Annotated in this window: 112 protein-coding genes, 1 tRNA gene, 1 pseudogene, 1 CRISPR repeat array, 1 riboswitch and 1 other annotated feature (1 of these 117 cut by a window edge); of the genes and pseudogenes, 6 read left to right on the plus strand and 108 right to left on the minus strand. The window is 32.7% G+C overall.

Annotation, left to right across the window (positions count from 1 at the left end; genetic code table 11):
• Positions 1-36, minus strand: the 5' portion of a protein-coding gene (locus PP176A_RS02230) for a DAK2 domain-containing protein (protein ID WP_071138812.1). 1635 nt of this gene lie to the left of the window's left edge; 36 of the gene's 1671 nt are visible here — the first part of the coding sequence; the start codon lies at positions 34-36; the stop codon falls past the left edge of the window.
• An 18-nt stretch (positions 37-54) separates the two neighbouring features.
• Positions 55-411, minus strand: coding sequence for an Asp23/Gls24 family envelope stress response protein (locus PP176A_RS02235; RefSeq protein WP_071138813.1), 357 nt, complete (start codon positions 409-411; stop codon positions 55-57).
• 219 nt (positions 412-630) lie between these two features.
• Here PP176A_RS02235 and rpmB point away from each other — a divergent pair, with 219 nt between their 5' ends.
• Positions 631-822 (plus strand): 50S ribosomal protein L28, encoded by a 192-nt coding sequence (rpmB, locus tag PP176A_RS02240; protein WP_071138814.1) that lies wholly within the window; start codon positions 631-633, stop codon positions 820-822.
• Positions 823-886: 64 nt separating this feature from the next.
• On the opposite strand, the gene PP176A_RS02245 is transcribed toward rpmB, so the two are convergent.
• The 18 genes from PP176A_RS02245 to PP176A_RS02330 form a co-directional block, all read right to left on the minus strand.
• Entirely contained in the window at positions 887-1078 is a 192-nt protein-coding gene (locus tag PP176A_RS02245; RefSeq protein WP_071138815.1) for a hypothetical protein, read from the minus strand.
• 90 nt (positions 1079-1168) lie between these two features.
• Positions 1169-1804 (minus strand): thiamine diphosphokinase, encoded by a 636-nt coding sequence (locus tag PP176A_RS02250; RefSeq protein WP_071138816.1) that lies wholly within the window; start codon positions 1802-1804, stop codon positions 1169-1171.
• Between the two features lie 15 nt (positions 1805-1819).
• On the minus strand, positions 1820-2368 hold the full coding sequence (thiT, locus tag PP176A_RS02255; RefSeq protein WP_071138817.1) for an energy-coupled thiamine transporter ThiT: 549 nt from the start codon (positions 2366-2368) through the stop codon (positions 1820-1822).
• A gap of 61 nt (positions 2369-2429) precedes the next feature.
• A riboswitch (TPP riboswitch) is annotated at positions 2430-2532 on the minus strand.
• Between the two features lie 50 nt (positions 2533-2582).
• A complete protein-coding gene (gene rpe / locus PP176A_RS02260; RefSeq protein WP_071138818.1) occupies positions 2583-3230 on the minus strand; it encodes a ribulose-phosphate 3-epimerase in 648 nt (215 codons plus the stop codon).
• Position 3231: 1 nt separating this feature from the next.
• Positions 3232-4116, minus strand: a complete 885-nt coding sequence (gene rsgA, locus PP176A_RS02265) for a ribosome small subunit-dependent GTPase A (RefSeq protein WP_071138819.1) — start codon at positions 4114-4116, stop codon at positions 3232-3234.
• A gap of 36 nt (positions 4117-4152) precedes the next feature.
• Entirely contained in the window at positions 4153-6081 is a 1929-nt protein-coding gene (gene pknB / locus PP176A_RS02270) for a Stk1 family PASTA domain-containing Ser/Thr kinase (protein WP_071138820.1), read from the minus strand.
• Positions 6078-6830, minus strand: coding sequence for a Stp1/IreP family PP2C-type Ser/Thr phosphatase (locus PP176A_RS02275; RefSeq protein WP_071138821.1), 753 nt, complete (start codon positions 6828-6830; stop codon positions 6078-6080). Before PP176A_RS02275 ends, pknB begins: the two co-directional genes overlap by 4 nt.
• A 12-nt stretch (positions 6831-6842) precedes the next feature.
• Entirely contained in the window at positions 6843-7889 is a 1047-nt protein-coding gene (gene rlmN / locus PP176A_RS02280; protein ID WP_083381733.1) for a 23S rRNA (adenine(2503)-C(2))-methyltransferase RlmN, read from the minus strand.
• Between the two features lie 55 nt (positions 7890-7944).
• A complete protein-coding gene (gene rsmB / locus PP176A_RS02285; RefSeq protein WP_071138822.1) occupies positions 7945-9288 on the minus strand; it encodes a 16S rRNA (cytosine(967)-C(5))-methyltransferase RsmB in 1344 nt (447 codons plus the stop codon).
• Between the two features lie 102 nt (positions 9289-9390).
• The gene (locus PP176A_RS02290; RefSeq protein WP_071138823.1) at positions 9391-10092 is read right to left on the minus strand and encodes a zinc metallopeptidase; all 702 of its coding nucleotides are present in this window, start codon (positions 10090-10092) and stop codon (positions 9391-9393) included.
• Positions 10093-10153: 61 nt separating this feature from the next.
• On the minus strand, positions 10154-11086 hold the full coding sequence (gene fmt, locus PP176A_RS02295; RefSeq protein ID WP_071138824.1) for a methionyl-tRNA formyltransferase: 933 nt from the start codon (positions 11084-11086) through the stop codon (positions 10154-10156).
• A gap of 16 nt (positions 11087-11102) precedes the next feature.
• Complete coding sequence (gene def, locus PP176A_RS02300) at positions 11103-11567, minus strand: peptide deformylase (protein WP_071138825.1); 465 nt, start codon at positions 11565-11567, stop codon at positions 11103-11105.
• A 12-nt stretch (positions 11568-11579) separates the two neighbouring features.
• Positions 11580-14036, minus strand: coding sequence for a primosomal protein N' (priA, locus tag PP176A_RS02305; protein ID WP_071138826.1), 2457 nt, complete (start codon positions 14034-14036; stop codon positions 11580-11582).
• 29 nt (positions 14037-14065) lie between these two features.
• On the minus strand, positions 14066-15271 hold the full coding sequence (gene coaBC, locus PP176A_RS02310; RefSeq protein WP_071138827.1) for a bifunctional phosphopantothenoylcysteine decarboxylase/phosphopantothenate--cysteine ligase CoaBC: 1206 nt from the start codon (positions 15269-15271) through the stop codon (positions 14066-14068).
• 9 nt (positions 15272-15280) lie between these two features.
• Positions 15281-15490: a DNA-directed RNA polymerase subunit omega gene (rpoZ, locus tag PP176A_RS02315; RefSeq protein WP_071138828.1), complete on the minus strand. Its 210-nt coding sequence runs from the start codon at positions 15488-15490 to the stop codon at positions 15281-15283.
• Positions 15491-15502: 12 nt separating this feature from the next.
• The gene (gene gmk / locus PP176A_RS02320; RefSeq protein WP_200795945.1) at positions 15503-16105 is read right to left on the minus strand and encodes a guanylate kinase; all 603 of its coding nucleotides are present in this window, start codon (positions 16103-16105) and stop codon (positions 15503-15505) included.
• Between the two features lie 15 nt (positions 16106-16120).
• Positions 16121-16381: an extracellular matrix/biofilm regulator RemA gene (gene remA / locus PP176A_RS02325; RefSeq protein ID WP_441296101.1), complete on the minus strand. Its 261-nt coding sequence runs from the start codon at positions 16379-16381 to the stop codon at positions 16121-16123.
• Positions 16382-16403: 22 nt separating this feature from the next.
• Positions 16404-17333 carry a YicC/YloC family endoribonuclease gene (locus PP176A_RS02330; protein WP_234958750.1) on the minus strand — a complete coding sequence of 310 codons (930 nt, stop codon included), beginning with the start codon at positions 17331-17333 and terminating at the stop codon, positions 16404-16406.
• Positions 17334-17555: 222 nt separating this feature from the next.
• Here PP176A_RS02330 and PP176A_RS02335 point away from each other — a divergent pair, with 222 nt between their 5' ends.
• Complete coding sequence (locus PP176A_RS02335) at positions 17556-19322, plus strand: Rqc2 family fibronectin-binding protein (RefSeq protein WP_071138832.1); 1767 nt, start codon at positions 17556-17558, stop codon at positions 19320-19322.
• A 19-nt stretch (positions 19323-19341) separates the two neighbouring features.
• Here PP176A_RS02335 and pyrR read toward each other — a convergent pair whose 3' ends face one another.
• From pyrR to glyA, 29 genes are all read right to left on the minus strand, one after another.
• Positions 19342-19875, minus strand: a complete 534-nt coding sequence (gene pyrR, locus PP176A_RS02340; protein ID WP_071138833.1) for a bifunctional pyr operon transcriptional regulator/uracil phosphoribosyltransferase PyrR — start codon at positions 19873-19875, stop codon at positions 19342-19344.
• Between the two features lies 1 nt (position 19876).
• Positions 19877-20797: an RluA family pseudouridine synthase gene (locus PP176A_RS02345; protein ID WP_071138834.1), complete on the minus strand. Its 921-nt coding sequence runs from the start codon at positions 20795-20797 to the stop codon at positions 19877-19879.
• A complete protein-coding gene (gene lspA / locus PP176A_RS02350) occupies positions 20797-21291 on the minus strand; it encodes a signal peptidase II (protein WP_306341337.1) in 495 nt (164 codons plus the stop codon). The genes PP176A_RS02345 and lspA overlap by 1 nt, the downstream gene beginning before the upstream one ends.
• A 156-nt stretch (positions 21292-21447) precedes the next feature.
• A complete protein-coding gene (locus tag PP176A_RS02355) occupies positions 21448-22059 on the minus strand; it encodes a TraR/DksA C4-type zinc finger protein (RefSeq protein ID WP_071138836.1) in 612 nt (203 codons plus the stop codon).
• 10 nt (positions 22060-22069) lie between these two features.
• The gene (locus tag PP176A_RS02360; protein WP_071138837.1) at positions 22070-22351 is read right to left on the minus strand and encodes a DUF5665 domain-containing protein; all 282 of its coding nucleotides are present in this window, start codon (positions 22349-22351) and stop codon (positions 22070-22072) included.
• Positions 22352-22447: 96 nt separating this feature from the next.
• Complete coding sequence (locus PP176A_RS02365; RefSeq protein ID WP_071138838.1) at positions 22448-22981, minus strand: DivIVA domain-containing protein; 534 nt, start codon at positions 22979-22981, stop codon at positions 22448-22450.
• Positions 22982-22996: 15 nt separating this feature from the next.
• On the minus strand, positions 22997-23581 hold the full coding sequence (locus PP176A_RS02370) for a YlmH family RNA-binding protein (RefSeq protein WP_159429023.1): 585 nt from the start codon (positions 23579-23581) through the stop codon (positions 22997-22999).
• Positions 23582-23794: 213 nt separating this feature from the next.
• The gene (locus tag PP176A_RS02375) at positions 23795-24061 is read right to left on the minus strand and encodes a YggT family protein (protein ID WP_071138840.1); all 267 of its coding nucleotides are present in this window, start codon (positions 24059-24061) and stop codon (positions 23795-23797) included.
• A gap of 28 nt (positions 24062-24089) precedes the next feature.
• Complete coding sequence (locus tag PP176A_RS02380) at positions 24090-24524, minus strand: cell division protein SepF (RefSeq protein ID WP_071138841.1); 435 nt, start codon at positions 24522-24524, stop codon at positions 24090-24092.
• 11 nt (positions 24525-24535) lie between these two features.
• Complete coding sequence (locus tag PP176A_RS02385) at positions 24536-25255, minus strand: YggS family pyridoxal phosphate-dependent enzyme (protein ID WP_234958752.1); 720 nt, start codon at positions 25253-25255, stop codon at positions 24536-24538.
• A complete protein-coding gene (locus PP176A_RS02390; protein ID WP_071138842.1) occupies positions 25248-26540 on the minus strand; it encodes an HlyD family efflux transporter periplasmic adaptor subunit in 1293 nt (430 codons plus the stop codon). The genes PP176A_RS02385 and PP176A_RS02390 overlap by 8 nt, the downstream gene beginning before the upstream one ends.
• Positions 26541-26689: 149 nt before the next feature.
• On the minus strand, positions 26690-27070 hold the full coding sequence (locus PP176A_RS02395) for a hypothetical protein (protein ID WP_071138843.1): 381 nt from the start codon (positions 27068-27070) through the stop codon (positions 26690-26692).
• A 331-nt stretch (positions 27071-27401) separates the two neighbouring features.
• Positions 27402-27728 carry a HepT-like ribonuclease domain-containing protein gene (locus tag PP176A_RS02400; protein WP_071138844.1) on the minus strand — a complete coding sequence of 109 codons (327 nt, stop codon included), beginning with the start codon at positions 27726-27728 and terminating at the stop codon, positions 27402-27404.
• Entirely contained in the window at positions 27694-28026 is a 333-nt protein-coding gene (locus tag PP176A_RS02405; RefSeq protein ID WP_071138845.1) for a nucleotidyltransferase family protein, read from the minus strand. The genes PP176A_RS02400 and PP176A_RS02405 overlap by 35 nt, the downstream gene beginning before the upstream one ends.
• Positions 28027-28100: 74 nt before the next feature.
• Positions 28101-28760 carry a zinc dependent phospholipase C family protein gene (locus tag PP176A_RS02410; protein ID WP_071138846.1) on the minus strand — a complete coding sequence of 220 codons (660 nt, stop codon included), beginning with the start codon at positions 28758-28760 and terminating at the stop codon, positions 28101-28103.
• Positions 28761-28986: 226 nt separating this feature from the next.
• Positions 28987-29538: a flavin reductase family protein gene (locus PP176A_RS02415; RefSeq protein ID WP_071138847.1), complete on the minus strand. Its 552-nt coding sequence runs from the start codon at positions 29536-29538 to the stop codon at positions 28987-28989.
• Positions 29525-29974 carry a pyridoxamine 5'-phosphate oxidase family protein gene (locus tag PP176A_RS02420; protein ID WP_200795946.1) on the minus strand — a complete coding sequence of 150 codons (450 nt, stop codon included), beginning with the start codon at positions 29972-29974 and terminating at the stop codon, positions 29525-29527. The genes PP176A_RS02415 and PP176A_RS02420 overlap by 14 nt, the downstream gene beginning before the upstream one ends.
• Complete coding sequence (locus PP176A_RS02425) at positions 29975-30193, minus strand: MarR family winged helix-turn-helix transcriptional regulator (protein WP_234958753.1); 219 nt, start codon at positions 30191-30193, stop codon at positions 29975-29977. It lies immediately after the preceding gene.
• A gap of 4 nt (positions 30194-30197) precedes the next feature.
• Entirely contained in the window at positions 30198-30524 is a 327-nt protein-coding gene (locus tag PP176A_RS02430) for an ATP-binding cassette domain-containing protein (RefSeq protein WP_071138849.1), read from the minus strand.
• Between the two features lie 312 nt (positions 30525-30836).
• Positions 30837-31979 carry a metallophosphoesterase gene (locus PP176A_RS02435; RefSeq protein WP_071138850.1) on the minus strand — a complete coding sequence of 381 codons (1143 nt, stop codon included), beginning with the start codon at positions 31977-31979 and terminating at the stop codon, positions 30837-30839.
• 213 nt (positions 31980-32192) lie between these two features.
• A tRNA-Pro gene (locus PP176A_RS02440) sits at positions 32193-32269 on the minus strand.
• 210 nt (positions 32270-32479) lie between these two features.
• Positions 32480-33958: a stage IV sporulation protein A gene (gene spoIVA / locus PP176A_RS02445; protein WP_071138851.1), complete on the minus strand. Its 1479-nt coding sequence runs from the start codon at positions 33956-33958 to the stop codon at positions 32480-32482.
• Positions 33959-34178: 220 nt separating this feature from the next.
• Positions 34179-35207, minus strand: a complete 1029-nt coding sequence (locus tag PP176A_RS02450; protein ID WP_071138852.1) for an NAD(P)H-dependent glycerol-3-phosphate dehydrogenase — start codon at positions 35205-35207, stop codon at positions 34179-34181.
• A gap of 19 nt (positions 35208-35226) precedes the next feature.
• Positions 35227-35826 (minus strand): glycerol-3-phosphate 1-O-acyltransferase PlsY, encoded by a 600-nt coding sequence (gene plsY / locus PP176A_RS02455; RefSeq protein WP_071138853.1) that lies wholly within the window; start codon positions 35824-35826, stop codon positions 35227-35229.
• On the minus strand, positions 35823-37145 hold the full coding sequence (gene der, locus PP176A_RS02460; RefSeq protein WP_071138854.1) for a ribosome biogenesis GTPase Der: 1323 nt from the start codon (positions 37143-37145) through the stop codon (positions 35823-35825). Before der ends, plsY begins: the two co-directional genes overlap by 4 nt.
• Before the next feature lie 4 nt (positions 37146-37149).
• Positions 37150-38487: a DUF512 domain-containing protein gene (locus PP176A_RS02465; protein ID WP_071138855.1), complete on the minus strand. Its 1338-nt coding sequence runs from the start codon at positions 38485-38487 to the stop codon at positions 37150-37152.
• A 75-nt stretch (positions 38488-38562) separates the two neighbouring features.
• Complete coding sequence (locus PP176A_RS02470; RefSeq protein WP_071138856.1) at positions 38563-38757, minus strand: capping complex subunit for YIEGIA; 195 nt, start codon at positions 38755-38757, stop codon at positions 38563-38565.
• 12 nt (positions 38758-38769) lie between these two features.
• A complete protein-coding gene (locus PP176A_RS02475; RefSeq protein WP_071138857.1) occupies positions 38770-39684 on the minus strand; it encodes a YIEGIA family protein in 915 nt (304 codons plus the stop codon).
• A 143-nt stretch (positions 39685-39827) separates the two neighbouring features.
• The gene (gene glyA, locus PP176A_RS02480; protein ID WP_071138858.1) at positions 39828-41060 is read right to left on the minus strand and encodes a serine hydroxymethyltransferase; all 1233 of its coding nucleotides are present in this window, start codon (positions 41058-41060) and stop codon (positions 39828-39830) included.
• Between the two features lie 276 nt (positions 41061-41336).
• On the opposite strand from glyA, the gene PP176A_RS02485 reads away from it, so the two are divergent.
• Together PP176A_RS02485 and PP176A_RS02490 are read left to right on the plus strand one after the other, a co-directional pair.
• A complete protein-coding gene (locus PP176A_RS02485; protein ID WP_071138859.1) occupies positions 41337-42125 on the plus strand; it encodes a threonine/serine ThrE exporter family protein in 789 nt (262 codons plus the stop codon).
• The gene (locus PP176A_RS02490; protein WP_071138860.1) at positions 42122-42553 is read left to right on the plus strand and encodes a threonine/serine exporter family protein; all 432 of its coding nucleotides are present in this window, start codon (positions 42122-42124) and stop codon (positions 42551-42553) included. Before PP176A_RS02485 ends, PP176A_RS02490 begins: the two co-directional genes overlap by 4 nt.
• Here the strand turns inward: PP176A_RS02490 and PP176A_RS02495 are convergent, their stop codons facing one another.
• The 25 genes from PP176A_RS02495 to PP176A_RS02610 all read right to left on the minus strand — a co-directional run bounded on the left by PP176A_RS02495 (position 42554) and on the right by PP176A_RS02610 (position 71790).
• Positions 42554-42976, minus strand: coding sequence for a SoxR reducing system RseC family protein (locus PP176A_RS02495; RefSeq protein WP_071138861.1), 423 nt, complete (start codon positions 42974-42976; stop codon positions 42554-42556).
• A gap of 219 nt (positions 42977-43195) precedes the next feature.
• Positions 43196-44655: direct repeats of the CRISPR family, unit length 29 nt; unit sequence GTTTCAATTCCTCATTAGGTATTATAAAT.
• A 307-nt stretch (positions 44656-44962) separates the two neighbouring features.
• The gene (gene aspS / locus PP176A_RS02500) at positions 44963-46741 is read right to left on the minus strand and encodes an aspartate--tRNA ligase (protein WP_071138862.1); all 1779 of its coding nucleotides are present in this window, start codon (positions 46739-46741) and stop codon (positions 44963-44965) included.
• Positions 46742-46785: 44 nt separating this feature from the next.
• Positions 46786-47003 (minus strand) — a binding site (T-box leader).
• An 82-nt stretch (positions 47004-47085) separates the two neighbouring features.
• Positions 47086-47952, minus strand: a complete 867-nt coding sequence (locus PP176A_RS02505; RefSeq protein ID WP_071138863.1) for a DegV family protein — start codon at positions 47950-47952, stop codon at positions 47086-47088.
• Positions 47953-48262: 310 nt separating this feature from the next.
• Positions 48263-49024, minus strand: coding sequence for an acyl-CoA dehydratase activase (locus PP176A_RS02510; protein WP_071138864.1), 762 nt, complete (start codon positions 49022-49024; stop codon positions 48263-48265).
• A gap of 18 nt (positions 49025-49042) precedes the next feature.
• Positions 49043-49264 carry a DUF3343 domain-containing protein gene (locus PP176A_RS02515; RefSeq protein ID WP_083381735.1) on the minus strand — a complete coding sequence of 74 codons (222 nt, stop codon included), beginning with the start codon at positions 49262-49264 and terminating at the stop codon, positions 49043-49045.
• Complete coding sequence (locus PP176A_RS02520; protein ID WP_071138866.1) at positions 49264-50523, minus strand: double-cubane-cluster-containing anaerobic reductase; 1260 nt, start codon at positions 50521-50523, stop codon at positions 49264-49266. Before PP176A_RS02520 ends, PP176A_RS02515 begins: the two co-directional genes overlap by 1 nt.
• 204 nt (positions 50524-50727) lie before the next feature.
• Positions 50728-51873 carry a galactonate dehydratase gene (dgoD, locus tag PP176A_RS02525; RefSeq protein ID WP_071138867.1) on the minus strand — a complete coding sequence of 382 codons (1146 nt, stop codon included), beginning with the start codon at positions 51871-51873 and terminating at the stop codon, positions 50728-50730.
• Positions 51874-52005: 132 nt separating this feature from the next.
• Positions 52006-52965 carry a phosphoglycerate dehydrogenase gene (locus PP176A_RS02530; protein ID WP_071138868.1) on the minus strand — a complete coding sequence of 320 codons (960 nt, stop codon included), beginning with the start codon at positions 52963-52965 and terminating at the stop codon, positions 52006-52008.
• Positions 52966-53065: 100 nt separating this feature from the next.
• Complete coding sequence (locus PP176A_RS02535; protein ID WP_071138869.1) at positions 53066-54439, minus strand: PTS transporter subunit IIC; 1374 nt, start codon at positions 54437-54439, stop codon at positions 53066-53068.
• Between the two features lie 20 nt (positions 54440-54459).
• The gene (locus tag PP176A_RS02540; RefSeq protein WP_071138870.1) at positions 54460-54774 is read right to left on the minus strand and encodes a histidine kinase; all 315 of its coding nucleotides are present in this window, start codon (positions 54772-54774) and stop codon (positions 54460-54462) included.
• A 63-nt stretch (positions 54775-54837) separates the two neighbouring features.
• Complete coding sequence (locus PP176A_RS02545) at positions 54838-55305, minus strand: PTS sugar transporter subunit IIA (protein WP_071138871.1); 468 nt, start codon at positions 55303-55305, stop codon at positions 54838-54840.
• A 51-nt stretch (positions 55306-55356) separates the two neighbouring features.
• Complete coding sequence (locus PP176A_RS02550) at positions 55357-58344, minus strand: sigma 54-interacting transcriptional regulator (RefSeq protein WP_200795949.1); 2988 nt, start codon at positions 58342-58344, stop codon at positions 55357-55359.
• Between the two features lie 394 nt (positions 58345-58738).
• The gene (locus tag PP176A_RS02555; RefSeq protein WP_071138873.1) at positions 58739-59332 is read right to left on the minus strand and encodes an AlkZ-related protein; all 594 of its coding nucleotides are present in this window, start codon (positions 59330-59332) and stop codon (positions 58739-58741) included.
• Positions 59333-59363: 31 nt separating this feature from the next.
• Complete coding sequence (locus tag PP176A_RS02560) at positions 59364-60188, minus strand: endonuclease VIII (protein WP_071138874.1); 825 nt, start codon at positions 60186-60188, stop codon at positions 59364-59366.
• 290 nt (positions 60189-60478) lie between these two features.
• Positions 60479-60607, minus strand: a complete 129-nt coding sequence (locus PP176A_RS16570; protein ID WP_255401424.1) for a hypothetical protein — start codon at positions 60605-60607, stop codon at positions 60479-60481.
• Positions 60600-61094, minus strand: a complete 495-nt coding sequence (locus tag PP176A_RS02565; protein ID WP_071138875.1) for a PTS sugar transporter subunit IIA — start codon at positions 61092-61094, stop codon at positions 60600-60602. The genes PP176A_RS16570 and PP176A_RS02565 overlap by 8 nt, the downstream gene beginning before the upstream one ends.
• A gap of 32 nt (positions 61095-61126) precedes the next feature.
• Entirely contained in the window at positions 61127-61420 is a 294-nt protein-coding gene (locus PP176A_RS02570; protein ID WP_071138876.1) for a hypothetical protein, read from the minus strand.
• 11 nt (positions 61421-61431) lie between these two features.
• Entirely contained in the window at positions 61432-62091 is a 660-nt protein-coding gene (gene deoC, locus PP176A_RS02575; RefSeq protein ID WP_071138877.1) for a deoxyribose-phosphate aldolase, read from the minus strand.
• 49 nt (positions 62092-62140) lie between these two features.
• On the minus strand, positions 62141-63385 hold the full coding sequence (locus tag PP176A_RS02580) for a PTS galactitol transporter subunit IIC (protein WP_071138878.1): 1245 nt from the start codon (positions 63383-63385) through the stop codon (positions 62141-62143).
• Between the two features lie 27 nt (positions 63386-63412).
• Positions 63413-64306, minus strand: a complete 894-nt coding sequence (locus PP176A_RS02585; protein WP_071138879.1) for an aldo/keto reductase — start codon at positions 64304-64306, stop codon at positions 63413-63415.
• Between the two features lie 11 nt (positions 64307-64317).
• A complete protein-coding gene (locus tag PP176A_RS02590; protein ID WP_071138880.1) occupies positions 64318-64614 on the minus strand; it encodes a PTS sugar transporter subunit IIB in 297 nt (98 codons plus the stop codon).
• Between the two features lie 73 nt (positions 64615-64687).
• Positions 64688-65620 carry a sugar-binding transcriptional regulator gene (locus tag PP176A_RS02595; protein WP_071138881.1) on the minus strand — a complete coding sequence of 311 codons (933 nt, stop codon included), beginning with the start codon at positions 65618-65620 and terminating at the stop codon, positions 64688-64690.
• Positions 65621-65810: 190 nt separating this feature from the next.
• A complete protein-coding gene (locus PP176A_RS02600; protein WP_071138882.1) occupies positions 65811-66458 on the minus strand; it encodes a class I SAM-dependent methyltransferase in 648 nt (215 codons plus the stop codon).
• A gap of 42 nt (positions 66459-66500) precedes the next feature.
• Complete coding sequence (locus tag PP176A_RS02605) at positions 66501-67100, minus strand: nucleotidyltransferase family protein (protein WP_071138932.1); 600 nt, start codon at positions 67098-67100, stop codon at positions 66501-66503.
• Between the two features lie 10 nt (positions 67101-67110).
• Complete coding sequence (locus PP176A_RS02610) at positions 67111-71790, minus strand: non-ribosomal peptide synthetase (protein WP_071138883.1); 4680 nt, start codon at positions 71788-71790, stop codon at positions 67111-67113.
• A 263-nt stretch (positions 71791-72053) separates the two neighbouring features.
• On the opposite strand from PP176A_RS02610, the gene PP176A_RS02615 reads away from it, so the two are divergent.
• Entirely contained in the window at positions 72054-72926 is an 873-nt protein-coding gene (locus PP176A_RS02615; protein WP_071138884.1) for an alpha/beta hydrolase, read from the plus strand.
• Positions 72927-72970: 44 nt separating this feature from the next.
• On the opposite strand, the gene PP176A_RS02620 is transcribed toward PP176A_RS02615, so the two are convergent.
• The 34 genes and pseudogenes from PP176A_RS02620 to PP176A_RS02770 all read right to left on the minus strand — a co-directional run bounded on the left by PP176A_RS02620 (position 72971) and on the right by PP176A_RS02770 (position 107354).
• Positions 72971-73519 carry a flavodoxin domain-containing protein gene (locus PP176A_RS02620; protein ID WP_071138885.1) on the minus strand — a complete coding sequence of 183 codons (549 nt, stop codon included), beginning with the start codon at positions 73517-73519 and terminating at the stop codon, positions 72971-72973.
• 44 nt (positions 73520-73563) lie between these two features.
• Positions 73564-73980, minus strand: coding sequence for a type VII toxin-antitoxin system HepT family RNase toxin (gene hepT / locus PP176A_RS02625; protein WP_071138886.1), 417 nt, complete (start codon positions 73978-73980; stop codon positions 73564-73566).
• Complete coding sequence (mntA, locus tag PP176A_RS02630; protein ID WP_071138887.1) at positions 73973-74380, minus strand: type VII toxin-antitoxin system MntA family adenylyltransferase antitoxin; 408 nt, start codon at positions 74378-74380, stop codon at positions 73973-73975. Before mntA ends, hepT begins: the two co-directional genes overlap by 8 nt.
• Positions 74381-74503: 123 nt before the next feature.
• Complete coding sequence (locus PP176A_RS02635; RefSeq protein ID WP_071138888.1) at positions 74504-75145, minus strand: GNAT family N-acetyltransferase; 642 nt, start codon at positions 75143-75145, stop codon at positions 74504-74506.
• A gap of 30 nt (positions 75146-75175) precedes the next feature.
• On the minus strand, positions 75176-75562 hold the full coding sequence (locus tag PP176A_RS02640; protein ID WP_143037629.1) for a secondary thiamine-phosphate synthase enzyme YjbQ: 387 nt from the start codon (positions 75560-75562) through the stop codon (positions 75176-75178).
• Positions 75563-75599: 37 nt separating this feature from the next.
• Positions 75600-77372 carry a sigma-54-dependent Fis family transcriptional regulator gene (locus tag PP176A_RS02645; protein WP_083381736.1) on the minus strand — a complete coding sequence of 591 codons (1773 nt, stop codon included), beginning with the start codon at positions 77370-77372 and terminating at the stop codon, positions 75600-75602.
• A gap of 286 nt (positions 77373-77658) precedes the next feature.
• Entirely contained in the window at positions 77659-79062 is a 1404-nt protein-coding gene (locus tag PP176A_RS02650) for a YfcC family protein (RefSeq protein ID WP_071138890.1), read from the minus strand.
• A complete protein-coding gene (locus PP176A_RS02655; RefSeq protein ID WP_071138891.1) occupies positions 79044-80240 on the minus strand; it encodes a pyridoxal phosphate-dependent aminotransferase in 1197 nt (398 codons plus the stop codon). Before PP176A_RS02655 ends, PP176A_RS02650 begins: the two co-directional genes overlap by 19 nt.
• A gap of 7 nt (positions 80241-80247) precedes the next feature.
• Positions 80248-81246, minus strand: a complete 999-nt coding sequence (locus tag PP176A_RS02660; RefSeq protein ID WP_071138892.1) for an ornithine cyclodeaminase family protein — start codon at positions 81244-81246, stop codon at positions 80248-80250.
• 342 nt (positions 81247-81588) lie between these two features.
• Complete coding sequence (locus tag PP176A_RS02665; protein WP_071138893.1) at positions 81589-82215, minus strand: flavodoxin family protein; 627 nt, start codon at positions 82213-82215, stop codon at positions 81589-81591.
• Positions 82215-82724 (minus strand): flavodoxin family protein, encoded by a 510-nt coding sequence (locus PP176A_RS02670; protein ID WP_071138894.1) that lies wholly within the window; start codon positions 82722-82724, stop codon positions 82215-82217. The genes PP176A_RS02665 and PP176A_RS02670 overlap by 1 nt, the downstream gene beginning before the upstream one ends.
• 101 nt (positions 82725-82825) lie before the next feature.
• A pseudogene (locus PP176A_RS02675) lies at positions 82826-83684 on the minus strand (small ribosomal subunit Rsm22 family protein).
• Positions 83659-84363, minus strand: a complete 705-nt coding sequence (locus PP176A_RS02680; RefSeq protein WP_071138895.1) for a Type 1 glutamine amidotransferase-like domain-containing protein — start codon at positions 84361-84363, stop codon at positions 83659-83661. Before PP176A_RS02680 ends, PP176A_RS02675 begins: the two are co-directional and overlap by 26 nt.
• 51 nt (positions 84364-84414) lie before the next feature.
• Positions 84415-87462 carry a cyclic peptide export ABC transporter gene (locus tag PP176A_RS02685; protein ID WP_071138896.1) on the minus strand — a complete coding sequence of 1016 codons (3048 nt, stop codon included), beginning with the start codon at positions 87460-87462 and terminating at the stop codon, positions 84415-84417.
• A gap of 31 nt (positions 87463-87493) precedes the next feature.
• Positions 87494-91966 (minus strand): non-ribosomal peptide synthetase, encoded by a 4473-nt coding sequence (locus PP176A_RS02690; RefSeq protein ID WP_071138897.1) that lies wholly within the window; start codon positions 91964-91966, stop codon positions 87494-87496.
• On the minus strand, positions 91953-92678 hold the full coding sequence (locus PP176A_RS02695; RefSeq protein WP_071138898.1) for a 4'-phosphopantetheinyl transferase family protein: 726 nt from the start codon (positions 92676-92678) through the stop codon (positions 91953-91955). Before PP176A_RS02695 ends, PP176A_RS02690 begins: the two co-directional genes overlap by 14 nt.
• A 48-nt stretch (positions 92679-92726) precedes the next feature.
• Positions 92727-92930: a DUF1848 family protein gene (locus PP176A_RS16705; RefSeq protein ID WP_083381737.1), complete on the minus strand. Its 204-nt coding sequence runs from the start codon at positions 92928-92930 to the stop codon at positions 92727-92729.
• A 58-nt stretch (positions 92931-92988) separates the two neighbouring features.
• The gene (locus PP176A_RS02700) at positions 92989-93939 is read right to left on the minus strand and encodes an Rpn family recombination-promoting nuclease/putative transposase (RefSeq protein WP_071138899.1); all 951 of its coding nucleotides are present in this window, start codon (positions 93937-93939) and stop codon (positions 92989-92991) included.
• Between the two features lie 222 nt (positions 93940-94161).
• Positions 94162-95916 carry an ABC transporter ATP-binding protein gene (locus PP176A_RS02705; RefSeq protein WP_071138900.1) on the minus strand — a complete coding sequence of 585 codons (1755 nt, stop codon included), beginning with the start codon at positions 95914-95916 and terminating at the stop codon, positions 94162-94164.
• Positions 95916-97661 (minus strand): ABC transporter ATP-binding protein, encoded by a 1746-nt coding sequence (locus PP176A_RS02710; RefSeq protein WP_071138901.1) that lies wholly within the window; start codon positions 97659-97661, stop codon positions 95916-95918. The genes PP176A_RS02705 and PP176A_RS02710 overlap by 1 nt, the downstream gene beginning before the upstream one ends.
• A gap of 220 nt (positions 97662-97881) precedes the next feature.
• Positions 97882-99111: an alpha/beta hydrolase-fold protein gene (locus PP176A_RS02715; protein ID WP_071138902.1), complete on the minus strand. Its 1230-nt coding sequence runs from the start codon at positions 99109-99111 to the stop codon at positions 97882-97884.
• A gap of 169 nt (positions 99112-99280) precedes the next feature.
• On the minus strand, positions 99281-99922 hold the full coding sequence (locus tag PP176A_RS02720; RefSeq protein ID WP_071138903.1) for a GNAT family N-acetyltransferase: 642 nt from the start codon (positions 99920-99922) through the stop codon (positions 99281-99283).
• A 103-nt stretch (positions 99923-100025) separates the two neighbouring features.
• Positions 100026-100169 carry a hypothetical protein gene (locus PP176A_RS16150; protein ID WP_159429024.1) on the minus strand — a complete coding sequence of 48 codons (144 nt, stop codon included), beginning with the start codon at positions 100167-100169 and terminating at the stop codon, positions 100026-100028.
• A gap of 73 nt (positions 100170-100242) precedes the next feature.
• Positions 100243-100428 (minus strand): DNA alkylation repair protein, encoded by a 186-nt coding sequence (locus tag PP176A_RS02725; protein WP_071138904.1) that lies wholly within the window; start codon positions 100426-100428, stop codon positions 100243-100245.
• Positions 100421-100882 carry a VOC family protein gene (locus tag PP176A_RS02730; RefSeq protein ID WP_071138905.1) on the minus strand — a complete coding sequence of 154 codons (462 nt, stop codon included), beginning with the start codon at positions 100880-100882 and terminating at the stop codon, positions 100421-100423. The genes PP176A_RS02725 and PP176A_RS02730 overlap by 8 nt, the downstream gene beginning before the upstream one ends.
• Positions 100883-100941: 59 nt before the next feature.
• Entirely contained in the window at positions 100942-101934 is a 993-nt protein-coding gene (locus PP176A_RS02735) for a nuclear transport factor 2 family protein (protein ID WP_071138906.1), read from the minus strand.
• Positions 101935-102006: 72 nt separating this feature from the next.
• The gene (locus PP176A_RS02740) at positions 102007-102462 is read right to left on the minus strand and encodes an NUDIX domain-containing protein (protein ID WP_083381738.1); all 456 of its coding nucleotides are present in this window, start codon (positions 102460-102462) and stop codon (positions 102007-102009) included.
• Positions 102459-102776 carry a hypothetical protein gene (locus PP176A_RS02745; RefSeq protein ID WP_071138907.1) on the minus strand — a complete coding sequence of 106 codons (318 nt, stop codon included), beginning with the start codon at positions 102774-102776 and terminating at the stop codon, positions 102459-102461. Before PP176A_RS02745 ends, PP176A_RS02740 begins: the two co-directional genes overlap by 4 nt.
• Positions 102777-102844: 68 nt before the next feature.
• A complete protein-coding gene (locus PP176A_RS02750) occupies positions 102845-103576 on the minus strand; it encodes a Type 1 glutamine amidotransferase-like domain-containing protein (protein WP_071138908.1) in 732 nt (243 codons plus the stop codon).
• Between the two features lie 85 nt (positions 103577-103661).
• Positions 103662-104375, minus strand: a complete 714-nt coding sequence (locus PP176A_RS02755; protein ID WP_071138909.1) for a hypothetical protein — start codon at positions 104373-104375, stop codon at positions 103662-103664.
• Positions 104376-104582: 207 nt separating this feature from the next.
• Positions 104583-104714 (minus strand): hypothetical protein, encoded by a 132-nt coding sequence (locus PP176A_RS16575; RefSeq protein WP_255401445.1) that lies wholly within the window; start codon positions 104712-104714, stop codon positions 104583-104585.
• A complete protein-coding gene (locus tag PP176A_RS02760) occupies positions 104705-105511 on the minus strand; it encodes a metallophosphoesterase (RefSeq protein ID WP_071138910.1) in 807 nt (268 codons plus the stop codon). The genes PP176A_RS16575 and PP176A_RS02760 overlap by 10 nt, the downstream gene beginning before the upstream one ends.
• 66 nt (positions 105512-105577) lie before the next feature.
• The gene (locus PP176A_RS02765; protein WP_071138911.1) at positions 105578-106576 is read right to left on the minus strand and encodes a methyltransferase domain-containing protein; all 999 of its coding nucleotides are present in this window, start codon (positions 106574-106576) and stop codon (positions 105578-105580) included.
• A 31-nt stretch (positions 106577-106607) separates the two neighbouring features.
• A complete protein-coding gene (locus PP176A_RS02770; RefSeq protein ID WP_071138912.1) occupies positions 106608-107354 on the minus strand; it encodes a copper homeostasis protein CutC in 747 nt (248 codons plus the stop codon).
• Between the two features lie 720 nt (positions 107355-108074).
• Here PP176A_RS02770 and PP176A_RS02775 point away from each other — a divergent pair.
• A complete protein-coding gene (locus PP176A_RS02775; RefSeq protein ID WP_200795952.1) occupies positions 108075-108377 on the plus strand; it encodes a hypothetical protein in 303 nt (100 codons plus the stop codon).
• Positions 108378-108932 lie beyond the last annotated feature (555 nt).

Raw genomic sequence — 108932 nt, forward strand, 5'->3', positions numbered from 1 at the left:
CTTGAGATCCTGGCCGTCTATATATTCCTTATTCAATATCAAGTACCTCCTTTACTACTTTTGTACCCTAACACCCTGAATAAACACATTTATTTTTTCTATCTTCAGTCCTGTTTGATTTTCAACATTATATTTAACTTTTTCAATTATATTTTCGGCAACTACCGTCATTCTTATTCCATATTGAAGTATGACAAATAAATCAACAACTATATGTGTTTCATTTGTGTGAACTTTCACTCCTTTAGATAGATTTTCCCATTTTAATAACTCAAAGAAGCCTTCCGTAGCACTCTTGGTTGCCATACCTACTATTCCGTAACATTCCATTGCGGATAATCCTGCAACTGTTGCTATCACATCATCATCTATGGAAATATATCCGTATTCGTCATTAAATTTCGCTGGCATATTCTACCTCCTCCTAAATATTTATATGATTACATTTTACCTTATTATATCAAATAGTTCAACTATTGCTGTTTATCTTTTAAATTTAATTCTACGTATTGCATTTTTAATATCTATTATGTTAAAATAGATTATGTTGCTATTGAATAATTATATGCTGTAATAATAAAGCATATGAAAAATAATGAAATTCAGCATAGATTTGAGGAGGTGTTTCTTGTGTCAAAACGTTGTGAAATATGCGGAAAAGAAAAAACATTCGGGAAGAAGGTTAGCTTTTCAAATAGAAAAAGCAGCAGAACCTGGTCTCCTAACATAAAAAAAGTTAAAGCCATTGTTGATGGATCCCCAAAAAGGATTTACGTTTGTACAAGATGTTTAAGATCCGGAAATGTAACAAGAGCATTATAATTTAACACAAGGGGACGGTTCTTCCGTGCTGTTTAAACAGCACGGAAGAACCGTCCCCTTGTGTCTATCCGCATTTATATAGTAGAAGACCTGTTATGAATATAACAAAAGCAAATATAAGAAGCCAAAAATTAATCGGTATTACCTTAATAATTAATATTCCTCCCAATATCATCAAAATCAATCCTATTATTCTGAAGGGACCGCGTCTACATCTATGCGGAGGTCTAATATGCCAAGGTTTCCCCCCTCTCATAAAACCACCACCTCTTGCCACAAACTTTACTACATATTATTCAGATATATATATTATAGTTACAAAATTGTATTTTCCATATAAAGAAGATCAGTCCTTGGATATAACAATTATACATTCTCCCGACTCGATTTTAATTTCTCCTCTGTCTTTGACTATTCTGTTGCTTATTCCATAGGATGAAGAAAATTCGAACTTTTTTCTATCTGTTTCATATTGGAAACCTTTTAATGTAACTATGCTTCCCCTTTCCCACATGGGGATTATTGAAACATAGGTATTTTCCTCTTTTTCAATAACAATATCTCCATATCCGATAAATATCTTGTTGTTTTCATTAACAATAGTTCCTTTAATATTCATTTTATATAATTTATAGAGAAGATGAATATTGGCAAGACTGTGATCTAATCTTGAGCCCGTTGCTCCCATAAAAATTATCTCTTCGGCACCTTTTTCAATAAGAATGTTGATGGCTAATTCCGTATCCGTATAATCCTTTTTTATGGGAAATTTTTTAATTGTCACCTTATCCCTTTCCAGCTTTCTAAATGTATCCTTATCTATAGAATCAAAGTCTCCTATCAAGAGGTCTGGCTTGATAGATGTATCGGCTATATAGTCAGCTCCGCCGTCGGCACAAATTATATAATCCGAATCTCTTGCCACATCTCTTAACAATTTGTCATTCTTAATTTCTCCGTTTGATATAATAAGCCCCTTCATAAAATCCCCTCAATCTTATTTTCTAAGTTTACTCAAAGGTTTCAGCAGTATAGACATTACTATGGACGATATAATAAACTCTGGAAGAAGATAACTCATCTGGTATCCCGCAGAGTATATCCAAGGATTTTGCCCTCCTGCATATTCGGCAAAGAATATTACTCCGGAAAGAAGATGGCATATAAATCTTCCTCCTACAGATAATAATATACCTATTATAAGTACAATGTAATCCTTTGTCGTATATTTTTCTCTCTTAAAATTAAAAATTCCTACAAAACCCAAACAAGCGAAAGCCAAAGGATAATCCAAGAAAAACTGAGCAATATGATAGACTTGAGGATTAAGTATACACTGAAGCACACCATATATTCCTCCAACTATTATTCCCGGTCCTACTCCCCACCTTATTGCAAATATCATGATAGGTATCATACTTCCGGCAGTTATGGAACCTCCCTGAGGAGCTTCATACACCTTTACATAACTTAAAAGAGTAGCCAATGCAATCATTATTCCGCCTTCAGCAATCATTTTAGTACTCCATTTCTTTGAATCCGACATATTATAAATCCCTCCTAATAAAAAATTAAACCCATTACCTGAAAAGGCAATGGGTTTTTAATCATAAACAACTACACTTCCCTCCGCTGGTATTATCCATTTCAGGTTCAAGGGTCGGAAGATTAACTTCCCTCTCAGTCATCACGACTCCCCTAGTGTTAAAACTATATTTTATTTTGCACCCTCATTATAACATGAATCATATAAAATTTCACTATATATTTTTAAATTTCTTTGTTTCCTCTGTTGGGTCCTCTGCCGCAAATATTCCGGAACCTACTACCAATATTTCTGCTCCCAGATCGGCTATTTCTCTTGCATTATCTAATTTTATTCCTCCGTCTACCTGTATTTCAATGTTTAATTTTCTCTTATCGATAATATCCTTAAGATCTAAAATTTTCCTCTTCATTGACGAAATAAAGGACTGACCCCCAAATCCTGGATTTACGGTCATTATTAATACCATGTCGATATATTCCATGATATATTCAATATTATTTAAAGGGGTTGAGGGATTTAACGCTACTCCTGCCCTTATTCCTCTATTCTTAATGCTCTGAATTGTCCTGTGAAGATGGCGGGTAGATTCTTCATGAACGGTAATAATGTCTGCCCCTGCATCTACAAAATCATCTATATACCTTTCTGGATTTTCTATCATAAGGTGAGCATCAAAAGGTAATTTTGTTACATTTCTTATTCTTTTAATCACAGGAGGTCCGAAAGTAATATTCGGAACAAAATTTCCATCCATAATGTCCAGATGAATAAAATCCGCTCCTCCCTCTTCAACTTTCTTCAATTCATCTTTTAAATTGCTGAAATCAGCAGATAATATTGATGGTGCGATCTTTATCATTTTAATATCTCCTTTTGCTACTTTTTATCTCTTGAAGAAATCTCAAATAATTTTCATATCTTTCCCTGCTTATGACTCCATCTTCAACTTTCCTCTTTACCTCACAGTCAGCCTCTTTATAGTGAAGGCAGTCAGAAAACTTACAGTTGCCACTATTCTCCGCTATCTCATTAAAGTACTGCTGAACATCTGATTCATTTTTAATAAATTCAATGTTCAAAGTACTGAAACCCGGAGTATCTACTACATAGCCTCCGCCCTTAAGTTTCAGTAATTCCACATGTCTTGTAGTATGTTTCCCTCTTTTAGTCTTATGACTAATTTCTCCCGTCTGCACACTCAAATCCGGCTGTATTTTATTCAGCAGTGAAGATTTTCCTACTCCGGAAGGCCCTGAAAATACTGTTATATTATCCTTTAAAATCTCTCTTAATCTATCCATTCCTTCATCAAAAAATTTGCTGAGTCCCAATACTTCATATCCGGCGGAATTGTAAATTCTCTTTATCAAATTAATTTCTTCCTTGTTAACGCATAAATCACTTTTAGTTATACATATTATCTCTTTTATTTTTTCATATTTGGCTAATATCAAAAATCTGTCCAAAAGCCACAGGTTAATATCAGGATTTTTGATACTCATAACTATTACAGTTTGGGTAATATTAGCTACTGGAGGCCTTTCAAATTTCGTTTTTCTTTCTCTGATTTCTACCATGTACCCTGTATGATCCGAGGGATTTTCATCGATTAACACATTATCTCCTACAATGGGAGTAATATTCTTTTTCCTAAAAATTCCTCTGGCCTTGCATTCATACATTCCTATTTTTGTATTTACATAATAAATGCCGCCTATCCCCTTTACTATTGTACCCTCCAGCATTATAGCCCTCCCTTATGAAAAATTAAAAACAAATTATCAATCAACCAAAGTTTTGGTTGCCTGCAAAGTATTATCAAAGTATACTTCAAACTTAGTATTTTTAGTTCCCTTTATAGGTATAACAATGGTTCCGTCGGAAGGATAGTGAATCCTGTCATAGTAAACAGTACTTGCTCCTCCGTCTATTTTAAGAACTTTAACTTCGGTTTGACTCTTATCTTGAGGTATTGTTATATTCAAATCACTGGAAATTTCTTTATTATCATCAGCATTGTCTTTATCATCATTATCTCCGTTATTGTCTCCTGATCCTCCGCCTTTTCCACTGCTTACATATAAATCAACCGCGGTGCCTTCTTCAATTTCATTTCCCTGCTCGTAGCTTTGCCATATAACCCTGCCTTCTTCTACTTCATCACTGGGCTGAGGTACAACTTCTCCCTTAGTTAAGCCCTTTTCCTTTATAATCTGTAATGCCTCTTCAAGGGTCTTTCCTACAAGTTTCGGCATAATCACGTTTTTAACTTTCGGTCCCTTGCTTACGACAAAATGTACCTTTGTACCTTCAGACACCTCCGAATATGCTTCCGGGTCCTGACTTATAATTATATTTTCCGGTATTTCTTCGTCAAATTCATAATCTGCTCCGCCATCTTTAAGACCGTTCTCAGACAACAGGGAATCTACATTGCTTATATCCTCATCCTTAAAATTAGGTACTTTTACGAGTTTACTTCCCTTGCTGACCACAACCTCTATAGGATATCCTTTCTTGACAGTATCTCCAGGATTCTCACTTTGAGAAATGACATCTCCTTCCTCAAATTCCGAATTGAATATCCTGCTTTTAACCGAAAATTTCAGCCCTTCTGCCTCAATCATTTCCTTAGCCTTATCTTCTTGAAGTCCCCTTACATCCGGGACTTTCACGGTCGTAGAGAGAAACTTATCTTTAAATTGCCAAAATCCGAAAGCCATGGCACTCACAAGAAGAAATGCAGCAAGTATTGCAAAAAATACAACCCTATTGTTTCCGTTTCTCTTTTTTTTCTTCTTCATGTTTTTAGGACTCTCCTCCTTCACAACAGGTATAATTCTGGTAGGTGAGTCTAATGAAACATCATCTTCTCCAACCATGTCATCATCCCAGTTATTTTTAATTCTTTTCAAATCAACCAGAAGTTCATTTGCACTTTTATATCTTTCCATTTGGTCTTTTCTGACACATTTCATTATAATCTTTTCAAGATTTTTGTTAATGGTGGAGTCTATATGAGAAGGTGGTACTATTTCCTCCTGAACATGTTTTAATGCAACGGAAATCGGGCTTTCCCCTTCAAAAGGAACCCTTCCCGTAATCATTTCATACATCACTATTCCCAGGGAATAGATATCAGACTTTTCATCCGTATATCCGCCTTTTGCCTGTTCCGGAGAAAAGTAATGAACTGAGCCTAAAACATTATTAGTATTTGTAACGGTAGAAGATGTCGCAGCCCGTGCTATTCCAAAATCCGTTACCTTAACCCTTCCGTCCTCTGTAATCATTATATTATGAGGCTTTATATCTCTGTGAACAATATGATTGGCATGAGCATGGGCTAAAGCTTCTGCTATTTGAATCGAATAGTCAACCATCTCCTCGAAGGAAAGTTTTCCTTTTTCTCTGATGACTTCCTTTAAAGTCTTGCCCTTTATATATTCCATGACGATATAATAAATATCCCCTTCTACACCTACATCATAAATACTTACTATATTGGGATGGGATAGTTTTGCCGCTGCCTGAGATTCTCTCCTAAATTTTCTAATAAATTCTTCATCTGAAGTGAATTCTTCTCTCAAAACCTTTATTGCTACATATCTGTCAAGCAATCTACATCTTGCTTTATATACAAGTGCCATACCCCCGCCGCCGATTTTTTCAATAATTTCATATCTTCCGCCTAACAACTTTCCAATCATTTCATCACCTCGTTTCTCTTAGCCCTAACGGCTATTGCCGTAATATTATCGTATCCACCTCTAATATTGGCTTCTCCTACTAATTTTTCACAGCACTTTTGTAAATTATCATCAGCAAGAAGAATTTCAATAATTTCCTTCTCAGTAATCATATTTGTAAGTCCATCGGTGCAAAGAAGTATTATGTCTTTATCAATCAATTCTTCTATAATTATGTCAATCTGAATATTTTCACTTGTACCCAATGCTCGCGTAATTATGTTCTTTTGAGGATGAGTTTGGGCCTCTTCCTTACTTATACTGCCGTTTTTAACCATTTCCGCTACTAAAGAATGATCTTCCGTCAACTGTCTAATCTCTTTATTTCTTATAATGTACGCTCTACTATCTCCAATATGACCAATGTAGAGCCTCTCAGATGCAAAATATGCCAAAGTTATTGTAGTCCCCATGCCATTACATTCTTCACTGCTCAATGACTTATGAAATATTTCCCTATTTGCTTCTTCAATCGTCTTCTTTATTAGCCCAGGTATATTCGCATCCTTTTTTTTAAGCAGATCTTGGCTTTTCAAAAAAACGTCTTCAACTATCTCAACCGCCATAGCACTGGCAACTTCCCCTGCCTTATGGCCACCCATTCCATCAGCAACTACATACAATGGAATTTCATTATCCGTAGATAAATAGTAGGAATCCTGATTATTTTCCCTTATTCTACCTTTATGGGTATATACTCCTACTTCCATAAAATCACCTCGCTATAATAAGCCTTTTTCATTCATATAACTTCTTCTAAGCTGTCCACAGGCAGCATCTATATCAGCTCCCATTTGTCTTCTAACAGTTGCCGGTATACCATTTTTATTTAGTTCTTTCACAAATATCTTTACTGCATCCATTTCAGGCTTTTTATACTTAAATTCTTTAATAGGATTTAGCGGTATAATATTTACATGGCATAAAAGACCATTGAGTATTCTTTTTAATTCATCCAAACACTCTCTCCCATCATTGAGGCCTTCTATTAAAGTATATTCAAAAGTAACTCTTCTATTAGTCCTATTTACATAATATTTACATGCCTTAATAATTTCTTCTATAGGGTATTTATTATTAATAGGCATTATCTTACTTCTCAATTCATTAAAAGGAAAATGGAGAGACACGGATAAAGTAACCGGTATCTCTTCATCAGCAAGCTGATAAATTTTATGTACAATGCCGCAGGTAGATATGGTTACATTTCTAAAACTAAAATTTTGCCCATTTTTATCATTCAATATCCTCAGCATCTTCATTACATTAAAGTAATTATCCAAGGGTTCCCCACTGCCCATCAACACAATATTGGACAATCTTATGCCCAAATTTCTTTGAATATTATAAATTTCACTTAACATTTCCCCTGGTGTGATATCCCTTATTATCCCTTCTTTAGTGGAGGCACAAAAACTACATCCCATTCTGCAGCCTACCTGAGTGGATATACAAGCAGAATATCCGTATTTATATTTCATTGCTACACCTTCAATAATATTATTATCCTCTAAAAGAAACAAGTATTTTTTTGTGCCGTCTAATTTGGAATCAAATCTTTCCAATATTTTTAAATCACTGATATAATAATCCATATTCAGCTTGTCCCTAAGCTCTTTTGAGAAGGAATTAATATTTAAAATATCACTATTCATATTTTTATGCATATAATTATACAATTGTAATCCTCTGTAGGGTTTTTCCCCTATTTTCAGAAATTCCTTTTTAAGCTCTTCCAGCGACATAGATTTTAAATCTGCTCTAATCAAAAAAATCCTCCTATCCCTATCTCAAGTTAATATTATACCATATATATGTATAATATTAATTAATTTTTTTCATCTTGGCAATAAAAAAACCGTCTGTACCGCTAATATTGGAAAATAATTGAATATAACCATTTTCGGTCCCCGATAAATTTTGATCTTCTTTAATCAATTCCTTAAAGCCAATTAGCTTAAAGTTTTTATTGTCTTTCAAAAAATTTCTTATCATCTTTATATTTTCTTCTGAAATAATCGTACATGTACTGTAAATTAAAATTCCTTCCACTTTTAAATATTTTGAACAAGTATTCAATATACCTTCTTGAATAGAAGTTAAGTTATTGATATCTTTCTCTTCCCTATTCCACTTAATCTCCGGCCTTCTTCTTATAAGACCGAACCCTGTACACGGAGCATCTATCAAAAGATAATCCGCCTTGTTAACTAAACATTCATCAATCACAGATGCATCCTGAATTTGAGTTTCAATTATATCTATTCCTAATCTTTCACAATTATCTTCAATTAACTTAATCTTATGTTCATACACATCACGGGATATAATCTTGCCTTTATTGTCCATGATTTCCGCCATATGAGTAGCTTTGCCTCCCGGCCCGCTGCATACGTCGACAACTAAACTGTCCTTTTCAGGATTCATTATCTGAGAAACAAGCATGCTGCTTTCATCCTGAATAGTAAAATACCCTTTTTTAAATTCCTCCAATTCGGTAATTCTATAGGGATTTTCTATGATAAGCCCATAATAGGAATATTTAGTTTCTATTACATCATATCCTTTACTTATAAGTCTTTCTTTCAAATCCTCTCTACTTGTCTTTAAAATATTAACTCGTATATTTAATTTAGGTTTTTGATTATTTGCAATGCACAGTTCTTCGGTAAATTTTTCTCCGTATTCTTTTAGCCATCTATCGACAATCCACTTAGGATGAGAATATTTTATGGATAGATATTCCGATACATTATTTTTATTAATTTTTATCAGTTCTTCTTTATTTCTTGAAATATTTCTCAGCACTCCATTCACATACCCTAAAGTTCCTTTGTGAGAATATTTTCTTGAAAGATTTACGCTTTCATTTACTGCTGCACTATCAGGAATTCTATCCATAAAAACTATCTGATATACGCCTGTTCGCAATATTTCAAGTATAAGGGCAGATAATTTCTTCAATTTGATCTTAGATACCTTACCTATTATATAATCAATATATAATCTGTTTTCCAATACTCCATATACAATTTCCCTTACTAAATTTTCATCTCTCTTATCCATTGAATTTTGTAAATGTTTATATATTGCAATATTGGAATAAGCGCCCTTTTCATTTACATCAACCAATATATTCAACGCAATTTCTCTAGCACTCTTTGCCACCGCATTCCCTCCAATAATTTATATGATAAAGAAAAAGAGTAAGGATTATATTATATGGCTTCCTTACTCAAATAATATATATTTATTATCTGATATTATCGATTATCTTCTCCTGCCCGATAAACCTATAAGCCTTATTAACTGACTTATAGCCACCAAAGTTGCCGCAACATATGTCAATGCGGCTGCCTTCAATACTTTTTCGCAAGGTTTTACTTCTTCTTCATCAACAAATCCACCTTCCAATTGATATAATGCCCTTTTGCTGGCATTAAATTCTACAGGAAGGGTAACAACCTGAAAAAGAACAATTCCCACATAAAGAAGTATTCCAGCCTCCAAGAAAAACGGACTTATTATAAACCCTAAAAGTATTAATATCCAAACAAATCTTGCACCTATACTTGCAATAGGCGCTATATTATTTCTCAGTAAAAGCGGGAAATAACCTTCACTATGCTGAATAGCATGACCCGTTTCATGGGCAGCAACACTTATAGACGCAATACTTCTGCCCTCTGCTACCTGTTTGGATAATCTTACGACTTTTGTTCTGGGGTCATAGTGATCTGTCAATTGTCCTCCTGTAGTTTCAATACTTACATTACTTAAACCATTTTTGTCTAAAATCATCCTTGCTACTTCTCTTCCCGAGTATCCTAACCTGCTCTGTATTTTTAAATATTTATTGAAAGACGAACTAACTTTAGCCTGTGCATACAGTGATAAAATTAAAGCCGGAATTAGCAGGAGCATACCTGTATTATAGCCATAATATCCATAGTATCCATAATTTCCGTACATAGAAATCCTCCCTTTCAACTTCCTATTTAATATAATACCAAAAACATTATAATTTAAACCTTTAATTTAGCTGAGCACCTATTTCCATTTTATTTCCCTTCAAATATTCCCTAACATTTGTTCTTCTTCTGCCTGGAAATTGAAGTTCTTCAATTATTATAACACCATCTTCACATTTTACATATATCCCTGAATTATCAGCTCTTACAATCTGCCCATTATTTCCCTCCGACATTGTATCATCAGCAGATGCCTTATAAATTTTCATAGGTTCATTTTTATAATAAGTGTAAGCAATAGGCCAAGGTTTAAGACCTCTTACCAAATTTCTGATATTAATCCTTTGCTGATTCCAATTAATTCTTCCTAAATCTTTTTTTAACATTGGAGCATAATAAAAAGAATCATAATGTCCCTGTGGCTTTTTATTCTTCTTTGATACTTCAATATTGTTTAAAACCTCCGCTATTAACTCACTTCCCAAAAAAGAAAGCTTATCAGTCAACGTTTCCGAATCATCATCTTCTTCTATATTTAAACTTTTCTGAAGAAGAATATCTCCCGAATCCAGTCCCTTTCCCATCTCCATTATAGTAATTCCTGTTTCTTTTTCGCCGTTTATCACTGCCCAATTAATCGGTGCGGCTCCTCTATATTTTGGAAGAAGAGAAGAATGAATATTTATGCAGCCATATTTCGGTATACTCAGCAATTCTTCCTTCAGTATCTGTCCATAAGCCGCAACCACCATGCAATCAGGTGAAATATTTCTGATAATTTCTATTGTCTCTTTACTGTTTACATTTTCCGGCTGATATACATCTAATTCCAATTCCAAAGCTTTTTCTTTTACAGGAGTGGGCAGAAGTTTTTTCCCTCTGCCTTTAGGCTTATCTCTCTGAGTTATAACGAGAGAAATATCAATGCCTTCTTCATATAATTTTTCAAGAGAAGGAGTGGCAAACTTCGGTGTACCCATAAAAATGATTTTCATATATTCACCCCTTATTTCATTTCTCCTTTTTTTCTTTATCTTCTTCGATTATAAGATCGGTAAATAGTATTCCGTCTAAGTGATCAATTTCATGGCATAATGCCCTGGCAAAAAGCCCTTCTCCTTCTACTTCTTTTCTGCTTCCGTCTATATCCGTATATTCAACCTTTACTTTTTCCGGCCTTTTAACCTTTCCGGTTATCCTCGGTATACTCAGGCAGCCTTCAAAATCAATCAATTCACCTTCCTGCTCAACTATATGAGGATCTATCAATTTATAAAGACCTTGCCCCGCATCTACAACTACGGCTCTTCTCAATACCCCCACTTGAGGTGCTGCAAGTCCTACTCCTTCTTTACTGTACATAGTTTCCGCCATATCGTCCAAAAGAATTTTTATTCTATCAGTAACATTATTTATTTCCTTAGCTTTTTTTCTTAAAATCGGATCTTTGGAATATCTAATTTTTCTAATTGCCATAACATTTTCCTCCTATAATATTGAACTGGGATTTATATCAATATTAAATTTAACTCCTCTATATTTTTTATCATCCCTATTATTTATACATACCCTTCTAATGATATCTTTTAACTGAAATAAATCTTCATCGGGGCATTTAAATAATATCTGCCATCTGTAATTATCCTTAATCTTCTCTATAAGTGCGGGATTAGGACCATATATATTTCCTATTAAATTATAATCATAAATAAATTCCAAATTTTTTATAATCTCACTATGTATATCTTTGGACACATTTATAACTCGTTCTTTTTCTTTTCCATATACAATAATACTCAAAATATTTGTAAAGGGCGGAAATTCAAATTCCTTTCTTAAGAGTATTTCCCTATCGAAAAAGCCTTCATAATTATAATCCTTTGCCATTTGAATACTGAAATGTTCGGGATTATAAGTCTGAACTATTACTCTTCCTTCAAAATCTCCCCTTCCCGCTCTCCCTGCCACTTGAGTCAGAAGCTGAAAAGTTCTCTCGCTTGATCTGTAATCAGGAAGGTTTAAACTGGTATCTGCGGCTATTATTCCAACTAAAGTTACATTAGGAAAATCAAGACCTTTTGAAATCATCTGGGTACCAATAAGTATATCTGTTTCTCCCCTTTTCATCCTTCCAAATATTTTTTCATGGCTTCCTTTTTTTGTCACCGTGTCTGTATCCATTCTTTCCACCGAGGCTTTAGGAAAATATTTTTTCACCTGTTCTTCAACCTTTTGAGTTCCTATACCAAAGTATTTTATATAATTACTCCCGCATTTAGGACAAATCTTGGGAGCAATCATTTCTTTTCCGCAATAATGGCACTTTAATTTATTTTCCTGTATATGATAAGTCATGGTTATATCACAGCTTTTACATTTTATCACATACCCGCATTTTCGGCAAGAAACAAAGGTAGAATACCCTCTTCTGTTTAAAAAAAGTATGGTCTGCTTGCCCTCTTTCAAATTTTCTTCTATTTCCCTATATAGCTTTCTGCTGAATATAGAATTGTTTCCATTGTTTAATTCTTCCCTCATGTCTATTATATCCATTACAGGCATCTTTTTATTGTTAATTCTTTTTTTTAAAACAAATAATTTTATTTCACCATTTAAAACACTATTATAAGTTTCAACAGACGGAGTAGCCGTACCCAATATTAAAGAACTTCCTTCCATGTCACATCTTTTTCTTGCTACTTCGTAAGCACTGTATTTAGGATTCATCCCTGATTTATAACTTGTTTCATGCTCTTCGTCAATTATAATAAGCCCCAAATTATTAAACGGAGCAAATACAGCCGATCTGGCTCCAATAGCTATTTTAACCTTTCCTTCCTTTATCTTTCTCCATTCGTCAAACCTTTCCCCGTAAGAAAGCTTGGAATGAAGAACCGCAACATTGCTCCCGAATCTTCCCACAAACCTTTCAATCGTTTGAGGTGTAAGGGATATCTCAGGTACCAATACTATTGTATCCTTTCCGGCCTTAATCATTTCTTCAATAATCTGAAGATAAATTTCTGTTTTTCCGCTTCCCGTTACTCCATGAATTAAAAAGGAACCATTTTTATTTATATCATCAAGTATTGTATTAAAACATTTTAGTTGTTCTGGTGTAAGTTTAAACCTTTTATAAGGGCTTATATCACTCTTGATGACATTCCTAAACACTTCTGTTTCGGTTACCTTTATTAAACCCTTATCAGCAAGGGCTTTTATAGTTTGATAGGAGGCTTTCGTATCTTCCATTAAATTTTTTATAAAAGCTCCTTTTTTTTTATAAAGATAATTGACTACCTCTATTTGTTTTTTTCCTCGGGAACTTATATCTTTTAAAATATCATCCTTACTTTGATTTGAACTTAAAGAAATATATTTTTCTAATTTTTTGTTTATTTTAGTTTCAATTTCCAAAGTATTATAAACTATATTTTTTTTCTTTAAATTATTAATAATCTTATTGGCATTCTCGTGATCCATAAATTTTTTAACATCATCTAAGTAACATTTTCCCTTTTGATTTATATATCCTACTATTTTTTCTTCTTCTTTTGTCAAATTTTTTAAAGGAACATTATTAACATTAAGAACAGTTCGAATTTCTTTAAAATCTCCCGGAGGCATAACCAAATGAAAAGCATCCAAATAAGAACATAAATAATTTTCTCTCATCCATAGGCTTAATTCAATCATATTTTTAGATAAAATAGGTTCAAAATCCAATGCATCTGCTATATATTTTAAATTTTTAGTCTTATCCTTCCATTCAAATATCCTTACAACTATTCCCTGAATAATTCTGTTTCCAACTCCGAAGGGAACTGCAACTCTCATTCCTTCCTGAATATTATCCTTCATTCTATCCTCTATTAAATAAGTAAAAGGTTTGTCCGTTTTTGAAGAATTATTATAAATAATTACCTGTGCTGCTAAATTTTCCATGGAAATCAACCTTCCCAATTTAAAAATAGTTATAACTTATCTCTTTTATCAATCAATTCCACTGCTTTATCCAATATAATTCCCGCTAATTTTCTTTTTTCCATTAGAGGATAATTGTCAACCACATCTTTATTATCAATTATTGAGACTATATTTGTATCCGTTCTAAATCCTGCGCCATCTTTGGAAATATCATTAACAACTATAAAGTCGAAATTTTTCTTTTTCAGTTTTCCCTTAGCATATTCTATGACATTATTTGTTTCTGCAGCAAACCCCACTATAATTTGGTTTTTTTTAAGTTTCCCAAAATGAACCGCTATATCCGGGTTCGGAACAAATTTAAGCTGTAGACTTTCCCCGTTTTTCTTAATTTTATCTTTGCTTACGGTTTCCGGTCTATAATCCAAAGGAGCAGCAGCCTTTATCAAAATATCGCAATCGCCAAAATTTTTTTCAACTGCATTTAACATTTCAATAGTAGTATTGATTTTTATTATCTCTACCCCATAAGGCGGGGTCAAATTTACCGGACCGGTTATGAGGACAACCTCTCCACCTCTTTTTTTAGCTTCTTCAGCTAAGGCATATCCCATTTTGCCGCTGGAAAAATTAGTCATATATCTCACCGGATCTAAAGGTTCTATTGTAGGTCCTGCAGTTATGACTATTTTCTTGTCTTTTAAATCATCTTTATGAAATGAATTAAATATATAATCCACTATAATTTCAGGCTCCGCCATCTTGCCTTCTCCATAATCTCCACAAGCAAGTCTTCCCTTCCCTGGTTTTATAAACTCATATCCCATTTCTGAAAGCTTCTTTATATTATCCTGAACTATAGGGTTTGTATACATATTCGTATTCATTGCCGGAGCAAAGATAACTTTTGCTCTGGTAGCCATAATAACCGTCGTGAGCATATCGTCAGCTATTCCGCTTGCAATCTTGCCTATTATATTTCCCGTGGCAGGAGCAATCAGAACAATATCCGCTTTTTTGGCAAGAGAAATATGTTCCACTTCAAAAGTCTTTGGCTCTTTAAACATATCAACATAAACAAAATTTTGGGATAAGGTTTGAAATGTCAATGGAGAAACAAATTCCACAGCAGATTTTGTCATAATCACATCTACATTTGAATTAAGTTTTTTGAGCCTGCTTACCACATCACATACCTTATAACATGCAATCCCTCCGCTTACTCCTATCAGTATATTTTTACCATTTAACATCTTATCCACCTACTTTATTCCCTTAATTTCAGGTCTTCTATAGGTTATTTTCCCCTCGGCTATTTCCTCAATAGCTATAGAAACAGGTTTCGTAGAATCTGTAGTAATATATGGCTTCGAGCCATCAACTATCTGCCTTGCTCTTTTAGACGCAAGAATAACAAGGGTATATCTGCTGTCAGCTTTTTTAGCCAACTCATTAATAGATGTATAAAACATATAGTATCCTCCTTAATCTAAAATTGATTTAATTACAGAACGCTGTCTCACTGCTCTGCATTTTTCGGCAATTATTATCGCCTCAATTTTTCTGACTGCATTCGGAACTTCATCGTTTATGACAAGATATTCATACTCAAAAGCCTTGTTTAATTCTTCATAAGCATTGCGAAGTCTTAAGGCTATATCTCTAAGGTTTTCTGTTCCCCTTTTTACTATTCTATTTTTGAGTTCATCTATTGAAGGCGGAAGTATGAATATAAAAACTCCTTCGGGATATATTTTCTTTACATTTAATGCTCCTTGAACATCTATTTCCAAAATAATATCTTCACCTTTTTTCAATTTTTCAAAAACAAATTGTTTAGGAGTTCCATAGTAATGGTTGTGAACAAAAGCATATTCCAAAAATTCATCATTATCTACCATCTCTTGAAATTTTTTTTCATCCATATAAAAATAATTTTCTCCGTATTCTTCTCCCTTTCTCGGAGAACGAGTAGTTGCCGAGACAGAAACACTTAATGATTTATTTCTGTTAAGTAGTTCTTCACATATTGTTCCTTTACCACATCCTGATGGTCCCGATATAACAATTAAAAGTCCCTTGCTCATCATAAATCCTTCTTTCTAATCTATATCACCATCAAAATTATCCTTATCATTAAATCTATGGGCTACAGTTTCAGGCTGAACTGCAGAAAGAATAACATGGTCACTGTCAGTTACAATAACTGCCCTTGTTCTTCTTCCATAAGTAGCATCAATTAATATTCCTCTGTCCCTTGCTTCCTGAATCATTCTTTTAATCGGAGCTGATTCGGGGCTAACAATTGCAATTATCCTGTTTGCTGAAACAATATTTCCAAAACCTATATTAACTAACTTAATACCCACAATTATACCTCCTGTTTTATTCAAAATTTTGTACTTGCTCTCTGATTTTCTCCAATTCACTCTTTGCTTCCACAACACAACTGTTTACTTCTATATCATTCACCTTTGAACCAATAGTATTTATTTCCCTGTTCATCTCTTGAATTAAAAAATCTAATTTTCTTCCTACGGACTCGTTTAATTCCAGACTTGACTCAAACTGATTTATATGGCTATAAAGCCTTACAATCTCCTCATTTATATTGCTCTTATCAGCAAAAAATACCACTTCATTCATTAATTTCTCTTCATCTAAATTAAACTCATCCCCCAATAGCTCTGAAACTCTTTTTCTTAATCCTTCTTTATATTCGTTTACTATGAAAGGAGCTTTTCTCTCTATACTCTTTATTATTTCTTTAAAGTTATTTATTTTTAACAACACATCTTTTTTAAGCTCCTCGCCTTCTTTAATTCTCATATTCATAATATAATCTACCGCATCCTCTACGGCAGGTTTAAGGCAATTCCATATTACCTCTTCATCCTCTTCTTTTCTCTGAATTTTTATAATTTCAGGTATGCTTACAATATTATCTAAAGTTACTTTTTCTTCAATATTCAATTCCTCAGCAACTCTCTCCAAGGCGGATTTGTATGATTTAGCAAGAGGTATATCCACATTAATATCTACATTTGTTTCATTAATATACTCTAAATTTATATATACTTCAACTCTTCCCCTGATTATATACTTCTTAATTATCTTCTTTACTCTCTCTTCCAGATATCCAATATGTTTGGGCATTTTGATAACAATATCATTATACCTATGATTCAGAGTCTTAATCTCCACAGTGAAACTATGTATACCATCGCTGCTTTCTCCTCTTCCAAAACCAGTCATACTTTTTATCATGGTATTATCTATCATCCTTTCCGCTACTATTATAAACCATTGTACCACAATTTACATGCCTGTCAATTTAAAACCATATAGAAATTATAATACTATTAAAGATATTTATCCATTGATTATTACAAAAAATTAAAATTTTATCCTTGTTTTATAGCTCGTAGAAAAATTCCATTTTTATTTATTTATTTTATAATATTTATTTTAATTAAAATAAATGCTATACTTTATATGATAAAAATTTATCTACAAAATTACTACGGAGGAATAAAGATGTCTTTTGATGGAATAGTTACAAGAGCTTTAGTAAAAGAATTAAATGAAAATATATACGGAGGAAGAATCGATAAGATATATCAGCAGGAAAAAGATGAAATACTTGTTCATATTCATAACAAAGGAGAAAATTACAAGCTTCTTATTTCAGTCAGCAGCAATAATTCCCGTGCTTACCTGACTAAAACTTCAAAATTAAATCCTGATAATCCTCCTATGTTTTGTATGCTTCTCAGAAAACATATTCAGGGAGGGTATATATTAAATATCGAACAGTTTCAACTGGATAGAGTTATATCCATGGATATTCAATCTCCCAATGAGATGGGAGAATTAACCGTTAAAACTTTAATATTTGAATTAATGGGAAAATGGAGCAATATAATACTTATAGAAAAATCCACAAAAAAGATTATTGATTCAATTAAAAGAGTTCCGGAAGGAGTAAGCAGAATAAGGCAGATACTTCCTGGACTAACATATGAATACCCCCCTTCTGAAGAAAAATTAAATCCTTTAAATTTAGATAAGAAAAATTTTTCAGAAAGAATTGGTGATACAAATAAGAACAGTCAAATATATAAATTCTTTTATAAAAATTATACGGGATTAAGCCCTTTAGTCAGTAGAGAAATATGCTACAGAGCAAATATTAACGGAGACAATTTATTGTCTTCAGTTAGCAATGAAGAAATGGAAAAAATATTTTTATCCTTCTCTGATCTAATAAAAGGTGTAAATACAAATAACTTTACCCCTAATATTATAAATGCAAAGTCTTTAGGCAAGGTATTCTTTCATGCCCTGGACATATTACAATTTAATCATTTTCCTAAAGAATACGATAATTCCATGAGTAAAATATTAGAAAAATTCTATGAAAAAAGGGATATATCAGATAGGATTTCCCAGAAGTCCTCATCTATTAAAAAGATAATCGAAACAAAGATGGAAAGATCAAGGAACAAACTTCTCAAGCAAAAGAAGGAACTGGTTGAAGCTCAAAAAAGGGATATATATAAGATATATGCAGATTTAATATCTGCCAATATTTATAAAATAGATAAAGGAATTAAGGAAATAAATTTAGAAAACTTTTATGATGAAAATTCAGAGGTAATTTCTATTCCTTTAGATGTAAAATTGTCCCCGTCACAAAACGCGCAAAAATACTATAAAAAATACGCAAAATTAAAAAATGCCGCAAAGCTTCTTGACCAGCAAATACCTCAAACCGAAGAAGAAATATCATATTTGGAAAATGTAATGATAGGAATAGAAAACTGTACAGATATAACTGAATTAGATGAAATCAAAGAGGAATTATTTAATGAAGGATATATAAAAAGCAATCCAAGGAATAAAAAGAAAAAGGAAACTATTGTTTCAAAACCATATCATTTTATTTCTTCAGATGGCATTGATATCTTCGTAGGCAAAAATAATAAACAAAACGATTATCTGACCTTAAAATTTGCGAACAGAGAGGATTTATGGCTTCACGGAAAGAATATTCCCGGAAGTCATGTGATAATAAGATTTAACGAAAATATACCTGAAACAACTATAATAGAGGGAGCCACATTGGCGGCTTATTTCAGCAGAGGAAAAAATTCTCAAAATGTCTCTGTAGATTATACTTTGAAAAAATATGTTAAAAAACCAAAGGGTTCAAAGCCCGGAATGGTAATATATGAAAATTACAAAACCATATATGTAAATCCGGATAAAGATATAATTGAAAAGATGAAAAGAGCGGAATGAATAGGAACTTTTTTCCTTTCTATTCTTTAATAATTACCTGTTCCAATTTATCCGTCTCTTTAAATTGTACACTTATAACTTCACTTTTTTTAGTAGGCACATTCTTGCCTACATAATCTGGCCTTATGGGAAATTCTCTATGACCTCTGTCTATTAATACCGCTAGCTGGACTCTTTTAGGCCTTCCCTTATCTATTAACGCATCTAATGCTGCTCTTACGGTTCTTCCCGTAAAAATAACGTCATCACATAATATTATTGTCTTATTATCAATATCAACATCTATGCTGTTATTTTTTACTATGGGATCTTTATAAATTTTCGTCAGATCGTCCCTGTAAAAAGTAATATCTAAAACTACAACAGAAAGTTTTATTCCCTCTATTTCAAATATTTTTGATGATAATCTCTCGGCAAAGGGAACTCCTCTTGTTTTAATTCCCACAAAGATTAAATCATTGGTCCCCTTGTTTTTTTCAATTATTTCATTGGCAATTCTTGTAATAGCTCTTTGAATTGCCTTTTCGTTCATTATTAGAGCTTTTGTATTCATTTCATTCTCCTTCTTTTATATCCAATATTTTAAGTACCCTTTTAAAATATTCAGGAATATCACAAGTAAATTCCATATGCTTCCCACTAACGGGATGATTAAAAACAATTTTCCCTGCATGAAGAAGTTGTCCCTTTAATTTAAATTCCTCCTTAAAATTCGAATAAAGAGGGTCTCCCACTACAGGATGATTGATATATGCCATGTGAACCCTTATTTGATGAGTTCTTCCTGTTTCCAATTTTAGTTTTAATAAAGTATATTTTCCGTATCTCTTTAGTACCTTAAAATGAGTAACGGCTTTTCTACCATTCTCGTAAACTACCGCCATCTTCTTTCTATTTTTGGGATCTCTACCTATAGGCTTATCTATAGTTCCATCATCTTCTTTTATATTTCCATGAACCAAAGCCGTATAAATTCTATCTATGGAATGAGATTTCAAATCTTCTGATAATACTCTATGGGATGTGTCATTCTTCGCTATAATAAGAAGCCCAGACGTATCCTTATCAATCCTATGAACTATTCCGGGCCTTATAATCCCATTAATTGACGACAGACTGTCCATGTGATAAAGAAGAGCATTGACTAAAGTATTGGAATAATTCCCTGGTGCGGGATGAACCACCATTCCTTGAGGTTTATTAATTACCCCTATATCCTTATCTTCATATACAATATCAATAGGAATATTTTGAGGTTTTATATCCAAAACCTTAGGAGGAGGAATATTTACTATTATATGCTCTCCTTCTTTGACTATATGCTTTGGTTTGACGTGATTTCCGTTTACCGTAATCAATTGATTTTTAATAAGGCCTTGAACGTAGCTCCTTGATACATTATTTAGTTCTTGGGCTAAGTAAGAATCTATTCTCTCTCCATCTTCTTCCCCTACATATATTTCAACTATATCCATTATAGCCCCCTACTGACTTCATATTTATTGAAAATAACCATATAAATAATCATAACAGTCGATATAACAACGAAACTATCAGCAACATTAAATACAGGGAAATTATACCTGTTTAAAAAGCGAAAACTTATAAAGTCAATTACATATCCCAATCTGATTCTGTCTATTAAATTGCCTATTGCCCCAGCCATAAGCATAACTAAGGCTAATTTCATGGAATTACTCAGATAATAAAAATTCCTTTTCAAAAATATAATTATTATTAAGATTACTATAAAAGTCATAATCAGAAAAAATATTTTTCGATTTTGAAGTATCCCGAAAGCTGCCCCATAATTTTCCACATAATGAAATTGAAGAAAATTTTTTATTATTACAACGGGACTTTCAGCTTTTAAGTATTTTACCACGATATATTTTGATAATTGATCAAGTATCAGTATCAGTATAAATATTCCATACAGCAAAATTTTGCCCTCCTTAAGATAGTTTATTTACTTATATTTTAATCCAATACATGAATTTATACAACAAAAAAAGCCAGTATTCCTACTACCAGCTAATTTTTTTATAACCCATAGGAAAGCTTTATTCTTCCTTAATTTGTGCTTTCCATCAATGGGTTTCAAAAAAGGCTTCATTAATTTATTTTAATCGAGGCCTTTTTTGTAATATTCTTCAGAAATCTTTTCTACTTCTTCTACCGTTCCAGTATCATCTTCATCCAACATTCCTCTGTAATCGCCGGTGGAAAAGGACGGATCATTTTTTACTCTGTTATATCTGTCGACAGCCTGATAACTGTCTTCACTGTCAAATTCTACTTTATCACCATTAGCAGGAAAAAATGATTTCATACTTTCAGGTTTTGTTTCAAATATCTTTTCTTCATCGGATAACGCCTTTTTCTTTGAACATTCAGCACACAAATTCGCATAAGGAATTATTTCAAGCCTTTCATCTTCTATTTTTCTCCCGCAATTATCACATAATCCAAATTTATCATTATATAATTTACTCTCAGATACTTCTATTTCCTTTAAAGTATCATTTAACTTATCTTTCATTCCTTTATCCTGTTCCATCATAAACATTTCGGTTCCCAAATCTCCGGGATGGTTGTCATAAAAAGATAATTCACTATAATATCTTTCCATGGAACTTGAATCATCGGAATATTCCATTCTTTCTATTATCTTTTCAACTTTTTTCTTTTCGGAGCCCAACAATTTTTTATAATGTTCTATCTTTTCTTTATTCATTGCATTCCTCCTAATGAAGATAATATTGAACTATATTTACTATTTCAGCTATAAAACTTCCAATCAAAGGAATATTTAATTTTATTAATCTTTGTAAAAAGTAAACTACTAATGCTCCAAGGATAGTAAAACCGACTGCCATACCAAACCCCCTGGCCAACCCCTGAATAAAATTTAAATACAGAAGTTTTTTTCGGTTATTGATTAGATCAACATACTCTCCTATTTTACTTTTCTCTAAATTTAATGCAATATCATCAATTTTTTTTTCAATTTCTTTTTTCCTTCTCAATCTTCTCCCCTCATAAATAATATCTCCAAATTAATAAGAATAATTCAATTTTATAATATGAATAGGACTTGCCTATGGAGTATAAAAAAATGGAGGTTATTCCTCCATTCCTTTATCTTCTTCTAATTCGGAAGATACTGCTATTTCCTTGTCCGTTACATTAGTATTGCTGTTATTTTTATCAATTCGCCTATAATATTCATCCATTGTTGTCAATTGGGATTCAATTAAAGATTTAAAGCGAGTAGTAAAAACAAATACCTCTTTTTTTAGTTCTTCATATTCCTTTCTGATATTGCGCACTTCCTCATTGGCATTCTGAATAATACCCTTAGATTGACTCTCGGCTTCCGATATTATCAATTCGGCTTTTTTCCTTGCTGTAGTTGTTACTTCTTCGGCAGTACTTTGAGCGACTATAAGAGTATTCTTCAAGGTATCCTCCAAATTATCATATTGTTTTAGCTGGTCTGTCAACATCGTAATTTTATCCTTCAGCTCAATATTTTCTTTATAAACCTTCTCATAATCCAATATGATTTCATCAAGAAAAATATCAACTTCAGTCTCCTTATATCCTCTAAAAGCCCTTTTAAATTCCTTATTTTGAATATCCAGTGGCGTAAGCATGTTTTTTCACTCCATTTACTTATATATTCTTACAGTAGCTCTAAATTTATTTTTTTTATTTATTCCATCTAAAGATATAATTTTAGATCTACCATATCCTCTTACAGAAATTAAGTCCCCCTCTTTAACCTCAAAAAAAGATTTTGAAATAGGCTGCCAATTAACTTTTACTTTGTTGAGTTTAATAATCTCTAAACTCTCATTTCTGGATAAATCATAAGAATTACTCATTACAACATCTAACCTTAAAGAAGATAAAGATACCTTTTTATCTTCATAAACTTCTTCAGGTAATTTTAAATCTTCTTGTCTTATTTCCTCTATGTAAACTTTTTCTTTGCCCACAGTTTTTAGATTATAGAGCAAATAATCTTTAATATCATTTTTTATTATTATTTGAGTTTCATCCTTATGTATTAAAATATCCCCAATTTTTTCTCGTCTTATTCGTAAACTCATAATTGCACCTAAAAAATCTTTATGATTTAAATTTTCAAATCTTCCTTTAATGGATAAAGGACACAGATCCGCTTTTACATCTTCAAATGACATGTAATCAGGATATATAAGGATAATTTTTCTTTCCGAATTTTTAATCAAACCTTCTTCCTTATAAGATATTTCAGGAAATCTATTTAAAATGCTCTTTGAAATTCTAATTTCATAAGGATCTAAAAAATCCGTTGAACAAACAGTATAGCTTTTAATAACCTTCTCAATTTTATCCAATAATTTTCTGGCATTAAGAATTTGATTCTTATCTTTTATATTAACAATATACTTATTTTTGTCCTCAATCATCTTATCACCATATTAAAATATAATTGCAATTAAAAAATAAGAAATGAGCCTTAGAAAAATAATAGCCAGTATAGGTGAAAAATCAATCATCATAGTATTAAGTCCGACTCTTTCCAACAATCCTCTGCAAGGCCCCAATATAGGTTCTGTCATCTCATAAATAAAGTTGCTCAGAAAACTACCTCTTAATGAAGGAATAAAGGACATAAATGCCCTTACTATTATCAATATTTCTATAATATAAAACAATATGTTTATAGAACGATATAAAACCATCATAATTATAACCTCTTATCTTTCTCCCTATTTACCAAGAGAATATCCCCTTACTTTTGATTTCGTCAGTAAGGCTTCCATCTATTTCCACATTGCTTGGCGCTAAAACAAAAATATCCTTAGTGACTTTTTGAATATTCCCTTCTAATGAGTATAAACCTCCACTAATAAAATCAAAAATCTGTCTTTTAACCTCTCCATCCAATTTCTCCAAATTAATAATTACGGTTTTCCTCATTTTTAAATCATCAACGATTCTTGGAGCATCCTCATATGCCATAGGTTCGTGAACTATTATTTTCATATTGGCATTAGTATGAATATTTACAACTTTATTATTCATCTTTGTAGCTTTTGTAGTTAAAGGTAATTCAGAATCTTCATTTTCGTCAAATTCTTCCTCTTCTTCATCATCTAAATCATCAATTCCAATAAAATACTTAACCTTATTTAAAAAATCCGACATAATAACCCCTCCTATTTATATATTCTTTTCCCAAACAAACCTGTACCTATTCTAACAATATTTGAGCCTTCTTCTAACGCTATAGTGTAATCATTTGTCATTCCCATGGAGTAGTACTTCATTTCTAAATTGGGATAGCTTTTTCTCTCAATTTCCTCCCCCAATTTTTTTAAATCTCTAAAAACATATCTTACTTCTTCAGGATTTTCTGCAAAAGGTGCAATGGTCATTAATCCCTTGATTTTAATATTTTTGAAATCCAAAATTTGTTCAATAAAAGGTATTGTTTCCTCTTTCTTTAATCCAAATTTTGATTCTTCTTCAGCTATATTTACCTCCAAAAGCACTTCCTTAACAATATTTTCGGCTTCTGCCTTTTTATTTATTTCCTTTGCAAGAGACAATCTATCTAAAGAATGAATCAATTTTACCTTATCAATAATATATTTAACTTTATTTGTCTGAAGATGCCCTATAAAATGCCATATCGCATCTCCACTTATTTCCGGAAATTTCTCAGTTAGCTCTTGAGCTTTATTCTCTCCGATATTTTTTACTCCCAATTCCAGCATAGCATTGATTTTTTCCGGATTAACTGTTTTTGTAACCGCCAATAAAGTTACATCTTCTCTTTTTCTCCCCATTTTTAAAAGAGTGTTATTAATATTTTCCTCTACTCTGTCTAAATTATCCTTTAATTCAGCTTTAATTTCCTCATAGTTGTCAATCAACTATCTGTCCCTCCTTAACACTGTCACCATTTATAATTATTTCATCAAACAGACCTACGGTCTTTCTTGTTTCATCTCCATCTTTTAGTTTAATATAATTATTCCCATCACCTTCCTGTATTATTGCATATTCATCATTATGGCCTAATATTATTACAGGTCTAAATCTAATTATTCCACTAATATCTTTTATATAAATACCCTTTAATCCATCTACATCACATATGGATTTCAACGGTACTTTTATTCCTTCATACTTAGCTTTTACTATATTTATATCTATATAACGCTTATTATAAAAATCTTGGAAAAAAGAATTAAATTTTAATATCAGCAATGCCTTACCATCTCTTTTTTCTATTTTCTCCACTTTCCCTTTGATTCTATCTTTACCGTCATTAGCAGTTATTTCCACTGTATTTCCTGTCTCAAGTGATTCTATCTTTTTACTGTCATCTACTATACAACCGATATACCATTCAAAATTATAAATTATTTTAAAAATAAAATCTCCTGTTTCAACCTTATCATTATTTTTTATTTTCTTTTCCTTTAAGTTAACTCTTTCAAACTTGTCCAAAGTATAATTGTCCAAATTTTCGGCTGAATAGATATCCTCCAATCCATCGCTGTCAAAACTTACGATTCCGCATTCTTTAGAAAAGTAATTTATAGTATTATCGGATATTTCTTTAATTAATTCAGCTTTTCTTTTATTAAGATTATCCAAACTCTGTTTAAGAAGAGTATTTTCTCCGGAAACATCTGTATTCTTCCCCATATTAAGATAAATATTTTCCTTTACTAAAGAAACGTCATCAAAATCCTCTTTACTTATTTTATCCTGTAAAAGCTCAATGGTCTCGCTTAAGTTTTCTTTTACTTCTTTTTTGTCTGTTTTTAATGATTTGCCTTCCTTATCAGCTTTTTTCAAATTTTCAATTTTACTATTTACTTCTTTCAGTTCTTCTTCTAAAGCTGATTTATCATCTGTTAGAGAAATACTTGCAATTTTTTTCCCCGCTCCTGCTCTATCTCCTTCTTTATAATATGTAGAAATTTTCCCATTTCCTTCTGATTTATAAACATCTTCTTTTTTTATCACTACACCTTCAGCTTTTACTACATCCTCCAATTCACCCTCTTCTGCAAGGGTAGTTTTAAATGTGGTAGCATAAAAAGTAGGAACGGTTCTAAAAATCAAATATGCTAATATAAAAAAAATCAATATGAGCCTTAATCGTTTTTTATTTTTTCTTTTTCTATCACGTTCCTCCTTTGACATGGCTATCACCTTTCCGACTATTAACCTTAAATTAATATCTATAATATCTTCTTCAAAAAAGTCATTTCTCCTTCATAATATCAAAAAAAATTTCTAATAGGACTTCCGCCCTATTAAAGAATTAATATACCTCAATCAATCTACAAAGCCTAAAATTCCTTAAAAAACTTGCCATACTTACTTACAATCTTAAATTTAGCAATATTTTCTACGCTGAATTTTTTAACTTCATCTCCATAAGTTACCATCAAAATAGATTTTTCCTTTTTTTTAGCACCTATCACTATTCCCTCAAATTTTTTATTGTCTTTCAAAAATACTTTAAGCTCATCACCAGATTTAATTCTAAATCCATCTAAAATAAATTCCTTCATGTCGGTTTCTTCAATATGAGACTGGGTTACAGATTTTTTATCTATAAGTATAATATTATTTTTTAATAAAATTTTTTCTTTAACCACAGCCAAGATATATCCTATAACACTAACCATAAACAAAGTTATAACTATATATTCTAAATAATCAAGCATACCCCATAACCCCCATAAAATTATACTATTATTAATAATTATACCATAAATGGCTATCTACTTAAACTAAATTTACAGATCTTTAGTTATATATAATACACTATAATATTATATGAATCCATAATAAATCAAGGAAGCATTTTTTGGAATTCGCTTAAGGTCAAATATAAATTAACGAAAATGGGATTTTCCTATAGGTTATAAAAAGCTGCCATATTTTACAATATGACAGCTTTCAAACAATCTTTATTATTCTTTTATTTTGATGTTAACAAATAATATCATTCTATAATATGTTTTTCTTTTATTTGTCTTTCGATGTAGAAATAAACTAATCGATTAACTTCAGTAACTGTTCTCTTAATATTTTTATATCAATACAAACAATTTCCCATATTAAATTTAAATTTACACCTTCATAATCATGAACTATACGATTTCTTAAACCTTTCATTTTAAACCATGGAATGTCAGGATACTCAATCATATATTTCTTATCTAATTTATTAGCTAATTCACCAATTTGACTTAAATTAAACACACATGCTTCCACCATCATGTTATTATTTCTAAATTCATCATATGTGACATTGTTTGTATATTTTAATATAGATTCAATATGGTTAATTATTTTTTGGATAATCTTCTGATTTCTCATATATTACCATTCCTTTCTTTTCAATCTCTTGAATTATTAAAGAATTAGGTTCTATATGTGATTTATCAATTAAATCTATATCTTTTCCCAAAGTATCAACAAGAATTTCAAGCAAACCAACAAAATCCAGGCCCTTTAATTTCCCATTTGTATCAATGTATAAGTCTATATCGCTATTCTTAGCAACCTCACCTTTAGCATAGGACCCAAACAGTATTGCCTTATTTACCGGATAACTTTTTAATATCGGGATTGTCATTTCTTTTATTTTTTCGATTGTAAGAGTATCGGAAATCATAACTCTTAACCTCCTTGGACTTATCTAACTACATATTTATTATAACATTAATTATAATCTGTTAACAAATAATATCATTCTATAATACGTTTTTCTTTTAAATGTTCTAATATATATTCGGATCCTTCTTTGACGTAATCATTCATTTGAGATTCGTTTAAATAGCGATATTCTCCATCTAAGTTGCCGGTAAAATTGTTATAAAAATCGGAAATATATTTTATCTGTTTTTCAATAGCTGTATCAGAATAGTAATCTAAATAGACATTAGGAAACGCTTTTATTTTATCGAAAATACGGAAGGTACGAAAATCAGGGTTATTTCTTAAGAACAAATGATCTAAATTGTACCAGTCTTCCTTTACCGTCCAAATAAAATTTTTATCATTTAAAAAAGCTTCTTTGAATTTTTCTTTTGTTGAGCTAAGTATCATTTTCATCCATAATACATCCGTAATCAAATGAATATAATAACCAATATAAAAAGATAATTTTCCCTTTTCTTCATTATCTCTTATATATGTATCAAAAAATTTCTCATAATCTATATCCTGCTTTTCCCCCGTATCATTCCAATGAGTTATTTTAGGTGAAGGAGTGAAGTCACTCCAATCCTCATTTGGTTCTCCGCAGTCGGGAGCAATATTTCCTACAATAAACTGCTCCATATCAACATTCGGAATATAATCCATGATTATATCGGCTATTCTGAAATGCACCATCCATGATGCCATATTTATTCACTTCCCCCTTTAATTTTATAGTCTTATTATATCAAGAGCAAAAGTCTTCGTAAATGATAGAATAGTTTTATACCCCAAATTTTAGTGAGGAAAGTGTAGGAGAACAGTGTTCAATCAAATATCTTTCCAGCAAATAAAACATCCTCTCTCAGATTATTATCCTGCCATATGGATTTTTGCAATCGGCTTCTTTCAAAAATGAAACCAATTTATTATTTTATAAATTTGAATAATCCCCGATCTTCCCTAAATGTTTACCTATGGTAAAATAGTTCATGGGCGAATATACTACCGGATTAACCTCTCTAAGGTCAAAAAAGTCAAGTTTTTGGATATCCTCAGAAACATTGATATTCTTGATTTCTGCAAAATAAGTGTGTGTAGTGCCGATTTCAACAGTCTTTATTACCTGACATTCATAGCTGAATTTTCCACCTACAAGTAAAGGAACATCAAGAATCTTGCCTTTTTCAACTGAGTATTGCAGTTTATCTTTCATTTCCTTTTTATATGTAGCTCGGTTAAACTGTTCACAAAGAGGCAATAAATCAGGAGTCACAACAGTAGCAGACAAAAAACCTGTTCTTCCAATATTCTCTTTTGTTTTCTTTGTTCCATTTATACTGATTACAAGACAACTGGGCTCTCCCCGTGTATAGCTTATCCATGAAATAGGCGCAAATCTTTCATTTCTATCCTCATTGTATGTGCCGATCAGAAAAACCTGCTGAGTAAAAAAACAAGGTGTATTATTTTTAATCATCTCCATTTTTAAAATCCCCCGCAAAAAACGTAATATTTTTAAGTCCGTGATAATAATTGCCCTTTTCAGAGGTAAATTTCAAAACGCAATAATCTTCAGTGTTGATACCATCAGGATAGTAAATTTCAAAACCCTCATGCCAAAGCATAGCTTTATGTTCCATATCTGTGCAAACTTCCATTGTACCAATAAGCATTAACCCTCTAAACTCTGCTTCATTACAAAAATAAATACACGACTTTGGATTTTTTAAAAATTGCTGTGTCCTCTTTGCAGAAAAATTGGTGGAAAAATAATGGGTAAATAAATCATCATGTTGTAAAGACATCATGGCTTTTGTGTTTGGAAATCCATTTTCATCAATAGAAGAAACAAATACATTTTTTGCACTTTCAACTAAATCCATGATTTCCTCTTTTAATTCTTTTTTCATCTTTATCATTCACTCTCTTTCTATAAGATTTTTAAGAACTTTATTTAACAACATTTCAAATTGAATTATCTCGTCATCAGTAAAGTTCTTATAAAAAATTTTATTCATCTTCATGGATACACGATTGTATTCATCATTGAGCATCTTCGCCTTTTCAGTTAGAGCTATTTTTATCTTTCTTCGATCTTTTGTATCATAATTCCGACAAACAAGTTTTGCCTTTTCCAACCGGTCAAGCATACTTGTAAGGGTTGTCTTTGCAAGCCCTGTTTTCTTTGACTGTTAATAACGGATCCAACATAGAATGTTGAAAAACCATCCCTATAGATTTTCTTACATCATTGTCTTCTTTTCTAACTTCATGTCCTCCAATATGTATTTTCCCTTTTGTTTTTTCCAATACTGTAGAAAGCATATTGATAGTAGTAGATTTTCCAGCCCCGTTTGGACCTAAAAAGGCAAACAAACTTCCCTCTTTTACTATAAAACTTATATTGTCCACTGCCACAAATTTTCCATATTGTTTTGTTAATCCTTCAACTTTAATAATATCCTCCAAATTTCATCCCCTCCATATATATTATTAAAAATATCTTTCACTGCATTATACAATAACTGTAAATTTTATATTCTCCTTCAGCATCTTTTGCTCCTAAATTTCTTTAATCTATTTTATATAAGAGAATAAATCTTGATAATTACATATAAATTAAATATATAAAATAATAGATTTTATAGAATATTTAAGAACAAAAAAACTTCTCTTGAGGCATTATAAGGTAGCCTTTTTTGAAACTCATTTGCGGAAAGTTCTTTTTATTCCGAATTTTCTTTCTAAATTAACACAGACAAACGTTTTGCTGTTATTATACTAAAATATTAAAGGTGAAGATGCAATGTTAAAAGGTTTTAACTCTCCGTAATACCAACCACCGATACCATTTTTCTTTGCTAAATAGCCTTTGGACATTTTTTTAACAATAGAAATTTTGTCCCCGACATTTACAGGCAAGCGGTAATCAGTATAATCATCGCATGTTGCATTCTCATCGAAACTGTAAATATAACTGTTAAGTATGGGGAGGCAATATCCGGTTGTACTGTGTTCCGCATATGAAAATTCATCGCCTTTTTCGAGAATCTTGATTTTGTTGTCCGTATAACGAATATTGATTGAATTTGTTGACGCTTCTTGTGGTGTCAGAGCAGCATATACAGGAAATTCATCATAGCTTTCAAAAATAAAATAAGTAGAATTGATATCGGGTATAATAAATGCATTAAGTTGACCATCACGCTTTAACCCGCACCCGCCATCAATACTGATAATTTTTTGTTTATGATTTATAATAGGATTCGAAGATGCTATTTTATCGTTATATAAGGTAACAGGCCAATGACCAACTATAACATACTTTGAAAAATATAAATTCTTGTCCATAAAAGCATCGTTTTTAAGGTAAGGAAAAGCATCTGTCCCAATGAGAGAATCAATATCAGCGGTCGGCAGTCCTCCGTGAACAAATATAAAATTTTTTGTCTCTATTATTGTTGGAAGAGAACGAAGAAACTCAATTTCAGCCCTAAAGTTCTCACGAATTCTTTGTTTTGCTTCCAGTATATCTAAAGAGGTGCTTATACAAAGATTTAATTCATCGCACATGTCTGTGAAGAAACAACTGCCCCAATGTTTTTTCATATATACTATATAGTTAAAAAGTCTCTCGCAATTTTCAGTACTGTCATCGTCAAGCATGACAAGCTGCCATGCATCTACATTACCCATTAGAGGATACACGCTATATTCTTTGCAAAGCTTTATAATATAGCGAAGTGTCCTAAGACTTTCGGGGCCTTTTTCAATAATATCGCCAATAATAAAAAGAATATCTTTCTCTGACAAGTCTACCTTTTCAAGCAGCCTTTTCAGATATCTATAGTGACCATGGATATCACTTGTAACAATAAGTCTTCTATAATTAGGTATATTGATTTTCTTTACTGTTGTCTTCATAAGACTACCCCCGATATGCATTTTTGCAACCCACATTTAGTTTACCATATAAATATAAAGAAGCCAACTGTTGTTAACAACAATCAACTTCTTTCGATAAAACAGTTGTGTCATTAGGTCAAAATAGATGCGTTAATATAGATATTATTTTAAGTATAACATAAATATCAGGCTGAAACAGATACAATTGCATCTGTTTCAGCCTGATAACCTTGGTCGGGATGACTGGATTTGAACCAGCGGCCCCAAGTCCCCCAGACTTGTGCGCTACCAAGCTGCGCCACATCCCGGTATTTAGCTAAGTTGAAATCTCTCATTTTTTACAAGCAAGATATATTATATACCAAAATAATCTAAATTGCAAATACTTTATTATGTTATCAGAGGAATTTTCAACTTCAACTTAAGAATTTCAAAATTTCAAGGCTTCATCCCTAAAATAAATTAAAAGGTAGAATTTTTCTACCTTTTAATTTATTTATATGGTTTTACATTCCCCCCTATACTATTATACAAATCAGTCCTCCGCTACCGTCGTTAATTATCTTTTCCAACGTTCTTCTTAGTTTTTGCTGAACATCTTCCGGCATCATATGAAGTTTTCCTTGCAATTGCTCATTAACCAAATCATATAACGATTTACCAAATAAATTGGACTGCCATATCTTTGACGGATCTCCTTCAAATTCATTCAGAAAATATTTAACCAGCTCTTCACTTTGTTTCTCCGTACCAATTAAAGGTGAAACCTCAGTAGTTATATTTGCTCTTAAGAAATGTAAACTGGGTGCTTGCGCTTTCAATTTCACCCCAAATTTATTGCCTTGCCTGTATATTTCAGGCTCTTCAAGGTTTAATTCTTCAATACTCGGACTTACTAATCCATACCCCAATTCTCTTGCATCTTTTAATGCACCTGCTATTTTATCATATTCTTTCTTTGTTTGAGAAAGTTTAGATATAAGACCTAAAAGTTGATATTCTTCTTCAATTATGTATCCGGTCATGTCATTCAAAACCTTATAAAATAATCCATCTTCCAATATCAAATTTATATTAGTGACTCCTTCTCCCAATTTTATTTCTGTAATATCAACTTCTTTTATAACATCCAATTCCTTTAATTTACTCAAGGAACTTGAGACCTCACTTAATTTCTGCAGGACTTTAATTGATTCTTTTAAAGAATTTAATATATCCGTTCTAATCCAATGATTTTTCGGAAGCCCTTCAGTCCATCCCGGAAGATTGATGTTTATTTCTTTAACCGGAAACTCAAATAGTATCCTTTCAAATATCTTTTCCAGATCAGCAATTTCCATGTTTAAACAATCAACTGCAATTACTGATACATTGTATTTTTCTTCCAAACTTTCTCTCAAAGCTATGGTACTATCTAAATTAGGGTGTTTTGAATTAAGTAAGATTACAAAAGGTTTTTCCAGTTCTTTTAACTCATTTATAACCCTTTCTTCCGCTTTTATATAATTTGATCTTTCTATATCAGTTATTGAACCATCAGTTGTTATAACCATTCCTATAGTTGAGTGATCTGTTATAACCTTCTTTGTCCCTATTTCTGCTGCTTCTTCAAAAGGTATTTCCTTTTCATACCAAGGGGTAGTAACCATCCGCGGTATATTATTTTCCTCATGACCTAAAGCTCCTTTGACTAAATATCCTACACAGTCGACCATTCTGACTTTAAATTTTACATTATCTTTTAAAACCAATTCTATCGCTTCATTAGGAACAAATTTGGGTTCTGTAGTCATTATAGTTTTTCCCGCACCGCTAAGAGGTAACTCATCCTTTGCTCTTTCTTTTTTATATTTATTTTCAATATTAGGTATTACCAATAAATCCATAAAACGCTTAATAAATGTAGATTTTCCTGTTCTCACCGGACCGACTACGCCTATATAAATATCTCCATCCGTTCTTTCCGCGATATCATTGTATATATTGAATGCTTTCAACTGTCTCCCTCCCTTTCAATTTAATTAATTATATGCTCTCTTAACATTATATATATTCAACCCTTTTTACCCCTCCATTTTGTTATATTGATACAATTCTTAATATTATATATATGTTCACAACCCTCTATAATATGACAGGCAATCAAGAAGAGAAATAAAATTTCTTAAATAAAAAAGGAGAAAAAGTTTAACCTTTTCTCCATCTTTATAGATTTTATCACCAATTATATTTATTTTCTTGAGCTGCTTCTTCCATTTCATGTTTTTTGTCTCTCAGCATCAAATTATACACTGAATTTTTTACGTCACTTCCCCTATACAAAACTTCATATATTTCCTTTGTTATAGGCATAGGCACATTATATTTTAATGAGAGTTCATAAGCTGATTCTGTAGTCTTTATTCCTTCAACTATCATTCCTACTCTTTTTACTGCGTCTTCTATTTTAACTCCTTGTCCAATAAGTATTCCTGCCCTTCTGTTTCTGCTATGCATACTAGTACAAGTAACTATCAAATCTCCTATTCCTGCTAATCCCGAAAAAGTTCCATGGTTGGCACCCATTTTCCCCCCAAGCCTTGATATTTCTATGATTCCTCTTGTCATAAGAGCAGCTTTAGTGTTGTCTCCATAGCCTAGACCATCCGATATACCGGCTCCCAAAGCTATAACGTTTTTTAATGAACCCCCAAGTTCTACCCCTATCACGTCCGGATTAGTATATACTCTAAAATAAGGAGTCATAAATACATCCTGAATATATTCAGCCAAATTTTTCTCCTTGGAAGCAGCTACCACAGCAGTAGGAACATTTCGAGCTACTTCTTCGGCATGAGATGGTCCTGACAAAGCTGCAAATTTATTGTTGGGAAGAATTTCTTCTACTATCTGAGAAATTCTAAGAAGAGAATGGTTTTCTATCCCTTTTGCCACATTTACTATGATCTGTTCTTTATTTATGTACTTCTTGGCTGAATTCAATACATTTCTGACCACCTGAGAAGGAACGCTAGTGACAACGACCTCTCTTTCATATAACGATTTCTCCAAATCAGTAGTTATCATTATATCTTCCGGTATCGGAATTCCCGGAAGATATTTGGCATTTTCTCCTGAATCTCTTATTTTCTCAAGTTGCTTTTCATCTCTCAAATATAAATTTACATCATAACCTTTATTTAAAAGCAAAATAGCTATGGCAGTACCCCAGCTGCCTCCTCCTATCACCCCAATTTTTCTTTTCATAATCATCCTCCTAATAATATCATTGAATTCTTTGTCCTAATTTTGATTCTTTTCCATTCATAAGCCTTGAAATATTGCTTCTGTGTTTAAACACAGCTATACTTGCCAATATCACTGTAAAAATAAATAACTTAAAATTAAAGGGTCTATCAAATAAGACTATAAAAATGGGAACTAATAAAGTCGCTATCATCGAGCCTAAAGAAACATATTTAGTTATTCCTATAACTAAAAATCCTATTAATGTGCAAATCAAAGCTATAGGAAATTGGACATATAACATAACTCCAAGAGAAGTAGCTATTCCTTTCCCCCCTTTAAATTTTAGAAATATAGGCCAGTCATGACCTAACACCACAAAAATACCTGCAATGATAATACCGTCAAAACCCAAAATCTTATTTCCTATGGCTGATGCAATAATTCCTTTCAATATATCAAGCATAAAAACTATTAATCCAATTTTCACTCCAAATACTCTCAATGCATTTGTCGCTCCTGCATTACCGCTTCCATATTTTCTGACGTCGGTTTTTTTTAACCTTCTCCCCAAAACATAGGCAGAAGAAAAATTTCCGATGAGATAAGAGATTGCAGCTATAAATATGGTCTTATTCAATTTTGACCCTCCCTTTCCCTAAATTCAACTTGAAGCGGAGTTCCCTCAAATCCAAAATTATTTCTTATCTGATTTTCCAGATATCTGGCGTAAGAAAAATGCATCAATTTTTTATCATTTATAAAAATCAAAAATTTAGGCGGTTTAATTCCTATTTGAGTTGCATAAAAAACCTTAAGCCTTCTTCCCTTATCTGTAGGAGGTTGATTTAAAATAACCGCTTCATTGACTATATCATTTAATACTCCTGTGGTAACCCTTTTGGTATAAGAAGAATATACGGATTTAATTATTTCAAAAAGTTTATTCACTCTCTTGCCGGTCTTGGCTGAAATAAATATAATAGGCGAAAACATCATAAAAGGAAGAGTATTCTTTATATCCCTCTCATATTCCAAATATGTTCTGTCTTCTTTTTCCACTATGTCCCATTTATTAACTGCAATTACACATGCTTTGCCTTTTTCGTAGGCATAGCCTGCAATTTTTGCATCCTGCTCTGTTATTCCATCTTCCCCGTCTATCACAAGAATACATATATCTGCTCTCTCTATAGCAGATAATGTCCTTACCACACTATATCTCTCAACTTCTTCGGATATACTTCGTTTTCTTCTCAAGCCCGCTGTATCTATCAATATGAATTCATTATCTCCATAAGTAAAATAGGTATCTATAGCATCTCTTGTAGTCCCGGGAATATCTGTTACTATAACCCTTTCTTCTCCCAAAATATTATTAATCAAAGAAGATTTACCTGCATTTGGCTTTCCTATTACCGCTACTTTAATTATATTTTCATTCTCCTCAGTATTTTTGTTTTGAGGAAAATATTTTACGACTTCGTCAAGCAAATCTCCGATACCCAAACCTTGAGCAGCAGAAACGGGAATAATTTCTCCAATTCCCAATTCATAAAATTCATATATATCATCGGGAGTCTTAGGCGTATCAATTTTATTACATACTAATATTACCTCTTTCTTTGATTTTCTCAGAATGTTCGATATGTCTCTGTCTGTAGCCGTCACTCCGGACAAACCGTCTACTACAAAAAGTATTACATCAGACATTTCTATAGCAATTTCCGCCTGACGTCTTATCTGAGACAATATTTTATCCTCACTGAATGGTTCCAATCCTCCCGTATCTATTACTGTAAAATACTTGTTTAACCACTCTGCCTCTTCATATATTCTATCCCTTGTAACACCCGGATTATTTTCCGTAATAGCAACTCTTCTTCCTACAATTCTATTAAAAAGAGTGGACTTACCCACATTTGGTCTTCCCACAATAGAAACAACAGGTCTATCCATAAAATCACCTCAAATCTTTCTTAAATATTTTTATAAATGAATCACCGGAAACATCTGAAAGAATTACATTTGTTTTCAACTTATCTTTTAAATCTTCAACCGTAATATCATCCAGAAATATCTCTTCACCTTTTCTCAGCATACACTTAGGTATTATTATTCCATCTATGTTTTTATATTCTTTAAGCTGTTCAATTAGATCTTGTCCAGTTATCAGTCCAGAAACAGTAATCGTACGGCCAAAAAAATTATTAATAATAGGAACTACCCTTAGGTTAAGGCCATCAAATTTTGAAGATACTTTTTCGGTTATACTTAACATAAATTTATAAGCTAAAGTTCCTGTAGGAATTATATAATTCCTATTTAAAGATATATTTTCTCTTATATTTTTCAATTCATTTTCTATTTCATGACTAAAAAGCCTCATCAACCCTACTCCGTTTTCATATTGAGGAAATTTTTCATATTCTTCATAGGATGGGAGACTTCTATCAGTCATTGCATAAAATTCATCTGACAAAAAAACAAATCTTGTATTTATATTTTGAAATAATTTTCCCTGTATTTTTTCTATGCTGTCTATAAGCTCCTCTGCCATTTTAGTATTAAAAGGTTCCACAGGAAATAAATTTTCTCTGTATTTTGTTAACCCTACAGGCACTATCGCAACACTCTTAACGCTTGGATATAGTTCTGACAGATCATCTATTGTCCTTTTTAATTCATACCCATCGTTAACATGAGGTACCAGTACTATTTGACAGTTCACTTCTAATTTCCCTTTTTTAAATTTTCTAAGTATATCCATTATATTACCGGCATTTTTATTATTCAACATCTTTATTCTGAGATCCGGGTTAGTAGTATGAACTGAAATGTTTATGGGACTTAATCTATATTTTATTATCCTGTCAATATCCTCATCATTTAAATTAGTTAGAGTAATAAAGTTGCCTTGCAAAAAAGATAACCTTGAATCATCATCTTTAAAATATAAAGTTTTCCTCATATTCTTCGGAAGTTGATCTATAAAACAAAAGATACACTTGTTTTGGCAGCTCTTAGCTTTATCAATTAACGGGTTGAAAAAATCCATTCCCAAATCTTCGTCATATTCCTTTTCAATCTCCAAATCCCATACTTCTCCGTTCTTTTTTTCAATTCTGACAACAATATATTCATCTGAAATTAAATACTTATAATCTATTATATCCCTTACTTCATGATCATTAACGGAAACTAAAAGATCTCCCTGTTGAATTCCTAATTCTTCAGCTATGCTTCTCTTTTCTACACTTTCAATTATATTTTTAGGTAAATTTGCTATTTTAAATTCCATAGGTGTCCTTTCATCAAATTATTTAAATACATTTATATTTTATAATAGGAACCGATTAATGTAAATAGAAACAGACTAATGGGATACTATAATATAACAACCATTTTCCAAATCATGAATGGTCCCTGAAGTTATTTTGGATAATTTCAATGACACCTTTTCTTGTTCTTCTTTATCTTCAGCAAGAAAAACAGGTACACCTCCACACATTATCTTTTTTTCATCCGTAGTTACTACAGCCAATATATTACCCTTAATTTCCACATCCATTTTCTGTCCCTCCTAATCTGATGCTTTCCTTCCCACATAGGAATCCAAAGGTTTCTTCTTCGCACTTTCCAACACTATGGTTTTTTCTACTAATCTAACTAAATAATTTACATCATTTTCCATACTTACAACAGCCATAACAATTTTACCGGTATCGGGATCCCTTGCTGCAAGAGGGCTAAAATCAGGCTGATCTACGTCCTTTCTTACTCCCAACAGCACAGAAACATTATGTTCTATTGATTTTCTCTGTCCCAAATTTGAAAGGGTAACCACACCGTTTTTGTCCTTCGGAATAATTTCCACTGCTATCCCTTTTTTTAAATATATATCTCTGCTTGGTTTGTAGCCTATATTTATAATAGATACACCGTTTACTATGAGTAATGGCCCATCAAATGATATTTTTGCCGGATATACATCCGCTATCTCTTCTATAGTATCTCTGGATATAGTCCTGTTGAATAAAAAAATTATTATAATCCCTAAGATAATTCCTATAAGCATAGCATAAACTGTTTTAAAATATCTTCCGCCAATTGTTATAAAAATACTTACTAATAAAGACGTAAGCATTGCCATATAATTTCTTGCCTCAAAGGCTTTAGAAATATCCTCTATATATGCTGTTCCTCTGGGAACTAATTCTGTCTCATCAATTTTCTCCAAGCTTTGTCTCTCTAAATTTCTTACTTCCCTAAACTGTTGTGCCGCCAATGAGAGAAAAGTAACCGCAGAAAACTCTTTTTCCATTAATGAAGGAATGGCAACTGCCCCCAAACTTGCTGCTATAAGTCCTAAAGTAACATGAGAAAAAACGCCCTGAGGATAACTGGGATACTGCCTATAATCAACTTTCAGCATAGATAATCTTGATAAAAAACCCAATAATATGGAAGGGATTATTATATAGCCGTATTTATCCATAAAACACCTTCTTTATTTATTATACCTATTATATATTTTCCTTATAAAACAAATATATTCATTTCTATTAAATAAAAGAGAAAATAAGGCATTCCTATGGATTATAAAAAAGATGACCTAAGGTCATCTTTTCTAATTATTTATTATTCATATAACGGAAATCTCGAACATAATTTCAATACTCTTTCCTTTAGTTCTCCCCTATCGTTTCTTTCGTCTAAAGCCAAGTTCATAATTTCAGCTATTTCCTTCATATCCTCTTCCTTCATTCCACGGGTAGTAACTGCCGGTGTTCCTATTCTCACCCCGCTCGTAACAAATGGGCTTTCCGGATCAAAAGGTATAGTATTTTTATTAGCGGTAATCCCTATTTCATCCAGCATGGCTTCCGCTTTTTTCCCTGTTAATCCTTTGCTTCTCACATCTATAAGTATAAGGTGATTATCAGTACCTCCTGAAACTAATCTAAATCCTTTATTCAGTAATTCTTCGGATAAAACTTTGGCATTTTTAATTATCTGCTTCTGGTAATCCTTAAAATCATCCTTTAATGCTTCTCCAAAACTGACAGCCTTTGCAGCAATAACATGCATCAAAGGTCCGCCTTGAATCCCCGGAAATATTGCTTTATCTATAATTTTAGCATATTTTTCCTTGCATAATATTGCTCCTCCTCTTGGGCCCCGCAACGTTTTATGAGTAGTAGTAGTCACGAAATCAGCATAGGGAACGGGACTCGGATGAAGACCTGCTGCTACCAATCCGGCGATATGAGCCATATCTACCATTAAATATGCCCCTATCTCATCACTTATTTCTTTGAATTTCTTAAAATCTATAATTCTCGGATAAGCACTGGCCCCTGCAACAATTAGCTTAGGCCTTTCCTTTAATGCTATTTCCCTCAATTGATCATAATCAATTCTTTCAGTTTTTTTATCAACCCCATAGGGAACAAAATTAAAATAAGTTCCCGAAATATTTACAGGACTTCCATGAGTTAAATGACCTCCTTGGGAAAGATTCATTCCCAAAACTTTATCTCCAGGTTTAAGTACCGCAAAATATACTCCCAAATTAGCATTTGATCCGGAATGAGGTTGAACGTTTGCATGCTCTGCATTAAAAAGTTTCTTTAATCTGTCCCTGGCCAAATTTTCTACTATATCAACATATTCACATCCGCCATAATACCTTTTTGCAGGATAGCCTTCAGCATATTTATTGGTAAGCTGGCTTCCCATAGCCTCCATAACTTGCTTTGAAACAAAATTTTCCGATGCAATGAGTTCTATCTTATTCCTCTGCCTTGATATTTCCAACTCAATTGCCTTTAATACCTCAGGATCATTTTTTTGTAGATTTTGAAAATCCATTTAATTTCCTCCTCCGTATTAATTTATAAAAAAGGCTTTTATTGAAACATTAATATATTAAGAGAGCCTTTTTGAAACCCATTTTACGGAAAATATATATCAATGAAAATAAAATTTTCCTATGGGTTATAAAATAATTAATAATCAATATTTCCTTGAAAAAATGTTTAAACAATGTAGTATAATAATTATATCTAAAATATGGCCTCCTACATTATTATATAAATTATTATAAAATTTTACAAGATAAATAGTTATAAAAAGGTGGTATTTCTAATGCATGAAAACAGGAATGAATATGATGAAGTAAAAAAACTTTTGATATTATCCATACTTGCAGGAAAGATAATGCTCAAAAGCGGTGCTGAAACCTATAGGGTGGAAGATACTATAAACAGAATATGTAAATCTCGAAAAAATATTAATTATGTAGAATCCTTGGTAACAGCTACGGGAATATCCGTTTCAGTAGAATACGATGAAGAGATTATAACATATATCAAAAGAATTAAAAGTATTTCCATTGATTTAAATAAAATAGATATGGTAAATAATTTTTCCAGAGAATTTGTTAATGGAAATATAAGTATAGAAGAAGGGCTTAAAAGACTTGAAAGAATAAATAATACTCATATATACAATAATTTAACAAAATTAGTATTCGGAAGTTTGGCAGGATCTTTTTATACAATAATGTTCGGAGGTACTTTTATGGATTTTATTTCTAGTCTTATGGTAAGCCTTTTAGTAGTATTCGTAACAAATTATTTAGCAAAAAGGGAAATAACTTTCTTTATTAATAATTTTGTAGGAGCATTTTTAGCTTCTATTTTATCCATACTATTAGTTAAATTGCATATAGGAAAAAATATGGATATGATAATAATAGGTTCCATAATGCCTTTAGTACCGGGAGTAGCTATTACAAATTCTATAAGAGACACTATGTCGGGAGATTTCATTTCCGGATCATCCAGAGGGATAGAAGCTGCAATCATTGCTTTTTCAATAGCTTTTGGAGTAGGTCTTGTATTAAAATTATATTTTAAGGGGGCAATAATGTGATTAGACAAATTATATTTTCTTTTTTCTCCACTATGGGGTTTGCTATTCTTTTTAATATACCGAAAGACACCATAATAAAGTCAGGAATTGTAGGAGCCTTAGGATGGTTTATCAATTTAAATATTTCAAATATTTTCGATTCAGCCATTGCCGGTACTTTTTCCGCTGCTCTTGCCGTCGGAATTATGGGAGAAATACTATCAAGAAATTTTAGAAAACCAGCAACCATATATATAATACCGGGAATAATTCCCTTAGTCCCCGGAGCCGGAATGTATTATACCATGTTCGCCTTAATAGGAAAAAACTTTTCCGATGCTGCCAATCTTGGAACTGAAACGCTATTCATTGCTGTAGCTATTGCTTCAGGTATAATAATTTCTTCTACCTTAAGCTATTCTATCAAGAGAGTCAGAAATAAATCTTAGCTAAATAATTCTTTTCATTTCAAATTGGCTCTCCTTTTTATTTGAAATTCTTTTGTCAATAATTTTTACTATAAAAAATGCAGCAGCAAGAAATATTAAACCTATAGCAAAACTATAAATTTCATAATTAGCTAATCCTGTCTTTTTAAAAACTTTTATTCCTAAAAAAATACCTGAGAGGAATATTGAAAAAGGTATTACATACATAATAAATGCATATTTTAAAATTTTGTTCTCTTTCATGTCTATCTCAACATAATCCCCCACCTTGCTTCCAAGGGAATTCGGAACATTTACAATAATGCTCGGAGCTTTGCACATAGCCGAACAGCTCTCACAACTATGCCCGCAAGCAGTAGACCTTTTGACTTCAACTTCAGCATTATTTCCATCCGTTTTTAATACTAAACCAATTTGGTTCATCTAAATCTCTCCTTGAACTCAATTTTATATTTCCTTTATTATATACCATGGCAAAAATCTTTTTAAGCATAAATAAGAGAGATAATTCGAGGATACCGAAAAAAAGCATTGAAAACTACTGTACATCAGTATTTTCAATACTTTTTTGTTATAATAATAGTGTCGAAGACAGATAGTGATGTCCATGTTAGTAACTTAACAGAAATTAATTTCAAATCCATTTCAATTCCTCATTAGGTATTATAAATTAAATAAAAAGGTTGCAAGAAAGCTTTTTGATAGTGGGTTTCAATTCCTCATTAGGTATTATAAATTACTATGGCTATGCTTTCATTGAAGAACGGAGCATCGTTTCAATTCCTCATTAGGTATTATAAATAGCAGAGGCGGCGGTGGATGAAAAGATAGCGGAAAGTTTCAATTCCTCATTAGGTATTATAAATTAAAAAAGGCGATTTTATACCGGAACCTTTAGTTTAGTTTCAATTCCTCATTAGGTATTATAAATCAGAATATGCAGATATTACGTACAAGGTTAGGGGGGTTTCAATTCCTCATTAGGTATTATAAATCCGGTTTCTTCGTCAACTTCCATGTACTGCTGTCCTTTGTTTCAATTCCTCATTAGGTATTATAAATCAGAAAAGAATATGCTTAATGAATATACCACAGCATGTTTCAATTCCTCATTAGGTATTATAAATGATAGGGGAGGTAGAATGATGAAAGGTTATTACAAGTTTCAATTCCTCATTAGGTATTATAAATTGGTTCTTGCCATGCCATTATATCGCCCTCCTTCCTTCGTTTCAATTCCTCATTAGGTATTATAAATCGAAAAACGTACTCTCAAATTAAAAATGCTCATAAAAGTTTCAATTCCTCATTAGGTATTATAAATAATTTATCTGTTGTCATATCGTCCTCTCCGAGGTAGTTTCAATTCCTCATTAGGTATTATAAATAATTAGCAGAAAGAATAGGAGTGACACAAGTTTACAGTTTCAATTCCTCATTAGGTATTATAAATAATTATGTTGGCAACATATGCGGCGGTTGTATGGTTGTTTCAATTCCTCATTAGGTATTATAAATGAATATGCAAACAAGAACAACTTGTGGTAGGACTGTGTTTCAATTCCTCATTAGGTATTATAAATCTATAGCCTGAATACTTCCATCCTTATCTCTGTAGGGTTTCAATTCCTCATTAGGTATTATAAATGGGGGACTATGCAAAAGAAATTATTTGCGTAGGAGGTTTCAATTCCTCATTAGGTATTATAAATACGAAAGAATAGGACATTCCGATAGCAACATAGCTATGTTTCAATTCCTCATTAGGTATTATAAATCGCCCTGACATGGATTTTCTTTTATAAACTTCCAAGGTTTCAATTCCTCATTAGGTATTATAAATTTGGAAACTAACGGGTTAAGCGGCTTGGTAGCTTACAGTTTCAATTCCTCATTAGGTATTATAAATAAGCGGCCCCTTACCCCCGCTTTGTAGGCTTGTACGTTTCAATTCCTCATTAGGTATTATAAATCATCTGTTGTAGGCCCTTGTAGCCGCCATAACGTCGTTTCAATTCCTCATTAGGTATTATAAATTAAAAAAGGCGATTTTATACCGGAACCTTTAGTTTAGTTTCAATTCCTCATTAGGTATTATAAATCCATTTATACATTGATATTATTATATTCTTTATTTTTTGTCAAACCAAAAAATTTATATAATTTCTTAATAATCTCTATATATTTATTGGTATTACTTAATTATGCAAAAAAATAAATCGCCGTCGATCCCCGGGACTTTTTACATTATTAGGGGTCGACAACAATTTATTTTTATTGTAGTTATTGAGTAGACAATGTACCTTGGTTGAAATTCTTAAAAAAACTATAATTAACTACCGGAACACAACAACCACTAATCGGTTATTGTGTTCCGGTAGTATTTTCAGCATCCTCAAATTATTCCTCTTATTTTAAATTGACTTTAATATGAACTTCCTCCAATTGTTTTTCGCTGACTTCCGTGGGTGCATCCGTTAATAAGCAAGTAGCACTCTGAGTTTTTGGAAAAGCAATAACATCCTTTATATTATCACTTTCCGTAAGAAGCATCATCAATCTGTCAAAGCCATAAGCCAATCCACCGTGGGGGGGAGTTCCGTATTTAAATGCTTCGAGAAGAAATCCGAATTTATTCCAAGCTTCCTCCATAGTAAATCCTAAAGCTTTAAACATTCTCTCCTGAAGGTCCGAATCATTTATTCTTATACTTCCTCCTCCCATTTCATCTCCGTTTATAACTATATCATAAGCCTTAGCTCTTACTTTTTCAGGCTGAGTTTCAAGAAGGTCAATGTCCTCATCCATCGGATGGGTAAAAGGATGATGCTTAGACACATATCTTTTCTCCTCCTCACTCCATTCGAAAAGAGGAAATTCGGTTATCCATAAAAGTTTTAAGTCATCTTTATCTATCACATTTAATTTTTTGGCAATTTCTACTCTTAAATTTCCCAGACTGTCAAGGACTATATTTTCTTTATCTGCCACAAACAGAAGTAGGTCTCCTGCTTTTCCGTTCATTCTTTCTATTATATTATCCAATTCTTCTTTAGATAAAAATTTAGCTATTGGTGATGAAATTTCTTCTTTAGTTATCTTAATCCAAGCAAGACCTTTTGCGCCGAAAGTTTTTATATATTCTTCCAGTTTCGAAATATCCTTTCTCGAAAAATCACCTTCGTGGCCGTCAACATTTATTCCTCTTACCTGTCCATTATTGTCAATAGTATTCTTAAATACCTTAAAAGATGAATTTCCTACAAGATCGCTTATATCCCTTATTTCAAACCCAAATCTCAAATCCGGCTTATCGGAACCAAATCTGTTCATTGCTTCTTTATATGTCATTCTTTGAATAGGAATAGTAATATCAACACCCTTTAGTTCTTTAAATAATCTTTTCAAAAGTCTTTCATTTACTTCAATCACATCTTCTATATCAACAAAGCTCATTTCCATATCCACTTGGGTAAATTCCGGCTGCCTGTTAGCCCTTAAATCTTCATCTCTGAAACATCTTACTATTTGATAATATCTGTCCATTCCTGATACCATTAAAAGTTGTTTCATCAATTGGGGAGATTGAGGAAGAGCATAAAATTTTCCTGCGTTTATCCTACTGGGAACCAAATAATCCCTTGCTCCTTCCGGAGTAGGTTTTGTAAGCATTGGAGTCTCAATTTCCACAAAGTTATTTTCATCGAGAAAATCCCTTATAATTTTAGCTGCTTTGTGACGCATCTTTAATTTCTTTTGCATAGAGGGTTTTCTCAAATCCAAATACCTATATTTCAACCTCATAGCCTCTGATACTTCATCTCCGTCCTTGATATAGATAGGCGGAGTCTCCGATTCATCCAGAATTTTTAGAGTATCAGCTAATATCTCTATTTTCCCTGTAGGAATTTCATTATTTACCGATTCTCTTTTTCTTACTTTACCTCTAACAGCAAGAACATATTCACTTCTAATCTTCTCTGCCTTTTTAAATATTTCTTTAGAAATCGTATCATCAAAAACAACCTGAGTAATTCCGCTGGTATCTCTCAAATCAACAAATATCAAAGAACCGAGATTCCTCTGTCTTTGTACCCATCCCATAAGAATTACTTCTCTTCCCACATCATCTAATCTCAAATTACCACACATATCTGTTCTTCTCAAATTTCCCATTTTTTCTCCCATGTTAAATTCCCTCCTTCAATAAATAAAAAATCCCCTCGTCTCCATAAAGGGACGAGAGGTTTTATTCCCGTGTTGCCACCCTAAGTTAGATATATAAACACATACCTCACTCAAGTAAATATAACGCTTTAAGCGAACAGACCTACTTTAACTTCAGCCTGTTATCTCCGAGGTGTCTTCATTAAAATTGGACATCGGATTTCCACCATCACCGACTCTCTGTACTTTACTTTTAATTACTACTCCTCTTCATCAAAAACTATATTTTTCATTATTATAATCTAAATATTTACTGCTGTCAATATCTCAATTGAAATTATATAAATATATGTACAATTAATCTTCTATCTGCTCTCTCCCATAAAAAATAACGCTACAGTTCCGGGACCGGAATGAGATCCTATAACAGGCCCTACATTGTTAATTATTATATCCTTCACTTTACACTCATCTAACACCAATTTTCTTAAAAAATTTGCATCTTCTAAACAATCCCCATGACTAATAGCAATTACCTGTTCTTCCGGATGTACAATCTTGTTTTGCAGCTCTTTTGCCAAAGCTTTTAAAGAACTCTTCCTTCCCTTTACTTTGTGCAGAGAAACAAGTTTTCCCTCTATGTTAACATGAAGTACAGGCTTTATTTGAAGCAAAGTCCCTAAAACTGCAGTTGTTTTAGAAATCCTCCCTCCCTTCAAAAGGTGAAACAAACTCTCTACCGTAAAGTAATGATTCATTTTCAATTTGTTATCTTCAAGCCAATTCACTATATCCTCTTTACTTTTCCCCTTTAAAAGCATATCATAAGCATAATACACAAGTAGTCCCTGCCCTAAAGAAGCACTTTTTGTATCTACAACTGCAACATCCGCATTTGGATATTCTTTCATGATTTCGTTTTTCGCAGATTCCGCACTTGCTACGCAACCGCTTAATGCCGAAGAAAATCCTATGTAAATAATGCTTTTACCCATGGATATATATTTCTTAAATTCCTCTACAAATGTATAAGTATTAATTTGAGACGTAGTAGGAGTTTCACCATTCCTTACCCGATTATAAAAATCTTTATAGCTGATGGATTTCCCAAAATCATCCTTATATTCCTCATCTTTAAAATGACAAGTAAGGCTTAAAGCTTCTACATTACTACCCTCAATAAAGCTTAGCGGCAGATCACTGCAAGAATCCGTTATAATAACTGTTTGCATCATTATTCTCCTTTTTATTTTTTTATTAATATAAATCACAATATGTTTTATTTATATTTCATATCATATATTTTATATTACAAATTTCAAATCCATATAACTATAATATTCCTCAGAGTTAAACTCATTATATTTAAAATAAAATTTTATGTCAATGTTTTTTATTCATCACCTATATTTATAAAAAAACGGCGTAACTAAAACTAAGTATACGCCATAATAAACTGCACACTATCCATATTTCAATTTAATGTAAGTGTTTCCTCCTCAATAAACTGTTCCCGTATTCTATTCCTCACGGTTTTTTTACTTATATCACTAACTTTTTAGCTAATAGAGCTCCTCCTATAGAACCTGCATACCTGGCTAAAGGATTCGTATGGATTTCCTGTCCGATACTTTCTGATAAAATTTGTACAAATGGTTTTAACTCACATAAACCCCCTGTTAAATAAAGAGCTCCGCTCATTCCGTTTTTATTTAAAAGAGTTTTAATTCGTCCGATGATAGAATTAAATACACCTCGTGCTATATCCTCTCGTTTTGTTCCGCTCCCAATAAGATTAATCACTTCAGATTCGGCAAAAACCGTACACATACTGGTAATTTTGATATTTTTGCCGTATAGAGCTATTTCCCCCATTTCTTCTATGGAAACTCCCAATGTATTTGACATCAATTCAATAAACCTGCCTGTTCCCGCAGCACATTTGTCATTCATTAAAAAGTTTGTTACATTTCCATCTTTGACGGTTATAATCTTAGTATCTTGTCCACCAATATCCATCACCGTTATATCTTCTCCCGCCAAATAATAAGCTCCCTTGCCATGACAAGTAATCTCGGTAACGGTTTTTTTCGCATAAGGAACGGATACCCTTCCATATCCTGTTGCTACTACTACGGATTTATCTACATCAATGGATTGTTCATCCAAGCTCTTTTTTATCTTCATTGAAGTGTCCAAGCTGTTCCATCCCGTCGGCATCACCATATTTAAAACTAAATCATCTTGATTAAAAACCGAAACTTTGGAAGCAGTTGAACCAATATCTATCCCAATATAATACATCTTTTCACGCCCTTACTTCTAATCTAACGAATACAATCCTAAAACCTCTACAGAATTGTCTCTGATAATAGATTTGATATTTTCTTCATCTCTTTTCTCATACATTATGGAAATGCCGCAACATTTAGAAAGTTGTCTTGGAGTTGGGGATATAACATACTTAATCTTTTTATTCTTTAACAAGGATTCTAATTTCAAACCCTGAGTATAATTTGGAAAAAGTATAAAATTCTTCTCCACTAAATCATCTCCAAAAATGCCTCAACCCTTGTTCTTATCTGTCCCACATCTTCTTCGGAATAATCTGTTTCTATATTGATTAACGGAATATTATTCTCTTTTAATGCCTTTTCTAATTTTCCATATTCTATGGCATAAGTATGACAGAAAGATAGATTACAATAAATTACCCCATCAGCATTATACTCCTCAGCATACTTAATAATGTCATCTATTCTATCATTATTTGGAGTAAAACAGGCACAATTTATATTCATATATCTTTCAGCTATGTTTCTTACGAGATCATCAATTGTATCTCCTTCATCAAAAACTTCCTTTTCAAAATATCGAGTACCTGTACATGTCTCTTCTACAACAATTTCCGCATTCAATCCTTCAATAATATGATGAATTTTCCAATTAGGAACAGACATAGGGGTTCCTGTTATCATAATTCTCTTTCTACCGTTAGGTTTCATTGTTTTTATTCTTTCATCCAGTTCATCGCACAATTCTTCTGTTTTCTCGGTAAATCTTATGGGATCGTCAACAAAAGCCACTTGGCTTACTAACAAAGCATCCAACCCGCTAATAGGAGAAGGGGTATGTTTCCTCAAATCATAAAGCCTCTTTAAGGCTCTTCTCTTCTTATTCACCAAATCAATTGAATTTTTCAGTTTTTCAACGGTTATTTTATTACCTGTAAATTCTTCTATTTTTTTAATAAATAACTTGATTTCATCCTGCCACTCCTGAAAATCTTTCTCTCTTTTCATTTGGGGAAGTTCCATTACATGAACAGGCATATATTCCTCCAATATTTCATAAGCCTTTTTTTTAGCATCACAAGTTGTCTCGCCTACAATCATATCGGTTAACTGAAAGTAAGGGCAAGTACGGCTTACTTTCGCTCCCATAAAAGCTTTAACTAAAGGGCATATATTCCTCGGTAATACCTTTTCCCCATCTTCAACCCAAAATTGACTTCCAGAGCAAAGTCCAACTCCTACCGCATCCGCCGCCAAAATCACTTCGTCCGGTACAAAAACACAAAAAGTCCCTACTACCTTTTTACCGTTTTTCTTGCTTTTCTGAATCTCTTCTATTCTTGCTCCGTGTACCTCTGCAAGGGCATAGTTAAAATAATTCATATTATCCGGTCTGTTTTTCTGAGTCATGTAAATCTCTCCAAAAGAATCAGGCAAAGCCGCGCAAAGAATATCGTGTTTTTGTAAATCCATATTCAATTTTTGCCACATTTCATTATAACTGCCCATTTTATAACTCCCCCTTAATTTATTTAACCAAGTAAATTATATAATAAGAAAAAAATTAATAAAAATAGAAAATATCTATAGCTTTCAAATAAATATAAATTTAATCTATTTTAATTACAATAAAATTGCTTAATCTTATTAAAAAGCTGCTTGCATCACTCTTAGCTTGATACAAGCAGCTTTTTAATGTTCTATAAGTATTTATTACCACTCAGCAATTGTTCCGTCATAGTTTCTCCATCTTGGGTTTGTCCAGTGGAGTCCTTCTTCGCTTATTTTTTTAACATATTCTTCATCTATCTCAATTCCAAGACCATTGCCCTTTGGTATATCCACAAATCCGTTTTTATAATTAAATATTTCTTTGTTCTTAACAAAATCAAGCAAATCAAATCCTTGATTATAATGGATTCCAAGGCTTTGCTCCTGTATAAACACGTTAGGTGTACAAACATCAAGCTGCAATGTTGCCGCAAGAGCTATAGGACCATAAGGAGCATGAGGTGCCACTGCCACATCAAAAGCCTCCGCCATAGCAGCTATCTTTTTGCCTTCAAAAATTCCTCCTGTCAACGCCAAATCAGGTTGAACTATATCTACAATTCCCCTTCTGAATATATCCTTAAATGCCCATCTTGTATATAGCCTCTCTCCCGTTGCTATAGGTATGGAAGTATGGGACGCAATCTCTTCTAAGGCATCATTATTTTCCGGCAATACAGGTTCTTCAATAAACATAGGTCTGTACTTCTCCAGCTCCTTAGCTAAAACTTTAGCCATTGCTTTATGGACACGGCCATGGAAATCAACTCCTATCTCCAAATCATATCCTACTGCTTTTCTGATTGAATCCACTCTTTCAAGTACTGCATCTACCTTTTTATAAGAATCTATATAATGAAGTTCCTCCGTCGCATTCATTTTAACAGCTCTAAAGCCCAGTTCTTTTCTCTTTAGAGCTTCATTGGCAACATCTGAAGGCCTATCCCCTCCTATCCATGAATAAACCATAATCTTATCTCTTGCTCTTCCTCCGAGGAATTCATATACAGGCATATTATAATATTTACCTTTAATATCCCATAAAGCCATTTCAATTCCGGATAAAATAGTCATATTTATAGGGCCGCCTCTAAAGAAAGATCGGTAAAGTACTTGCCATAAATCTTCAATTTGAGTGGGATCCTTACCAATAATGTACTCTCCCATTTCTTTGGCACCTGCTACAACAGTTTCCGTTTTTGTACCAGAAATCAACTCACCCCATCCGCTTATACCTTCATCAGTATTTATCTTTAAAAATATCCATCTCGGCTTTATCTTGTATAACTCTAACGATGTAATCTTCATATTGCCGTGATTCCCTCCTTAATTTTAATTTATATGATTGTCATCACACAGATTTATTATACACTAAAAGAACATATTTAGCATTAAACAATAACGTATTAATGTATTAAATTATCCTCATTTCTTGAAGATTTATTTTAATGTAATGAGATTGGGAGGAGTCTGCCCTTTTATAACAGCTATGACATTATCAACTGCCGTATCTCCCATACGTCTGTTTGATTCAATAGTTGTTCCGCCAATATGGGGTGCTAATATAACATTAGGCAAATCAAAAAGAGGCATATGGGCAGGTGGTTCAAAATCATACACATCAGTAGCATATCCTCTTAAAGTTCCGTCTGTTAAAGCTTTGTACAAAGCATCATAATCCACAAGCTGTTTTCTGGCTGTATCAACTAAAATAGCCCCTTTTTTCATCAATTTAAATTTATCTGCATCAAGAATATTCAAAGTTTTATCAGTTAGCGGTAGGTGCAATGTTATGAAATCCGACTTTGATAATAATTCGTCCAGTTCAACATATTTTATTCCCAATTTTAATGCCGATGAATTCTTCTCAATATCATATCCCAATATGTCCATATCAAACCCCGTAGCCCTTTTTGCGGCTGCAGTACCTATGGCTCCAAGCCCTACAATTCCGATTGTTTTTTTATACAAACTTATTCCCGTAGGTTTTATCCATCGGCCAGCTTTGGTATCATAATTAGCTTGATAAAGACCACGTGCCAGCATAATTAAAAAACCGAAAGCCAAATCAGCTACTTCTTGACTATTTGTAGCAGGAGCATTTGTAACAACTATTCCCAATTTATTCGCAGTTTTAATATCTATTGCATCTACTCCTACTCCATGCTTTGCAATTATTTTAAGATTCTTGCATTTCTCTATCACATTGCCAGGGACCTTATCATTTCCGACAATCAACGCATCCGCATCGGAAGCATATTGAATCATTTCTTCATTTGTAAGAGGCCTTCCATATGGATTAAGAGTTACTTCACACCCTAATTCCTCCAATCGTTTTAAAGGCTCTTTGTTAATCCTGCCAAATGTAACTGCTGTAGCAGCAACTTTCCATTTTTTCATTTTAAATTACTCCTTTCTATACTAACCGTTAAATCCGGCAAAAGCCACCTGAATATCAGGTGGCCTGTCTATAAAAATTTTTTTAAACTAAAAACATTTGTTATTTGTTGGAGTCATCTTCAACATATCCAAAGGCCTTATGCCATGCTTTAGGATTCTTTTTGAATAAGAACAATATTGCAAATACACCTGCAAAAGCTATTATTATTCCTATAGGTTTCTCTCCTAAGAAGTAAAACAAAGCATGAATAGGTCTCATATCTGCACCGACAACTGCCGAACCTGTATCCGGCAATGCAATTCCTATTTTCTTTACAGTTGCGGCAAAGACTGGTGCAATCTTACTGGAAGCGTATAATGTTATAGCTACCCCGATAACATCAGTTATATAAGAAGCAATAATATTTCCTCCCATAATAGCTACTGCGACTGAACCCAAGAAGAAAGGAGTTACTCCTAAATCTGCCAGCATGATAAATTTATTTCCCGGCAGGAAGAATATAAGTGGAACAGTAGTTATCATAGTTAAAAGTCCTGTTGTAAGAACATCCGGATGGCCTATAGTAAGAGCTGAATCCATTCCGAAATTAATTTGCCTCTTAACACCCTTAGAAGAAAGCATTCCTCTTACTTTATCGCTTAATGTAGCAAACCCTTCCAAAAGAGCTGCTGTTGCTTTAGGATACAAGTAGATGAATGCACCTGTTCCTATACCTAATGACAATATACTTGCCCATGTACTCATTTCTCCTAATTTCCCATGCCATGCAATAATACCGATAGCAAATGAAATCAGAAATCCTATAACAACTGAATCTCCTAAAATTCCAAACCTTTTCCTTACTGTCTTTGAGTCAATTTGGATTTTAGTCAATCCAATTTTATCAAATAACCATTTTAAAGGAACAGCTAATAAAACTAATCCTTGACCGCTTGCATGAGGAAAAGCAAGACCAGGTAAGTTAAAAAACTTCTGCATAGTAGGCGCTGTTATATCTGCTATTACAAGAAGGAACATTTCTACGGCTATTGTAATTAAAACTCCGTATAATAAACTTCCTGTAGAATAATAAACCAAGCTTCCTATAAAAGCCCAATGCCAAAAATTCCATAAGTCCAAATCCAATGTATCTGTCATATGAAGTAAAAGCATTATTACGTTTACCAATATCCCTATTGGGATAACTAATGCACCAATTGTTGTAGAATAACCTACTGCTGCCAAAAGAGCCCAACCGGTATCTACATAAGGTAAATTAATTCCCGTTGAAGTAACCATGTCAGAAATTGCTCCACCGATTAATCCCATAAAATATGGATTTAAAATTGATACAAGGCCATTAAGTCCTACCCCTATATAAAGAGCTGATCTTAATGCCTTTGTAGGCTTTACCCTAAGAATCAGTTCGAAGATTAGTATTATTATGGGGAGCATAACGGCAGCACCAAAGGTTTTCATAATTGTCTGAAACATATTTACAACCTCCCTTTTCTTTATTTCTTGTCAATAATATCCTTAATCTGTTCAAAAACTTGCTCTTTACCTATACCAGTCAAAAATGGAATGCCACTTATAACGGGTATATCCGTATCATCTAAAGCCACTCCTGCAGTAGAAACAACAAAATCAAAATTTCCACCTTTAACTGTTCTGGTAACGTCTAACACACGGCCTTGAGTGAATTCTGCTTCCACATCCATATCCTCCAATGCCTCTCTCAATGAAACAAGTACTATCGAAGAAGTCGCAACACCGTCTGCACAGACAACTAATACATTAACGCGTTTACGTTCATTTTTCCCTTTCATATTTTCACCTCCTTACAATGGTAAAAAATTACCATCAAATTATTTCTCTATGTTAAATTAAAATTAACTTAAAGGTACATTTTTTATTATTTCCATTATTTCATCACTTGTTTCGGCATTTAATATTTTTTCAAGTATCGAATCATTTTGTAACAATGAAGCCAATTGTTTAAGCATATCGATTTGGCTGTGAGGATCTTTTAATGCCATCATAAAGACCACATTTACATCTACGTTTTTTGACGAATTTTCCATATTTTTAAATGATAGTGGCTTTGCCAGTGTTGCAACGACTATTGCCGGTGCTATTACATGTTTGGGATCCGTATGAGGAATTGCAGCACCATATTTATTTAGCTGTAATCCTGTAGGAAATTTCTCCTCACGTTTTTTAATTCCCTCAAGGTAACTTTCTTTAACAAAGCCTGAATCATATAGTTTCTTATATAATTTTTCAAATAGTTCTTCCTTAGTTTCTACTTCTAATTTTGTAACAATTAATTCTTTATTGAGTAAATCTAACATTTTCATTAATTCAACCCCCAGTCTTTCTATTCTAATATCTTGCAAGCATCATGCCAACTATTCGGTTGGAATTGTATTTTCTAATATTATCTCCTTCATTTCAGCAGAATTTCGGGCTTTCCTCAACTTATCTATTATTTCTTTATCTCTCAATACTTTATACAAATCATATATATAACCTTTAGAATCTTCTTTTAAAGCCATTAAAAATATTAAATCAGTTTTTAGATCTTGTTCCCAAGTGATAAATTTTTTCAATTTTGCAATCACTATAGCAGACCTTTTTACATATCTTATACTGCCATGAGGTATAGCTATCCCTTCTTTCATCCATGTTGATCCTATGGCCTCTCTCTTATAAACACTGAGCATAAAATCTCTATCCACATATTCCTTTAAATCCAATAATTTAATCATTTTATCAAGAGCGTCTGTTTTGCTGTTTACATCAAGGTCAACTAATATTAAATCTTCGGAAATAACTCCTTCAAGAGGACTTTTATCTCTTATATCTATCCCTATAACTTCTTTTAGTTTTCCCAAACCCTCTCCACTCATTATTTCCTCTACTGATATAAATGGTATATCATCAATTTTGGGATCTATAGTTCCCACAAAAGCAGATATAATACTCTTTTTTCTTATATCAACTATTTGTTCATCTATTTCCTGCTCATTAAATGCTCCTATAGGAATAATTTTAAATTTATCTTTGATGCCGACTATTTTATCTTCAATATACCTTTTAATTTTAAGAGCTGTTCCTTCACCGGTTATACATATGGTAACAACAGCCTTAGGAAGTTTATATGAGTCCTTCACTCCTTCTACATGGCCAACATAAGATTTATTTATATCTAAGGAATTAACAATATCATCAAGAGTCGTATCAGGTATAATAGCCCTTCTTACACACTCCAAAACCATTACGGTATCAACTCTTCCTATAGTACGTGTTGGTATTCCCGTTCTTTTGGTAATTATTTCTCCAAAAGTTATAAGAGAACCCATATCAATAAGTATCACACATCCTTTGCCCTCATCTACTTTTTTTGCCAGTTCGATAGTCCTTGAAAGGGCAGCTTCCGGCCTTTCATCAAGATCCATCTCTATACCATGAGCTATATTTACTCCCAGCAGTTTATTGGCAACCTCGGCCATACCTTTAGCTACATGACCATGAGTCAATATTATAACTGCTACTTTCTTTTTGCTCTTATCTTCATTGGCAGAAAATGTCCTCAAATACATTGCAACAAAACCAACTTCGTCATCGGTCAGCTCTATTCCGAGATCCTTGTTTATTTTATCTATCATTTCTTTTGCTACTCTATATTCATTGGCATATTCTTTTTTAACATTTTCAAGTTGAGGATTGATTATAGCTTTTCCGTGTTTAAGCCTGTCATATGCAGCGCTTAAATGTATTGCCAAGGAATAAAAAAAGTTTTTCCTGATATTACTGTAATAGCGGTTAGCAATGTCGACCGCATCCTCAACAGCATAAATAATCTTTTCACCTACAATTTCCTTTAACTCTTTTTTTGAAACCGTAGAATTTAATTTTGTACTATAAGCAAATCTTTTCAGTTCTGTTTCCACTTGACTTCCGACTATTCTATATATGTCACTCTTCGAAAGTCCTTGATTTTTAAGTTCATTAAATCGATCTTCTATAAACTGATAAATCTCATTTGGAAATATATATCTGTTCTCTTTCGGAAATAAACTGCTTCTTCTGTCAGGATATACTATCATATCCTTATCACAATATTTTTCTATTTCGGGATCTCTCTTTCCGACATTAAGAAGTCCCATTCTTACATGATTGGGAAGATATGATAAGCTTATATCTATATTTTTGCTTTCACTATCAAGAGTATTTAATAGACCCCTTGCACATGAAACTTGTATATCACTTCTTATCTCTCCGATGTTTCCTGAGCAATCATACAGCATTAATGCTCTTATGACGTCATTTCTTATTTTTATTGATCTATTTATTCTTAAAGATTCCTCCGCAAAAAAACAATTTATTATTCTGTATCTTTCAGAAAATGGTCTTTCACTAATTGGAGGCAATTCAATAACCATAGGAATCCTTCTCCTGAATGTAAGCAACAAAGATGACTCCGGGTTTTCGGTCGTTGCCGCTATAAGCATTATCCTTGATTCTCTCATATTCTCCGTTTCACCCAGTCTTCTGAATCTTCCCTTATCCAATAAATAAAAAAGTATTTCCTGACCTTCACTGGGAAGCCTGTGCACTTCATCAAGAAACAATATTCCTCCGTTTGCCTTTTCTACCAAACCGGCCTTTGATGTATCGGCACCTGTAAATGAACCTTTATTATATCCGAAGAGATGAGACATAAGCAGTTGAGGATTATCGGCATAATCTGCACAGTTAAATACTATAAAAGGATTTTTTTTAGTAAATCTCTTTGACTCTAATGCAAATTCATACATGGATTCCGCAAGTTGACTCTTTCCAACTCCTGATGGACCAAGAATTAATGTGTGAAGGCCATGAGGTGGATATAATATGGCTGCCATTGCCTGACTGATTTGCCCTTTTAAACTGCCATCATAACCTATTATTCCTTTAAAGGACAGTAGATCAGCTTTCTCCCACTTTTTGCTGCTTTTTAGGTCATCATCTTCTTTTGAATTTTCATTTTTCTTTACATTTTCAACCTCTTTTTCATTTTTGCCATCTTTCACATTTTCAACCGGTTTCACATCATATGCCATACTTAAAATATCTTTTTTTATTTGAGACACGACAAACCTGGACACATTATATCCAATTTCATTTAAACTTTTGGTAAGCTTTCTATCAGATATATTCTTGTTTTCCTTAAGAATTTTTTTTATGTCATCATATAAATATGATTTCCTTCTTTCATTGGAATTTGATATATTATTCAGGAGTCTGTACCTTGTTACATCTTCTCTGCTTATCTTTAGTATTTCTGCAATTTCTTCATCTGTCAGAGGATTTTTCTTATTTTCATTCTGTATAATCTTTTCAATCTCACTCATCATTACATCACCCCTATAGTTATAAAAATTATATATGCAAATTTTGTGACAACTAATATGGCAGGCTTTGTGTAAATTATTAAAATTAGATTAAACAGCCATAAATAATAGTTAACAATCCCCACTCTATCACATTTTCAGCCTCTCATTTTTATCTATTTATTTTTTTGGCTTTCTTAGATTACAGTAATTATTATTTGTATATAGTACTATTCTATCCATTTTAATTTTTCACTTTTTCTGCCATTTTCTGTTCAACTTTAAATGAACCTAAAAAAGGCTTCCTTAATGTATAACACCTTAATAGAAGCCTTTTTTATAACCCATAGGAAAATCCCATTTTCATTAATTTATATTTTCCGTTTTCACTAACCTTTCTTACTTATAATCAATCCTATTTATGCTTTATCCGTAACAATCGATCTATCTCTTGTGAAGTCATGGTATTTGATAAGATCCCTCTTAGACGCCTCTCTGCCTCTTCTTTTGTAATGACTTTACTAAAATCATAGTTTGCATGTTCTTCCCATTCCTCTGCAGTTGAATAAACAAATGTAGCCCAATTAGGCGTAAGTATTTTCCCCCTGGAAAAAGCTGTTACATATAAATTTTCAAGTAAAAACGAAAATGCTTTTGAATACTCTTTACCTGATATCTGGGCAAAAACTTTAATTAATTTAGCTTCCAAAGGCCCGGATTTCAGTAATCTGTATATCATTTGGCTTTTTTCGTTTAAGGATGGACGAATCAGACAATTTTTCAGCAGAAAATAGACTTCCTGAGAAAGATAAACTGTTCGATTTCGATATGCTTTACAATAAAATATTTCATGGGAATCAATCAGTTCAATAACATCTCCTACTTCACAACCGATATCATTTATAGAGGGAAGATAGATATTATCATTACAAGAAAAAATACCTCTATCCTTTAGTTGACTTCGAATATTTTCTACTCCATTTTCACCACGCTTAAGTAAAATCGTCATTTTATCACCTCAAAATTAAAAAAAATTTGATTTAAACAGGCTGACACGTTGGACAAAAATAAATACTTCCCCCTAAATAAGGCTGGCGGATAATCTCTCTTCCACAAACAGGGCAGGGTTTTTTATATGTTTTATTCGACAATTTAGTAGCATAGCCGCCAAAGTTACCGAAAAAATCTTTTTCAGTATCTCGCCCTCCCAAAATAGCCATACTTCTTAGTGTATACTTTACAGATTCAAAGAGATTATCTATTTGTACGTCAGAAAGTGTTTTGATTTTACTTTTAGGATTGATACGTGCATTAAATAAAATATCCTGCAATACACCATTCCCCAATCCCGGTATGCGTTGCTCAGTGGCAAGAAATGCCTTTACACTTGATGTGCCGGAAACACTATTTAATAATTTCATAAAATAAATTTTGTCAAACTTATCGGATAATGGTGATATAGCTTGTTTAGCAGCAATATAATAAGGATTGTCATTTTCTCCATCAGTAAAAACCCACATCCCACCATACATCTGAACCGTACATACCATAACAGATAAATCGTCAAATTCAACTAATAGTTGATGTTTTGGGGGCAGTGAGTCATTATTGGGAAAATATCTGATATTGACACCATCACCAAATAACATAATAGTAGTCCCTAAGGATACTTCAACATATCCAGCAAGAGGAGTTATTGTATCAACTCTTTTGCCTACCAAATGTTTCGAATATGTATCCGGTTCCCCAAAATAAAAAGCAAATTTATGGGGAGAATGGTTTGCAATGACCTTTTTAATCGCTTTGCCTGCTATTGTTTCATTCATCTGTTTTGCAATTGTAATGCATTCAGGAATTTCTATCATTTTTGCACCTCTTTCCAACTTGTATTTTAACATAGGTTTATTATATCATTATTAAGAAAAAACACCACTGCTTTGATCTGATAATATAAAAACACTCATCTTCCTTTTTAATTTATAGGAAAATGAGTATTTCTATATTATCACTTTAAGGCTTCAATACCACTTTTATTGCTTCTCCTCTTCTCGTAAGTTCTATCGCTTTTTTTATTTTTTCTAATTGTAAATTTTATTGGACTTATACCGGTATTAAGATATAAGTCCAATAAATAACCTGACCTGTAATTTAGATATCAAAATAGTATACAAAACTCTATAAAATATGATAATATAGAAAGTATAAAGGGGTACTTTTGATTGATAACTTCGGGCCAATGAAGATCCTTCGAAAGTATTTCCTTTTTTAATATACTATTAACCATTTGATACCTCCTGTACAGGTTCATCAAAAAAACTGTTTAACAATCTTTCAATGTCAATAATAGATTTCATTTTATCTAATTTCTTCATCAATTCTTTATCTGTTATCATTTGTACAAGTGTACTTAAAACTCCCACTTGTTTCTTCGGATCTTTTACTCCGAGCACAAACACAAAGTGAGCTTTTACTTTTTTCTCCGGTTCTCCCATATGCTCAAATACAATCGGAGACGACAGTCTTATAAAAACAATGCAGGCTTCATTGATGTATTCGGCATCCGTATGTGGAATCGCAACACCATATTTTTCGGTCATTAACCCTGTAGGATAAACTTTTTCTCTTTTTTTCAAAGCTTCATAAAAGTCTGATTTTACGTAGCCTTCTTTATATAATTTTTCACTAACTTCTGAAAATAATTGATCTTGGCTTTGAAAACTTTTATCCAACCAGATTAATTCCCGTTTAAAGACTTCCTCCTTTTTATACATTTATAACCCTCCTAAATTTACCATTCTACAGCTCATTTTATATTCTTTTCAATGTCTTGATACAATTTATCCATTCCCATCCAAGGATACAATAGGCATAATCCTTGAATTACCGGCAATTTTGTCTGTATCGCTGCCGTTCCTGCTGTAACAACCATATCCATCTTATCTTCAAAAATAGATAAATCTTGAGTTTTATAGGTATTTACAAATTGCACGTCAGCATTTATCTCTCTTTGAGAAAGTCCGCTTTTTAAATTCTGTATAATCTTTGCTGCTTTTTCATCTCGTATTCCACCAACAAGCAATATTGATACTTTTTTCATGTCATAACTCCTCAATTAAATTCTTTAATTATTTCTTGTGTCCTACTAATTCCAATACGGTCAGCTCCTGCATCAATTAGTTTCAGGCATTCTTCTAAGGTATGAATACCTCCGGCAGCCTTTATCTTCATCTCTTTAGAAACCGATTCTTTCATTAAACGAATGTCTTCTACAGTAGCACCCCCCGGAGCAAATCCCGTTGATGTCTTTACATAAGCTGCACCTGCCTCTTCTACTAATTTAGAACCCAGTGCAATTTCTTCTTTTGTTAAAAAACAATTTTCCAGGATAACTTTTACAATACAAGGAGTTGCATTAACAACTGCGTTGATATCATCTTTTACTTTATCTACTTCTCTGTTTTTCAATGCCCCTATATCAATAACCATATCTAACTCAGCTGCACCCTTGGCATACGCATCTTTTGCTTCAGCAACTTTTGAAAAAGTGGTATGTGCTCCTGAAGGAAAACCAATAACTGTTCCGATTTTAACATCTGTTCCGTGTAATATTTCATAAGCCAAATCTAAATTACAAGGATTAATACATACTGAAGCACAATGATTTTCCTTTGCAAAATGTAAACCTTCTAAAACCTCTTGTTTAGTTAATTGTGGCTTTAATAATGAATGATCAACATGTCTTAAAAATTCACTTTTAGTTAGTTTCATGATAATATCTCCTTTTCTACTAATATTTTTTAATTAATTAATATGAAATTTAGAACAACGAAAACAATTTAACAATAATCCAAGTTATAAAATTGGCACGATCCAAATTTCCAATCTGGGATGCACCTTCCGGTATAGTTACTCCTGCAGTTAGCGCCATCTTTGTTTCGGCAGGTGACAAATTTGTAGCAAATAACAGCACAAGAGCCATTACCACTGTTCCTATTATCAATGAATGAATAACATTGCCCTTAGACATAGCGGTAATCAAGCAAACAAGAAATGGTATTACTGCCAAATCAGCAAATGGTAAAATTTGATTCCCCGGTAAAATTATTGCTAAAAAAATAGTAATCGGCACTAACAACAAACCTACTGCAATAACGGAAGGTTCTCCCAAAGAAACAGCGGCATCCAGACCAATAAAAATCTGGCGGTCACCAAAATGTTTAGCCATAAATTCTCTTGCCGCTTCTGAAATTGGAATTAATCCTTCCATTAGAACCGCCACCATTTTAGGCATCAAATACATAACTGCAGCCATTGCGATTCCCAATTTCAATATACTAGCCGCATCTAACCCTCCTAATATTCCTAAAGCAATTCCGATAATTAGCCCCATTGCCATAGGTTCGCCAAATATCCCGAATTTTTTTCTAATCGTTTCCGGATTGGCATTCAAACGGTTAATCCCCGGTATATGATTCAGCAGCCAATTCAAAGGAATAACGATTGGTAAAAATCCCAAAGCCGTCAAATGAGGGAAAGATATTCCCGGCATACCAAAGTAATTCTCCACATAAGGTTGCGTATAATCAGCTAATAACAAAGCAATGATAGCCGCTACACTGGCTGCCACAATTCCCATGACAACACTTCCGCTTGTAGCCGTTACAGCCGCACCAATAAATGAAAATTGCCAAAAATTCCATATATCAACATCCATTGTTTTGGTAAGCTTCAGGCTTAACATAATAAAATTGATTATCAATACAATAGGAATCATTAACCCGGCCGCAACCCAGGCCCATGAAATAGAAGACATTGCCGGCCATCCGATATCGATTATTTTCAAATTCAGGCCTAATCTTTTAGTCATGGCTTGTGCTGCAGGTCCCAATTCCGATGTCAATAAATTGATGACCAAATTGATTCCCGTGAATCCAATTCCTATTGTAACTCCGGATCTAAAGGATTTTGAAAGACCGGCTCCCATTATCAACCCAAATACAAAGATGATAATAGGTAACATAACTGCTGCTCCCAAACTTAATATCCAATTTAACGCCGCCATTTTATTTCCTCCTTTATATTTTTATATTTAAGGAACCTTATGTCCCTTAACTGCTGTCCAAATCATAAACCATTCTTCAGGTGTCAATTTATATTTTAATGCACTAACGGGCTTTTTTACTAAACCGATTTCTCCTGAACCAGTAATTGGTATCAATTGTGCGGGATGTGATAACAACCAGGCAAAAGCAATTTCATCAATAGACGATGCTCCGACTTCTTCCCTGATAATTTCCAACGTCTCACGTAACCGAATTTCCTGTTCTTCTGTCCCTGTAAAAATTCTTCCTCCTGCCAACGGTGACCAAATCATTGGGTGAATTCTTTCTTCCAAACATAAGTTTATAACCCCGTTTTCCATATTTCCCATATTTAAAGCTGAAAGTTCAACTTGGTCTGTAATTAAAGGAACTGTAAGATATGATTTTAGCATTCGAAATTCATCTGGTAAAAAATTAGAAACTCCAAAACTCTTTACCTTACCATCTTTATATAATTTTTCGAAAGCCTTACCTATTTCTTTTGGGTCCATAAACGGGCTTGGACGATGCAATAATAACGTATCAATATAATCTGTCCCCATATATTTAAGTGATTTTTCTACTTGCTGAATAATATATTTTTCACTATAATCATAATATTTCACCCTTGCAGCAGCAGATTTATACACAATTCCACATTTGGTAATAATCTGCATCTTCTTTCTTAAATCCGGTCTTTTCTTCAGCGCATCTCCAAATTTTTTTTCTACCATATAATTTCCATAGATATCAGCATGATCCATTGTCGTAATACCTAAATCCAAACATTCTTCAAGAAATCGAATTAACTCATCATCAGTCAAATTCCAATCTAAAAGCCTCCAGAATCCGAGAGCTATTCTTGAAAAGTATAAGTTGTCCGCCATCTTTATATATTCCATTTCTATTCCTCCTATTTTTCTACAATATGTTTTAATTTAGATACAACCTCTTTATCTGTTGCTTCTTGATTTACTCCGGTTAAATAACTTATTGCAAATATTGAAGGCGTTTTCACTGTATTTGGTACTCTTGTACTCGAAACTATCAAATCATAATCAGGTGCTAATTTTTCAACTTCTACTATTTTGACTTGTTTTATTGATACGTCTATTTCATTGTCTTCACACAGCTTCTTTACCCTATTTGCAATAACCGTACTTGTTGCAATGCCGCTACCGCAGGAAACAAGAATCTTATAGGTTTTCATTATGTCCACCTCCTTTCAGTTGGGTATATATTTTTTAACAACGTTTTCTTTTAAAGAAAGCATTGTCAAAAGCTTATTGAACTAAAAACTTGGCCGTATCCTTGTCCGTAATCAAAACATTAATATATCCGGCTTTCAAAGCAACTTTTACAGCATCATGTTTTTCTTCGCCCTCCACTATACAAATTTTCAGTGGTATATTTTTTAAATCACTTTCACTAATACCTACACTTCTATCTGTTATATTCTTACAGCAAATGTTTCCATCCTTGTTTAAAAACGCTATAGAAACAATGTCACAAACAGCACCTTCATCTTTCAACTGTTTTAAGCCATCGTCCGAGAGATATCCTGATTTGCTTAGACTACTATCCTTTACTAAAGGTGAACCTAAGCTAAATAAAGCATAATCAGCGCGTTTAGTCTGATTAATAACTTCCTTAATGTGCGTATCATCCATTAAAAGTTCCTTTTCTTTTTTACTCTTAACTAATGCAGGAGCTAATAAAGATAATGAATTACATCCTGTTTTTTTTGCCAAATTAGAAGATATTGTTGTTGCATGCATATCAAGTTCACTTTTGCCGTGTCCCCCTATAATAGGTGAAAATAACAATTTCATATTGGACATATCTTGAATAAAATTAGATACTCTGCTCATTGTCGATCCCCATCCAATTGCAATTGTTGAATTTTTAGTTAAATTGCTTTCTAAATAATAAGCAGCAGTACTGGCAACTTGGTTTTTCATATCATTATTCATTGAACTGTCAACAATAATAGTTTCCTTTAATTGATATTTACTATTAATCTCAGATTCCAATTCTAAATATAAACCGCTATAATCAATAATAATTCGGACAATGCCCATATCCTTTGCTTTTTGTAAAGAACGTGATATTTTCATTCTTGTCAAGCCTGTTTTATTTGCTATTTGTTGTTGTGTTAAATTTTGTTCATAATACATCTGACATATAGTCGTTAAAATTCTCCGCTGCATATCCATTTTCATCAATCACCTTTCTTTTTGTTCATTTGAACATATAGTGTTCTTATGAACAATTACAGTATAATATAGTTATTTTATAATGTCAATAGATTATTAAAAAATATATAATTTATTTTTTCAAAAAATTAAACCATTATAATCAAAATAGATATAATGGTTTAATCTAAAAACTGGCAATATAATTATTTTATTTTTGCGCTACTAAAAGTACTGTTGCAGCCTGTTGCCACAATTTTTCTACTCTTTTAAAACCGGCTGTATTTAACATTTTTATCTGATTATCAATTGTACAAGGAGTATCATAGTGATAAAACCCTCCCTTAATTCCCATTTCTGACCGTAACCGTTTGTTTTCGGCGAAATAAAAATCCTCTTCTTCTTGCGTATTTGCCATATAATCACATTCTATATATAAACCTCTCGAATTTAATGATTTGTAAATTTTAGTATAGAGAATTGTCTTCTCCTCATGGGAAAAATGATGAAGAGTCTGAAAAGAAATTGCCGTATCAAATATTCCGATACCAAAATTATAGTCAAAATAATCTGATCGAATCAGTTTGATTTTTTTATCATTGTACTTTTCTCTCAATCTATCAAGCATACCTTTTGATAGATCAATTCCTGTTACCTCCACATCAGGTAAACGTCTGAAAATCTTATCTAATTCCAGCCCAGTACCACAGCCTAAATCCAACAACTTTTTCGTACTGTCGGGAATTTGTTCCGCCATTCTTTTATAGCCCTCCCTGCAGCCTTCCACCTCATTTAACATATGGTCATCATACATATTCACACGTTTATTAAAAAATTCATCCATTTTTTCCAAATCCATGTATATTCCCTCTTTCTAAGTCCATATTGAACTAAATAATTATTACCATGGAATAATAGTCAAATTAGGCCATTTATTATGCCATTTGTTCACTTTATTGTTATAAATCTCTTCGGTTATCTGTACTTTATTGGCCCGGACAATCCCCCCAAACAAGTCGTTAAGTCCAAAAGGCGCATACACCTTTAATCTGTCCTCCTCAATTCTTAACCCTATAGATGTAGCTGTTGTAGGCCATGAATTTATTGATTCTTCAAGAGAATTGTATGGTTCAATTTTATACCCAAAATGATTTTCATACCAAAGATGAACTCTTGCTTCATTTTTAACATCAATAGGGATTTTAATGTCCGAAAAAAGAGTATTCACTCGCTGAGCCATTAAATTTTCGGTGGATTCTTCTAAATTTAAATCGAAATATACAAAATCTATATCACTTATTCCATAGTCAATGGGATTATCGGAAAGAAAATTCCAAACAGTTTGAGCAATACATCCGGCTCCTATATAATAATCTGTAATATTTAATTCTTTTGATTTTATTAAGATTTTTTTCAAATTTGAATTCAACATGATAATATTTTCAAGCATATTAATTTGTGTAGAAATATCTTTATTTAATCCGTCAAATTTGTGAAGCATAAGATCCCTCCTAAATATATCTCCATTCATATGTTCCGCCTAACTCTTCCATAAATTTTTCAATTGACGGAAGCCGATCCTTTTCCACACCATTGATAAATATAATTCTTAATTCCGAACCCCCTACGGAATAGGAATTTACGGGATATGACTGTATGAATGTTCTCCTTATCCCCTTTAAATACTGCTCGTCCTCAAAAGGCGTATAGTCCCCGAGATAATTTAACGAAAAAGGTGAAAGTATATAAATATACTTTGTGAACTCTATATCCCCGTTTAGTTCCTTTAATACAATATTGTCCTTTGAAAGCTCGGCATCTGTTTCCAGATATTTTTTATAATAATCAAATTTAGAATTTTTATGGGAAACGCCATTAAAAGTACAGGGAATCTTGTCAACAAAATTTCCTATGGTATTATAATATTTATATTTCTCCCATATCCGTTTATTGCTCAATATTCCTAGAGGAATAGAATCAATTTCAAACTGGATATACAATATCTTTGATACAATATATATTGCAGTTTCAAGGATCGGTTTGAAATCAGAATTGTATTTTATCACAAACGGTTCGGAAAATCTAATAGGACTTCCTGTTGTATAGCAGGGATATTTTTTGCAAAATAAGTCTGCTGCTGCTTTATATTCCTTTAAGATTAAAGATTTGTTGAATATCTCAAACTTCTTTTCTTTGTCACATAAAAGGATATTGTTTATATAATGGCTGAATGGCAAAATCGCATAGTTCTTATCACATCTTTCTTCCAAATACATTCTTATTATTCGTTTGGCATTAATATCGGAAATTAAATGGGCAATGTTCAGCAAAAAACAATATTGATTTAAACTTAACTTTATTATGGCAAAATAATATAATATGTTATTTAAACCTCCTTCTTCGTTTAAGGCCTTTTCCATGAAATCCATAATTCTTTCCATAGCTTCTATTTTTGATCTATAATCATATTCGGAAATATCTATAATGTTAAAATCAATATTGTCTAATTTCCCATATTCCACAAATTTATATAATCCCTCTTCAAAACATATAGATGACCTGAGTACCGGCTGTTCATTAATCAGTTTTAACAATATCGCATTTTTATTGTCTTGAAAATTTTTATTTTTAAAGGGAATTATAAATCTTATCTTGCTCCTTTTAATTTTTCGATCCCAAAGTTTCGCATTTTCATTAGCCACACAACCCATATCGTATTTATATACTCTTTTCTTTAAAAATATATTTTCCCTTAATTCATCCGAATCTGCCTTTAATTCTTTCAATATCCTATCAATTTTGTTTTCTTCAATTTTTTTTAACTTAAGTTTCCTGCTCAACTTATCCGTATTGATTTTTTGAATTATCGGACCTTCCTCTAAGGAGCTATAATCTGTAATATAATCTATATCGATGCTTTCTTTGGAATTATTTTTAATATAATCCAATACTTTCTCAATATCTTCATCAGTGTGGAGTACAATCTCTTCCGTCAATTCCGTATCATATTTAACAATCATCGAGGGTTTAGAAAATTTGTTTTTAAGGTCTATATTCATAGAACGAAGTGACAACTCCTCATTTTTTTGTATCAATTCACATATTTCTTTTACAGTAGGTCTATTATATATCTCACCTATGGGTATATCAATATTTAATTCTTTATAAATTCTGTTTGACAATATGGACGCCTTCAACGAATGCCCTCCCAGTTCAAAGAAATTGTCATTTATTCCTACCTTCTCTGCTCCCAATACTTCTTTCCATATCTTGACTAATTTCTCTTCCGTTTCATTCCTCGGCCCTTCATATTCATTTAGGTTAATTTCTATTTCAGGCTTCGGAAGAGACTTTCTGTTAAGTTTTCCGTTGGCTGTCAGAGGCATCTTTTCCAGTTTCATAAAATATGAAGGTATCATGTACTCCGGTAAGCTCTTCTTTAGATAATTCCTTAAATCCAATGTAGCGATATCTTTATCGCTTACCACATAGGCACATATATATTTTTCTCCTTCATCTTCTCTTGCTGTGACTGCCGCTTCTTTTATGTCTTCATGTTGTAACAGCCTGTTTTCTATTTCTCCCAGTTCTATTCTGAATCCCCTTATCTTTACCTGATTGTCTGTTCTCCCTAAATATTCTATGTTTCCGTCTGGAAGCCACCTTGCCAAGTCTCCTGTTTTGTACATCTTTGTGTTTGGTTCAAAGGGGTTGTCTACAAATTTCTCTTTTGTCAATTCTTCTCTGTTTAAATATCCTCTTGCTAATCCGTCTCCTGCTATGTATAATTCTCCTGTTATTCCTATGGGCACTATGTTCATCGATTTATCTAAAATGTACAGTTTAATGTTGTCTATTGGTTTTCCTATGGGTATCGTTTTTCTTTCTTCACCTTTTCTTAAGTCAAAGTAGGATACGTCTATGGCTGCTTCTGTGGGACCATATAGGTTTATGAGGTTTTTATCTTTAAATCTCTTGTAAAATCTTGATGCCTGTTTGAAGTTTAATGCTTCTCCGCTGCAGAATACCTGTCTCAGGCTTGGCAAGTTTAAACTTTCTTTTTCTTCCATATGGTATAGGAATGTATCAAGCATTGACGGTACAAAGTGAATTGTGGTTATTTTATATTTGTTTATGGCTTCTTCTATCTTTTTTGGGTCCTTTTCGTCATTTGGTTTGAGCATACATACTTTTGCTCCTATTAAGGACCACCATAATATTTCCCATACTGATACGTCAAAGGTGTATGTTGTTTTCTGTAATATGGCATCTCTTTCGGTTAAGGGGTATTTTTTCTGCATCCAGTTTAATCTGTTGACTAAGGCTCTGTGTTCTGTCATTACTCCTTTTGGTTTTCCTGTTGTCCCTGATGTATATATGATATAGGCTAAATTGTTTGAGTTGTTTATCTTTTCTGCGTTACTTGAATCCCCCATATACAGGTTTTCATCTGATAAGTCTATTTCTTCGCCGTCAAAGTCTATGTTTTCTGCTGATGTTCCTTTAATTAATAATATCTTGCTTTTACTGTCTTTTAGCATATATTCTGTTCTTTCTTTGGGATAATTCGGATCTATGGGAAGGTATGCTCCTCCTGCTTTTAATATCCCCATTATCCCTATTATCATCTCTGTTGATCTTTCTGTCATTATTCCTACTATGGTGTCTGCTTTTACTCCTCTATTCCTTAATACCCTCGCCAGTTGATTCGACTTTTCGTTTAATTCTTTATATGTTAATTTCTTGTCTTCAAATACTACCGCTGTATTGTTTGGTATCCTTTCTGCTTGTTCTTCGAATAGTTCCTGTATCGTCTTATCTTTAGGGTAGTCTGCTTCTGTGTTGTTGAATCTATATAGTATTTGATTCTTTTCTTCTTCTGACAGTAAATCGATTTCCCGTACATTAATGTTTGGATTGTTTAGTAAAGCATCTACGACTCTTTCTAAATAAGTTCCGAATTTGTTTACCATGTTTTCGTCTGCTGCTCTGGTGTTGAAATTAAATTTAAATTGGATTTCATCGAAGGTCAGTATGCCTAATGTCATGTTATAGTTGGTCTGTTCTGTTATCGAAAAGTTTTCTATTGATAATATGTTGTTTTTATCTAAATTGAGCGGATAGTTTTCTATTGTTACTATGGAATTAAAAAGCTCCTCCTCGGATTTTAAACCGGAGTATTTTTTTATATGGATTAATGATGTGTTTTCAAAATCCTTTCTTCCCCTGAGTACTTTGTCTACATTGCGGATTAAATTTATAAAGGCAGTATTGTTCTCTGTTTTTATTCGAAGGGGTATTGTGTTTATAAATAAGCCTACCATATTATCTATATAATTTATGCTTTCCGGCCTTCCCGATACTGTTGTTCCAAATATGACCTCATCGGAATTATTAAGTTTCTGAAGAAGTATTCCCCAGGAGGCATACAGCAAGGACGATAAGGAAATTTTATTTTCTTTTGCAAAATTTCTTATCTTATCTGATTTGTCTCTATCCATATTATACGATATTTCTTTATATTTTCCTGTCTCTTTACACCTGAAACAGTCCTTTTCATTGTCGGAATCTCTGAGATAATCTGTCCAATACCTTTTCTCTTCATCTTTGTTGAGGCTGTTTATGTATTTAATGAATTCGCTGAACTTTGTTTTCTTAGGCTTTTCAATATTTTCATTTTTGTAGATGTAATTATATGCTTCCGTCAATTCTTTTAATATTATTCCGTTACTCCAGCCGTCGTATATAATATGATGGCTGCTCACAATCATTTCATGAGTATATTCATCTAATTTACATAGATAAATTCTTAAAGTTTCTCTTGTTATATCTATTCTGCTATTTAAATCATTCAGTTTAATATTTTCTATTTCACTGTATTTATCTGATTTTTCCGTAAGGTCAATGTAGTTAATAGGTACTTTATGTTCTTTAAGAACAATTTGAACAGGCTTGTCTATTCCCTTCCATCTGAAAACCGTCCTTAACATTTCGTTGTTATCTATTACATGTTGCCATGATTTCTGTAATAAATTTAGCTTTAAATCTCCTTTAATATTTAAACTCAGCTGTTCATGATACATAGGGCTGTGTTCATTTCTGATATAATGGAACAATAACCCCTGCTGCAAATCCGTTAAAGTCATGATATTTTCTACATTATTCCTATCCAATTTATTTTCCGTTTTCAAAAACTCACCCCACTTTTAATATAAATTGTCAGAAATACTGTCAAATTCCATTTTGTATTACATTATAACGCCAATATATACTATATTTTCTAATTATCATACCATAAATTATCAAAAAATAAAATACTTACGTAAAGACAACCACATCAGCTAATGCCGATAAGTGTTAATTCGGGACAAATATCTAAAAAACTGCCTTCTTATGGGAAAAATGGTGTATAATATATATGTACTTTTTATTTTAAAGAAGAAGGGTATTTGATATGTATAATATTTCCAGGAAAAATGTAGTATTTAAAAGAGAGAACCAAAATATATTATATTTTAATAGTGCGTTTCCTTCAGGTGACCAATATGTTGATAAGGGAAAAGCTTTCTTATATGAAGGCAATGGAAAAGAAGGCATTGTATTTATACATGGTTTAGGCAGTAGAAATTTTGAATACTTAAAATATTATCCCGAAAATTTAGCTAAATACGGTTATACAACCATAATGCCTGTATTGCCTTATCATTTTGAAAGAATGCCGAAAGATAAAAAAATAAACTTCCTATCCGGTACTGCAGCTGATATCGAAAAAAGATTTTATCAGTCAGTTGTAGATATTCTATCCTGCGTTGATTATTTGGAAAATATGGGCATCAAAAAAATACACATTATGGGATTTAGTTTTGGAGGTATGATAGGAACAATAGCCAAGGCTTTGGATAAAAGATTGGACAAGGCTGTATTTATTGTATCCGGAGGCAATTTTTTATATATCACTTGGGGAAGTGTTGCAACCAAGGTTTTGAGAGTACGTTATGAAGATAAGGGAAGCTGTAGTATAGAAAAATGTCGCAAACTACACGAAACATTTGATAAAGAAGCAGAAAAATTCAATACTATAGATGATTTAAACAAACTGCCTATCTGTTTCAGATATGATCCATCCTTGTTTGCCAAATTAATAGATCCAAATAAGGTTTTAATGATTAATGCCATCTTTGACCCTTTTATTCCCAAAAATGCTTCCAAAGATTTATGGGCTAAAATGGGAAAACCCAAAAGGTATATGCTCCCTTCCGGGCATTTAACTTCTCATCTGCTGTTTAAAAAATTTATATTGAAAAAATCCGTAGAATTTTTAAAGTAAAAAACTTTCTACAAATGGATGATTTGAAGTGATTCCGTGTGATTTTAATTTTCCGCTTCATATTTCCGTATCAATTCAATTATTGGTTTCAAATTGTCTTTATCCGTCCAATCATGGTTAGAACCGATTGCCTGCATTAAAGCAGCTTCCCATGGTTCATAATTCTCAGGGTTTTTCTTTGCAACAACCTTTTTTAGCATTCCGCATAACATGCGATCTTTCCATGACATACCTGCCTCATTCCATGCTCCCCTGCAATAAAAGCAAGGTATTCCGGCAAGTTCATCTTTAAAATTATGCTTTCTTAAAGCCTCTATAGCTTTTTCGTCATAAGGAGATGCACCTACTGCAAATGCTACAATCTTTTTGTTTTTCAACCTTTCGTAATACTTTTTAAGAAAGGAAATACCTAAAATACCTGAAGCATAAATACCTCCGCCAAAAATAATAATATTATACTTTTCAACCTTATCTATTGTGGCTTTTTTTGTTTCAAGCAAGTCACAATTCAATTCCTCCGACAACCAACATGCATATTTCTTGGTGGCTCCATATTTTGAACTATAAATTATAATTGTATTACTACTGTCCATATATTTTCTCCTCTACCCACGAACTAAATTCTTTATAGAATTGATTAAATAAAATTATCATTTACAAAAATAATAAATTTCTTTATATCCGTTAAGTTATACTGTAAAATTTCATATATTATTTTTTTATCTATTTTTAAGTATTCATGAGATAATATATTTCTAAGACCTACCATATTTTTATAGATTTTAGTTTCTTTATCCTCTAAATATTTTTTATTATTTAAAATTTCAAATGCATCTCCAAGAGTTTCAGGATTACCCATATTATTATCTACTACAATATGAGTTGCAATATCAACCATCATATTTATAGCTATAAATAGATTATATTCTACAACATCTTGTGCAATATCATCTTTTAAAAATTTTTCTAGTGGCAAATTTTTATATCTTTCAATTTTATTCAATGAAGCTGACAGTTGATTGAGCCTTTGTTTAATTACTTCTATATTAACCATTAAAATCCACCTCGTTTTTTAGTCTTTCAATAGTTTTCTTATAGGACATTTCTAAATATCTTTTTATATCATTGTATTCAAATAATATTTTTACTTTATAATTGCTTTCAATGGTTCTATCTCTTGTAAACAACAGTATATTATTTTTATAAATTTCATATTTTAATAAAGGGGTAGCAGCATTTAATACTACCAAATCAACTTGTCTTTTACATATTTTAGTTAAATCCATTCTTATTTTCAAATATTCTTCTATGTTCATCTCTTCTTTCAAATATATTCCGATATCTACGTCACTATCCGCTCTCATATTTCCTTTGGCATATGATCCAAAGATATACGCAAAAAGTATATTTTCATATTTCATTAATACATTTTTACATTTCTCAATAATATCCATATATCTTCTCCTCTACATTTACTCATTTATTTTCTCACAGAATACTTTAAATACTCTGCCTATAATATAATAACTACACGGCAACAGCACAAAAGAACCGTCCCCTCGTGTCCCCTTGTGTCGTTATTTATATCTTAAGCTTGATAAAATTTTGAATTCTGTTTGAGAATAAGTCTCTTTCTTTTCTTTATGGGGAAATGTGCTTTCAAATATATCAAACTCTTCTTTTTCTGCTTCAAAACTACTGCTTTCCACAAATCTTCCCTTTATCCCCTGTAAAGCTCCGGGCTTGAGTTCCAAGGCCATCAAAGCTACTGCATACATTCCGTCTGAAGTTTTAATATTGTATCTTTCGCCGCATCTAAATCCAAACCTGCTGTAGTATCTGGGATCTCCATAAATACACACGGCTTCAAATCCCATGTCCTTTGCCTTATTTAACGAATACCTGACCAATTCGGAACCGATTCCCCTTTTCTGAAAATCCGGATGTACGCTTATAGGTCCGAAACAAATCACCTTATATTTCTCTCCATTATCATTTTCTATGACCCCATGAGTATAAGCAATATGCCCCAAAATCCGTCCTCCAACTTCTGCCACAAAATCAAGCTCAGGAATAAAATCTTCGCTATTCCTGATATTGTGAAGAATAAAATGCTCATCGCAGCCGGGAACATGGACATTCCAAAAGGCTTCTCTCGTTAACATTTCAACTTCTCTGCAGTCATTTTCTCTTTCAAGTCTTAATTTTAAATTTTCCATTATCCTTATCTCTCCATCTGCTCTTTAATTTTAATACATTTTTACAAAAAATTTTCTTGTCCTTGGACCGTCGAATTCACAAAAATAAATACCTTGCCATATGCCTAATTTCATTCTTCCTTTTTCTATAATAACAGTACATGAAGAACCTATAACAGAAGCTTTTATATGAGCGTGAGAATTACCTTCCCTATGAAGGTATCCTCTGTCTTCCGGAAAAGCCCTTCTTAAACCTTCCAGTATATCATGGACCACATCGGGATCCGCGTTTTCATTTATTGTTACCCCGGCAGTCGTATGAGGAACAAATACGGTAACAAGACCTTCTTCTATACCACCTTCCCTAATATCATTTTCTACTATATCCGTAATATTAATCATCTCGTCGGATTTATTTGTTTTGATTATATGTTCCAATTTATCCACTTCCTTTATTATTATATTATAATATTATTTAATCTTTTTTCTTTTCTTGAATTTTTCTGTACAACGTTGCTCTGCTTATTCCCAAAGCCTTAGCGGCATTTTCTTTTCCCTCCAACGTATCACCGTATTTTTTCAATGCACGGTCTATGTACAAAGCTTCCACTTCCTTCAGAGGTCTTATTAAGCCATATTCTGTCTCCGTTGGTTCCTCCTCATAACTGAATTCCCTTGGCGGAAGATCTTTTATACTTATGAAGTTTCCTTTAACAATATTTACTGCATATTCAACGGTATTTTGAAGTTCTCTTATATTACCGGGCCAACTGTAATTATACATTAACTCCTTGACATTATTATCAAAGCCCTTAATATTTTTGTTCAATGCCTTATTGTAGGTATTTAAAAAATAGTCAAGGAATACCGGAATGTCCTCCCTTCTGTCCCTCAGTGCCGGAATAAACAGAGGAATAACATTAAGACGATAATATAAATCCTCCCTGAACTCACCTGTTTTAACCATTTTACTCAAATTTTTATTTGTTGCAGCAATTATACGTATTTTTACAGGCACATCTCTATTAGAACCAATCCTTTGTATTTTTCTTTCCTGTATAGCTCTTAAAAGTTTAGATTGAAGATGTATAGGCATTTCACCTACTTCATCAAGAAAAAGTGTCCCACCGTTTGCCAATTCAAATTTTCCTATTTTGCCGCCTTTTACAGAACCCGTAAAGGCTCCCTCTTCATACCCGAAAAGCTCACTTTCAAGTAAATTATCGGGGATTGCCGCACAATTTACGGCTATAAAAGGCCCTTTCGATACATTACTTTCGCTGTGTATAGCTCTTGCAAACAGTTCTTTGCCCGTTCCACTTTCACCTTGTATAAGTATAGTCGATGAACTTTTGGCAAATGTATGTGCATCCTCTTTAATTTTTTTTACTACATCACTACTTCCTATTATCTGATCAAATTTAAAATCCGAAACATTACTTGATACCTTATTTATCTGCTTGTAAAGCTCCTCCGTCTTTTTAAAATATATAAGAGAACCCTTGTATATACCGTCAGCTATTATGGGATCACAGGTCACTATAATGCTAACTTGCTTTCCGTTTATTCTAAAAATAACCTGCTTTTCTTCAAATACGGTTCTGTTTACAAGAGAATAAAAATCATCCTCATCAATATAATCAAATATTTCATTAAGATTTTTTATTTCTCTGTCGCCAAAACCAAACATCTTCCTAAATTTTGAATTACAATTTATAATATTATGATTTTCGTCAAGACCGATTAGGGCAAAATCTATATATTCTATTAAGAGAGCCAACCTTTTATAGAATACTTTAAGCTCCAAATTTTCATGATTTTCTTCAAGTTTACTTATTAAAAGATCAGACATTTTAGTTATGAAATCTATAAAAAATTTTCTCTTGTGAATCAATTTCTTTTTGTCTTCTTCTGTACTTGCATATATTGCCACGCTTCCTATTAATATTTCCCCTTTCATTATGGGCAAAACTATCATAGAACATATATCGCAATTTTCCTTTTTGGAGCAATTCTTACAGGTAGCAGTCTCCGTTTTTCGTTCTTCAATTATTATAACCTTCTTCTCCTTCAATGCTCTTGCTGATATTGAGTTTTTTCCGAAATAATCTTTCGATTTCGGCTGAAGGTGACTGTCTCCCAGTATTTTTAAATGAGTATCACCTATGAGCACCTCCATATCCAATACGGTTGCTATAATTACAGCCATTTTTTGAACGTATTCCTGTATGTTCACAAGCTCAAACAAGTCAACATCACTCCCTATCAAAATAAAGCATATATCGTTTTTTATAACGAATAGGAAAGCTCTCACTCATAAATATTGATTAAAAGGAACTTTCCTTAAATGAGTTTCAAGAAAAGCTTCATTATAATATAATGTTCTGATAGAATCTTTTCTTATATACATATTATATTTAATGGAAAACAATTTCAAGGATATTTTCAGGAAATGCATAAAAGCACTCTGCAAAGTAAAAATTATTTATCTTTGTACAGAGTGCTTTTTCCATTCAACTTACATTTAAGGAATCTTAAAACGGCCCATAATTTATCAAAGATGCATATACTACAAATAAAGCTCCCAGCAGGGTCCACATTGCTATCAAAGGCCAGATAAATTTAACCCATTTCTCATAGGGAATTTTCGCAACTAATAAGTTTGCCATTAAAATACCCGATGTAGGCGCTATATAGTTTGTAATTCCATCTCCAAATTGAAAGGCTAAAACCGCAGTTTGTCTTGTCAATCCCAAAACATCCGCAAGAGGAGACATGATTGGCATAGTCGTTGCCGCCAACCCTGAACCCGATGTAATTATAAAATTCAGTATAGTTTGAACAAAGAGCATTCCAAGCGCACATACAGCTCTCGGGAAAAATGATATTACCGATGCCAAACCGTGGACTATAGTATCAAGAATCATGGCATCCTGCATTATAACAAGAATACCCCTTGCCAAACCTACTATCATTGCCCCATAGGCAATATCCTTTACTCCATCAATGAAGCCTTTTACCAAATCATTTGGTTTTATGCCATATACCAAACCGGAAATAATACCCATTGCAAAAAATACAGCTGATATTTCTGTAAGATACCAGTCAAAGTTGAATACTCCGATTAGCAATGTAATCATACCTAATGCAAATATAATTAATACAAGTATTTGCTTTTTGGTAAGAGGTTCTATTGTTTCCAAATCCAAAATCGTACTTTTCTCTTTTTGTTCGATATCATATATAAGGCTATTTTTAGGATCTTCCTTAACCTTTTTAGCATATCTCGAAATATATATCAAAACAAGAATTACCGTTGCAATCCATATAACTATTCTCAGTCCGATTCCGGAAAACATAGGTAGTCCCGCAATTCCTTGGGCGACTCCTACATTAAAAGGATTGACAACCCCCGAAGTATAGCCTGCTACAGCTCCCATCAATACACAAGCCGTACCTACAATGGCATCATATCCTAATGCCCTTGCCAAAGCTATTCCTAAGGGAACAAAAATTATCAGTTCCTCACTCATGCCTATTGTAGCTCCTCCCACAGAAAAAACAAAAACAATTATGGGTATCATCAAATTTTCCTTGCCTTTAAGTTTTACGGCTATCTTAGAGATAGCTGCCATAATAGCTCCGGTTTGATTAATCAGGTTAAATGATCCTCCTATAATCAGTATAAAAAATATTATGCTTTCCGAACCGCTTAATCCTTTAGGAAACGCTTTCAAAATATCAAATAAACCTGCCTTGTTCCCTTTGATGTATTTAAATGAATCGGGATCTACAACCATTCTTCCGTCTGGAGCTTTAACCATCTGATACTGTCCTGAAGGTATAATATAAGTCAACAATGCCATGATTACAATTAATACAAATAGAATAACATATGGATCAGGCATCTTTGATTTTTTCAACTTAGTGTCTTCCATAATTTATCCTCCCCACTTTTATGGAAAATTTCCATTTTCTCTATTCTGTCGAAGGCTTCCTTAAGCTTTTCGATTCCCACAGTACATGCAAGCCTTATATATCCTTCTCCGCATTCTCCAAAAGCTATGCCGGGTATAGTAAGGACATGAGCTTCTTTAAGAAGAGCATCGCTTGCTTCAGCCGAAGACAATCCTGTTCTTTTTATGTTCACAAATAAATAAAATGTTCCTTTAGGACTAAGGACAGACATATTTGGTATTCCGTTAATTCTGTCCGCAGAATAAAACACACGTTTTTTATATTCTTCTATTATGGGTTTTTGAACCTCTTTTCTGTTTCTCAACGCGTAAATCGCTCCTCTCTGGGATATTGACGGAGCAGTAAATACCACATTTTCATTTATTTGCTGAATAACTTTTATGATGTAATCGGGAGCTATAATATTGCCTATTCTCCAACCGGTCATTGTAAAATTCTTAGAAAAACTGTTGATGATTATTGTCCTTTCTTTCATTCCATCCGTACATATAATGGGAATAAAAGGTTCTTCATAGCAGAATGATGTATATATGTCATCGGATATTACTATTAAATCATATTTAACCGCAATATCTCTGATGCCTTCAATAGTTTTCGGCGTCAATGTACTTCCTGTAGGATTGTTCGGTGAATTAACTATTATCGCCTTTGTCCTTTCGGTTATTAATTTTTCCAATCTGTCCGTATCTATCTGAAAGTCTTCGTTCTCATAGGTATTCAAAGGTACAGGTATTCCTCTTGCCAACTCCACCTGTTGTGGATATGGAGTAAAATATGGTGTCTGAACTATGACTTCATCCCCATCATCTAAAATGGCCTCAAGAACAAGATACATTGCCAAACATCCGCTGGCAGTTACAAATATTTCTTCATCCTTTATAGTTAAACCGTATTCCTCTTTATAAAATTTTGTTATTTCTTCTCTAAGCTCCGGATCACCCCTGAAGTCGGTATATTTTGTATATCCCAGTTTCGCATCCCTCATGGAATTATCAATAATTATATCATGGGTTATTAAATCGGGGTCGCCAAGACTCAAATCTATTACATCGTTAAATTGTTTTGCAAGCTCATCAACCTTCCCCATAGGAGTAGATTTATCTTTCCAGTATCTTTTAGATATATATTTATTTTTCATAATGATTTTACCTTAAGGAAACAGTGTTCTTATTATAGTTTATAAAATCCCTTTTGTATAATTCGGCGGCAACCCCAATATCAGTTGAACCCATACCTATGATACACGCACATATTATCTCATCGTCATTTTCTCTTCCTTTTTTTTCCCCGATAACAATCTCAGGTATCTCAGCATATATATTATTCTTTGTTATTCTTCCGGCTTTAACAAGTTTAAGCAATTCTCCCCTGTGTGAATTTTGTTCCCAATTATCAACTACAAGTTTATCGGCTTTTAAGGGAATACTTTCATCAAGTTCCTGAAATGATCCGACTGATAATACGGTACATCCTTTCTTGAGCCATTTTCTCATAACAAGGGGTTCATTGGCTATTGTAACGGTTATAATAGCATCGGAATCGACACAAACTTCTTCGTTGTTCTTTGCAACAGATATATCCAAATTCAATTCTTTTGACATTTCTTCAGCGAACTTTTCGGCTGCCTCTCTTCGTATATCTCCAATTATTACATGGTCAATTTTCATAACTTCATTCATAGCTCTCAAATTCATTCTTCCCTGAACCCCGGCACCTATTATGCCAAGATTTCTTGCTTTTTTAGATACCAAGTATTTTGCGGCTACTCCGGTAGCTGCACCTGTTCTTATGTCCGTAATATAACTTCCATCCATTATGGAGAGAACCTCCCCTGTTCTTGGATCGTTAAGTATGATTACAGCACTTATATAGGGTAAGCCTTTCTTATAGTTGTCATTAAACCCCCAGACCCATTTTATCCCCGACATATCAAAATCCTCTCCCAAATATGCGGGCATCGCATTGTAAGACCCTCCATAGGGGGGCCAATCCGTACTTTCACCTAAATCCAGAGTGATTTTAGAAGGCATAACAACATGGCCGTTACCATGAGCGGCATAAACCTTTTCTACAAGTTCCAGAGTTTTCTTCATTGTCAGTTTTTCTTTGATTTCTTCTCGGGATATTAATTTAATGTTTATCATATAAAAACCTCCTTTTATGTTTTCAGCCTTATAATACTGCAATTTTTGTTCCAAAATGCATAATGTCAAATTTCGGCTATTTAAAAGGAGTATCAAAAAAATATATTCTCAAAATTAGAAATTTTTCGCAGGATTGTTCTCATAATGAGAATAATCCTGCGAAACCATCTTAAAATATGTAACAAGATATTACACTTTATCATTCTTAACAATATATGTAACTTTTCTAAAATCCACATACTTCGTTAACAATACACAGCTTGATTCTACTATTATCTGACTGCCCTTCAGTTATTAAAAGACTGTTACATACTCTATCCTTTGACGTGCAATCTACATATATCATATATCTCTGAACCTCAAGTTGTTTTTCTTAGCCGACAGTCTCCAACCTGCATGGGCTGAAGCAATATATATGTATCTCGGCATCTTCGCCGTTACAAATATATTCTCTTTTGGTTGGTATCCTTCTTCCAGCCCTTTTTTTAAAGTAAGGAGGGCCTGATATATAGGGCGTTTTATAGAGGATTGCCAAGGAATAGTCTGGGATTGAGCTACAAAGGGACCCGTCCCCGTTCCTATTCCAAATTGCCAGTTAAGTCCTGAATCTTCACAAAAATTTTCAATTATTTTTAGAGCATATTTGTTTTGTTCTCCCTCATAAAAACCGCAATTTGAAACAGCATAAACGGAAATATTTTTAACAGGTTGCAATCTTATATATTCTTGGAATGATTCCAAAAAATAAACTAAATGCGACGGAACAGCATCTACATATAGGGGAAAAACAAAAACTACTTTGTCGCAATTATAAATCTGTTGAAACATATCGTCTTTAAACGGTTTATGGCTTCCGTCACATATAAGCACTTCAGTTTTATCATCCATCAATTTAATTATTTCATCAATTAAATACCGGGAACAACTGTCTTTAGCTTTTGGACTGCCATTTATCATGCAAATTTTCATCAGAGAACCCCCCTTAATTTCGGTATATCATCAATATTGTCTGCAAAACAAAAAGAATGATCAATCGCATTAAAATTAACACCATTAGCTGCAACTATCTTTGATAAATTATCTCTTTCTTTTTCTGTGGCATCTTTTCCATATGCTATTACAGATAATTTTAACTTTCTTTTGTACCGGCTTTTGTGATGCATTTCTTTATTTCTGACTGTAAAAAAAGGGCTAAGATACCCGATACTTCGGTCTAATACATTCTTTACAAAAGGGCTGAAACCACCATAGCATACTCGGCTTATGATAATTAATTCCTCGCTTTCCGACAAAAGCTTTCCCATATTCTCATAACCATCTTTAATAACACAATATCCGGGGGTTTTTATCCAGCAGCCGAAACAGCCTATACACTTCTTTATTTCCTTTTCTGGTGATATTATTTTGACTTCTTTGCTTATATTAGGAAACAAACCATTTAAAACATCACTGTCCAAGTCATGTATCAACACTTTCATTAAAACACCCTCCCACGATTTTAAGCTAATTTGGATACATTCATTCTTACATATATTATATCCGGAGAAAATTTTTCTTTCAATCAACTAAATGTATAATTTTATATCTCATCTCCTGCTTTTACCTTTCTTGCCTTTTTGTATCTCTCTCCATCCTTTTTGGAAAACTTAATATTTTTAATGCCATCTTTTGTACAAATCTCAAGGCCTACATATCCTTTATGTATCTGGGGATGACGCAGTACACGTGCTTCTGCTGACACGGCAAGCAAAACCGCACCAATCATTTTTTTCTTTGGGACAGTCACTTTCATGGGGACATGGTGCGGCAATGTGAGCACCCCATTTAAGCATTACTTGACGTATTTCCGCCAGATTAGAAAAACCAACGGGCGTTCCCGGCTCTATAATTAAAAACATCATCTTTGCCGCATCCCACAATTTTTTTACCGTCTCCATTCTTTCCTCACTGGTCATTTCATTCAATACATAGGATGCAATGACCAAATCCGCTTGTTCGGGAATCTCATCGACAGTCAGATCATTTTTAATCCATTCTGCATTGCATAATAGCTCCGAACTGCATTTCATCATATTTTTTCCTATCTTTATCATTGCATCTTCCCGTTCCAAGCAGATAATTTTTTTCAATTTCAATTCAGCATCCGCTGCCCAAGCAGCTGTACCTGTGCCGGCTCCTGCATCCAATAAAGTTTGAGGACAATTCTTTAAATATGGAATAGCATATTTAAGCACAGCGGAGACAGCTCCAAAAGTTGCCGGCATTCTTGCCACAGCATAAGCTGCCGCTTCGGTTTCTTTTGTCAAAAGCCGCTTTCCCTTTCCGCTTTGAGTCCTGTATCTGCTGCTTATTGCTTGAGCATCATCTTTCATCCGAACATGTTCTATATCTCTTATTTGATTTTCTATTGCCCTACGAAGGCCTTGCGGAATTTCCATTTATTCTTGTCATCTCCTTAAAAGTAACCACATCTCCGAGCAATGTAATTATATTATTATCTAAAATTATTCCTCCGGTATCCTTAATGGCATAAACAGTATCCGTCTTCTCTTTTAATACCCTTTGGATACAATTTTTCTGCAGATCGGTTTCCGCATAGTGAACTTCAACATAAAAATTCTCTTTTATCAAGCCTAATCCTTTTAAATACATAAATTCCGAATAATCCTTATCCGGTGTTATATGGTAATTACTCAATTGAATTAAAGCTCCCGCACTTGCACCTATAATTACTTTGTCCTCATTATCTATATGCTTAAGCAAATTTTTCTCTAAAATACGCTTAGCTGCCATATCCGGAAGCCCGCCGGTTAAAAATACGACATTACTGTCTTCTATTATTCTTTTCATATCATCCTCTTTATCTTCAAAAAAATTCAGTAAAGTAATATTTTCCTCTTTAATGCCAAGCTGCAAAAATGGTTCAACTATTTCTTGATAATACTTTCCATAATTTTTATTGTATGCATTTTCCCATTCAGTAGCATTTCCGATTAGCTTTTCATTAAAAGAAAAGGGAATTACCGCAACTTTATCATCAGTATCTATATATTTTTGTACCGAACCATTAGCCCATTTATCATGGAAATTATATTGACTCAATAATATGTTTATCATCCTTTTTCACCCTCCTAATATTTTAAATTATTTTTTATAATAATTATTTTCTTAAATCTGAAAACTTCCCATATCCATCTTTATAATCTTATCGGCAACATTAAAATATCTGTCGTCATGGGTTATGGCTATAACGCATTTGCCCCTCTCTTTAAGTTCAGGCAGAATGGTATCGTAAAAGAATAATCTGAATTCCGGGTCCTGATCTGCCGCCCATTCGTCAAATATGTATATAGGCCTGTCCTCCAAATAAGCCACCAATAAAGCCAATCTTTTTTTCTGTCCGGTTGACAATTTAATTGTATCAAACTTTCCTTCTTTTATCCGCACTTTATTATCAAGCTGGAGTATCTCTAAATATTTCCGTATTTCCTCTTCTTTATCTTTATAATCTATGCCGTAAAGTTTGTCAAATAAATAAAAATCACTGAAAACTCCGGAATATTTTTCACTCAATTCTCTTCCCGAAACCCTGTTACCGTTCAAAGTTATATAGCCCTTGGAAGGTACATACAAACCGGTTAACAGCTTAGCCAAGGTTGACTTTCCACTGCCGTTGCCCCCTGTAATAAAAAATATTTCGCCCGATTTAAACTCATAGTCAATGGGCCCCACCTTAAAACTGTTTTCGCCGTCTTTATCATAAACATATTCTATGCCCTTTAACTTCAATATAATTTTATCTTCCTTTTTATTTATTCCACTATCATTATTTTTACCATCCGAAGAAGATATTTGGGACAATAGACCGTTGATTCTTTTTAAACTTATTCTGACTTCAATAGCATTGGGTATCGCATTTAATATGCCGTGAACGGGACCCGTCATATAAAGGAGTATAAAAACATAGCTTTCAAGGATGACTTCCTTTAAGTTCTTTAAAATTAGAGGTAAAATAAATACTACGGCACCGATTGCAAGAGTAAACAAAAGCTCTCCCACCACAAACATATTTGCAAACGCCAGGGCCGACTGCCCTCTTTTAACCTTATACCTGTCACAGCTTTCTTCCAAATCCTCCTGAAATTCTTCCTTCCTCTTTCCGTTAAGGCTTAATTCCTTAAATCCTCCTATTAAATCATTAATAAATTTAAAGAATATATTCTGCAGATCCCTTGCTTCCTCCCCAATCCTGTTGGCATACCTGCCCACCAAATAGTATATACCTGCGATAAACAATATTATTATTACCGAAAGGAGCAAAGCATATATATTTATAAATCCTAAATATATAAAACAGCATATAAGAGTTATGGCGCTTGTCACTCCGCTGATTATAATATTTACAAATCTGCTTATGGTCTCCGTATCATTATTTAAAGTAGACTGAATTCTTCCCTTATCTATTTCTTCAAATTTGTTATAGGGGGTTTTTAAAAGGCCTTTTACAATCTCCATCCGTTTTGAATACACTATCCCGTTCGTTATTTCTATCATCCTTATTCTCATAATTCTCTGACCGTAGACATATAAAATTATACCGAGGATAAAATACATCAAAAGCTTAACCTTTTCATCATTACCGCTTCTTATAGCCATGTTGATAGTAAAAATTATAAGAGCATTGCCGAACCCGCTGAGGACACTTAATACCGATAATATCAGTATGGATTTGTCTCCCTCCTTTTTATAAAGGCTTATAAATACCGAGTATACATATACTGCCCAAATACTTATATAAACTAAATAAAGCGCTGTCTTTACGGTTTTGGGAAGCCATACGAATACAAAATCCCAAGACACCCCTCTGTATAAAATGTTTGGAATAAGATATATGGAGTAACTTAACCCTATCATGAAAATCAAGGAAAAAATAAATTTAAAGATACCCTTTGAATCTTTCTTGTTCAAAATCCTCTCTTTCCTGAGCACTTCTTTTAGTGCTTTTACCGTAAAAAATAATGTGCCGGCAATTATTAAGACAGAAATAAGTATAAGGAGAACCGAAATCATGTCCGCATTTTTATTTAAGTCATTTACATCTTCATAATAATCTTCTCCCTGAAGTATTCCGTTGATGCCCCGGGCAATATAACCCACGTATTCGGAATTTGTATTGCCGAGTACCGCAATACCTGCTTTATCTTCCGGCCTGAACAATATGAAGGACGAATAATTGGGATTATTCCCTCCGTGGGAGATTTCCCCTCCTCCTCTTTGATAGACATACCACCCATCGGCGTAGGAGGAGCCATCTTCCAAAGGCGGAACCTTGCGGTTGGGATTGTGAGATTCTTCAATGAGTTCTCTGTCAAACCGGGAGCTGTTATATGTTTCCATCTGGATTTTGAGCCATTTCCCCATGTCTTCCCCATTGGACATAATATATCCTGCGGGTTTATTTCCCCTGTAGGTAGGTGCATCATATAGAGCAGGTTTTAAGAATTCAATCTTATAACCCTTCGCCACATTTTCACCAATATCTTCATCCCTGTAGAGATAAGTATTGTTTAATCCCATGGGTTTTAAAATATTTTCTTCAATATATTCTTCATAGCTTGAACCCGTTACCTTTTCAATTATAAGCCCCAAAACATCATAGTTTATTGTGGCATACTGAAATCTTTCCCCGGGCTCACTGTCAAGTTCAATGCCGATCAATGTTCTGACCGTTTCATCAATTGCATTATCGTCATTGGAAACAGGTATATTATCTATTGTCTTAAAAGGTATTCCGCTTGTATGATGAAGCAGTTGTTCTATTGTTACGGGAACTTCTCTTCCTTTGTATTTGACTTTCAGCCAAGGTATGTAGTCCGTCACTTCATCGTTTAGTTCAATCAGCCCCTCTTTTTGCAGCTTCAAAATACCCAAGGCAGTAAAAGCCTTGCTGTTGGAACCTATTTCAAAGAGGGACTTTAAAGTAACCCTTTCTTTTTTTTCAACATCGGAATACCCGAACCCCTTTTCATAAACAGTCTTATCATCTTTAACCACAGTGACGAACAATCCTGGAATTTTACCTTTGTCCATATTTTCCTTTATAAACTTTTCTATTTTTATATTTGTATCATCGGTCAAAGCATAAGTTTTAAAGGGCAGCAGTATCATACATAAAAATATGATGAGTACAGCCGGCAATCCGTTAAAATTTTTCATATTAATGTTCTCCTTATATCAATTTTAACTTCTATTTAAAAAGAGAGTCCAAATCCTCTTGGGATATATCCGCAGCGTCGAAATCCGAAGGGGTGAATTCTTTGGAAGCATTTTTTATGCATTGATTTAAAAGGGATTTTATTGTTTCCGTATATTTGTCGGCAAATCTCCGAATTGTACTTTCACTGAACTTATTTTTGCTGTAGGTAATTTTCAATTTTAATCTTCCTTTTATTATGAAAGCATCTATATCCATCAGGGATGTTAATGAATTCTCCTCATCACTGCCCAATCCGAATTCAATATCCGGTATGTTGTCTATGATATTGTCGAAATCCCCAAGGTAATTAAATCTTATATATTTCTCTTCCCTTTCCTCCAACTCATTATTTAAAAATCTGAGAATACCGTAATTAAATCCGTTGTCAGGTACATTTCTAAGCTGTTCCTTCAATGATTTAATCCTTAAGTTTAAATCCCCGTCTTCTATCCTGAAATATACGGGATACATAACAGTAAACCAGCCTGCCGTCCTTTTCACATCAATATAATCGTTTATGTCCTTTCTTCCGTGTCCCTCCAATTCTATTACTACTTCGTCACTATTTGTCATACTGCTTATTGTAAGTACCAATAGAATTATCAAAGTTTCACTGAATTCCGTATTATAAATCTCTCCGGTTTTTTTTGAAAGTTTATTTAATATGTCTTCATCTATATCTCTAATCAAAATACCGGATGTACCCACAGTATCCTTTCCCTTATCAAAATCCGTAGGGTAAACAAAACTTTTATCCAATATTTCCTGCCAATAACGTCTTTCTTCCCCAAAATCCTTCTTGGAGTATTCTTTCAATACCTTTGCCCAGTCCTTGAAGGAATGGGTTTTCGCCGGCAGTTTTACTTCCTCATTATTATCAAGCTGTTTCATTGCAGTCAAGAAATCCTCCAATATTATTCTCCATGAAACCCCATCCACCGTTAAATGATGTGCTGTAAATAACAAAGCTTGCCTGCCGCCACTCAAATCAAAAATAGTTACATTAAACAAAGGACCCTTTCCTATATCGAAATTAATCTCTGCTTTATCTATCAGTTCTTTAACGCTCATATTATCCTCTGAGCCGCAGTATCCGGATAAATCAACGTATTTAACACAGGATGAGCTCTTTGAATTATCGTTATTGTAATATAATCTATGATTTTTTATGTCATAATTAATTCTCAAAGTATCATGGTGTTCTGTTAATCTACCCACAGCAATTCTGATTTTATCGATATCCGAAATTTTGTTGTATTTTAGCAGCACATATTGGTTATAACGGTTTTCATCAGAAAAATTCCGGCTGAAAAACCATTCTGTAATAGGTGTCCTTTCTATAGCACCTTGACTCTGTCCCTGATCTATCATCCCGATATTTTGGTTTTCTCTTATATGGAATCCTATCTCTTCAACAGAATCACAGGATAATATATCCTTAACCTTAATATCCAATCCTTCATTTTTAAGCCTCGAAGAAATTTGAATTGCCTTTATGGAATCTCCGCCGAGCTGATAGAAATTATCATTCATGCTGACGTCTTCTATTCCCAATATCTCCTCTACAGCTTCAACCAATTTTCTTTCCTTCTCGGTTTTATACTTCACAAATTCTTTTTTTACCCTGACGGGATTGGGGAGACTGGCGGCATCCACTTTTCCGTTTAAATTTAAAGGAAACCTGTCCATAAAAACAAAATTAGCCGGAATCATGTATCTAGGTAAAAATTTCAAAAGATAATTTTTCAATTCTAATTCCGTAATTTCTTTTTCTTTAACTATATAAGCATTTAGTGATTTATTCCCGGATGAATCCTCCTTAAACACCACAGCTGCATCCTTTACGGCCTCATTTTCCGATAAATGCTTTTCTATTTCTCCAAGCTCGATACGATATCCCCTTATCTTTACCTGATTATCCAATCTCCCTCTGTATTCTACGGAACCGTCCTTTAAATACCTTGCCGTGTCTCCCGTTTTATACATTTTCTTTCCTTTAATAAATGGATTTTCAATAAATTTCTCTTCCGTCAGTTCCGGCCTGTTCAGGTACCCTCTCGAAATTCCGTCTCCCGATATATATATTTCTCCTGTTGCATTTGCGGGAACAACATTTAAATCTCCGTCCAATATGTAAATCTGTACATTACCAGCAGGCCTGCCTATTGGTACGGATATGCCTCTATCCTTTTCCCTATCGTATTTATGTATCATGCAGCCTACCGTAACCTCCGTAGGACCGTATTCATTATATATTTCTATATTCTTACCGAAACTTTCGCAGATTTCTTGTGCCAGGCTTGTTTTTAAGTCGTCTCCTCCCACAATAAATCTCTTCATATTAGAACTTCTGTTGTCCATATCCTTTAGCAGTGTCAAGTGAGCAGGGGTAAGCTTTACAACCGTTGCCTTGTTTTCTTTCAATATCTTATATAAAACAAATTCATTTTCATCGGTATTGTAAATTATAATCCTGTTACCGGAAATTAAAGGAGTGAATACGGATGTTGCCGTCAGATCGAAGGATATGGAAGAATATAAAGGCATAGCTTCATTTTCATCTTTCAAATACATCTTTTTAGCCCACCATATATAATTGGTCAATCCTCTGTGTTCAATCATGACTCCCTTGGGCTTTCCCGTCGTTCCGGAGGTATATATGATATAAGCCAAATCATTTAATTTATTTACTTTGGGCAGGTTTTCCTTCCCATATAAATTTAAATTTATATCCTTTATATCAATTATACTTCCCTTAAATTCAATATCTCTCCCAGCTTTAAAATCAGTAAGGAGCACAGCACTTTTTGAGTCCTCAAGCATATAACTTATCCTTTCGGGAGGATATTCCGGATCTATGGGAAGATATGCTCCTCCTGCCTTTAAAATTCCCAATATCCCTATAACCAACTTCATGGAATGGTTCATCATGATTCCCAGGACAGATTCCCTGCCTATGCCACTTTGTCTCAGGTAATGAGCCAATTGGTTTGACTTTTCATTCAACTGTTCATACGTCATCACCTTATCTTTAAACTCCAAAGCAATTTTATGAGGAACTTTAATTGCCTGTTCCTCAAAGAGTTCAGATACTGTCTTTTTCGGGTAAGGGCTATCCGTTGAATTTAATGTATATATCTTATAATTCAGTTCCTTTTCATCAACCAGCTTTATATCTCTGACTTTAATGTCTCCATCAGTTATTATCTGCCTTAAGATATTAATCATGGATTTATACATGCCTTGAATTTCTTCCTCTTCATATTCCCTTATTTTATAATTGAAATTCAAAGTTATATTATCATCTTTCCATTCCTTAACCGTCAACTGTAGGGAATCCCCTTGGCTTCCGCTGTAATATTCCCGAACTTCTCCTGCCATGCCGTTGATATCGTTAATATATTGGGAATTATAATAATTCACACATATCTTAAATAGACTGTCATATCCCTTTCTGCTCAAATTCAAATCCTTGACCAAAATATCGTAAGGATATCTTTGATTCAAAAAACAAAGTTTTAGCTCCTGATTAATCGATTTTATTAAATCTTTCCCCTTTAATTCTTCATCCAACAGGAACCTGAAAGGCATTGTACTTGTAAACATACCCACCATTGATTTCTGCTTCCTGCCAATCCTGTTAAATACGGGAGTTCCTATTACCAAATCGTTTTTATATGTGGTCTTCCTTAAATATATAAGGAGTAACCCTATAAACAAGGTATTTAAAGAACATCTGTTATATTTTAAAAATTCTTTTATTTTCTTCGATAAATCATTGTCAATATTAAATGACAGCCTTCTGCCTTCCAATTCATTTGAAGTATTGTACAAAAATTCTTCGGGCGGATTTTTAAGCTTTTCCCGCCAGAAATTTTTATTCTTTATAAATTTCTCGGAATTTAAGTATTCTCTCTCTTCTTCTGTGAAATCTATGTATGAATGATATCCATCAAGACAAACCTCTTCATTTCTTACCAATTTGGTGTATATTTCGCATATCTGCTTTTCTATCAATGCCGTTGACCATCCGTCAGCTATAATATGATGAATTTTCAACAGTACCCCATATTCTTCTTCATCTATTTTATATACTGCAAAATAATATAGTCGGCTGTCCTCCAATTCAAAACTTCTTTCGAATAGACCTTCCACCCATTTCTCATGTTCCTTTTCAGGTTCTTTGTAATTGCTGAAATCCACAAAGTCTATATCTTCCTTATTAAATTCCGCTACATACTGAACAAGCTGTCCGTCTTTTTCAGTGATTCTCAGCCTTAACCCCTCATTTCCCTTTACTATGAGGTTAATTGTTTCCTTCATCTTCTCAACATCTATATTTCCCTTTATATTTAAACAGCCCCCGATATTATGAACGGGAGAATTCAAATTCACCTTATCTATGTACCATATTCTTTTCTGCGGATGAGTTAAATTGTAATAGCTTCTTTTATTGATTTCCATTATAAACCTCATCTCCTTGAAATAAGTCAAAATAGTTGTTGATTAAATTGTTTTGGTCTACTATTATTATATTATCTGAAATTTCCCTATTTAGCGAACAAACAGCCATTTTATAGTCCATACTTATATCAAATATTTTAAATATGTAATTCTCATATTGTTTATCAATAATTACTCTGATGTCCTCATATTTATCCATACAAACAGAAAAGGATTTTAATGGTGTTGAAAACCCTTTCCCGATACACTTCATATAACTCTCTTTCAGTGTCCATATTTCATAGAATTTATTCAATTGAATATCCGATTTTTGTTTAACTATATAATTAAATTCCCTTTCCGTAAAAAAATTTTTGGCTATATCCTTATATTCAATACGCTTAACAGCTTCAATATCAATCCCCACGGGTTTGCTGTCAACCGCACATACTACAAAATCTTCTGAATGAGATATATTGAAATTGAAATCCGGATAGCCTTGCAGATACGGCTTTCCATATTGATTTTTCCCAAATTTTATATATTCATTTTCAATATTCAGTTCTCTGATAATTATACTTCTTATCAATATTTCTCCGATTGATGCTCTGAGCTTATCCTTTTTATTGATAAATCTCTCAATTCTATGTCTTTTCTCCGAATCAATCGATAGACACAGCTTGTCTAATTCTTCTTCATTAATATCTGAAATTTTCACGGCATAGATTTTCATAGAATTCCCTCATTAATATTATTATAAAAACATATATTACTATTTAAATCAAATTATAACATCAATATGTTGAAAGATAAAGATATTTTGATGACAAACCTTTTCAATCATTGACAGGTCAATACACCCTCCTTGATGAATGCCAAATGCGGTCAAATCATAGTTTTCGCAACAGCTTTGAAATTCGATGCCATATTTCCGTGCAGTTGGCCCGATTGCTTCGGCAAGGGTTTCTATCGAAGCTTTGCATATATCAGGGTTTCGGCCTCAAAATAAAGCATGGGACGGTAAAATCTGTCCCTACCGTCCCCTAAATCTCTTCTTTTAATTTTTCTACTTCACTCTTTGAAAGACCTGTAGTCTTCGCTACAAAGGCTATTTCTATTCCTTCTTTTAACAAATTCTTAGCTATTTCCTTTATTCCTTCTTGTTTTCCTTCTCTTTTCCCTTCTCTTTTTCCTTCTTGTTTCCCTTTTTCTTCTCTTTTTTGTAATATACTCATAGTAACAGCCCCCTTTCCTCCTAATTTTTCAATTTCTCCCTCTATGTCTTCTTCTGTTAAATCTCTGTGAATATTCTCTATATATCTTATATATATTTCAACATAATACCTTATTGCTTCTTCTCCTTCTTCTTTTTCCGCTTCTTCCACTGCTAACAGAAATTCTCTTAATACAGTCTTTAAATCCTTTTCAAAGGCATCTCTGAATGCAGTTAACATCAGAGCCGTTAATTTGTTGAACTTTTTAAAATCAATTCTTCCGCTCTTCCCTATATTTATTAAATCATATCCAAATACCGGTATCCTGTCTTTAAAGTATTCCGGCAGTTCGTAAAATTCAGGTATCATATCTCTCAAATCCGTCTTTATACTCCATTCTTTCTCCCCATGATAAACTACTATAGGTAAAATTATCGGTAATTCCTCTCTGTTTTCTTTTTGTATCACTGCCGTCCATGCTTCAAGTATATATTTATTTAATTGAAATATGGTGAGTTTATCTCTATAGGATTTGTGCTCTAACAGAAAACATATATATGCATCCCTGTTATTTATTTTTACCTCATATATTAAATCAGAAAAACTTCCCTGTAATTCTTTGTTTATAAATGTATCTTTTATTAGCTCCATACTGTTTGTATCTATTATATCCAATGCTTCTTTAGGTATATTATTTTCTATAAAGTCCTTTGCTATTCTTTTTTGACTGAATACTTCCTTAAACACGGCATCATGTTTATTAACTATTTCATTTTTCACCTTTTCACCAACTTTTTGGTCTTGTTACATTTATTATAACATCGGTAAAAATTATTTTCCACTATTTTAACGAACTTTTATTCTCAATATAATTAAGTAGATGTTAGAATAAAACTGCTTAACTTTCCGCAATTAACATCAAATTTTATTAAACCATTTTTTAATATTTTGCAAAAAAGACAATTGAAGCGTCCCCACGTCCATAGTCCACGTCCACAAACTTTAACTTACAACTTCTTTGAATTCTGTGGAACTTTTTAACAGCTTATTTAAAGTTCCTTGTGATTCAATACTCCCATCTTTTAAAACAATAATTCTATCTGACTTTTCTAATATTGAGCTTCTGTTAGATACAACTATACAGCTTACTGTATCATCAGAAAGCAGCCTTGTCCAAAGTAATTTTTCCGTCTCCACATCAAGGGCACTGGAGATATCATCAAGAATAAGCAATTGTGGTTTTCTTACAAACATACGCGCAGCCGCAACCCTTTGCATTTGACCCCCTGACAATTTTGCACCTTTTGTTCCTATTACTGTGTCAAGTCCATTATCTAATTCCTCAAGATCTTTTTCAAAAACAGAAGCTTTTATTGCCTCATCTAAATCAACATCTTTTTCCGAAAGACCTAAAAGTATATTATTTTTCACAGTATCGCTAAAAAGATTGGGCACTTGTGAAGTGTACGCACTTATTGGCGGTATAAAGAACTCCTTCGCATTCTCGACTCTTTCACCATTCCAATAAATTTCACCTTCTCCTTTAGGTAAAAGTCCGATTAAAGATTTTAACAGTGTAGTTTTCCCTGAACCGGTACGTCCGGAAATGACTAAAACCTCGCCCTTTTTCAATGTAAAATTTATATCCTTTATTCCATTTTCTGATTGGTTATATAAATAAGTTAATCCTTTTATCTCTAATGTTTTCAGCTCATTATCTAAGGATAACTTTCCTAAATCTTTTTCGTTATGAGCTTCTTCTTGGGGGTATTTATCCAAATAAATATTCTTATGTTTTACTAAATTTTCCGGATTTTCTTTCATATTAATTTGATTTAATATATTTCTGTATCCTACTTTCGTTTGTTTAAAATAAACCATAAAATTTCCAAAGGATTCAACACTGTCGGTTACAGAAGCCAAATAGTATACAAATATACTAAAATCACCTACTGTAAACCTTCCTTTGCTTATAGCTCCTGCTCCTAATAATAATATTACTCCTGTTCCTATGTTTATTATATTGTTGTATATTGAGTCTATTATTTGGGATAACATTGAATCCTTAATCATTGCCCTATTTCTCTTCTCGTTTAACGTCTTTAGATTATTCATCAGATCTTTTTTGGCACCGGATACCTTAATTGATAATATTGATTCAAATATTTCTCCAACAGCACCATTAACAGCTCCTGTTGCCTTTCTTCCTTCTTCCCTGTTCTCCTCAATATTTTTTTCCAATTTTTGAGCTAGCCTGATTATTAAAACTAATGGTATAAAAACAGTTAAAGTAATTTTTACATCTATAAATAGTAAAATAACCACGGCCCCGATAGCACGTATGATTTGCCCTATAAGTGTGGAAATCCAAAAAATACTCGTTTGAATCTGTGATACATCGTCTCTAAAAGAATTTATAACTTGTCCTACAAGGCTATCAATTGCCTTCCCTCCATGCCTTTTTAATATTGAGTTCAGCATGTTTCTTCTCAACAATGTGCTTATATAAAAATTATGAGAACTACTTTTTACAAAATATATCCTCATTAACAAAATATGAATTAATGATATTACTGCTATTAATATTATTAACTGATAAGGATAGAATACTGATATTTTATTTCCGCTGATAATATCAAAAAATTCTTTTATAACCAAACCTTCTATTAATGGTATAAATCCTATTAACATATTCAATACAATTGTAAGTATATAAAGAAAAGGTTTATATTTTATTAAACTCCATATATAATACATTAAACAAGCACCTCTCTTATACCCTGTTGAATTAGGTTATAATATTGTGAACTTTCATCATCCAAAAGACTTTTTCTTTCTCCTGTTTCTACTATCTTACCATCATTAAGAAGCAGAATATCATCCGCTCTGTTAAGTGTTGAAAGTCTATGGGCAATAATAATGCATGTCCTATGTTGTAGTAATTTATCTAAAGCATTCTCGATAAGTTTTTCAGTTAAGGAATCTATCCTGGATGTTGCTTCATCAAGAATTATAAGTTTTGGATTTCTAAGAAATATTCTAACAAAGGCTAGTAACTGCGCTTCACCGGCCGATAAACTTTTATTACCCATTTCCAATTTAGTATCTAACCCATTACTAAGACCTTCATACCATTTCTTGAATCCTAAATCATATATTACCTTTATGATTTCTTCATCATTAATATCTTTTTTAAACATTGTTATGTTATCTCTAACAGTAGCTGTAAAGATTTGAACATCTTGAGTTACATAAGCTATGTTCTTTGTGAGTTCTTCTTCCGTTATCGAAGTTATATTTTTATTATTTATTAAAATCTCACCATTTTTCACATCATACATTCTGACAATAAGACGGGCTAATGTAGTTTTCCCGCTTCCGGTACGGCCTAATATTCCAAGGACTTTACCTCTTTCTACCTCAAATGAAACATTCTTTAAAACATCTACGCCTTTCTCATATTGAAAATCTACATTATTAAACTCTATTTTTAAAGGTTTATCCTCTTCTAATTTCTCTTTACCATACTTTATTTCTGACTCCACATTAAATAGATCGCTTACTCTCACTACACTTGCACCGGCTGACTGCAGCTGCTGAATATTAACTCTTATTTGTTCAATCGGCCTTTTTAAAGTCTGAGTATAATTAAATATTAAATATACTGTTCCTATTGTTATTAGTCCTTTTTTCCATAAATATAAAGATCCTGAAAATGATATAACAGTTCCGGCTGAAAATATAATTAATGTAGCCGACCATAAAGTAGACCAGGTTAAATCTGCCTTACGAATTATGGGGAATATTTTTCTGCTAATGTCATAGAATTTGTTCATTATATATTCTCCAGCTCCACTGGATGAAATGTCCTCCGTACTTGAAATACTTTCTCCTATAAATCCATAAAATTCCGCATTTGCTTCGCTTGCCTTTACCCAATCCCCTTCAGTCTTTGACTTTACATTCCACAATACATATATTGCAAAGATTGAAAAAACAGTTAAACTAAACCCAATAAGCAAATTCTCTCTAAAAAGAATTATTAAAGTTCCTATAAGAAGTAATAAGTTGTTCATCATATTTATTATTATATTCGAAAACAAATCAAATAATTGTGATACATCTCCATCTACTCTTTCTATAAGCTCCCCCGGTTTATGCTCTTTATGAAAAGACATATCCAAGTCTATACAATGTTCTATTAAGTCTACTCTTATATCGTTGGTAGCCTTCCAAGCTACTTTCTGTCCGATATAGCTTACTAAAACACTAAATATTTGTGCAAAAAACGCAACCAATATGAACATTAAAGCAGCAATGGTTAAATTTTTGCCTACTTTCCATTTAGTTGCTTCATCTAAAAAATATCGTGATATTTGAGGATTTATTAGTTGCATACCTATATTAGCCAACGATATTAATATAAGCAGAGACACCATAAATTTTTGTGTTTTTAAATATTTTATAATAAATTTCAAATGGTTTTTTCTTTGTATTTTCATTTTATAATTCCTTTCTAAAAGTTTTGTGTGGACAGAGGGACGTTACGGGACCACTGATAAAGTCGTTACTTTTAAAAATTACTCCAGCAAAAATGCAGATTTGTGGATATAAAAAATTTAAAAATCGGACTTTTTCACTGATCTCAAACGTCCCCATGTCCGTCATTACTTAAACCCTCTTTTCTTTAATTGTCAATTTACTAATTGTTAAATACCAAATCTATTTTATTCCGATAAGAGATATCAAACCATGTGCTAAAGTTTCTCCCCATGATAAATAGTCATGAGAGCTGTTAAACCATTGGAAATCAACATGATATCCTTTAGATATTAAGGTATCTCTCAGATTTATGTTTGTGCCAATCATTGTCTCTCTATTTTCTAATATACCTACATCTAAATAAAATTTAATAGGAAGTTTATCTCTTTCTTTAAACTTTGTACTCATAAAACAATCCTCATTAATGGTGATAAACCCTTCCGGTTTATAGCAATACCATCCTGATTGAGAAAGAACATTTCCAAAAATTTCGGAATGACTTAAAGCTATGTATGATGCTGCTAAACCTCCTGAACTAAGTCCCCCGATTATTGCTTCCCGAGGATTTCCAGAGATATCATAATTGTTTTTAATCCATGGAATTATCTCATCAACAATTAATCCGCGGAATACATCACTACAATTAAGCTCTGTTTCCCTTGTTTGTTCTATCGAATCAATAAATACTCCAATTATTGGGGGTATTTTTTTGGAAGCTATGAGGTTATTCAAAGTTTCTACAGCCATAAGAGTATCAATATAGTCCTGTCCATCGGTCAAAACTATGAATCCATATGGTTTTCCTTTCTTATCATATTCATAAGGTGTATAAACTCTAATCCTGCGCTTGTCCTCTAAATTTTTACTTTTAAATTTATATTCATCTATATTACCTTCCGGTATCCCATCTATTTTTTTAGCCCAAACATGCTTTGGTGCCTCCGGCATTACTATATAGGAACATTTTACTTCTTTTCCATCATCATATTCAATTAATATGTTCTTACAGAATTTATCATATACAACTCTATTAATGTACCTATCATACCAATTATTGTCAAGGGGATCGTTAGGCGAAAAATAGTACATTAACCGTATATTATTTTCTATTTCATAAGTAATATACCATAAATCCGTCCCCATTATCCTTTCCATCCGAAAGTCCTTATAATTATCTTTATATCTGTCTACTCCTATATCAGGTACAAACAAGACACTTTTGCATTTCTTGTCCCCTTTGTATATAAAAATAACTAAATCGTTTTCCGTATCATTTTTTAACTCTTCTATTATAGGAGTTCCATTCTTTCTTAGATAACATAAAAATTCTTTTACTACACTATCACCGTGCTGTTTAATACTCTCTTCTAACTGAAGAATAGTTCTACTTTTTAATAAAGATTTTTTCATATTAACTTTTCCTCCTCTACTACCGGCAATACACTTAATTATTCCATCCCAACGGCCTCAACACTTAAATCAGTACACCCTTCCCAATTTTCCTTGTCAACTTTTTTAAAAGTAATATTCATCTTTAGCCTCCCCCGATACTTCTAATCACATATATAGCGCCTATATACTAATTACAATTACTTAGTAACATATTCATAATCTCATAACAATCTTCTGCTACAAAACCTTCTGTTTTATATAGGTACTCAGCAGGATTGCCTACTAAGCACCAAAGTAAACATTTAGAATATCCTCTCCTATATAATTCGCTTAACGCAAATTTAATCATTTTCCGACCATAACCATGCCTCTGACAATCTATCTTAACTGCAACATTTTCAATGCAATTTTTATTTAAAAGCAAGCTGGCAACAATTTTACCATCACTTTCTAATACAAATAAATCATTGCTGTTATCTGCATATTGGTTTCGTGATTTATCAGTTGATTCATCACATTTTGAATTTAAACCAACTGACAACCTCATATTATGAAACGCTCTTGAAACAAGTTCAAAAGTTTCGATATAGTCCTTATCCTCATGACGAATACCAGTAAATTCTTCTTTACTTAAAATTGTTTCATTAGTCATATAAACAGAATAACAATAATGCTCAAACCCATTTTGGGATAAAAAATTATGTATTATATCATTCCTTACGAAGTCACAAAAAACTGTTTGTGTTCCTGCAAATTTCATTTCTTCAAGAATTGCAAAAAATAGTTCCGAACCTATACCATGGTTCCTATATTGTTCTCCTACAAACATCCATATATCTCTTTCTGCACAATCCCCTTGTTCATATATAACAACTGCCCTTATTTATATTATCTTCTCTTAAAATTAATGCACTCTCAGGACTTTCTTCAAGTCATTCAATTAACCCGTCAATAATTCTTGGATTTTGATAATGGAATGAAATGATATCGCTTTTCATACTTGGATTATACCGTTCTATTATACGTTCATATTTATTCTGTATATATTTTTTTCCTGTTTTTCTTGATATTAACATTTTGTAAATCCCCCATTTTAATAAATATAAAAGATATCCATTTATAACTTCCAATTTATATATTAAAATAATGTTATAACTCCATAAGATATAAATGGCTTTCTTTATCCATTTTTTCTATTGCATATCTAAAAGAAATTCTCGGCATACTCTTGTGATTTTTAATTAGGTAATCAATTACTTCCCCTTTATTTACTTGTGAAAATGACTTTAGCATCCAACCGTATCCTTTGAGTACCAATTCGTTTTTATCATTCATCAAATTCTCCTTTCTTTGGAGAATATTGACCTGTTATTTCGATAATATTTCCATCTGGGTCTGTAAATTGAAAATAATAATATGGTTTTACATTATTAACATATTTGATTTTGGTCAATTTATCGCTAATACCTAACTGCACTATTCTTTCTCTTTCTCTTTCTTTTTCCAGGTTTTCGGCCCAGAAATTTAATACAAATTTATGTGTATTTTCAGCTTCTGCCATTGCAACCAAATTATCGAATTCCTCTATATATTCTCCTTTACACACAGTTAAATTCGGATTCATGGCATCAAAATAACCATTCATAATGGAAATATTATTTCCTTCAAACTCAAACTGAGCAAATCTTTGCATATTTTGAGCACTTACTGGCATTTCTAATAATTTTTCATAGAATTGAATTGACTTATTAAAATCTTGTACTATTAAATAAATCGAACCTAAGTGCATATATTTGCCTCCTTATAATAATAGTTATTTCATTTCCTCTATGTTGCTATGAATAACGTTTACATGGTTATATGATAGGGCCCCATTTTTATGTTTTCTTGCCAAGTAATTTCGCCTGATGTGGATGCAATTGAATGTTCTATATCTAAATTTACGTTAAATTTATCGCTTTTATTAAAAAATTCATTGATCTGATCAATTCCATAATACCATTGATTTTCAGGACCAATAATATATGGTATTTTTGATTTTACAAAATATTTTTCTATCATCTCTTTTGTAATATCTTCAATTCCTAAAATATCTACTTGAAAACTTTTTAAAAGCTCCTTTATTTGGGGCGTGATTTGATTGTATTTGTATTCATTAGCTTTATTATTTTGTTCGTTATAACTATCTGTATATTGTTTAGAATTTTCAAAACGTTCACCCGGAAAATTAGCCCTTGGAATAGAAAATTTAATATGCTTAAACTTCCATCTGTCTTTATCTCTTAATAGAACTCCGCTTAAACCTAAAGGCCATAAATATTCTCTTTTTCCTTGTAAACGCTGATGATAAGTTAATGCTAAAACCCAATTAATATAAGTAACCTTCTGTTTGGGCGTAAGTGTATCATCGTGAACCTTGTCCTTGATAAAACTAAGATAATTATCATATCTCTCTAATGTATCTTCAAAAATATATTTAACTGATCCCTTAGTCGAAACCCACGCAACATCTTCAAAACGTGATATATTTGCATTTTCACAGTCTATATTTATATCTCCCCAATATTTCCAATCATCTTCGATTAAATTTCTTACTTCATCAATCCCTAAAGCTAACTCACCGGTTCCGGTACCTAATATAGATGTTTCGTGTGAATCTATAAAAATTTTTTTCATAAAAAAGTCTATTTCTTCCAAATTTCTTTTAGTGTAGCCTTGCTGAAATTTTTTTAGGGTTTTTCTGATTTCCTTATTTTCAGCTCTTAAATCACTAATGCAAACTTTTTCCCCTAATTCTTTTTCTAATGCTTCATTTAAATATTGAACACCAAATTTATTCATTATTTATTAATCCCCCAGTGATAATCTTGTTATTGAAAAGAGAACAAGTACTTTGTTTTTACCAATCTATCCCTACCACATACCAAAATACGGTTTATTGCCCTCCAAATATTCTTTTAATCTTCTTTTTGTTCCCGGAGATAATCCTTTTAATGTATCATCAATCTCACAAAACTTAAACTCTTCAATTTCTATACTCTTTTTATTATTCATTTGAAAATTTTCAGATTCAAATATAATAATATTATCATTTTTACCTTCACTGAAATTGTTATAAACTCCGAATAAATTCATATCATCAATTTCTATCCCTAACTCTTCTTTTAATTCCCTACAAATTGCTTCTTCAAAGGATTCCCCTTTTTTTACTCCGCCTCCCGGCAAATACCAGTAGTTGTCATAAGTATGTTTGACTAAAAGAATTTTGTTATTATCAATTAATATTATTCTTACTCCTATTGTAATAGGCTTAATGATTTTCCACTTAATCTTTGAAATGATATGAATGAATTTTATTATAAATTTCATATAATCACCTTTTTGAAATTTCCATTCAGATGTATATTAGAATTATTCCTTTCAGATACAGATAATTCTAATATACTCCTTCTAATTCCTATATGTTTTACAAGTTCGATTATTACTTCTTTATTTTTAGTACTATAAACATACTGTCCTTCTCCACAATGAATAAATTCTTTCATTGCTTCTTTACCATCTTTAATAGATTTTATAATATTAACCTCATCAACATATTCCTTATTTCCTTCAATATGAGATTTTAATATTTTAAACTTAACAAATTGATTGGGATATAATTTCCTTACCTCTTTCCAAGTCATAACAAATCTCTCCTTTTAGTGTCTTTTATATTATTATATCAAATCAAAACGGTATATGTAATTCTCTATTAACTCGGTATCTGAATCAACTCTTTCATACTCCTGAAATTACTATCTTTAATAATGATTTCCAGGCATATCTTTGTCCCGTTTTGGTATACCTTATAGGCGTTAGAATCACAATTTGATGCGATTATGCGATATTTGTCATTAATTATTTCCAGAGCGCAATTATTTTCAATTCCGATTCCAACGCCGCCATGCATATTTATCATGGCATCCATTTTCTCGCTGTAACCTTCCATATTATAATGTGGACAGATAATAAAATTTAAAAATTTTAGACATTCAATGTCAATATAATTCTTGAAATCATTTGCTTCTTCATCTTCAAAATAATAACTTCCCCAGCAAAGAGCACCTGCACTTTTCCCTACCAAAACTATTCCATTCTTATATGCTTTTAGAAGAATCTCATCCATTTTATATTTTTTGAAATAATCCATAAGCCTTTGAGTATCTCCACCCTCAACATAAATGACATCTGATGAAAAAATCTTTTCTTTAATCTCATACTCTGTGGGATTTTCTCTTACCAAATACAGTATGTCAAGATCACATCCAAACCTTTTTTCATATATCCCCCTAAAAAAATCACAATAATCCGGGTCATCCCCTCCTGCTGTCGGAACGTAAAGTACCTTTGGCTTTTTATTGTCTGTTAATCTGATTATCTCTTCATCAATTATATCCAAAGACAAAGGAGGGGTTACACCTCCTATCAATACAAATTTCCCCATAAAAATATCCTCCCTATGAGAAAAATACTGTTATTCTTTTTTATTAGTGCGGTTGCCATAAAATATTTATTAACTGAAAGTTAGATCAAAAGAACATTATATTATCCAAACACCTAAGAAGTTTATCCGATATATGCTCATCGATCATAATATAAAACCTTGGGTTCAGAAAAGCCTTCGAACCGTTTTCCAGACTCAACCTGTAACTATGTTTAAGTACAACTCCGTCATTATTAATGTTGCAGTATTTATTATCCCATGGGGAGTTTGAGTAAAATTGAAGCTTATTATTTAAATTTTCTCCTTCAAAAATGGCTGATGGGTTAAACAATACCAAGCATTCCCCCATTCCGCCTCTATATTTTATAAAATCATGTTCTTCATTCTCCGCCACGACATAGCTTTTGGTAAGGTCATTATTCAGATTAAAAAATGTTTTCGTGATAAATGCTCTATCCTTCATAAATATCTTCATATCTTGAGATACCTCAATAACGTGGCATAATACGGGAACTTTGGGAAGCATTAAAAAGTATTCATTTATTTCAAGCCCTTTGAATTCGTTATACTCTTTAATTAAAAGCCTTGAATTTATTCCATGCCATATGTTACCGCAGCTATCGGAGATTTCAATAAAATCCGTTTTGATTTTCTCTTTCAATACAGGTTTTGAGTTAAAATCCCAATCTTCGGGCAAAGTCTGTATTCCGCCAAACCAAGGATTATAATCGGAACTGATTTCTATATTTGGAAACGTGGATTTAAGCCATTGATGGCCTTTATATTTTAAAGAATACAATCCGCATCTCCTATTTTAAAAACCAAAGCCTTTCTCTCAAAGGAGGCAAGTCCAAGGTCTGCTTTAACTGAAATGACATCTTTATCCTTGCAACCTCTTTTGCGTAGGACGGATCATATTCAATAATCTTCAGATTTTCCATGGACACAGGGACGTTTTGTCTTGCCTAACCCCGATATCCTGCTTAACTGTCTGACATTGTACCTTTCACGCTGTAACATATTTAATAATTACGTTTCTTTTATCCGGAATCATTTCCGTCAAGTTAGCAATATTATATTTTTCTTTTATTATCTTTCTTAATTTATCATCACTATAGTAACGTCCCCCTATCTGCATTCTTTTCCGCAGAGATCATATATTGAAATATCGGGATTGCTGTTTATCCGTATCGGTATCCTGGAAGTGCCTAAACCTCGCGATATAATTATATACTTTCCGTCATATTCATTCACTCCGCTGGGAAATCGGGGATATTTATTCCATATTCTACAGACAAAAGGAATGTTCCATTGGTTTCCGTGAGTATGACCGGCCAAAATAATATCAAAAGGTATGCCCCTTTTTTCAATATAGTCAATAATATTGGGGGAGTGAGCAAAGAGGATTCTGTATGTAAATTTTTCTTCATTTAAAGCATTATTATAGGATTCATTGCCGTAAACGGAATTATCAAAACCATAGAAAAGTATTTTGTTATGCGAATCTTCCATAACTTCGTATTGATTTATAAGAACTTTTATTTTATTGCTGTTGTAGCCAACTAATTTTTTGATAATATCAGTTTCCTTTTTCCTTAAATAGCTTACTTCCGTCCTTTCATAGTTTCCTAATATTATAAAGATTCTTTTATTAACTTTTATTTTCTTTAATTCTTCCATAACCTTTTCCAATTGGACGGAATTATTGCATAAATCCCCTGTCAAAATTACATAATCGACACAGTATTTATTAATAATACTGCTGATACTGCCGTTTAAATACCGGGTTTTTCCATGAATATCCGATATATGGGCTATTCTGATACATCCCTTTATCTTATTGTCACGTATCTTTACTTTCCTGATATCTACAAAATTCGTACCTTTTATAATTAAAACAAAAATAACTAATAGAAGAAAAACTATAAAAACCATGAATTACTTCCTTTCTATCCTATGTGCTTAATTTCATGCCGCCAGTTAACAATTGTTGCTAACTCATTATTTTGTCGCCTGAATTACGCAAAACTCAATTCTTGTATCGACTATCGGAAATCCGTCAACACTTGCACCCTTTAAAATTTTGCCTTCAGGCGTAGGCTCGATATTTGCTAAAAACGAATTAACGATATTAACATTCCAGCCTGCTTTCTTAAATGTATCAACGGCGTTATCCCTTGTAACATAAGCTGCATTTCCATATTTATTAAATAAATCCATATGAATCTTATCTTCTTTGTCTATAAAAAACATAACAGACATAAACGTACCTTTTGTTATTCTGTTCATCTCTTTTATTACTTCACCGGGACATTCAATGTTTTGAAGTCCCATATTGCTGGTCAATATTTCAATTGAATTATCTTTAAAAGGAGTTTTTCTTGCATCAAATGATATCAAGCTCAATTTATCATATAAGCCTTTGTATTTATAATATTCCTTGTTTCTTTCGAGAACCGTAGGACTAAAATCCGTAGCAACAACATAGTTCTTCCTTTCCTTTAACAGCTTTTCAACAAGATAGCCTTTGCCGCTTGCTATGTCTATTATAGGTCTATCAGACTTAATATTGTTAACTATAAAGTCAATTTGACTTTTCCAACCATCAATATAATCTTGGGTATATATTTTTTTATAGGCATTTTTAAACATCCCAGAGCTTGTCTTGAAGTCATTTTTTGATTCAAAATATGAAGCCTTAAACCAGTAATCGGCTCCATTCATTTCTCCTTCCGGTGTATTCATCAGCTTATCATAAATACCAGGGTTTTCTCCTAAATATCTTTCCAACTCACTTTCACCATGCTTCCAAAGGTCATTTCTCGATAAATCGTTAGTCAAAAATACTGCAATTTCATTCCTAATTTCATATACCGATTTACAAGACGGGCAAACCGCATTCCCATTAATTATTCTATCCTCATCTTCATCTTCTATATTCCATATCAATTCGTTATGACACGATGGGCATATAAGCATGTCAATATAACGTTTATGCATTTCCCATTCCTCCACGTAATAATAAAATATTCTATCCTTCCCTTACTGCCTTTATAAATTCAAGGGCTTTATCATAACTTACTATTTCATAACATTCTTCATGAGCAGATTGAGTATAAGCATATGACACATTACTTACTGTAGTTGGATCCGCCCTCCATATTCTGCATGAGCTATGATATTGAGAAATTCCGGTTTTGTTGATTAAATAAGAACAGTTTGATGCATTAACACCACCGCCTGCCAATATTTCAATTTTATCTCCGTACATATGTTGAAGTTCAGATAATAAATTTGCTCCTTCTGCTGCTTTAGGCTTTAATCCGCTTGTTAAAACTCTTTTGACTCCTAAATCAATCAAGATCTTCATTGTTTCATACGGATCTTTAACACAGTCAAATGCTCTGTGAAATATGGCATCTTTGTGGTACTTATGAATAGTACTTATTATTGTTTTATTTTTTTCTTTATCCATATTTCTGTTTTCATCTAAACAACCAAAGGCAAAACCTTCTATATTATAATTACCCATAGCTTCTATGTCTGATATCATAGTTTTAAATTCATAGTCATTGTAGCAAAAGCCACCCGGGCGTGGTCTTACCATTACTACAATAGGAATATTGCAGTTTTCGGCAGTCAGCTTTATAGTCCCCATGGAAGGAGTCAATCCTCCCAAATAGACGGCATTATTCAGCTCTATCCTATCGGCACCTGCTTTCTGTGCAATCAGAGCATCTTCCAAACTTCCGCAGCATATTTCAGCAATTCTCTTCATTGTATTCCTCCCCCTCCCTGTTTTTATTTAACTAACTATATATTTTATCATATCATTTAATATTTTTGTGTAATAACTTTTTACGATATCATTTATTTATTATTGTTTTTGCTTACTTATGGTGATATTATTTAAGTGAAAGAGGAGGAATATTTTACGTATTAGACTGGTCAAGAAAAACCAAATTCAGACGCTCTACAAATTATTACTGATTTTTAAGGAAGCCGACAGATTATGTATTGGGTTAAAAAATTTTAAATTCGACTTAATGGAAAAAATCTAAACTGTTATTATCCCAATTCTTGGTGTTATAAAAGCCGGAGAACCTATATTTGTACCAGCAAATATTGAAAACTATGAATAGGCTGATAAGGGTAAATCTTCTTATTTACGGGTAAATAGCGACAGTACGATTGATGCAATGGCCCATGACAAATATTTAGCTTACATAAAAACAATCAGATGTAGATATGGTAATATAGCGATTGTTTTAGCAAACGGACATGAAGCTACTTTAAAAGCCAAAAACTCAATAATTCTTCGGCAGTAAAATTCTAAATATAGTTCTATGATTTTTAATAAGAAAAAGATTAAATCTGGATATATAAAGATTCTTGATAGAGCTATTCACGTCAAATTTAAAGTTTGAATAAATTTAAGGAGGTTATAATTATGGGTGCTAAAAATAAGGTTATTGCAGGAGATTAAGAAGGAAAATTAGTGTCTTGTTCTCTTGGGATTGCTTCGATCTCAACAAGTTTTACTAAATTTATTAATTTGGATAATAGTACAGTTGAATCCTATGAACTTGTAACTGACGAACACAGAAAAAGCGCTAAAAGTGGTATTGGACGTGGAATAGTAGGCGGAGCATTACTTGGTCCTGTTGGAATGTTGGGGGGTGCTTTATCTGCTAAGTCCAAGGGTATTTATACCGTTGCTATCCAATTTAAGGATGGCAAAAAAAGTTTGTTAGAAGTAAATGACAAAATCTATAAAGCTATAATTAAAAAATGTTTTTAATTATTCTTTTAGCATAGTTTTGGCGATATCTTGTCTATCTTTTATATATAAATGGATAAGATATATGTGTTCTGGAAATTTTGGGATATTATATCATATTTTTTTATTTTACCAATTGTCTTCCTCCTCAATAATTATATCTATATTACTATATCAAACACTATAAAATAAAAAACCACTGGATATCAAATAAAAAATATCTGGTGGCTTTTTATCATTCTGTTGATGCGGCAATATAAAAATTTTTTTGTTCCTTAGCGATCTGCTCTATGTTTATATCGAGTTATATTGTTAAGTTCCATACATGTCCGCGATCATCTATTTGCTTCTTTGGTAAGTAATTGAGTGCTGCATTCTTTTTGAAGATTTTTGAAGATATAGGCATATGTTTGTAGTGCGTACGTAACAGTCTGAAGGACTGAATCGATTACTTTTGAAGAGTTGTCTGTTCCACCTTAGCCTTCAGTGAACTTACTAAATATGGTTTCAATTCTTAATAAACATTTTCAATGTTTTATCAAAAGCAACAAAAAATTTTATTCAACTTTTTTAAAA

The organism is Sporanaerobacter sp. PP17-6a (genome assembly GCF_900095615.1).
Taxonomy (GTDB): domain Bacteria; phylum Bacillota; class Clostridia; order Tissierellales; family Acidilutibacteraceae; genus Acidilutibacter; species Acidilutibacter cellobiosedens.

Coding starts and splice junctions, on each gene's coding strand:
- PP176A_RS02235 (WP_071138813.1), bottom strand. CDS start 411: ATGCCAGCGAAATTTAATGACGAATACGGATATATTTCCATAGATGAT.
- PP176A_RS02245 (WP_071138815.1), bottom strand. CDS start 1,078: ATGAGAGGGGGGAAACCTTGGCATATTAGACCTCCGCATAGATGTAGA.
- PP176A_RS02250 (WP_071138816.1), bottom strand. CDS start 1,804: ATGAAGGGGCTTATTATATCAAACGGAGAAATTAAGAATGACAAATTG.
- thiT (WP_071138817.1), bottom strand. CDS start 2,368: ATGTCGGATTCAAAGAAATGGAGTACTAAAATGATTGCTGAAGGCGGA.
- rpe (WP_071138818.1), bottom strand. CDS start 3,230: ATGATAAAGATCGCACCATCAATATTATCTGCTGATTTCAGCAATTTA.
- rsgA (WP_071138819.1), bottom strand. CDS start 4,116: ATGCTGGAGGGTACAATAGTAAAGGGGATAGGCGGCATTTATTATGTA.
- pknB (WP_071138820.1), bottom strand. CDS start 6,081: ATGATTGGAAAGTTGTTAGGCGGAAGATATGAAATTATTGAAAAAATC.
- PP176A_RS02275 (WP_071138821.1), bottom strand. CDS start 6,830: ATGGAAGTAGGAGTATATACCCATAAAGGTAGAATAAGGGAAAATAAT.
- PP176A_RS02290 (WP_071138823.1), bottom strand. CDS start 10,092: ATGTACGGAAATTATGGATACTATGGATATTATGGCTATAATACAGGT.
- fmt (WP_071138824.1), bottom strand. CDS start 11,086: ATGAAAATCATTTTTATGGGTACACCGAAGTTTGCCACTCCTTCTCTT.
- def (WP_071138825.1), bottom strand. CDS start 11,567: ATGGCAATTAGAAAAATTAGATATTCCAAAGATCCGATTTTAAGAAAA.
- priA (WP_071138826.1), bottom strand. CDS start 14,036: ATGGAAAATTTAGCAGCACAGGTAATTATTTATAATAATTCTTCAAAA.
- coaBC (WP_071138827.1), bottom strand. CDS start 15,271: ATGTTAAATGGTAAAAATATACTGATAGGAGTAAGCGGAGGGATTGCA.
- rpoZ (WP_071138828.1), bottom strand. CDS start 15,490: ATGTTTTATACATCTATTAATGAGTTGGCTAAAAAAGCTGACAGCAGA.
- gmk (WP_200795945.1), bottom strand. CDS start 16,105: ATGAGCAAGGGACTTTTAATTGTTATATCGGGACCATCAGGATGTGGT.
- PP176A_RS02335 (WP_071138832.1), top strand. CDS start 17,556: ATGTCTTTTGATGGAATAGTTACAAGAGCTTTAGTAAAAGAATTAAAT.
- pyrR (WP_071138833.1), bottom strand. CDS start 19,875: ATGAATACAAAAGCTCTAATAATGAACGAAAAGGCAATTCAAAGAGCT.
- PP176A_RS02345 (WP_071138834.1), bottom strand. CDS start 20,797: ATGGATATAGTTGAAATATATGTAGGGGAAGAAGATGGAGAGAGAATA.
- PP176A_RS02355 (WP_071138836.1), bottom strand. CDS start 22,059: ATGAATAAAGAAAAGATAGAACATTATAAAAAATTGTTGGGCTCCGAA.
- PP176A_RS02365 (WP_071138838.1), bottom strand. CDS start 22,981: ATGCTTACGCCACTGGATATTCAAAATAAGGAATTTAAAAGGGCTTTT.
- PP176A_RS02375 (WP_071138840.1), bottom strand. CDS start 24,061: ATGATGGTTTTATATCGTTCTATAAACATATTGTTTTATATTATAGAA.
- PP176A_RS02380 (WP_071138841.1), bottom strand. CDS start 24,524: ATGTCGGATTTTTTAAATAAGGTTAAGTATTTTATTGGAATTGATGAT.
- PP176A_RS02390 (WP_071138842.1), bottom strand. CDS start 26,540: ATGTCAAAGGAGGAACGTGATAGAAAAAGAAAAAATAAAAAACGATTA.
- PP176A_RS02395 (WP_071138843.1), bottom strand. CDS start 27,070: ATGCTTGATTATTTAGAATATATAGTTATAACTTTGTTTATGGTTAGT.
- PP176A_RS02400 (WP_071138844.1), bottom strand. CDS start 27,728: ATGAGAAATCAGAAGATTATCCAAAAAATAATTAACCATATTGAATCT.
- PP176A_RS02405 (WP_071138845.1), bottom strand. CDS start 28,026: ATGATTTCCGATACTCTTACAATCGAAAAAATAAAAGAAATGACAATC.
- PP176A_RS02410 (WP_071138846.1), bottom strand. CDS start 28,760: ATGGCATCATGGATGGTGCATTTCAGAATAGCCGATATAATCATGGAT.
- PP176A_RS02415 (WP_071138847.1), bottom strand. CDS start 29,538: ATGGAGATGATTAAAAATAATACACCTTGTTTTTTTACTCAGCAGGTT.
- PP176A_RS02420 (WP_200795946.1), bottom strand. CDS start 29,974: ATGATAAAGATGAAAAAAGAATTAAAAGAGGAAATCATGGATTTAGTT.
- PP176A_RS02435 (WP_071138850.1), bottom strand. CDS start 31,979: ATGAAGACAACAGTAAAGAAAATCAATATACCTAATTATAGAAGACTT.
- PP176A_RS02450 (WP_071138852.1), bottom strand. CDS start 35,207: ATGAAAAGAAAAATTGGGGTGATAGGAGGAGGCAGCTGGGGTACTGCC.
- der (WP_071138854.1), bottom strand. CDS start 37,145: ATGGATAGACCTGTTGTTTCTATTGTGGGAAGACCAAATGTGGGTAAG.
- PP176A_RS02465 (WP_071138855.1), bottom strand. CDS start 38,487: ATGGAATTTAAAATAGCAAATTTACCTAAAAATATAATTGAAAGTGTA.
- PP176A_RS02470 (WP_071138856.1), bottom strand. CDS start 38,757: ATGGATGTGGAAATTAAGGGTAATATATTGGCTGTAGTAACTACGGAT.
- PP176A_RS02475 (WP_071138857.1), bottom strand. CDS start 39,684: ATGGATAAATACGGCTATATAATAATCCCTTCCATATTATTGGGTTTT.
- glyA (WP_071138858.1), bottom strand. CDS start 41,060: ATGGATTTTCAAAATCTACAAAAAAATGATCCTGAGGTATTAAAGGCA.
- PP176A_RS02485 (WP_071138859.1), top strand. CDS start 41,337: ATGCATGAAAACAGGAATGAATATGATGAAGTAAAAAAACTTTTGATA.
- PP176A_RS02495 (WP_071138861.1), bottom strand. CDS start 42,976: ATGAACCAAATTGGTTTAGTATTAAAAACGGATGGAAATAATGCTGAA.
- aspS (WP_071138862.1), bottom strand. CDS start 46,741: ATGGGAGAAAAAATGGGAAATTTGAGAAGAACAGATATGTGTGGTAAT.
- PP176A_RS02505 (WP_071138863.1), bottom strand. CDS start 47,952: ATGCAAACAGTTATTATAACGGATTCTTGCAGTGATCTGCCGCTAAGC.
- PP176A_RS02510 (WP_071138864.1), bottom strand. CDS start 49,024: ATGTATTATATTGGGATAGATATTGGTTCAACTGCTTCCAAAGTTTCG.
- PP176A_RS02520 (WP_071138866.1), bottom strand. CDS start 50,523: ATGGGCAGTTATAATGAAATGTGGCAAAAATTGAATATGGATTTACAA.
- dgoD (WP_071138867.1), bottom strand. CDS start 51,873: ATGAAGATTACATCGTTAGAGTTATACAAGATAAAGCCGAGATGGATA.
- PP176A_RS02530 (WP_071138868.1), bottom strand. CDS start 52,965: ATGAAAAAATGGAAAGTTGCTGCTACAGCAGTTACATTTGGCAGGATT.
- PP176A_RS02535 (WP_071138869.1), bottom strand. CDS start 54,439: ATGTTTCAGACAATTATGAAAACCTTTGGTGCTGCCGTTATGCTCCCC.
- PP176A_RS02540 (WP_071138870.1), bottom strand. CDS start 54,774: ATGAAAGGGAAAAATGAACGTAAACGCGTTAATGTATTAGTTGTCTGT.
- PP176A_RS02545 (WP_071138871.1), bottom strand. CDS start 55,305: ATGAAAATGTTAGATTTACTCAATAAAGAATTAATTGTTACAAAATTA.
- PP176A_RS02550 (WP_200795949.1), bottom strand. CDS start 58,344: ATGAGTGAGATTGAAAAGATTATACAGAATGAAAATAAGAAAAATCCT.
- PP176A_RS02555 (WP_071138873.1), bottom strand. CDS start 59,332: ATGACGATTTTACTTAAGCGTGGTGAAAATGGAGTAGAAAATATTCGA.
- PP176A_RS02560 (WP_071138874.1), bottom strand. CDS start 60,188: ATGATAGAAATTCCTGAATGCATTACAATTGCAAAACAGATGAATGAA.
- PP176A_RS16570 (WP_255401424.1), bottom strand. CDS start 60,607: ATGGTTAATAGTATATTAAAAAAGGAAATACTTTCGAAGGATCTTCAT.
- PP176A_RS02565 (WP_071138875.1), bottom strand. CDS start 61,094: ATGTATAAAAAGGAGGAAGTCTTTAAACGGGAATTAATCTGGTTGGAT.
- PP176A_RS02570 (WP_071138876.1), bottom strand. CDS start 61,420: ATGAAAAAAGTATCAATATTGCTTGTTGGTGGAATACGAGATGAAAAA.
- deoC (WP_071138877.1), bottom strand. CDS start 62,091: ATGAAACTAACTAAAAGTGAATTTTTAAGACATGTTGATCATTCATTA.
- PP176A_RS02580 (WP_071138878.1), bottom strand. CDS start 63,385: ATGGCGGCGTTAAATTGGATATTAAGTTTGGGAGCAGCAGTTATGTTA.
- PP176A_RS02585 (WP_071138879.1), bottom strand. CDS start 64,306: ATGGAATATATAAAGATGGCGGACAACTTATACTTTTCAAGAATAGCT.
- PP176A_RS02590 (WP_071138880.1), bottom strand. CDS start 64,614: ATGAAAACCTATAAGATTCTTGTTTCCTGCGGTAGCGGCATTGCAACA.
- PP176A_RS02595 (WP_071138881.1), bottom strand. CDS start 65,620: ATGGATATGCAGCGGAGAATTTTAACGACTATATGTCAGATGTATTAT.
- PP176A_RS02600 (WP_071138882.1), bottom strand. CDS start 66,458: ATGGATTTGGAAAAAATGGATGAATTTTTTAATAAACGTGTGAATATG.
- PP176A_RS02605 (WP_071138932.1), bottom strand. CDS start 67,100: ATGCTTCACAAATTTGACGGATTAAATAAAGATATTTCTACACAAATT.
- PP176A_RS02615 (WP_071138884.1), top strand. CDS start 72,054: ATGTATAATATTTCCAGGAAAAATGTAGTATTTAAAAGAGAGAACCAA.
- PP176A_RS02620 (WP_071138885.1), bottom strand. CDS start 73,519: ATGGACAGTAGTAATACAATTATAATTTATAGTTCAAAATATGGAGCC.
- hepT (WP_071138886.1), bottom strand. CDS start 73,980: ATGGTTAATATAGAAGTAATTAAACAAAGGCTCAATCAACTGTCAGCT.
- mntA (WP_071138887.1), bottom strand. CDS start 74,380: ATGGATATTATTGAGAAATGTAAAAATGTATTAATGAAATATGAAAAT.
- PP176A_RS02635 (WP_071138888.1), bottom strand. CDS start 75,145: ATGGAAAATTTAAAATTAAGACTTGAAAGAGAAAATGACTGCAGAGAA.
- PP176A_RS02650 (WP_071138890.1), bottom strand. CDS start 79,062: ATGGAAGACACTAAGTTGAAAAAATCAAAGATGCCTGATCCATATGTT.
- PP176A_RS02655 (WP_071138891.1), bottom strand. CDS start 80,240: ATGAAAAATAAATATATATCTAAAAGATACTGGAAAGATAAATCTACT.
- PP176A_RS02660 (WP_071138892.1), bottom strand. CDS start 81,246: ATGATAAACATTAAATTAATATCCCGAGAAGAAATCAAAGAAAAACTG.
- PP176A_RS02665 (WP_071138893.1), bottom strand. CDS start 82,215: ATGAAAATTTGCATGATAAATGGCAGTCCAAAAGCTAAAGACAGTTGT.
- PP176A_RS02670 (WP_071138894.1), bottom strand. CDS start 82,724: ATGAAAGTGTTGATACATGACTTGGACAGTGATGTTTTAAATGGTTTG.
- PP176A_RS02680 (WP_071138895.1), bottom strand. CDS start 84,363: ATGATAAACATATTATTGAGTCAATATAATTTCCATGATAAATGGGCT.
- PP176A_RS02685 (WP_071138896.1), bottom strand. CDS start 87,462: ATGAAAAATTTTAACGGATTGCCGGCTGTACTCATCATATTTTTATGT.
- PP176A_RS02690 (WP_071138897.1), bottom strand. CDS start 91,966: ATGGAAATCAATAAAAGAAGCTATTACAATTTAACTCATCCGCAGAAA.
- PP176A_RS02695 (WP_071138898.1), bottom strand. CDS start 92,678: ATGAAAATCTATGCCGTGAAAATTTCAGATATTAATGAAGAAGAATTA.
- PP176A_RS02705 (WP_071138900.1), bottom strand. CDS start 95,916: ATGTATTATATATGGAGTTTAATAAAATATAAACCTTTTCTTTATATA.
- PP176A_RS02710 (WP_071138901.1), bottom strand. CDS start 97,661: ATGAAAATACAAAGAAAAAACCATTTGAAATTTATTATAAAATATTTA.
- PP176A_RS02715 (WP_071138902.1), bottom strand. CDS start 99,111: ATGAAAAAATCTTTATTAAAAAGTAGAACTATTCTTCAGTTAGAAGAG.
- PP176A_RS02720 (WP_071138903.1), bottom strand. CDS start 99,922: ATGTTTGTAGGAGAACAATATAGGAACCATGGTATAGGTTCGGAACTA.
- PP176A_RS16150 (WP_159429024.1), bottom strand. CDS start 100,169: ATGTTAATATCAAGAAAAACAGGAAAAAAATATATACAGAATAAATAT.
- PP176A_RS02725 (WP_071138904.1), bottom strand. CDS start 100,428: ATGAATGATAAAAACGAATTGGTACTCAAAGGATACGGTTGGATGCTA.
- PP176A_RS02730 (WP_071138905.1), bottom strand. CDS start 100,882: ATGCACTTAGGTTCGATTTATTTAATAGTACAAGATTTTAATAAGTCA.
- PP176A_RS02735 (WP_071138906.1), bottom strand. CDS start 101,934: ATGAATAAATTTGGTGTTCAATATTTAAATGAAGCATTAGAAAAAGAA.
- PP176A_RS02740 (WP_083381738.1), bottom strand. CDS start 102,462: ATGAAATTTATAATAAAATTCATTCATATCATTTCAAAGATTAAGTGG.
- PP176A_RS02745 (WP_071138907.1), bottom strand. CDS start 102,776: ATGACTTGGAAAGAGGTAAGGAAATTATATCCCAATCAATTTGTTAAG.
- PP176A_RS02750 (WP_071138908.1), bottom strand. CDS start 103,576: ATGGGGAAATTTGTATTGATAGGAGGTGTAACCCCTCCTTTGTCTTTG.
- PP176A_RS16575 (WP_255401445.1), bottom strand. CDS start 104,714: ATGCAGATAGGGGGACGTTACTATAGTGATGATAAATTAAGAAAGATA.
- PP176A_RS02760 (WP_071138910.1), bottom strand. CDS start 105,511: ATGGTTTTTATAGTTTTTCTTCTATTAGTTATTTTTGTTTTAATTATA.
- PP176A_RS02765 (WP_071138911.1), bottom strand. CDS start 106,576: ATGCATAAACGTTATATTGACATGCTTATATGCCCATCGTGTCATAAC.
- PP176A_RS02770 (WP_071138912.1), bottom strand. CDS start 107,354: ATGAAGAGAATTGCTGAAATATGCTGCGGAAGTTTGGAAGATGCTCTG.